This window comes from Kitasatospora sp. NPDC085879, assembly GCF_040686255.1.
Classification (GTDB): Bacteria; Actinomycetota; Actinomycetes; order Streptomycetales; family Streptomycetaceae; genus Kitasatospora.
In genome coordinates, this window is record NZ_JBFBJZ010000008.1 from 115,344 (window position 1) to 208,685 (window position 93,342).

Annotated in this window: 82 protein-coding genes and 1 pseudogene (1 of these 83 cut by a window edge); 40 read left to right on the plus strand and 43 right to left on the minus strand. The window is 74.1% G+C overall.

What is annotated here, in order from left to right; translation table 11 throughout:
- Positions 1-274: the 5' end (the start) of an amino acid permease gene (locus AB0P35_RS08920; protein ID WP_363508581.1), read on the minus strand. Its footprint begins 1,169 nt before the window's first position; the window shows 274 of its 1,443 coding nt (coding positions 1-274); the start codon lies at positions 272-274; its stop codon lies off the left edge, out of view.
- 338 nt (positions 275-612) lie between these two features.
- Between AB0P35_RS08920 and AB0P35_RS08925 the strand changes: the two genes are divergently transcribed.
- Positions 613-1,344, plus strand: coding sequence for an FCD domain-containing protein (locus AB0P35_RS08925; protein WP_257019387.1), 732 nt, complete (start codon positions 613-615; stop codon positions 1,342-1,344).
- A 12-nt stretch (positions 1,345-1,356) separates the two neighbouring features.
- Here the strand turns inward: AB0P35_RS08925 and AB0P35_RS08930 are convergent, their stop codons facing one another.
- From AB0P35_RS08930 to AB0P35_RS08950, 5 genes are all read right to left on the minus strand, one after another.
- On the minus strand, positions 1,357-2,517 hold the full coding sequence (locus tag AB0P35_RS08930) for an acyl-CoA dehydrogenase family protein (protein ID WP_363508584.1): 1,161 nt from the start codon (positions 2,515-2,517) through the stop codon (positions 1,357-1,359).
- Between the two features lie 8 nt (positions 2,518-2,525).
- The gene (locus AB0P35_RS08935; protein WP_363508367.1) at positions 2,526-3,719 is read right to left on the minus strand and encodes a CoA transferase; all 1,194 of its coding nucleotides are present in this window, start codon (positions 3,717-3,719) and stop codon (positions 2,526-2,528) included.
- 163 nt (positions 3,720-3,882) lie between these two features.
- Positions 3,883-4,389, minus strand: a complete 507-nt coding sequence (locus AB0P35_RS08940; protein ID WP_095876101.1) for a YbaK/EbsC family protein — start codon at positions 4,387-4,389, stop codon at positions 3,883-3,885.
- A gap of 79 nt (positions 4,390-4,468) precedes the next feature.
- Positions 4,469-4,957 carry a hypothetical protein gene (locus AB0P35_RS08945; protein WP_363508370.1) on the minus strand — a complete coding sequence of 163 codons (489 nt, stop codon included), beginning with the start codon at positions 4,955-4,957 and terminating at the stop codon, positions 4,469-4,471.
- 81 nt (positions 4,958-5,038) lie between these two features.
- Positions 5,039-6,361, minus strand: coding sequence for a DUF6777 domain-containing protein (locus tag AB0P35_RS08950; protein ID WP_363508373.1), 1,323 nt, complete (start codon positions 6,359-6,361; stop codon positions 5,039-5,041).
- A 163-nt stretch (positions 6,362-6,524) separates the two neighbouring features.
- Between AB0P35_RS08950 and AB0P35_RS08955 the strand changes: the two genes are divergently transcribed.
- Positions 6,525-7,832 (plus strand): streptophobe family protein, encoded by a 1,308-nt coding sequence (locus tag AB0P35_RS08955; RefSeq protein ID WP_363508376.1) that lies wholly within the window; start codon positions 6,525-6,527, stop codon positions 7,830-7,832.
- A 2-nt stretch (positions 7,833-7,834) separates the two neighbouring features.
- On the opposite strand, the gene AB0P35_RS08960 is transcribed toward AB0P35_RS08955, so the two are convergent.
- The 3 genes from AB0P35_RS08960 to AB0P35_RS08970 are packed head-to-tail and all read right to left on the minus strand — an operon-like array spanning position 7,835 to position 11,775.
- On the minus strand, positions 7,835-8,893 hold the full coding sequence (locus AB0P35_RS08960) for a protein kinase (RefSeq protein WP_363508379.1): 1,059 nt from the start codon (positions 8,891-8,893) through the stop codon (positions 7,835-7,837).
- Positions 8,890-9,420, minus strand: coding sequence for a hypothetical protein (locus AB0P35_RS08965; RefSeq protein ID WP_363508382.1), 531 nt, complete (start codon positions 9,418-9,420; stop codon positions 8,890-8,892). Before AB0P35_RS08965 ends, AB0P35_RS08960 begins: the two co-directional genes overlap by 4 nt.
- A gap of 6 nt (positions 9,421-9,426) precedes the next feature.
- On the minus strand, positions 9,427-11,775 hold the full coding sequence (locus tag AB0P35_RS08970; protein WP_363508385.1) for an FHA domain-containing protein: 2,349 nt from the start codon (positions 11,773-11,775) through the stop codon (positions 9,427-9,429).
- Between the two features lie 168 nt (positions 11,776-11,943).
- Between AB0P35_RS08970 and AB0P35_RS08975 the strand changes: the two genes are divergently transcribed.
- The 3 genes from AB0P35_RS08975 to dacB all read left to right on the plus strand — a co-directional run bounded on the left by AB0P35_RS08975 (position 11,944) and on the right by dacB (position 15,464).
- Positions 11,944-12,249 carry a hypothetical protein gene (locus AB0P35_RS08975; RefSeq protein WP_095876106.1) on the plus strand — a complete coding sequence of 102 codons (306 nt, stop codon included), beginning with the start codon at positions 11,944-11,946 and terminating at the stop codon, positions 12,247-12,249.
- Entirely contained in the window at positions 12,227-13,627 is a 1,401-nt protein-coding gene (locus tag AB0P35_RS08980) for a PQQ-binding-like beta-propeller repeat protein (protein WP_363508388.1), read from the plus strand. The genes AB0P35_RS08975 and AB0P35_RS08980 overlap by 23 nt, the downstream gene beginning before the upstream one ends.
- Positions 13,628-13,841: 214 nt before the next feature.
- Positions 13,842-15,464, plus strand: a complete 1,623-nt coding sequence (dacB, locus tag AB0P35_RS08985; RefSeq protein ID WP_363508391.1) for a D-alanyl-D-alanine carboxypeptidase/D-alanyl-D-alanine-endopeptidase — start codon at positions 13,842-13,844, stop codon at positions 15,462-15,464.
- A 73-nt stretch (positions 15,465-15,537) separates the two neighbouring features.
- Here the strand turns inward: dacB and AB0P35_RS08990 are convergent, their stop codons facing one another.
- From AB0P35_RS08990 to AB0P35_RS09015, 6 genes are all read right to left on the minus strand, one after another.
- Entirely contained in the window at positions 15,538-16,683 is a 1,146-nt protein-coding gene (locus tag AB0P35_RS08990) for a hypothetical protein (RefSeq protein WP_363508394.1), read from the minus strand.
- 130 nt (positions 16,684-16,813) lie between these two features.
- Positions 16,814-18,025, minus strand: coding sequence for a hypothetical protein (locus AB0P35_RS08995; RefSeq protein WP_363508397.1), 1,212 nt, complete (start codon positions 18,023-18,025; stop codon positions 16,814-16,816).
- Between the two features lie 10 nt (positions 18,026-18,035).
- Positions 18,036-19,739, minus strand: a complete 1,704-nt coding sequence (locus tag AB0P35_RS09000) for a serine/threonine-protein kinase (RefSeq protein ID WP_363508400.1) — start codon at positions 19,737-19,739, stop codon at positions 18,036-18,038.
- A 178-nt stretch (positions 19,740-19,917) separates the two neighbouring features.
- Positions 19,918-20,226, minus strand: a complete 309-nt coding sequence (locus tag AB0P35_RS09005; RefSeq protein ID WP_257019392.1) for a DUF1876 domain-containing protein — start codon at positions 20,224-20,226, stop codon at positions 19,918-19,920.
- Positions 20,223-20,393, minus strand: a complete 171-nt coding sequence (locus AB0P35_RS09010; protein ID WP_363508403.1) for a hypothetical protein — start codon at positions 20,391-20,393, stop codon at positions 20,223-20,225. Before AB0P35_RS09010 ends, AB0P35_RS09005 begins: the two co-directional genes overlap by 4 nt.
- Positions 20,394-20,594: 201 nt before the next feature.
- A complete protein-coding gene (locus tag AB0P35_RS09015; RefSeq protein ID WP_363508406.1) occupies positions 20,595-21,098 on the minus strand; it encodes an HD domain-containing protein in 504 nt (167 codons plus the stop codon).
- Between the two features lie 92 nt (positions 21,099-21,190).
- Between AB0P35_RS09015 and AB0P35_RS09020 the strand changes: the two genes are divergently transcribed.
- Positions 21,191-21,820 carry a uridine kinase gene (locus tag AB0P35_RS09020; RefSeq protein ID WP_095876112.1) on the plus strand — a complete coding sequence of 210 codons (630 nt, stop codon included), beginning with the start codon at positions 21,191-21,193 and terminating at the stop codon, positions 21,818-21,820.
- Positions 21,821-21,965: 145 nt separating this feature from the next.
- Here the strand turns inward: AB0P35_RS09020 and AB0P35_RS09025 are convergent, their stop codons facing one another.
- The gene (locus AB0P35_RS09025; protein WP_363508413.1) at positions 21,966-23,102 is read right to left on the minus strand and encodes a DUF6596 domain-containing protein; all 1,137 of its coding nucleotides are present in this window, start codon (positions 23,100-23,102) and stop codon (positions 21,966-21,968) included.
- Positions 23,103-23,109: 7 nt separating this feature from the next.
- A complete protein-coding gene (locus AB0P35_RS09030) occupies positions 23,110-23,517 on the minus strand; it encodes a YciI family protein (protein WP_363508416.1) in 408 nt (135 codons plus the stop codon).
- 173 nt (positions 23,518-23,690) lie between these two features.
- Between AB0P35_RS09030 and AB0P35_RS09035 the strand changes: the two genes are divergently transcribed.
- Entirely contained in the window at positions 23,691-24,716 is a 1,026-nt protein-coding gene (locus tag AB0P35_RS09035) for an RNA ligase family protein (protein WP_363508419.1), read from the plus strand.
- A gap of 27 nt (positions 24,717-24,743) precedes the next feature.
- Here AB0P35_RS09035 and AB0P35_RS09040 read toward each other — a convergent pair whose 3' ends face one another.
- Positions 24,744-25,532 (minus strand): DNA-formamidopyrimidine glycosylase family protein, encoded by a 789-nt coding sequence (locus AB0P35_RS09040; protein ID WP_363508422.1) that lies wholly within the window; start codon positions 25,530-25,532, stop codon positions 24,744-24,746.
- Between the two features lie 61 nt (positions 25,533-25,593).
- Between AB0P35_RS09040 and AB0P35_RS09045 the strand changes: the two genes are divergently transcribed.
- Both AB0P35_RS09045 and AB0P35_RS09050 read left to right on the plus strand, forming a co-directional pair.
- A complete protein-coding gene (locus AB0P35_RS09045) occupies positions 25,594-25,728 on the plus strand; it encodes a hypothetical protein (protein ID WP_363508425.1) in 135 nt (44 codons plus the stop codon).
- Between the two features lie 67 nt (positions 25,729-25,795).
- On the plus strand, positions 25,796-26,242 hold the full coding sequence (locus AB0P35_RS09050; protein WP_363508427.1) for a hypothetical protein: 447 nt from the start codon (positions 25,796-25,798) through the stop codon (positions 26,240-26,242).
- On the opposite strand, the gene AB0P35_RS09055 is transcribed toward AB0P35_RS09050, so the two are convergent.
- A complete protein-coding gene (locus AB0P35_RS09055) occupies positions 26,221-27,690 on the minus strand; it encodes a phosphatase PAP2 family protein (RefSeq protein ID WP_363508430.1) in 1,470 nt (489 codons plus the stop codon). The two genes, AB0P35_RS09050 and AB0P35_RS09055, sit on opposite strands and share 22 nt — an antisense overlap.
- Before the next feature lie 284 nt (positions 27,691-27,974).
- Here AB0P35_RS09055 and AB0P35_RS09060 point away from each other — a divergent pair, with 284 nt between their 5' ends.
- Positions 27,975-29,030 carry an NAD-dependent epimerase/dehydratase family protein gene (locus tag AB0P35_RS09060; protein ID WP_363508433.1) on the plus strand — a complete coding sequence of 352 codons (1,056 nt, stop codon included), beginning with the start codon at positions 27,975-27,977 and terminating at the stop codon, positions 29,028-29,030.
- A 114-nt stretch (positions 29,031-29,144) separates the two neighbouring features.
- Here AB0P35_RS09060 and AB0P35_RS09065 read toward each other — a convergent pair whose 3' ends face one another.
- The 3 genes from AB0P35_RS09065 to AB0P35_RS09075 all read right to left on the minus strand — a co-directional run bounded on the left by AB0P35_RS09065 (position 29,145) and on the right by AB0P35_RS09075 (position 32,788).
- Positions 29,145-30,266, minus strand: coding sequence for an epoxide hydrolase family protein (locus AB0P35_RS09065; RefSeq protein WP_363508436.1), 1,122 nt, complete (start codon positions 30,264-30,266; stop codon positions 29,145-29,147).
- A 626-nt stretch (positions 30,267-30,892) separates the two neighbouring features.
- Positions 30,893-32,053, minus strand: a complete 1,161-nt coding sequence (locus AB0P35_RS09070; protein WP_363508439.1) for a HAMP domain-containing sensor histidine kinase — start codon at positions 32,051-32,053, stop codon at positions 30,893-30,895.
- 6 nt (positions 32,054-32,059) lie between these two features.
- The gene (locus AB0P35_RS09075) at positions 32,060-32,788 is read right to left on the minus strand and encodes a response regulator transcription factor (protein ID WP_363508441.1); all 729 of its coding nucleotides are present in this window, start codon (positions 32,786-32,788) and stop codon (positions 32,060-32,062) included.
- Between the two features lie 255 nt (positions 32,789-33,043).
- Here AB0P35_RS09075 and AB0P35_RS09080 point away from each other — a divergent pair.
- The 3 genes and pseudogenes from AB0P35_RS09080 to AB0P35_RS09090 form a co-directional block, all read left to right on the plus strand.
- Positions 33,044-33,631 (plus strand): annotated as a pseudogene (locus AB0P35_RS09080) (glycosyltransferase family 2 protein); the annotation flags it as partial.
- A complete protein-coding gene (locus AB0P35_RS09085) occupies positions 33,605-34,342 on the plus strand; it encodes a DUF2064 domain-containing protein (RefSeq protein WP_363508587.1) in 738 nt (245 codons plus the stop codon). The pseudogene AB0P35_RS09080 and the gene AB0P35_RS09085, both read left to right, overlap by 27 nt.
- Positions 34,339-35,019, plus strand: coding sequence for a class I SAM-dependent methyltransferase (locus AB0P35_RS09090; protein ID WP_363508444.1), 681 nt, complete (start codon positions 34,339-34,341; stop codon positions 35,017-35,019). Before AB0P35_RS09085 ends, AB0P35_RS09090 begins: the two co-directional genes overlap by 4 nt.
- A 234-nt stretch (positions 35,020-35,253) precedes the next feature.
- Here the strand turns inward: AB0P35_RS09090 and AB0P35_RS09095 are convergent, their stop codons facing one another.
- Both AB0P35_RS09095 and AB0P35_RS09100 read right to left on the minus strand, forming a co-directional pair.
- Entirely contained in the window at positions 35,254-36,243 is a 990-nt protein-coding gene (locus tag AB0P35_RS09095; protein ID WP_363508447.1) for an ADP-ribosylglycohydrolase family protein, read from the minus strand.
- Complete coding sequence (locus AB0P35_RS09100) at positions 36,240-36,953, minus strand: SMI1/KNR4 family protein (RefSeq protein ID WP_363508450.1); 714 nt, start codon at positions 36,951-36,953, stop codon at positions 36,240-36,242. Before AB0P35_RS09100 ends, AB0P35_RS09095 begins: the two co-directional genes overlap by 4 nt.
- A gap of 282 nt (positions 36,954-37,235) precedes the next feature.
- On the opposite strand from AB0P35_RS09100, the gene AB0P35_RS09105 reads away from it, so the two are divergent.
- Positions 37,236-37,427: a hypothetical protein gene (locus AB0P35_RS09105; RefSeq protein ID WP_363508453.1), complete on the plus strand. Its 192-nt coding sequence runs from the start codon at positions 37,236-37,238 to the stop codon at positions 37,425-37,427.
- A 42-nt stretch (positions 37,428-37,469) separates the two neighbouring features.
- Here AB0P35_RS09105 and AB0P35_RS09110 read toward each other — a convergent pair whose 3' ends face one another.
- The 4 genes from AB0P35_RS09110 to ligD form a co-directional block, all read right to left on the minus strand.
- On the minus strand, positions 37,470-39,680 hold the full coding sequence (locus AB0P35_RS09110; protein WP_363508456.1) for an ABC transporter permease: 2,211 nt from the start codon (positions 39,678-39,680) through the stop codon (positions 37,470-37,472).
- Entirely contained in the window at positions 39,677-40,417 is a 741-nt protein-coding gene (locus AB0P35_RS09115; RefSeq protein WP_363508459.1) for an ABC transporter ATP-binding protein, read from the minus strand. The genes AB0P35_RS09110 and AB0P35_RS09115 overlap by 4 nt, the downstream gene beginning before the upstream one ends.
- A 62-nt stretch (positions 40,418-40,479) precedes the next feature.
- Positions 40,480-40,818: a hypothetical protein gene (locus AB0P35_RS09120; RefSeq protein ID WP_363508462.1), complete on the minus strand. Its 339-nt coding sequence runs from the start codon at positions 40,816-40,818 to the stop codon at positions 40,480-40,482.
- Between the two features lie 257 nt (positions 40,819-41,075).
- The gene (ligD, locus tag AB0P35_RS09125) at positions 41,076-41,972 is read right to left on the minus strand and encodes a non-homologous end-joining DNA ligase (protein WP_095876127.1); all 897 of its coding nucleotides are present in this window, start codon (positions 41,970-41,972) and stop codon (positions 41,076-41,078) included.
- A 32-nt stretch (positions 41,973-42,004) separates the two neighbouring features.
- Here ligD and AB0P35_RS09130 point away from each other — a divergent pair, with 32 nt between their 5' ends.
- Positions 42,005-43,018, plus strand: a complete 1,014-nt coding sequence (locus tag AB0P35_RS09130) for a Ku protein (protein WP_363508466.1) — start codon at positions 42,005-42,007, stop codon at positions 43,016-43,018.
- A 70-nt stretch (positions 43,019-43,088) separates the two neighbouring features.
- Here the strand turns inward: AB0P35_RS09130 and AB0P35_RS09135 are convergent, their stop codons facing one another.
- Positions 43,089-44,483, minus strand: coding sequence for a hypothetical protein (locus AB0P35_RS09135; RefSeq protein ID WP_363508469.1), 1,395 nt, complete (start codon positions 44,481-44,483; stop codon positions 43,089-43,091).
- 275 nt (positions 44,484-44,758) lie between these two features.
- On the opposite strand from AB0P35_RS09135, the gene AB0P35_RS09140 reads away from it, so the two are divergent.
- Positions 44,759-45,868 carry a molybdopterin-dependent oxidoreductase gene (locus tag AB0P35_RS09140; RefSeq protein WP_363508590.1) on the plus strand — a complete coding sequence of 370 codons (1,110 nt, stop codon included), beginning with the start codon at positions 44,759-44,761 and terminating at the stop codon, positions 45,866-45,868.
- A complete protein-coding gene (locus AB0P35_RS09145) occupies positions 45,868-46,272 on the plus strand; it encodes a hypothetical protein (RefSeq protein WP_363508472.1) in 405 nt (134 codons plus the stop codon). The genes AB0P35_RS09140 and AB0P35_RS09145 overlap by 1 nt, the downstream gene beginning before the upstream one ends.
- A 57-nt stretch (positions 46,273-46,329) precedes the next feature.
- On the opposite strand, the gene AB0P35_RS09150 is transcribed toward AB0P35_RS09145, so the two are convergent.
- A complete protein-coding gene (locus tag AB0P35_RS09150) occupies positions 46,330-47,202 on the minus strand; it encodes an S-methyl-5'-thioadenosine phosphorylase (RefSeq protein ID WP_363508475.1) in 873 nt (290 codons plus the stop codon).
- Positions 47,203-47,422: 220 nt separating this feature from the next.
- Here AB0P35_RS09150 and AB0P35_RS09155 point away from each other — a divergent pair, with 220 nt between their 5' ends.
- Together AB0P35_RS09155 and AB0P35_RS09160 are read left to right on the plus strand one after the other, a co-directional pair.
- Positions 47,423-48,157: an alpha/beta fold hydrolase gene (locus AB0P35_RS09155; protein ID WP_363508478.1), complete on the plus strand. Its 735-nt coding sequence runs from the start codon at positions 47,423-47,425 to the stop codon at positions 48,155-48,157.
- Positions 48,158-48,355: 198 nt separating this feature from the next.
- Entirely contained in the window at positions 48,356-50,146 is a 1,791-nt protein-coding gene (locus tag AB0P35_RS09160; RefSeq protein WP_363508481.1) for a hypothetical protein, read from the plus strand.
- Between the two features lie 19 nt (positions 50,147-50,165).
- Here AB0P35_RS09160 and AB0P35_RS09165 read toward each other — a convergent pair whose 3' ends face one another.
- Together AB0P35_RS09165 and AB0P35_RS09170 are read right to left on the minus strand one after the other, a co-directional pair.
- Positions 50,166-51,440 carry a sigma-70 family RNA polymerase sigma factor gene (locus tag AB0P35_RS09165; protein ID WP_363508484.1) on the minus strand — a complete coding sequence of 425 codons (1,275 nt, stop codon included), beginning with the start codon at positions 51,438-51,440 and terminating at the stop codon, positions 50,166-50,168.
- A gap of 12 nt (positions 51,441-51,452) precedes the next feature.
- A complete protein-coding gene (locus tag AB0P35_RS09170) occupies positions 51,453-51,803 on the minus strand; it encodes a YciI family protein (protein WP_095876133.1) in 351 nt (116 codons plus the stop codon).
- Between the two features lie 199 nt (positions 51,804-52,002).
- Here AB0P35_RS09170 and AB0P35_RS09175 point away from each other — a divergent pair, with 199 nt between their 5' ends.
- The 7 genes from AB0P35_RS09175 (at position 52,003) to AB0P35_RS09205 (ending at position 61,987) form a co-directional block, all read left to right on the plus strand.
- Positions 52,003-53,496 (plus strand): MFS transporter, encoded by a 1,494-nt coding sequence (locus AB0P35_RS09175; RefSeq protein WP_363508488.1) that lies wholly within the window; start codon positions 52,003-52,005, stop codon positions 53,494-53,496.
- Between the two features lie 574 nt (positions 53,497-54,070).
- Positions 54,071-55,333, plus strand: coding sequence for a phenylacetate--CoA ligase family protein (locus AB0P35_RS09180; RefSeq protein WP_363508491.1), 1,263 nt, complete (start codon positions 54,071-54,073; stop codon positions 55,331-55,333).
- Positions 55,330-56,595 carry an MFS transporter gene (locus AB0P35_RS09185; protein ID WP_363508494.1) on the plus strand — a complete coding sequence of 422 codons (1,266 nt, stop codon included), beginning with the start codon at positions 55,330-55,332 and terminating at the stop codon, positions 56,593-56,595. Before AB0P35_RS09180 ends, AB0P35_RS09185 begins: the two co-directional genes overlap by 4 nt.
- Positions 56,592-57,737, plus strand: a complete 1,146-nt coding sequence (locus tag AB0P35_RS09190) for a GNAT family N-acetyltransferase (protein WP_363508497.1) — start codon at positions 56,592-56,594, stop codon at positions 57,735-57,737. Before AB0P35_RS09185 ends, AB0P35_RS09190 begins: the two co-directional genes overlap by 4 nt.
- An 11-nt stretch (positions 57,738-57,748) precedes the next feature.
- On the plus strand, positions 57,749-58,915 hold the full coding sequence (locus tag AB0P35_RS09195; protein WP_363508593.1) for an acyl-protein synthase: 1,167 nt from the start codon (positions 57,749-57,751) through the stop codon (positions 58,913-58,915).
- Positions 58,912-61,458: an acyl-CoA reductase gene (locus tag AB0P35_RS09200; protein ID WP_363508500.1), complete on the plus strand. Its 2,547-nt coding sequence runs from the start codon at positions 58,912-58,914 to the stop codon at positions 61,456-61,458. Before AB0P35_RS09195 ends, AB0P35_RS09200 begins: the two co-directional genes overlap by 4 nt.
- Before the next feature lie 175 nt (positions 61,459-61,633).
- The gene (locus AB0P35_RS09205; RefSeq protein ID WP_363508503.1) at positions 61,634-61,987 is read left to right on the plus strand and encodes a hypothetical protein; all 354 of its coding nucleotides are present in this window, start codon (positions 61,634-61,636) and stop codon (positions 61,985-61,987) included.
- Positions 61,988-62,038: 51 nt separating this feature from the next.
- Here AB0P35_RS09205 and AB0P35_RS09210 read toward each other — a convergent pair whose 3' ends face one another.
- Positions 62,039-62,368, minus strand: coding sequence for a hypothetical protein (locus AB0P35_RS09210; protein WP_363508596.1), 330 nt, complete (start codon positions 62,366-62,368; stop codon positions 62,039-62,041).
- Between the two features lie 453 nt (positions 62,369-62,821).
- Here AB0P35_RS09210 and AB0P35_RS09215 point away from each other — a divergent pair, with 453 nt between their 5' ends.
- Together AB0P35_RS09215 and AB0P35_RS09220 are read left to right on the plus strand one after the other, a co-directional pair.
- A complete protein-coding gene (locus AB0P35_RS09215) occupies positions 62,822-63,292 on the plus strand; it encodes a hypothetical protein (protein WP_363508599.1) in 471 nt (156 codons plus the stop codon).
- A complete protein-coding gene (locus tag AB0P35_RS09220) occupies positions 63,276-64,187 on the plus strand; it encodes an NlpC/P60 family protein (protein WP_363508505.1) in 912 nt (303 codons plus the stop codon). Before AB0P35_RS09215 ends, AB0P35_RS09220 begins: the two co-directional genes overlap by 17 nt.
- A gap of 110 nt (positions 64,188-64,297) precedes the next feature.
- On the opposite strand, the gene AB0P35_RS09225 is transcribed toward AB0P35_RS09220, so the two are convergent.
- The 8 genes from AB0P35_RS09225 to AB0P35_RS09260 all read right to left on the minus strand — a co-directional run bounded on the left by AB0P35_RS09225 (position 64,298) and on the right by AB0P35_RS09260 (position 74,676).
- A complete protein-coding gene (locus tag AB0P35_RS09225) occupies positions 64,298-65,875 on the minus strand; it encodes a bifunctional 3-(3-hydroxy-phenyl)propionate/3-hydroxycinnamic acid hydroxylase (protein WP_363508508.1) in 1,578 nt (525 codons plus the stop codon).
- Positions 65,872-67,002, minus strand: a complete 1,131-nt coding sequence (locus tag AB0P35_RS09230) for a VOC family protein (protein WP_363508511.1) — start codon at positions 67,000-67,002, stop codon at positions 65,872-65,874. The genes AB0P35_RS09225 and AB0P35_RS09230 overlap by 4 nt, the downstream gene beginning before the upstream one ends.
- Positions 67,003-67,102: 100 nt before the next feature.
- Positions 67,103-68,869 carry an FAD-dependent monooxygenase gene (locus AB0P35_RS09235; protein WP_363508514.1) on the minus strand — a complete coding sequence of 589 codons (1,767 nt, stop codon included), beginning with the start codon at positions 68,867-68,869 and terminating at the stop codon, positions 67,103-67,105.
- Between the two features lie 21 nt (positions 68,870-68,890).
- On the minus strand, positions 68,891-69,820 hold the full coding sequence (locus tag AB0P35_RS09240) for an amidohydrolase family protein (RefSeq protein WP_363508517.1): 930 nt from the start codon (positions 69,818-69,820) through the stop codon (positions 68,891-68,893).
- 127 nt (positions 69,821-69,947) lie between these two features.
- The gene (locus tag AB0P35_RS09245; protein ID WP_363508520.1) at positions 69,948-71,849 is read right to left on the minus strand and encodes an acyl-CoA synthetase; all 1,902 of its coding nucleotides are present in this window, start codon (positions 71,847-71,849) and stop codon (positions 69,948-69,950) included.
- A gap of 45 nt (positions 71,850-71,894) precedes the next feature.
- Positions 71,895-72,845 carry a fumarylacetoacetate hydrolase family protein gene (locus AB0P35_RS09250; protein ID WP_363508523.1) on the minus strand — a complete coding sequence of 317 codons (951 nt, stop codon included), beginning with the start codon at positions 72,843-72,845 and terminating at the stop codon, positions 71,895-71,897.
- 422 nt (positions 72,846-73,267) lie between these two features.
- Positions 73,268-73,918 carry a TetR family transcriptional regulator gene (locus AB0P35_RS09255; protein WP_363508526.1) on the minus strand — a complete coding sequence of 217 codons (651 nt, stop codon included), beginning with the start codon at positions 73,916-73,918 and terminating at the stop codon, positions 73,268-73,270.
- A gap of 110 nt (positions 73,919-74,028) precedes the next feature.
- Positions 74,029-74,676, minus strand: coding sequence for a TetR/AcrR family transcriptional regulator (locus AB0P35_RS09260; RefSeq protein WP_363508529.1), 648 nt, complete (start codon positions 74,674-74,676; stop codon positions 74,029-74,031).
- Between the two features lie 139 nt (positions 74,677-74,815).
- Here AB0P35_RS09260 and AB0P35_RS09265 point away from each other — a divergent pair, with 139 nt between their 5' ends.
- The 6 genes from AB0P35_RS09265 (at position 74,816) to AB0P35_RS09290 (ending at position 84,974) form a co-directional block, all read left to right on the plus strand.
- A complete protein-coding gene (locus AB0P35_RS09265; protein ID WP_363508532.1) occupies positions 74,816-76,438 on the plus strand; it encodes an MFS transporter in 1,623 nt (540 codons plus the stop codon).
- 87 nt (positions 76,439-76,525) lie between these two features.
- The gene (locus AB0P35_RS09270; protein WP_363508535.1) at positions 76,526-78,922 is read left to right on the plus strand and encodes a hypothetical protein; all 2,397 of its coding nucleotides are present in this window, start codon (positions 76,526-76,528) and stop codon (positions 78,920-78,922) included.
- 3 nt (positions 78,923-78,925) lie between these two features.
- Positions 78,926-80,521, plus strand: a complete 1,596-nt coding sequence (locus AB0P35_RS09275; protein WP_363508538.1) for a hypothetical protein — start codon at positions 78,926-78,928, stop codon at positions 80,519-80,521.
- A 140-nt stretch (positions 80,522-80,661) separates the two neighbouring features.
- Positions 80,662-81,537 carry an HAD family hydrolase gene (locus AB0P35_RS09280; RefSeq protein WP_363508541.1) on the plus strand — a complete coding sequence of 292 codons (876 nt, stop codon included), beginning with the start codon at positions 80,662-80,664 and terminating at the stop codon, positions 81,535-81,537.
- Between the two features lie 284 nt (positions 81,538-81,821).
- Positions 81,822-82,196, plus strand: a complete 375-nt coding sequence (locus AB0P35_RS09285) for a hypothetical protein (RefSeq protein ID WP_363508544.1) — start codon at positions 81,822-81,824, stop codon at positions 82,194-82,196.
- Positions 82,197-82,475: 279 nt separating this feature from the next.
- Positions 82,476-84,974: a SpoIIE family protein phosphatase gene (locus tag AB0P35_RS09290; protein ID WP_363508547.1), complete on the plus strand. Its 2,499-nt coding sequence runs from the start codon at positions 82,476-82,478 to the stop codon at positions 84,972-84,974.
- Positions 84,975-85,008: 34 nt separating this feature from the next.
- Here AB0P35_RS09290 and AB0P35_RS09295 read toward each other — a convergent pair whose 3' ends face one another.
- Positions 85,009-85,629, minus strand: coding sequence for a TetR/AcrR family transcriptional regulator (locus AB0P35_RS09295; protein ID WP_257019400.1), 621 nt, complete (start codon positions 85,627-85,629; stop codon positions 85,009-85,011).
- A 280-nt stretch (positions 85,630-85,909) separates the two neighbouring features.
- On the opposite strand from AB0P35_RS09295, the gene AB0P35_RS09300 reads away from it, so the two are divergent.
- The 4 genes from AB0P35_RS09300 to AB0P35_RS09315 all read left to right on the plus strand — a co-directional run bounded on the left by AB0P35_RS09300 (position 85,910) and on the right by AB0P35_RS09315 (position 90,036).
- Positions 85,910-87,430 carry a long-chain fatty acid--CoA ligase gene (locus AB0P35_RS09300; protein WP_363508550.1) on the plus strand — a complete coding sequence of 507 codons (1,521 nt, stop codon included), beginning with the start codon at positions 85,910-85,912 and terminating at the stop codon, positions 87,428-87,430.
- A gap of 231 nt (positions 87,431-87,661) precedes the next feature.
- Entirely contained in the window at positions 87,662-88,879 is a 1,218-nt protein-coding gene (locus AB0P35_RS09305) for an acetyl-CoA C-acetyltransferase (RefSeq protein ID WP_363508553.1), read from the plus strand.
- Positions 88,876-89,538 carry an HAD family phosphatase gene (locus AB0P35_RS09310; protein WP_363508556.1) on the plus strand — a complete coding sequence of 221 codons (663 nt, stop codon included), beginning with the start codon at positions 88,876-88,878 and terminating at the stop codon, positions 89,536-89,538. Before AB0P35_RS09305 ends, AB0P35_RS09310 begins: the two co-directional genes overlap by 4 nt.
- Positions 89,539-89,583: 45 nt before the next feature.
- Positions 89,584-90,036, plus strand: coding sequence for a MaoC family dehydratase (locus AB0P35_RS09315; RefSeq protein WP_363508559.1), 453 nt, complete (start codon positions 89,584-89,586; stop codon positions 90,034-90,036).
- A 129-nt stretch (positions 90,037-90,165) separates the two neighbouring features.
- On the opposite strand, the gene AB0P35_RS09320 is transcribed toward AB0P35_RS09315, so the two are convergent.
- The gene (locus tag AB0P35_RS09320) at positions 90,166-91,155 is read right to left on the minus strand and encodes a phospholipase (protein WP_363508562.1); all 990 of its coding nucleotides are present in this window, start codon (positions 91,153-91,155) and stop codon (positions 90,166-90,168) included.
- Between the two features lie 165 nt (positions 91,156-91,320).
- Here AB0P35_RS09320 and AB0P35_RS09325 point away from each other — a divergent pair, with 165 nt between their 5' ends.
- The gene (locus AB0P35_RS09325) at positions 91,321-92,100 is read left to right on the plus strand and encodes a class I SAM-dependent methyltransferase (RefSeq protein WP_363508564.1); all 780 of its coding nucleotides are present in this window, start codon (positions 91,321-91,323) and stop codon (positions 92,098-92,100) included.
- 309 nt (positions 92,101-92,409) lie between these two features.
- Positions 92,410-93,342, plus strand: a 933-nt coding sequence (locus tag AB0P35_RS09330) for an IS110 family transposase (RefSeq protein WP_363508567.1), incomplete at its 3' end; no start/stop codon positions are given.

Consider the following 93,342-nt stretch of genomic DNA (forward strand, 5'->3'; position numbering starts at 1 on the left):
GGAAGTTGAACCAGCCGGTGAACCAGGACCAGGCGGCGCCGCGGCTGCGGGCGAGCTTGGCGGACCAGTAGTAGAGGCCGCCGGCGGTCGGGAAGCTGGAACAGATCTCGGCCATCGCGAGGCCCACGCAGAGGGTGAGCAGGCCGACCAGCGGCCAGCCCCAGATGATCATCGCGGGGCCGCCGGTGTTCATGCCCATCCCGTACAGGGTCAGGCAGCCGGAGAGGATCGAGACGATGGAGAAGGAGACGGCGAAGTTGGAGAAGCCGGACATCGAGCGGGTGAGCTCCTGGGCGTAGCCGAGCTCGTGCAGCCGCTGTTCGTCGGCGGAAACCGGTCCGGTCGGTGCCGGAAACACGGGTGCGGGAGTGTGGTGCGCTGCCTGGTCGGGTGTGGGGTCGGCGGACATGGGCACCCCTGGGGAGTGAGGCGGGCCTGGACACTGCGCGCAGCCACGGCGATGTGGGTGCGGCCTCCGAACACTCAATGGACCGGAACCAGACCATTGGGTTGGGCAGCATCGTTCACCCTGGGTCCGACCGGCGTCAAGAGGGGCGCGCTGTTCTGTCGCCCGCTCGCCTCCGGGCGGAGGGCCGTGGGTACGATGCCCGCGTGGACGAGGCAGGGATCGACTGGCAGGCGGGGGCGATCTTCCGGCCCGTCCGGACGGGCAACGCCTTCGAGGAGACCGTCGAGCGGCTGCTGCAGGCGATCAAGCTCGGCGTGTTCGGCCACGGCGACCGGCTGCCGGCCGAGCGCGACCTCGCCGTCCGGCTCGGCGTCGGCCGCGAGACGCTGCGCGAGGCGCTCCGCTCGCTGCAGCAGGCGGGCGCGGTGGAGTCCCGGCGCGGCCGCTACGGCGGCACCTTCGTCACGTACCGGATGCCGCCGCCGGACGTCGCCGACCTGCGGCGGGCCGCCAGCGACCTCGGCGAGGAGCTGGAGGACGCGCTGACCTACCGGCTCGTCCTGGAGGCCGGTGCCGCCGAGACCGCCGCCCGGCGCGACCTCACCGGGGAGCAGCGGGCCTATCTGCAACGGCGGCTGGCCGACCTGGAGGGGGCCCCTCCGGAGGAGTACCGGCGGCTCGACTCCCGCTTCCACCTGGCGATCGCCGAACTCACCGGCTCGCGCTCGCTCGCCACCGCGATCGCCGAGGCCCGGATGCGGCTGAACGACCTGCTGAACGCGATCCCGATGCTGGAGCGGAACATCGACCACGCCGCCCACCAGCACCGCGGCATGGTGGACGCGATCCTGACGGGCGACGCGGACGGCGCGCGGCGGGCGACCGAGGAGCACCTGGCCGCCACGGCCGCCCTGCTGCGCGCCTTCCTGGGCTGAACCCCGGCCGGGTCAGCGGTAGGCGGGGATGCCGGTGAGGGCCTGCCCGATGACCAGGGTGTGGATCTCGCTGGTGCCCTCGTAGGTGAGCACCGACTCCAGGTTGTTGGCGTGCCGCAGCGGCGAGTAGTCCAGCGAGATGCCGTTGGCGCCGAGCACGGTGCGGCACTCGCGGGCGATCGCCAGCGCCTCGCGGACGTTGTTGAGCTTGCCGACGCTGACCTGCTCGGGCCGGATCCGGCCCTGCTCCTTGAGCCGGCCGAGGTGGATCGCGAGCAGCGCGGCGTTGTTCAGCGAGACGGCCATGTCGGCGAACTTCTGCTGGGTGAGCTGGAAACCGCTGATCGGCCGGCCGAACTGGATCCGGTCGCCGCCGTACGCGAGCGCGGTCTGCAGGCAGTCGCGGCCGGCGCCGACCGCGCCGAACAGGATGCCGAACCGGGCCTCGTTGAGGCAGGCGAGCGGTGCGCCGAGGCCGCGGGCCTCCGGCAGCTGCGCGGAGGCGGGCAGCCGGACGTCGGCGAAGCTCAGCTCGGCGGTGGTGGAGGCGCGCAGCGAGAGCTTCTGCTTGATCTCCCGTGCCTCGAAGCCGGGGGTGCCGCGCGGGACGAGGAAGCCGCGGATGCCCTCCTCGGTGGCGGCCCAGACGGTGGCGATGTCGGCGATCGCGCCGTTGGTGATCCACATCTTGGCGCCGTTGAGGATCCAGTCGGCGCCGTCGCGGACGGCCCGGGTGCGCATGCCGGCCGGGTTGGAGCCGAAGTCGGGCTCGGTCAGGCCGAAGCAGCCGATCGCCTCGCCTGCCGCCATCCGCGGCAGCCACTCCTGCTTCTGCTCCTCGGAGCCGTACCGGTGGATGGAGTACATGGCCAGCGAGCCCTGTACGGAGACGAAGCTGCGGAAGCCGGAGTCGGCGGCCTCCAGCTCCAGGCAGGCGATGCCGTAGGCGACGGCGTCGGTGCCGGCGCAGCCGTAGCCCTCCAGGTGCATGCCGAGGACGCCGAGCTTGCCGAGCTCGGGGGCGATCTCCCGCGGGAAGTGGGCGTTCTCGAACCACTCGGGCAGGTTCGGGCGGACGTGGTCGGCGAGGAAGCGGGCCACGGTGGCCTGGATCTCCCGCTCCTCGTCGGTGAGCAGCGACGGGATGTCGAGCAGGTCCAGCGGGTCCTTCATCGGGCCGGTCACGGGAGGTCTCCGTTCGTGGGGTGGTGGGGTGCGTCGAGCCAGGCGAGGAGTTCGTCGGTGTGCTCGCCGAGCCGGGGCGGGGCGAGCCGGTAGGCGGGCGGGGTGCGGGAGAGGCCGATCGGGTTGGCGACCAGGCCCTGGTCGGTGCGGGGCGCGAGCCCGAGGCGTTCGGCGAGGCCGAAGGCGTCCGCGAGGTCGTTGACCGGCCCGCAGGGGACGCCGAGCGGGGTGAGGTGCTCGAACCATGCGGCCGCGGTGCGCATCCGCAGCCGCCGGCCGAGTTCCTCGGCGAGTTCGTCGACATGGGCGACCCGGTCGGCGTTGGTGGTGAAGCGCGGGTCGTCGGCGAGGTCGGGGGCGTCCAGGCCGCGGCAGAGCGCATCGAACTGGCGGTCGTTGCCGACGGCGATCACCAGCGGCCGGTCGGCGGCCCGGAACACCTCGTACGGGGCGATGGACGGGTGCCGGTCGCCGAGGATGCCGGGCACGGCGCCGGCCAGGGTGTAGCCGGCCGACTGGTTGACCAGGCTGGACAGCAGCGTGGAGAGCAGGTTGACCTCGACCAGCTGGCCGCGGCCGGTGGTGTCGCGCTCGCGCAGGGCGGCGAGGACGCCGACCGCGGCGTGCAGGCCGGTGAGGACGTCGACGAGCGCCACCCCGGCCTTGACCGGCCGGCCGGGGCCCGGCCCGGTGACGCTCATCAGGCCGCCGACCGCCTGGATCAGCAGGTCGTAGCCGGGCAGCGCGGCGCCCTCGCCGGTGCCGAAGCCGGTGATCGAGCAGTACACCGCGCGCGGGTTGACGGCGGCGACGTCCTCGTGGGCGAGCCCGTACTTGGCCATCGTGCCGGGCCGGAAGTTCTCGATGACGACGTCGGCCCGGCGGGCGAGTTCGAGGGCGCGGCGGCGGTCCGCCCCGGTGCGGAGGTCGAGGGTGAGCGAGCGCTTGTTGCGGTTGACCGAGAGGTAGTAGGTGGCCTGGCCGTCCGGCGCGTACGGCGGCCCCCAGGCCCGGGTGTCGTCGCCGCCGTCCGGGCGCTCGACCTTCACCACGTCCGCGCCGAGGTCCGCGAGGAGCATCGTGGCGTACGGCGCGGCGAGCACCCGGCCGAAGTCCGCGACCAGCACGCCGGCGAGCGGGCCGCGCGTAACCGCTGCCTCGGCGATCGATTCGGTCGGTTCCGTCCCCATCGACACCTCCTTCGTTCGGTGTGGCGCACATTCTGTGCATCCGAACCGCGGTTTGGCAGGCGACGAAATGGAGTGTCGCAAGGGGGAGGCGCTGGACGTTCCGTCCAGGTCCGCCCCGCGCAGCGGCCGGGTCCGGGAGGTTCTCGGTCGGTCTCGCCGCGGTTCAGGCGGGCGGTGCGGTGGACAGGTCCTCGACGACCTCGGCCCCCGGCAGGTGCGCCAGCAGTGCGCCCGGGGAGACCAGCAGCTTGCCGGCCCGGTCGCCGCCGCCCAGCACGATCTCACCGCGGCCGAGCACCGGCGCGTCGACGTACACCGGCATGCCGGGCGGCAGGGCCACCGGCGTCACCCCGCCCACCTGCATGCCGGTCAGCGCCACCGTCTCCTCGGCGCTCGCGAAGGAGACCCGCCGGACACCGAGCAGCCGCTTCACGGCCCGGTTGACGTCCAGCCGCCGGGTCGCCTGCACCAGGCAGGCCGCGTACCGGCGCGGCTCACTCTTTCCCACCACCAGGATGCAGTTGACCGAGTCCTCGAGCGTGTAGCCGTACCGCTCGCAGAACTGCGCGGTGTCGGCGAACTCCGGGTCGATCTCCAGCCACCCGTACGGAACTCCCCAGTCGTCCAGCGTGGCGCGGACGGAGTCGGCGGTGCTCTGCGTGCTCTCCATGTGGCCCGAAGCTACCAGCCGGTCGGCCCCGCCCGGCAGACCGGTCGCGACACGGCCGCCGCGCGGCGGGGCGTTCCGGTCAGTCGGCGGCGAACAGGCCGGCGGGGAGGCCGAGGGAGGTCAGGAAGGCCGACACGAGGTCCTCCGCGAACGGCTCGCTCTCCGCGGCGAGGAGCGCGGCCAGCGCCCCGCGGTCGGGGGCCAGTCCGAAGGCGGCGACCCAGTCCGCGGCGGACTCGGCGGTCTCGGTCGGATCGCCGAGCCAGTCCTGCGGGCAGTCGTGGTCGAGGGCCGTCTCCGGGGAGAGCACGCACGTCCAGGCCGGCCGGCCGCCGTCGAAGGCCTCCACCACGGCGAAGTCGCTGTCGAGGACGAAGGCGCTCAGCAGCGGCCCGGCCGTCTCCCGGGCGAGCGCGGACGTCGCCAGGTCGCCGCCCGCGGTCACCAGGAACTGCCAGCCCTCCACGGCGGCCGAGCGGTCGGGGCGGCCACCCGCGGCCCGTACGGCGGCCGTTCCGTCGAGCGGGGCGTCCAGGCGGGCGACGGTGAGGTTTCCGGTGAATCCCATACCGCGGACGCTACTGCCGGGCACCGACAGGATCGGTGCCCGGCAGACGCTGCGTCCGAGGACGGCGGCTGCGGCCGCGGCTCAGGACGGCGGCGAGGCCGGGGCGGAGGAGACCCCCGCCGCCGACTCGCTGGACGCTCCCGCGCCGCCGGCCGAGGACTGGCCGCCCCCGCTCTTCGGCGCCGAGCTGGGTGCCGAACTCGGTGCCGACGGCGAACCGGACTCCGAGCCGGACGGGCCGGAGCTCGGGGTGCCGGAGGACGGCGTGGAGGTCGACGGGGTGCCGCTCGACGGCGAACCGGAGGAGCCCGAGGTCGACGGCGAACCGGAGGACGAGCTCGGTGGCTGCGTCGGCACGTGCGTGCTGTCGCCCTGGCCCGTGCCGCCGGTCGGCCGGGCGAACGGCTTGCCGCTGGTGGTGTCCACCAGCACGACGGTCTGGATCGGCTGCGGCGCGGGCGTCACGATGACCACCTGCTGCCCGTTGAAGCCGGCCCACGGCTGCCCGTTGTACGAGGCGGGCGCACCCGGGTCGACCGGCGGTGTCAGCGGGTTGCCGCAGGCGCAGCGGACCCGCGGCACGCCGTGCGAGTCGATCAGCACGGCGGTACCCGTCTGCAGCACCGCCTGGTAGGCGGTGGCCTGGCCGTTGCTGAAGCCGTGGTTGGTGACCCGGGTGTCGACGCGCAGCACCACCGGGGTGAGCCCCTTCAGGTAGCCGTCGATCTCGTTGGGCTGGATGCCCTCGACCCCGGCCCAGGCCTTGGCCTTGTCGGGGTTGGCGGCGAGGAAGGCGCTGAGCTTCGGGACGTCGCAGCTGGAGACGTTCATGGTGCCGCCGTACAGGCCGGCGTCACCGCCGCTGCGGTTGCCCCCGCCGGGCGCCGCGGCGGTGGCGGTACCGGTGGTCGGGGCTGCGCTCTGGTCGGTGACCGAGCCGGTGAAGGGGTCCTGTCCGGCGGAGCCGGCCGGCTGCAGGGCGACCTGCTGCGCGGCCGCCGGTGTGCCGGAGCCGCCGCTCAGCACCAGGCCGAGGACGACGCCGAGCACCACGGCCGCGATGCCCGCGGGCAGCACCGTCCGGGGGTTGCGCCACCAGGGTGGCTTCCGGTGCCCGCCGCCCCCGGCCTTGCCTCCTCCACCGTCGCCCCCGCCGCCTCCCCCGGTGACCACCGTCCGCGGTCCGCTCGGCGGGCCGCCGGGTCCGCCGGGGTGGGCGCCCGGCCCGGAGGTGGGGCCGGAGGGTGGGCCGGCGGGGGTCAACGAGGTGTGTCCCGGTCCGGCGGGCCGGTTGCCGGAGGACGGCGGCTCGGAGGCCGGGCCGGAGAGCGGTCCGGAGGGCGGACCTGCCGGTCCCTCGGGCGGCTCGGCGGGCTGGTCGGGTGACGGTGGCAGCGGGCTCACGGGTGTTCCTCCCGTCCTGGGCACCCCCCGCAGGCCATTCTCCGCGCGCCTGCGCCGGCCCGCGCGACAGCTCGCGGTTCCCCGCCCGCGGACTCGCCCTTCCCCGCCCCCGGGCGGAGTCTGTAAGGAGACCCCACCGGAGCCGACCCGGCAGGAGCCGATTGTGCGGACGAGCAGCGGGCCCGGCGCCCGTACCAGCGGCGGGCCCGCGGCCCGCACCGGCGGCCCCGCGGGCGAACTGCGGCACTGGGGCGAGGCGCTGACCTCGGTCGTGGCGGCCGTCGTGGCGATGTTCGCGGTGGCCGCGGTCGGCCTGTACTTCGCCGGCGCGAACGAGCTGCCCTCCGGCGGCTACGGCTCGGTGGTCGCGGCGACGGTCCTGATGGCCTGCGGCGCCTCCGCACGGGTGGAGGGCGGGGCGGCCTTCGTGGCCGGCGCCAAGGGCGGGATCGAGGCGGTACCGCTGTCGGTCTCGCTGACCGGCGCCCTGCTGCTCGGCTGGCTGTTCCTGCGGCCGATGCGGCTGCACGCCACCGTCACCGGCCGGGAGCTGCTGGCCCGGGTCGGCCGGGTCGCCGTGCTGTGGGCGGCAGCGCTGCTGCTGGTGTCGATCCCGGCGGAGCAGAGCTTCGTGGTGTCGACCGGCGAGCCGCTGATCGACGAGCTGGGCGGGCTGATCGGGGCCTCCCCCACGGTGGGCTTCGCGGTGGACACCGGGCGGGCCGTCGGCTTCGGCCTGATCTGGCTCGCGGTGGTGCTGCTGCTCGCCCTGGCGGTCTCCCGGCGGACCCCGCTGCCGCTGCCGCTGCTGCGCTTCCACACCGCCGTCCGTCCGGCCGCGCACGCCGTGCTGACCCTGCTGCTGGTCTACGTCGCCCTGGCGCTGCCGGCCGGCCTGGTGGAGGCCGCCGTCGGCGGGCACGCCCGGCAGACCATGGCGGTGGTCTTCCTCGGCCTGCCGAACCTGGCCTGGCTGGCCCTGGGCATCGGCATGGGCGGCGCCTGGCACGGGCACGTCTCCGGCAGCCTCGGCCTGCCGATGCCGCAGCCGCTGGCCGGGGTACTGCGGGAGAACCAGAACGTCCGGCTGGACGCCGCCACCCTCGCCGACCAGGACTCCCGGGCCTGGCTGCTGGTCGCGCTCGCCGTGGTCGCGCTGCTGCTCACCGGCCTCGGAATGGCGATGCACGCCCCGCCGACGGTCAAGGCCCGGCAGCACGCGCTGCACCTGGCGGTGGCGCTGGGGGTGGCGATGCTGCTGATCGGCGTGCTCACCCGGATCTCCGCCGCCTACGGCCTGACCCTGCTCGGCTTCGGCGGCAGCGGCGCGGCAATCCTGGAGCCCGACCTGCTGGTGCTGGTGGCGGTCGGCGCCGTCTGGGGCGCGGTGGCCGGGCTGCTCGGCGGCTGGACGGCGGACCGGGTGCGCCGGGACACCGCTCCCCCGGAGCACCCGGACCGGCCCTCCTGACGTCAGTCGGTGCCGGTGCCGTAGACCGGCGCCGCCCACGACGGCGGCTCCAGAGGCTCCAGCGGTTTCAAAGGCTCCACAGGCGGGGCGACCGCGGACTCCGGCACCACCGCCGAATCTGGCAGCGCCTCGGACTCGGGCGCCGCCACGGACTCGGGGACCTGCGGGACGAGTTCGGTCGGCGTCGGCACCGGGATCGCCGCGACGTGCTCCACCCCGTGCAGCGCGCCGACGAAGGCCAGGCAGCTGTCGTACCGCTCGTCCGGGGTCTTGGCGAGCGCCCGGATCAGGATGTCGTCCAGGGCGGACGGCAGGTTGGGGCGCTGCTCGCTGAGGTGCGGCGGCGGGTCGTTGAGGTGGGCCCAGAGCATGGCGAGGTCGTCGTCGCGCTGGTAGGGCGAGGTGCCGGCGAGCATCTCGTAGACCACGCAGGCGAGGCTGTAGACGTCGCAGCGGCCGTCCACCGGCTTGCCGTTGATCTGCTCGGGGGCGACGTAGTCCAGGGTGCCGACGAACTGGCCGACGGTGGTGAGCCCGGAGAGCGAGAGGGACTTCTTGGTCAGCCCGAAGTCGGTGAGGTAGACGTGCTCGGGGTGCTCGGAGTCCGTGCCCTCGGCGACCAGGATGTTGCCGGGCTTGACGTCCCGGTGGACGAGGTCGTGGCTGTGCGCGGCGTCCAGCGCTGAGGCGACCTGGGTGGTGATCCGCACGGTCTGACGCAGCGAGAGCGGGCCCTCCCGGTCGAGCAGGGCGCGCAGGTCGCGGCCGCGGACGTACCGCATGGCGATGTAGAGCAGTCCGTCGGCCTCACCGGCCTCGTAGACCGGCACGATGTGCGGGTGGTCGATGGCCGCGGCGGCCTTGGACTCGCGGGCGAAGCGCTCCCGGAAGACGTCGTTGCGGGCGAGGTCCGGGGCGAGCAGCTTGACCGCGACGGTGCGGCCGAGCCGCAGGTCCTCGGCGCGGTAGACGACGGCCATGCCGCCGCGCCCGATCAGCGCCTCCAGCCGGTAGGCGGCGAGTTGGTGACCGGTGAGGTCGGCCGGTGCGGCGGTCGTCATCCGGTGTCACCCCGGCTGCCTGCCGCGGACCGCGGGGCGGCGGGCGGGTCGACGGTGGCGTAGGTCTGCAGCCGGGTGCCGTCGCTGTAGAACCAGCGGCCCTGGTCGAGGTCGAGCAGCCAGGCGGACGGGCCGTCGAGGACGGCGCCGACCCGCAGGTTGCGGGTGCGGTCGCGGAGGGTCTCCAGGTCGATCAGGCCGTCCGCGTACTCGCCGACCAGCCGGCGGTAGGTGGAGAGGGCCTGCTCCAGGGCGAGGAGCAGCGGCCGCGGGTCCTCCAGGGCGGTCAGCGGGTGGTCGGTGCCGGCCGGCGGGTGCGGCACGCTGACCAGCAGCCGGCCGTCGACCCAGGCCGACCAGCCGTTGGAGCAGACGATCCGCGCCCAGTTCCCGGTGCTGTCGGCGAGCCGGACGGGCAGCAGGGGGTCGAGCCGTACGGACGGCCGGGACGGGTCCGGGCTCGCCCAGGTCTGCAGCCCGTCGGCGGGCGCGACATGGGTGGGCTGGAACTCGGTCGGGGCGGTCACCAGCGGTCACCTCCGCATCACGGCGGGCTCGTGACGGCGCAGCAGGCGGGCGACCAGCAGGCCGAGGACGACGCTCAGTACCACCATCATGCCCATGTCGAGCAGCCAGATCGAGGCCTTGTGCTGGAAGAGCGGGTCGGAGGTCAGCGGCTTGGGCACGGTGGCGTGCAGGTCGATGGTGGCGGCCATGGCGGCGAAGGCCCAGCGGGACGGGACGAGCCAGGAGAGCTGGGCGAGCACGGGGGTGCTGTTGAGCTGGATCAGAGCGCCGCAGAAGACCACCTGGACGATGGCGACCAGCACCAGCAGCGGCATGGTCACCTCCTCCTTCTTCACCAGCGCGGAGATGAGCAGGCCGAGCATCATGGCGGTGAAGGCGAGCAGGGCGACGGCCAGGGTGATCTCCAGCAGCGGTGGCATGAGGACGCCGCTGCCGCCCTGGGGGCGTAGATCGACGCCGAGCAGCGCGACCATGGTGAGCACCACCGCCTGGATGACGGTGACCGTGCCCAGCACGATGATCTTGGAGCAGAGGTACGCCGATCTGGACAGGCCGACGGCGCGTTCTCGCTGGTAGATGACGCGTTCCTTGACGAGTTCGCGCACCGAGTTGGCGGCGCCGGTGAGCACCGCGCCGACGCAGAGGATCAGCAGGGCGTTGAAGATGCTGTCCTCGGCGAGTTTCTTGCCGGCCAGGGCCCGGGCCATCACGCCCATCACGAACGGCAGCGCGATCATGACCGCCAGGAAGGTGCGGTCGGCGGTGAGCGCGGTGGCGTAGCGGCGGACGAGGGTGGAGACCTGCTTGCGCCAGCGCTGCGGCCGTGGCGGCTTGGGGGCCGGGGTCTCGGCGGCCGGGGCGTGCGGCGCGGCCGGCCCGGGGTGGTCCATGGCGCCGGCGATGTACCGGCGGTACGAGGGCGAGGAGCGGTACTGGCCGGCCCAGTCGCGTTCGGTGTCGTTCTCGAAGGCGTCGAAGGCGTCCGGCCACTGCTCGAATCCGAAGAAGCCGAGGGTCTCGCCGGGCGGTCCGTAGAAGGCGATCCGGCCGCCGGGGGCGAGCAGCAGCAGCCGGTCGCAGAGTTCCAGGCTGAGAACGCTGTGGGTGACGACGATGACGGTGCGGCCGTCGTCGGCGAGGTTGCGCAGCATCTGCATGACCGAGCGGTCCATGCCGGGGTCGAGGCCGGAGGTCGGCTCGTCGAGGAAGAGCAGGGAGGGCTTGGTGAGCAGCTCCAAGGCGACACTGACCCGTTTGCGCTGGCCGCCGGAGAGGCTGGAGATCACCTGGTCGGCGCGCTTGTTCAGGCCGAGTTCGCCGATCACCTCCTCGACCCTGGCCTCGCGTTCGTCGGCGGCGGTGTCGTCGGGGAAGCGCAGCTCGGCCGCGTACTGCAGGGCGCGGCGCACCTGCAGCTGGGTGTGCAGGATGTCGTCCTGCGGGACGAGGCCGATCCGGCGGCGCAGCTCGGCGTAGTCGCGGTAGAGGTCGCGGCCGTCGTAGCGGACGGCGCCCTCGTCGGCGGGCCGCAGGCCGGTGAGCGCGTTGAGCAGGGTGGACTTGCCGGCGCCGCTGGGGCCGGCGACGGCGAGCAGGGTCTTCTGGCCGACCGGGAAGGTGACCGAGTCGAGCAGCCGGCGGCCGCCGGCCACGGTGACGGTGAGGCCGTCCACGTCGAGGTCGACGTCGCCGGTGTCGACGAACTGCTGGAGTTCGTCGCCGACCAGGCAGAACACCGAGTGGCCGATGCCGATGAGGTCGCCCTCGCCGACGACGGCGCCGAGCACGGGCTGTCCGTTGACGTAGGTGCCGTTGTGGCTGCCGACGTCGATGATCTCGAAGCGCCCGTCGGGCCGGGCGCGCAGCTCGGCGTGCCGGCGCGAGACCGACAGGTCGCCGACGACCAGGTCGTTCTCGAGGGCGCGGCCGATCCGGACGACCTTCGCCGGGAGCGGGCGGACGGTGGTCGGGGGCCGCAGGGAGCCGGTGATGGAGGTCAGCGCGGACGGCTGCCGGTCCGGTTCGGGGCGCACGGCCAGGGCGCGGAGGCTGCAGCGGGGGCCGTCGGCGGCGGCGCCGAAGCGCATCTCGCTGCCGGGTCCGACGTCGAGGTGCCGGATCCGGTGACCGTCGGTGAAGGTGCCGTTGGTGGAGCCGCTGTCGTCCAGCGCCCAGTGGTCGCCGTCGGCGTGCAGCACGGCGTGGTGCCAGGAGACCCGGGGGTCGTCCAGGAAGACCTCGCTCGTGGGGTCACGGCCGACGTGGTACGTGCGACTCGGGCTGATGACCTGCGAGTCGCCGTCGGTCTCGAGTACCAGCTGCGGCGCGGTGAGCGCGGCGGGTCGCTCTCCCATACCGCCGATGGTAGCCGCGCCCCGGACGGCACGCCCGCTTCCGGAGCCCGGCCCGACGGGCCCTCGACATGCCCACGGCAGGGTGATTCGGCCCGAATCAGGTGTGTCACCCGGTATGTCTTGGGGCATGACGTGTTCGTACTGTCGGCCGCACATCGGGGAGGCTCCGTGAACACCTGGGCGACCTGGACCACGCAGGGCATTCTCGCCGGCACCGGAGGGGTGCGGACGGTCGAGTTGGGCGTCATCAAGGGCGATCTGACGGTCCACACCACGTGGATCGACGGTGAGGCCCGGCTGACGGTGCAGTACAGCGGCGCGCTGGACTGGTTCACCGTGGAGGGCAGCCCGGTGCCCGCCGGGGACGAGGCGACAGCCCGCGAACTCCACCAGCGCATGGTGGAGGCGGTGAAGGCCGGCGGCGGCGCGACCGCCCCGACGAAGGCCGACGGTGGCGCGACCGCTCCGAGCTGACCGTCGGCGGACGCTGCCCGCGGTCGCCGCCGCCCTGGCCGCCCTGATGGCCGGCTGCACTCTGGGCGGCGGCGCGCCCTCCCCCACCGCGGCGCCGTCCACCGTGGTCGCCACCGCGGCCTCCCCGACCCCGCTGAAGGCCGGCGACTGGCCCGGCTACCACCGCGACGCGCTGCGCACCGGTACGGCACCGGACGCGGCCCCGGTCGGGCCGCTCGGCACGGCCTGGACGGCGAAGCTCGACGGCGCGGTGTACGGGCAGCCGCTGGTGGTCGGCGACAGGGTGCTCGCCGCGACCGAGAACAACACGGTGTACGGGCTGGACGCGGCGAGCGGCGCGGTGCTGTGGAGCCGTCACCTGGGCGCCCCGGCCCGGACGGCGGACTTGCCCTGCGGCAACATCGACCCGCTGGGGATCACCGGCACCCCGGTCTACGACCCGGCGACCGGGCGGGTGTTCGCGGTCGCCGAGCTGGCCGGCGGCCGACACGTGCTGGCCGGGCTGAACGCGGCGACCGGGGCGCTGGAGGTACAGCGCGCGGTCGAACCGCCGAAGGGCTACCGGCCCGCCCACCAGCAGCGCTCCGCGCTCGCGCTGTGGAACGGCCGGGTGGTGATCGCCTACGGCGGGCTCTTCGGCGACTGCGGCGACTATGTCGGCAGTGTGCTGTCGGTGGCGACCAGCGGCGCCGGGCCGGTGCTCTCCTACGCGGTGCCGACCGGCCGCGAGGGCGGGATCTGGGCGAGCGGCGGCCCGGTGGTGGACGGCGACCGGCTGCTGGTCGCCGTCGGCAACGGCGAGTCGACGGGCGGCTCGTACGACGGCTCGGACTCGGTGCTCGCGCTCTCTCCCGAGTTGCGGCGGGTGGACTGGTTCGCCCCGTCGAGCTGGGCGGACGACAACTCCCGGGACCTCGATCTCGGTTCGCTCTCGCCGGTGCGGGTGGGCGGCCACGTGCTCGCCGTCGGCAAGCGCGGCGAGGCGTACGTGCTGGACGCGCAGCGCCTCGGCGGCATCGGCGGGCAGGTCGCGCAGGCGACGGTCTGCCCGGCGTACGGCGGCGCCGCGGTGGACGGTTCGACGGTCTACGTGCCCTGCCTGCACGGCCTGGCCCGGCTGACGGTGGGCCAGGACGGCTCGGTGCACCAGGACTGGCAGGTGGAGCTGGGGCGCGGCGGCTCGCCGGTGGTCGGCGGCGGCGCGGTCTGGGTGGTGGACAACGAGCGCGGTGTGCTGCTCGCCCTCGACCCGGCGACCGGCCGGACGCTGCAGCAGGCGAAGACCGGCCCGGCCCCGCACTTCGCCTCCCCGGTGCTCGCCGGCGGGCGGGTCCTGGTCGGCACGATGAACGGGGTCACGGCCTTCTCGGTCGGCTGATTTCCGCCCCCCGGGCCGGCCGTGCGCCCCGGCGGAAAATTCTCCGCGCTTCCGTGATACCTATCGGTCCACCGGCGCGTCTATGAGTGCGAGGGCCGCCGACCGCCCCTGGCCAAGATCAACTGACGGCACGTCAGATGGTAATGTACAGGCCAAACGGGGGCGTGGGCGACAACACACACGCTCCCCGCCGGACCCGATTCCTGGAGCATCTGTGCCCGCACGCCTGTACCGCCGTGGCCTGCCGCTCGCGGCCGCGGCCCTCGCCGCCTCCCTGCTCGCCGGCTCGGCCCAGGCCGACAACCCCGCCCCGGCCGACGCGACCCTGACGGCCGACCTCGACGCCCTGCTGGCCGACGCCCGCCTCGCCAACGCGCAGGCCGGCGTCCAGGTCCTCGACGCGACGACCGGCCAGGTGCTGTACTCCCGTCAGCCCGGCGCGCTGCTCACCCCGGCGTCCACCATGAAGACCGTCACCTCCACCGCCGCCCTCGAACTGCTCGGCGCCGACCACCGGTTCACCACCGAGGTCCGCACCACCGGCACCACGTACGGCGGCAAGCTCGTCGGCGACCTGGTGCTGCGCGGCGGCGGCGACCCCAGCCTGCTCGTCCAGGACCTCGACGACCTGGCCGCCAAGGTCGCCGCGTCCGGCATCACCACCGTCACCGGCCGGGTGCTCGCCGACGGCAGCCGCTACGACTCCACCCCGCTCGGCCCGGGCTGGGCCTGGGACGACGAGCCGTACTCGTACAGCCCGCAGATCTCCGGCCTTACGGTCGCCAACGACCCCGAGTACCAGATGGACACCGTCCAGGTGACCGTCACCCCCGGTGCCGCCGGCGAGAAGGCCAAGGTCGCCCTGGTACCCGCCGAGGCGCCGATGAAGTTCACCGGCGGCATCACCACCGGCGCGGCCGGCAGCGGCGCCACCGCCGACGTCGAACGCCGCCGTGGCGCCAACGAGCTGCTGCTCTCCGGCAGCATCGCGGCCGGCGCCGCTCCGGCCACCTACTGGGTGACGGTCGAGGACCCGGCCACCTACGCCGCCAAGGTCTTCGCCGGCGCGCTCGCCCGGCACGGTGTGAAGGTGCAGCGCGGCGTGCAGACCGCGACCGGCTCCGAGACCTCGCAGCCGCTCGCCTCGCACGACTCCAAGACCCTCGCCGAGCTGGTCGTGCCGATGCTGAAGATCAGCAACAACGGCATAGCCGAGCACCTGACCAAGGAGATCGGCAAGGTCAAGGGCGGCAAGGGCGACTGGGCCACCGGCATCAACCAGGTCAAGGCCTTCCTCAAGGCCAACGGCCTGGAGACCCCGGCCGGCCGCCAGGTCGACGGCTCAGGCCTCTCCCGCTACGACCTGATCACCCCGGCCAAGATGGCCGGCCTGCTCAAGGTCGCCCAGGACAAGCCCTGGTTCAACGCCTGGTACAACGCCCTGCCGGTGGCCGGCAACCCCGACCGGATGGTCGGCGGCACCCTGGCCGCCCGCATGCGCGGCACCAAGGCCGAGAACAACGTGCACGCCAAGAGCGGCTCGATGAGCGGCGTCGACAACCTGATGGGCTACGCCACCGCGCCCGACGGCCACAAGCTGATCTTCTCGGTGATGGTCAGCAACTTCGCCGGCACCAGCCCCCGTCCGGTGATCGACGCCATCGCCGTCCGCCTCGCCTCCGGCCCCGCCGCCACCCCGAGCGCGCCGGCCGCCACGCCCGTCACCCCGAAGCTCAAGTCGCTGAACGCGCCCGCCCGCGGCGGCGACGAGGCCACCGGCAGCACCGCCGGCACCGGCACCCGCTGGGAGGACTGCGAGACCGTCGGCCGCTGCTGACACTCCCCGCTCCGGCACACCGCGGCCGGGCACCGTCGGGCGCATGCCCCGGCGGTGCCCGGCCGCGGTCGTGTCAGGCGGCGCCGCCGCGGCCGGGGTCGGGCTTCCCGGCCTGCGGCTTTCCGGACGGCTTCCCCGTGTGTGGCTTTCGGGTGGACGGCTTGCGGGCAGGCGGCTTTCCGGCAGTCGGCTCGGCGGCAGACGGCTTTCCGGCGGCGGTCGGGGGCTTGCGAAGGTCGGCCCGGCGGTCGGCGGTCCCGCGGAGGGTGCGGGGCGGCTTCACGAGCGGCAGGGTGCGGCCGCGGACCACCCGCCACACCCCCGTCGGACACGGGCCCGCGTAGCGGCGCAGGCGGTCCGGCTCCAGGGTGCGCAGCCGCAGGTCGAGGCAGCTGTCGTGGTCGGCCTCCGGGTTCCACGTCCGGGTGGGCAGCCGGATGTGGTCGCTGCGGCTGAGCCAGTCCTGGCTGGTGCTCTTCAGCACCTCAAGCCGGTCGTCCAGGACGCGCACCACCAGCACCGGCCGGTCCTTGGACTCGCCTGATTCGGCGAACGGCACGTCCGCCCACCACATCTCGCCGGGGACCGGCCGTCGCCCCGGTGGGTGGATGCCGCCGCCCGTCCACTCGACCGGGGGCAGGCCGGCCGCCAGCCGTACCCGGGGCAGCCGCCAGGCCGCGGCCGCCGTGGTCCCCAGGGCCACCACGACGGCCACCGCGGCGAGCACCGCGACCGTCGAACGCTCCGGCGACCGGGCCAGCCACACCGCGGACGCCACCAGGGCCGCACCGGCACCGACCACGGCGGGCACCGGGCCCCGGTTGAGCAGCCCCCAACCGAGGATGCAGAGCACCACGCCGAAGGTGGTCACCGCGCCCAGCCCGAGCAGGTGGTCGAAGTCAGGGCCGCCGCGGTGGTACGAGAGCAGTGCGGTGAGCACGGCCGCGGCGAACAGGGCGAGTGCCCGGACGGCGAGCCGGTGCCAGGGGAACCGGCGGCGGCGGTCCGGCCGGTAGCCCCAGGCCGTGGCCACCGCGGTCGCCACCGCCAGGGCCGCCAGGGCCGGCCACTGGTCGGGGCTCTGCGCGACCTCGCGCTCCACCTCCGGGTCCGTGTGGCGAAGGTGGACGACCAGCACGGCGCAGGCCACATAGGTCAGCGAGGTCAGCCAGAGCACCGGCAGCAGGAGCACGAACCGCTTCGCGGAGCGCAGGATCATGCACGCAGGGTAGGGCAGGCCGGGCGCGCCCGACAGGGCCGTCCCGGAACCTGGTTGACACCGTGTCAGTAACAGGCCGGCACCCGGCCCACGAGGACCGGGTGCCGGGTGCCGGACGGCGAGGTACGCGTCAGCGGCAGGTGTAGGGGAAGGTCACCGAGGAGGTGCCGCTGCCCGGGCCGACGATCTCCAGGGTGGCGGTCGCCTGCATGCTGCCGTGGCCCTGGAAGGTCCACCGCAGCACCACGTCGGTAGTGCGGCGGCCGTTGGAGACCGGCTGGGTGAGCACGCCCGAGTCCGTGCCGTCGCTGCGCTTCCAGCGGTACCGGACGTTGCCCGCGCCGCCCTGGGTGGCGATCGAGCCGGTGATGACGGCCGTACCGTCGCAGGACGGGCCCTGCGTGTTGTCGGTGCGGACGCTGACGCCCGTCACCGCGACGGGCCTGCCGTAGCGGTCCCAGGCCAGCCAGGCGAGCACGGCGAGCAGCAGGAGCAGCGGCAGCAGCAGCCAGCGGCGGCGTCGGCGCTTCGGCGGCTCCGGGGCCGGCGGCACCGCGGTCGCCCCGTGCCAGACCGCGGCGGCCTGCGGGGGCACGCCCGGGCCGAACCGCTGCAGCCCGTCCTGCGGGGCGGGCGCGGGCTGGGCCACGGGCACCGGGGTACCCATGGCGGGGGTGAGGGGCGTGCCCATGGCGGGGGTCAGCGGCGTGCCCATCGCCGGGGTGACGACGGGCGTGCCCATGGCCGGGGTCGGCGTGGGGACGGCGGTGCCGACCGGCGGGGTCGGCCAGACCTGCGGGTCGAGGAAGGTGGCGCTCTCGAAGCCCTCGGCCGGCGGCTGCTGCTGCGGGGGCGGCGGGACGTACGCCTGCGGCGCCGGCCGCCCCTTCGCGGTGTCCAGCCGGACGGTGGCCTCGGGGTTCGGCTGCGCCGGCCCGAGCCGGACGGTGCCCTCCGGGTCCGGCTTGGCGGTGTTCAGGCGCACGGTGCCGTCCAGGTCCGGCTGCTTCGCCGGGCCGAGCCGGACGGTGCCCTCCGGGTCGGCCGCGGGCACGGGGGCGGCGTTGAGCCGGACGGTGGCGTCCGGGTTCGGCCTCGGCGCGTTGAGGCGCACGGTGGCGTCCGGGTTCGCCGCGGGGGCGTTCAGCCGGACCGTGGCGTCCGGGTTGGTCGCGGGAGCGCTCAGGCGCACCGTGGCGTCGGGGCCGGGTGCGGAGCCGAGCCGGACGGTCGACTCCGGGTCGGGCGCGGGCGTGCCGAGACGTACGGTCTCGTCCGCCGTGGGCGGCTTGGCGCCGAAGCGGACGGTGGCGTCCTCGTCGGGCTGCTGCGGGGTGCTCATTTCTCGTTCCTCAGGTCAGGATGACGCAGTAGCTCGTGTTGACGGGACCGGACGTGCTGCCCTGACCCGATTCGGCCGCCGGGTTCGAGCTCACCCTCGCGCTCCAGGAGCCCGAGGTGCTCGGAGCCGACACGGTGGTGGTGAAGGGCGTCTTCGCCCCCTTCGGAATGGTGATGGGGACGGTGGAGGCCGGCAGGCGGCTTCCACTGGCGTACCAGGCGACGGTCACCGTGCCGCTCGCCGCACCGTTGTGCTCGACCGTGATCCTGGCGACCACCTCGTAGGACCGGCTGCCACACGTGGTGCTGACGCTCAGCCGGAGGACCCGCAGGGTCGGCGGCGGCGGGGCGCTGGTGGTGGGGGTGGTCGGCGGGGTGGTGGGCGGCGTCGTCATCGGCGGGGCGACGGTGGGCTTCTTGGTCGGGGTGGGGTTCGGCGAGGCGAACGGAGAGGTGGACGGCGAAGCGCTCGCCGAGGGGGAGGCGGACTCCGAGGGCGAGGCCGACGGGGAGGCGGAGGCCGAAGCGGAGGGCGAGGCGGACTCCGAGGGCGCCACGGGGCCGTCGGAACCGAAGGTCGTGGTGGCGCGCGGGGCGGCGACCTCGGTGGTCGTGGTGGAGTCGGAGGCGCCGGCGGCGGCGACCCCGGCGAGGGTGCCGCCGAGCAGGACGAGTCCGGCCGCGACGCTCAGCAGCTTGGCCCGCGGGCCGAACCGCCGCACCGCCGTGATCGGGTCCGGGGGCTCCGGCAGCGTGGTGGTGGCGACCGAGGTGTTGCCGACCGCGTGCCCGTGCGGGCTGGGCAGCAGCAGCGGCAGCAGGGCGACCAGGCCGGCCAGCTGGCGGCGGCCGCGCTCCTCCCACTCCGGCCCGTACGCGCCGGAGGCGACCGCGTCGAGCTCGGCGACCAGATCGGCCGCGCCGTCCGGCCGGTCCGTCGGGGTCTTGGCGAGGCCGGATCGGATCAGCGGCCGCAGCGCCTCGGGCGCCTGGTCGTCGGGGATGTCCGCCTCGGTGTGCTGGACGGCCAGTTCCATCAGCGTGGTGCCCGCGTACGGCTTGGCACCGGTGAGGCACTCGAAGAAGGTCGCGGTGGCGGCGTAGACGTCGCCCCGCGGGGAGGCGGGCTCGCCGGTCCACTGCTCGGGCGCCATGTAGGCGGGGGTGCCGGCGATGTCGCCCTTGGCGCCGGTGGGTACCGCGATGCCGAAGTCGACCAGCTTGGAGACGCCCTCGGTGGTGACGAGGACGTTGCCGGGCTTGTAGTCGCGGTGCACCACGCCGGCCCCGTGGGCGTCGGCGAGGCCCAGCAGCGAGCCCTTGAGCACGGCCAGCGCGGCCTCGGGGCCGGTGGCGCCCTCGGCCTGCAGCAGGTCGCGCAGGGAGACGCCGTCGACGAGCTCCATGACGATGGCGGCGCCGCGCGGGCCCTCCACGTACTCGTACAGGCGGGTGACGTGCGGGGAGTCGAGCCCGGCGAGCAGCTCGGCCTCGGTGCGGAAGTTCTCGTGGTCGGCGTGCTCGCCGTTGAGGTACTTGACCGCGACGGGCATGCCGGTCGCGTCGTGGCGGGCCAGCACGACGCGCCCGGCCGCTCCCGCGCCGAGTTCGCGCTCGTGGGTGTAGCCGGGCAGCTCCCAGCGTGCGTCCTGCGGTACCGCAGCGTCCTGGGGGGCCTGGCCCTCCGGGCCGCCCTTGCCTCTGTTCTCGTCCACCGTTCCTGCCACCATGCCGTCGATACCGTACCGGGTGTACGGGCACCGACAGTGACGCACCCGCGGCCCGGAGGGTTCCGGTCCACGGGTGCTGGAAGGTCACGATTCAGCCGTTTCGCACACTACTTGTCGCCTTCAGCTACTTCCTTGCGGCGGCGGGCGGGTCGGTCGTGCACGGTCACTCCGTGTCGCGGCGGCGGGCCGACTCGGCGGCCTCCGCGGCGACGGACCCGGCGTGCACGAGGCGGTGCCCGAGGTCGAGCAGGGCGCGGCCGACGGCGAGCTCGTCGCCGATCGCGGGCACGGCGGGGTCGTGGCTGCTGCGGCGGGCCTCGGCGTCGGCCTGCATCGCGCCGGCGCCCTCCAGGACGGTGCCGGCGGACTCGAGGACGGCGTGCGCCCGGGTGACGTCGCCGTCCTCGGTGACCATCAGCCGTACCTGCCACTCGCTGGTGTGCGGCCCCTCGGCCGCGAGCGAGCCGCTCACCGGTCGAGCCCCTCGGCGGGCTCGTCGAGGCGGTCGCCCTCGGCCGAGGACTCGTCCTGCGCGTGCGCGGTCTGGTACGAGGTGATGCCCTCCTCGGGGTCCCGCGAGCGCACGTCCTCCTCGTCCCGCTCCGCCTTGTCGTTCATCCGCTGCTGCATGTCGGACATGGCCGCTCCCTGTGCTCGGGCGGTCGGCGGGCCCGTGGCACCCGGCGGAGGCTGGCCGCCGCGGCGGGCGGGGCCGGCCGCGTTCCTGGTTCCAGCGTGCTCCTGCCCGGGCCCGCGGGCCACAGCGCGCCGTCCGCCGGGTGGTGCGGCCGTCCGGGTCGTCCGGGTCGTCCGGTCGTCCGGGTCAGCCGGTCGTCCGGGTCAGCCGAGTTCGTCCAGCAGGCCGGGGTTGACCAGGCCAACGACCGTGCAGACGTCCGCCGCGCCGACCGCCGGCCACAGCACCCGGCGGGCCGCCCGGTAACGCTCGGCGAGCCGGCGGCGGTCCGCCTCGTCCAGCCGGGCGGCCCGGTCGGGCAGCGAGTTGTGCGCGTTGTCGGAGATCTTCAGCAGGGTCGCCGAGTGGTCGGCGGTGATCTGCTCCAGCATCGCCGGGTAGGCGGTGCCCGGGACCTTGGTGACCCGCCGGACGGTCGCCACCACCGCGGACGGAACGCCCGCCCGCAGCAGGTCCTCCGCGGTCAGCGGGGTGTCCTCCAGGACGTCGTGCAGCAGCCCCGCCATCTGCAGGCCGGTGCCGAACGGCGCCAGGCCGGCGGCCACCGCCCTGACGTGCTCCACGTACGGCACGCCGATCTTGTCCGTCTGCCCGGCGTGCGCGTCGGCGGCCAGGGCGTCCACATCGGCAAGGCTCAGCTCGGACACGGCGGTCTCCCATCGGTGCGGGCGCCGGGCCCCGACGGCCCGTCAGCCGCGGCGAAATATAGTCGGCCGAGCCGACGGGAAGGAGCAGCAGGGTGCGGGTGACACCGATCTCCCCGGAACGGCTGACCGCGCTGGTCGCCGACCGGATCGAGGACGCCGCGCGGGACGCCCCGTGGGTGCGGGTCGCCGTGGACGGTGCTGCCGCCGCCCGGCCGGACGCCCTCGCCGACGCCCTGGTCGGGCCGCTGCGGCTGCGCGGCCGCCCGGTGCTGCGGGTGTCCGCCGCGGACTTCCTGCGGCCCGCCTCGATCCGCCTGGAGTACGGCCGGCACGACACCGACGCCTTCCACGACCTGTGGCTGGACGACGGCGCACTGCTGCGCGAGGTCCTCGCCCCGCTCGACCCGGGCGGCAGCGGGCGGGTGCTGCCCTCGCTCCGGGACGCGGCCGCCGACCGGGCCACCCGCGCCCCGTACACCGAACTGCCGCCCGGCGGGGTGCTGCTGCTCGCGGGCCCGCTGCTGCTCGGCCGCTGGCTGCCCTTCGAGCTGACCGTCCACCTCGCGATGGGCCCGGCCGCGCTCGCCCGGCACACCGCCGAGGACGAGCGGTGGACCCTGCCCGCCTTCGCCCGCTACGAGGAGGAGACCCGCCCCCGGGAGGCCGCCGATCTCGCCGTGAAGGTCGACGACCCCCGGCACCCGGCCCTCGTCGAACCGTGACCCGCCCGGATCGGCACCGGACCGGGCGGTGCGCGGCGTCAGGCGAGCATCTGCCCTGCCGTGTCACGGAGTTGGTCGTGCCGGTGGCGCAGCTGGACGGGCCCGTGCCGGTGGACCAGGCGGCGCCGACTCGTCGCGCTGCTCGTCACCGACTGTTGAGCCGGGCGGCCTGCCGTGTCAGGTGGTCGCGCTCGCCGAGATTGGGTGCTCGGTGGGCCGCCTCGGCGTACAGCCGTGCCGCCGTCGCGAGGTCGCCGTCGCGTTCGTGGAGGTGGGCCGCCACGGCGGTGTGGCGGGGCAGGGTGTCGTCCAGTTCCGCGAGCGCCGCCAGACCGGCGCGCGGTCCGTCGGCCTCGCCGACGGCGACGGCACGGTTGAGCCTGGCGATCGGGCTGTCGGTGAGGCGCACGAGTTCGTCGTACCACTCGACGATCTGCACCCAGTCGGTCTCGTCGGCGGCGGGCGCGTCGGCGTGCAGGGCCGCGATCGCGGCCTGGGCCTGGAACTCGCCCAGCCGGTCCCGGGCGAGGGCCGCCTGCAGGATCTCCACGCCCTCGGCGATGGTTGCGGTGTCCCACCGGCCCCGGTCCTGTTCGGCGAGCGGCACCAGGCTGCCGTCGGGCGCCGTGCGGGCCGCCCGCCGGGCGTGGTGGAGCAGCATGAGGGCGAGCAGCCCGGCCGCCTCGGGGTGGTCGATCGCCGCGGCGAGCTGCCGGGTGAGCCGGATCGCCTCGGCGGCGAGGTCGACGTCGCCGGAGTAGCCCTCGTTGAAGACCAGGTAGAGGACGCGCAGCACGGTGGCGACGTCGCCGGGCCGGTCGAGCCGCGCGCCGGCCACGGTGCGCTTGGCCCGGCTGATCCGCTGCGCCATGGTCGCCTCGGGCACCAGGTAGGCCTGGGCGATCTGGCGGGTGGTCAGTCCGCCGACGGCGCGCAGCGTGAGCGCGACCGCGGACGCCGCTGTGAGGGACGGGTGGGCGCACAGGAAGTACAGCCACAGCGTGTCGTCCGCCGCGGGCGCGGGCCCGGGCGGCGGTTCCTCCTCGGCGAGGTCCTCACGGCGCCGGCGGGCGGTGTCCGCCCGGGCCGTGTCGAGGAACTTGCGCCAGGCGACGGTGATCAGCCAGCCCTTCGCGTCCTGCGGCATGTCGGCGGGCCAGACGCGGACCGCCTCGACCAGCGCGTCCTGGACGGCGTCCTCGGCCGCCGCGAAGTCGGCTCCGCGGCGGACGAGGACGGCGAGCACGCTCGGGGTGAGGCTGCGGAGCAGTGCCTCGTCCATCAACGGCTCACTCCGTGACAGTGGGCGGCGCGGCCAGGAAGGGGCGCAGTTCGAGCCACTCGTGGATCGGCCGGCCGCCGGCCCCGGGGGCGGCGGACAGTTCCCCGGCGAGTTCGACGGCGCGCTCGTAGCTGTCGACGTCGATCACCATCCAGCCGGCGATCAGGTCCTTCGTCTCGGCGAACGGGCCGTCGGTGACCGGCGGCCGGCCCTCGCCGTCGTACCGGACGAAGGTCCCCTCGGGGGCGAGCGCCTGGCCGTCGACGAACTCGCCGGTCTTCTCCAGCCGGGCCGCGAAGTCGTGCATGTACTGCATGTGCGCCGAGATCTCCTGCGGCGTCCACCGGTCCATCGGCACGTCGTTGACGGCAGCCGGGGCGCCCCGGTAGTGCTTCAGCAGCAGGTACTTGGCCATGGTGTCTCTCCTCGGTCCTGGTGCGACCCATTCTGGTCGCGTTCACCCCTGGGACGGAGCCGACTCCGCGTTCTCGACATCGCCGCCGGAATTTCTTTCCGACCGGGACGCGGGTGCACCGGGAGTCGGTAATCCCGTTGCCGGCGGGTGGCGCGGGCCGGGATCCTCGGCGGATGTCCGAGAGCGCCTTCGTCCCGTATCCGAAGATCCCCGAGCGGGCGGCCCTCAGCCGGTCCGCCGTCCACCGCTGGGCCGCCACCGAGAAGGTGCACGGCGCCCATCTCGCGCTGGTCTGCGAGGACGGCGGCGGCGTGCGCGCGGCCAAGCGGCGCGGGCTGCTCGCGGGCGACGCCCTGGACGGCTTCTTCGGGCTCGCCCGGATCTGGCCCGCACTGGCGGTGTCCGCCCGCCGGGCCGCCGGGGCCCTGCGCGAGGAGTACCGCGCGCCGGGGCGGGTGGTGCTGTACGGCGAGCTGTTCGGCGGCCGGTACCCGCACCCGCGGGTCGCGCCGGCGGAGGGCGTCCCGGCCGTGCAGACCGGTGTCTGGTACGCGCCCGACCTGCACTGGTCGGCCTTCGACGCGGTGGTGGAGGCCGACGGCGGCCCGCGGTGGGTCGGCGACGCGGCGCTGCGGCGGGCCGCCGGCGCGGCCGGGCTGTGCTGCGCGCCGCTGCTGGCCGAAGGGCCCCTCGTCCGACTGCAGGAGCTCCCGGCGGTCTTCCCGAGCCGGGTCCCCGCCCTGTTCGGCCTGCCGCCGCTGGCGGGCAACCTCGCCGAGGGGTACGTGCTGAAGCCCGCCGGGGACGTGCCGGTGGCCGCCGGGCGGCCGGTGCTCAAGGTCAAGCAGGCCGGATTCGCCGAGGACGCCCGGTACGCCGGGGCGCGCCCGTACACCGTGCCGCCCGGCGGCGCGGCGGGCGTCCCCGGCTGGCTGGTCGAGCAGGCGGCGGCGCTGCTCACCCCCGCCCGGGCTGCCTCCGCGGTCTCCAAGCTGGGCCCTGCCGCCGCCCCTGCGGACCTCGCCGCCGAACTCGCACGGGACGCCGTCGAGGACCTCGCCGACCGGCTCGGCGGCCTCCCCGCCGCACAGGCCGCCCGCCTGGCCGGCTGCCTGCACGGCGCCGCCCAGGAGCTGGCCCGCCTGGACGCCTGCGACCGCACCGCATCTCCCCGCACCGCATCACCCCGGACCGCCTGACCGCCGGGCGCGGCCCCGGCGGGCGGCTCAGGTCGGGGTGGGGCCGTGCTGGCAGTGCGGGCACCAGTAGGCGGGCCGGTCCTGCGCGTACGAGGCCGTCCGCAGTGGGGTGCCGCAGCGGGCGCAGGGGCGGCGGGCCCGGCCGTAGACCCAGGTGCGGCGGTCCGGGTGCGGGTCGCGGGTGGTGATCCGCTCGGCCCGCAGTTTGTTGGCCTCCAGCAGCTGCTGCGCCTTGGCGAGCATCCGGTCGAGCACGGTGACCTCGCCGACCGGGGTCCACGGGGTGACGCCGGCCATGAAGCAGAGCTCGTTGGCGTACACGTTGCCGATGCCGGCCAGGTTCTGCTGGTCGAGCAGGGCCTCGCCGACCGGGCGCGCGGGGTCCGCGGTGAGGCGGCGCAGTGCCTCGGCGGCGTCCCAGTCCGGGCCGAGCAGGTCGGGGCCGAGGTGGCCGACGGCGCGGCCCTCGTCGGCGGTGCGGAGCAGTTCGACGACGGGCAGGCGGTAGCCGACGGCGGTGCGGTCGGCGGTGCCGAGCACGGCGCGGATCTGGTGCGCGGGGCCGCCGTGCCACGCCTCGCCGGCCCGGAAGACGGCCCAGCGGCCGTCCATCCGCAGGTGGGTGTGGAGGGTGAGGCCGCCGTCGAAGCGGGTGAGCAGGTGCTTGCCGCGCGGCACGACGTCCAGCACCAGGCGGTCCGTCAGGTCGGCGGTGGCGTGCGCGGGCACCCGCAGGTCCGCCGCGGTCAGCCGGTGGCCGGCCAGGGCCTCGCGGAGCTTCGCCGCGGTGCGGTACACGGTGTCGCCTTCGGGCACTCCCCCATCATGCCGCCCGGCGGTGGCACCCGGTGGCAGGATGCGTCCCGGGGAGGGGGATGTGCTGGACGGCCGGCTGGTGCGGGACGGCTCGGAGTGCGAGGCGCGCCGCGCGGTGGCCGTCCACGACATCGGCCGGTTCGTGCCGGGCGGGCGGCTGCGGTCGAGGCCGCTGCTGGAGCCCGCCGACGGCTGACCTCGCCCCCTCTCGTGCCCTCCGGATGCCCGCGGTGTCAGGATGCGTCCGGGACGAAGGGGGCACGGTGACCGGTCAGGCTGTGCGCAGGACGGCGGAGTGCGGGGCGTGCGGCGGTGTCGTCCTCCGGGAGATCGGCCAGGTCGTGCGGTCGGGGCGGCTCGGCTGGGGCGTCGACACGGACTGCGGCGGTTGCTCGGCCATCTCCTGCGACGACAGCTGGGGCCCGGCGCCCGACTCCGTCCGGCAGGCGCTGCTGGCCGAGTACGGCGCTGCCACCGTCCGCCCGGCGGCGCCCCCGGCGAGCCGGCTCGCCGTGCTCCGGGCCCTGCGCGAGGACGGCACGCGCTCCCTCGCCGAGGCGCGCCGACGCGCGGACGAACTGGTGGGGACCGGCCTCACCGGCACCCTGGTCGAGACGGAGTACCTGGCCGAGCGCCTCCGGCAGCACGGGGTGCCGGCCGTGGTCGAGCCGGCCGGCGCCGTGCCCGGTCAGGGACCGGCCGGGCGGTAGACGGTGAGGGCGGCGGGCGTCTTCGCGAGCAGCAGGCGGTCGGGGGCGTCGACGACCTCGCCGTCGACGGCGGCGTGGGCGACGGCGCGCAGGTCGGTCAGTTCGAGCGCCGGCAGGCGGGCCTCGCGGTAGACCGGGGAACGGCCGAGGGTGCCGAGCAGGAAGGCGGCGACCAGCCGGGTGCGGGCGAAGGGGTGGCTGCCGTCGACCGCGCGGACGTCGAGCAGGCCGTCGTCGAGCCGGGCGCGCCGGGTCGGGGCGAAGCCGGGCGGGTCGTACACGCCGTTGCCGGCGAAGAGCAGCCAGATGTTGCGGGGCACGCCGGCGACGGAGACCCGGACGGGTTCGGCGGCGGAGAGCACCTCGACGAGGGCGAGGGCCAGCGCGGGCCACTTGCCGATCCGCTTCTCGTGCTTCTCGCGGGTGCGGACGAGGTCGGGGTAGACGCCGATGCTGAAGGTGTTGAGGAAGGGCTGGTCGGTGCCGCCCGGGCCGCGGACCTGTCCGAGGTCGACGGCGACGGCGCTGCCGGACTCCACCGCGTCGGCGGTGTCGGCGAGTTCGGCGACGCCGAGGTCGAGGGCGAAGTGGTTGAGGGTGCCACCGGGGAAGACGGCGAGCGGCAGGGCGGTGCGGCCGGCCACGGTGGCGGCGAGGTTGACGGAGCCGTCGCCACCGCAGATGCCGAGCGCGCCGCCGGCGTCGGCGGCCCGGGCGGCGGCCCGCTCGACCAGGGCGGGCAGGTCGTCCTCGGGCCCGCGTTCGAGGATCTCCGCCTCGGGCAGCAGCCGGCGGAGTTCGGCGAGGGTGGTCTCGGGGCCGTCCGGCCCGGAGTCGGCGTTGACCACGACGACCAGGCCGGCGCCGCGCGGCAGGGCGGGGGCGGTGATCCGCGGCGGGGCCGCCCCGGCCGGCTCCTCCGCGGCGCGCGGCCACCACCGCGTGGTGAGCAGGGCGGCGCCGGCGCCGAGCGCGGCCCCGGCGAGCACGTCGCCCGGGTAGTGCACGCCGACGTACACCCGGGAGGCCATCACGCCGAGGGCGAGCGGTGCCGCGCAGACGGCGAGGGCGGGCGACTCCAGGACCAGGCCGACCGTGAACGCGGCGGCGGAGGCGGAGTGCCCGGAGGGGAAGGAGGTGGTCACCGGCTGCACGGAGAGGCGTCGGGCGAGCGGGACGTCGTCGAGCAGCGGGCGGGGCCGCCGGGTGGCGTACTTCGCCGGGACGTTCGCCAGCAGCGAGGCGAGCGCCAGCGATCCCGCACCGCGCAGCGCGGCCCGCCGGGCGGTGCGGTCGCCGGTGGCGGCGAGCGCGGCGGCGACGCCGAACCAGAGCACCCCGTGGTTGGCCGCGGCGCTCAGCCGGGGCAGCACGGGGTGGGCGCCGCGCAGCCGGCTGACGGCGACGCGGGCGAAGAGTCGGCGGTCGAGACTGCGCAGGGCCCTCATGGAGCCAGCGTAGGCCCTCTCTTCCGGATCTTGCCGGGCGCGCGACGCCGGACATCCCGCCTGGACGCACCGGCGAATCATCCAAGTACGGTCCAGTACAAGGACGATCCGCCGGCACGCCCAGCCGGGCGCCCAACGCCGCGCGCTGATCCGGCAAGATCCGAAAGAGAGGGCCTCGGCCGAGCCGCCCCGCAATGCCTTCGGTCGCGCGCGGGTCTTACGAGGTGCTGACGGTCCGCCACGGAACCCGGACCGGCGGCGGCCGCCGGGCTAGCGTCGGCCGTATGGAGATTCTGCTGACCGGCGGCGCCGGCTTCATCGGGTCGGCCGTGGCGCGTCGGCTGGCGGCGGCCGGCCACGGGGTGCGGGTGCTGGACGCGCTGCTGCCCGCGGTGCACCCGCACGGCCGGGCGCCGGAACTGCCCGAGGGCGTGCTGTTCGAACAGGCGGACGTACGGGACGCGGACGCGGTGGAGCGGGCGCTGCGCGGGGTGGACGCGGTCTGCCACCAGGCGGCGATGGTCGGGCTGGGGCTCGACCTGGACGACGCGCCCGCGTACGTGGCCTGCAACGACCTGGGGACGGCGGTGCTGCTCGCCGCGATGGCCAGGACGGGTGTGCGGGACCTGGTGCTGGCCGGCTCGATGGTGGTGTACGGGGAGGGCCGGTACACCTGCGACGAGCACGGCGCGGTGGCGCCGGGGCCGCGCCGACCGGCCGACCTGGACGCGGGCCGGTTCGAGCCGCCGTGCCCCCGCTGCGGGGCCCCGCTGACGGCGGGTCGGGTGGCGGAGGACGCCCGGCCGGACCCGCGCAACGTCTACGCGGCGAGCAAGCTCGCGCAGGAGCACCTGGCGTCCGCCTGGGCGCGGGCCTGCGGCGGCCGGGTGCTGACGCTGCGCTACCACAACGTGTACGGGCCGGGGATGCCGCGGGACACCCCGTACGCGGGGGTGGCCGCACTGTTCCGGTCGGCGCTGGCCCGCGGCGAGGCGCCGCGGGTGTTCGAGGACGGCGGCCAGCGACGCGACTTCGTGCACGTCGCGGACGTGGCGGAGGCCAACGCGGTGGCGCTCGGCGCGGTCGCCGGCCGGCCGGCCGGGACGGCGCGGGCGTACAACGTGGGCAGCGGGCAGGTGCGGACCGTCGGCGCGATGGCCCGGGCGCTGTCGGAGGCCTGCGGCGGACCCGAACCGGTGGTGACCGGCGAGTACCGGCTGGGCGACGTCCGGCACATCACGGCGGACTCGGGGCGGCTGCGCGAGGAACTCGGCTGGCAGGCGCGCACGGACTTCGCCGCCGGGATGCTCGAATTCGCGGCGGCGCCGCTGCGGGGCTGAGCAGCCGGGCTGCCCGGTCGGGCCGGGCGGTCGGTTCCGGCTCTGATCCGAGTCGGACCAGTCGATCATTGGCTGAACCACGCTTCCCCGCCGCGCTGCGAGGGCTGAGGATGCCTATCGTGGCGCGGTGAAGAAATCCGCGATGTCGCCGGCGAGCACGTCCGGCACTTCGGCCGCCGCGAAGTGGCCCCCGTGGGGGAAGACCGTCCAGCGCCGCACCTGGTAGAGCCGCTCGTACCAGGAACGCGGTGGCTCTCCTTCGGGCACGAGCTCGTTGGCGAACACCGCCATCGCGGTCGGTACCCGTACCAGGTCGTCGGGCCCGAGTGCCGTGCCGTGCCAGCGGTTGTCGTAGTAGTCGCGCATCGACGAGGTCATGGAGTTCGAAGCCCACCAGACGGTCAACATGGTGAGGAGCGCGTCACGCCCGAACGTGGCGTCGAGGTCGCCGCCGCTGTCCGACCACGAGCGCCACTTGTCCAGCACCCAGGCGGCGAGGCCTGCGGGAGAGTCGTTCAGCCCGTATCCCAGCGTTTGCGGTCGGGTGGACTGCACGGCGCTGTACCCGCGCTCGGTCTCGTCCCAGCGAGCAACGTGGTCGACGTACGCCAGCTCCTCCGGCGACAGCGGCGGCGCACCCGGTCCGGTGTACGGTGACATCTCTGCCGTACTCAAGTGGATGCCGATCATCCGCTCGGGCTGGGACAGCGCCATATGGGTGGCGATCCCGGCGCCGAAGTCGCCGCCGCAGGCGCCGTACCGCTCGTACCCGAGCCCTTGCATGAGCTGGTGCCACAGGCGGGCGACGGACTCCCGGTCGACGCCCACCCGGGGTGGGCGCTGCGAGAAGGCGTAGCCGGGCAGTGATGGCACCACCAGGTCGAACCGGTCGCCGAGGCGGTCGACCAGGCCGAGCAGTTCCACGAACGTGCTGGGCCAGCCGTGCGTCAGGACCAGCGGGATCCTGCCACCGGCCCCACGATGATGCACGAAGTGAATGCGGACGCCGTCGACCTCGGCCATCCGGTGCTCGTAGCGGTTGAGTGCGCGTTCTTGTGCCCGCCAGTCGAATCCGTCAGCCCAGTAGGCCAGCAGGTCATGCAGGTACTCCCGGTCGACGCCCTGGCTCCAAGGCTCCCCGGGCGCCCCATCCGGCCAACGCGTACGTAGGATCCGATCGCGCAGATCGTCCAGGACCGCATCGGGCACGACGATGGTGTATGGCTCAACGTGCATCCACCGATGATAGGAAGCCACGAACTGAACCGCCCTCGCGAATGTTCGCGTCCTGACCGACCGGGCCGCGATCGGCCCCGAGATCCCGAGGGGGTCCGGGCGGACGTCACCTACCTGTGCGACAGCCAGGACGGCGAAAGGTCGTTGAACGTCTCGGTCGAACAGGCGGACCCGGAGGACTCGGAGGCGATCTCCTTCGGCAGCCCCGGACGGCACCGGCCGCCATCCTCTGCGACGGGCTGCCGCACACCCGGACCGTCATCGTGCAGTCGAAGACCTACAACTGGCTGGCCGACGTCCCGGCGATCGCCACCACGACGCTGACCGACCCGGTTCGCTGCCCGACCCGGCCCACGCGGACGCGAAGAAGCTGGTGCTCACGCTCGGCGCCACCCCGCCGCCCACCACGACCGAGCCGCCCACCGGCGAGACCACACCCCCGCCGCCGGCCACCGACACCACACCTCCGCCGGCCGATCCGACGACGCCGCCCGGCGATCCCACGCCCCCGCCCACCGAGCCGAGTTCGGCGCCCGTGCGGTGAGGCCGCGCCGGCCCGGGACGCACCCTGCGCCCCGCGGCCGGCTCCGCCGCTCGGGCAGCGCACCGCTCGGGCAACGCACCGCTCAGGCCCGGGCGGCGGCCGCCGGCAGCGCGATCTCGAAGCAACAGCCCCCGGCGACATTGCGCACCGACGCCCGGCCCTCGTGCGCCTCCACGATGCCCCGGACGATCGCCAGGCCGAGGCCCGCCCCGGAGTCCCCCTGGTGCGGGCCGGCGCCGCCGCCGCTGCTCACCGCACGCGGGGTCCGCGCCGGGCCGCCGCGCCAGCCGGTCTCGAAGACCCGCGACAGGTCGGACTCGGGGATCCCGCCGCAGCCGTCCGTCACCGAGACCAGCACCTCGTCCTGCTCGCGCCGGGCCGCGACCGCCACCACCCCGTCCGCCGGAGTGCAGCGGATCGCGTTGACCAGCAGATTGCCGAGCACCCGGGTGATCTCGCGGCCGTCCACCTCGATCGGCTCGGCGGCGACCCGGCCGCCCTCCAGCCGCACACCGCGCTCGCGGGCCAGCGGCGAGGCGCCCGCGATCGCGTCGCCGACCAGGTCGTAGACCGACACCCGGGACGGCGAGAGCGACAGCGCCCCGGCCTGGATCCGGGACAGCTCGAACAGGTCGTCCACCATGCCGTTGAGCCGGTCCACCTCGGTGCGCATCCGGGTCAGGTAGCGGGCCGGCTCCTCGGCGACGCCGTCCTCCAGCGCCTCCGCCATCGCCCGCAGGCCCGCCAGCGGGGTGCGCAGGTCGTGCGAGATCCAGGCGATCAGCTCCCTACGGGAGTGCTCCAGCGCCTGCTCGCGCCGCCGGGACTCCGCCAGCCGGGCACTGGTCGCCTCCAACTCCGCGCTGAGCTCGGCGAGTTCGCTGCCGAGCGGCTGCGCGGGGGCAGCGAATCCGGTGTCGCTGCCGACCGTTCGGGCCGCCTCGGTCAACGCCCGGCTGCCGGCCACCACTTGGCGGCCCAGCAGGGCGGCCGTGACCAGCGAGACCACGGCCGCCATCAGCGTCACGGTGACCACCACGCCGAGGTCGTGCTCGGAGAGGAACATCGCCTGCGCCACCGAGACGGTGCCCGCGGTCATCGCCACCACCGTCACCACGGCCACGCACAGCAGCGAGAGCGCCACCGACCGGCGGCGCAGCAGCCGCACCACGGGCCAGCCGAGCAGGCCGGCCGCGCCGGCGCCCAGCGCGGCGAAGGCGGCGATCAGCAACAGGTCGCTCATGGCGATTCAGCTCCCCACCGGATCGAAGCGGTAGCCCACGCCCCAGACGGTGCTGATCAGGCGCGGCGCGGCCGGGTCGTCCTCGATCTTCTCGCGCAGGCGGCGGACGTGCACCGTCACCGTGGACAGGTCTCCGAACTCCCAGCCCCAGACCTGCTGCATCAGCTCCTCGCGCCCGAACGCCTGCCCCGGGTGCCGGAGGAAGAACGCCAGCAGGTCGAACTCGCGCAGGGTGAGCGCGAGTTCGGCGCCGCCGCGGCGGGCGCGGCGGGCCTGCGGGTCGAGTTCGAGGCCGCCGCTCACCAGCACCGCGGGCGCGGGCGCGGCAGGCGCCCCGGCGCGGCGCAGCACCGACTGCACGCGCAGCACCAGTTCGCGCGGGCTGAACGGCTTGGTCACGTAGTCGTCCGCGCCGAGTTCGAGGCCGAGGATGCGGTCCGACTCGTCGCCCTTCGCCGTGAGCATCACCACCGGAAGCCGGGCGCCCCGCTCGGTGGCGCGCAGCCGCCGGCACACCTCCAGGCCGTCGATCCCGGGCAGCATCAGGTCGAGCACCACCAGGTCGGGGCCGCTCGCCGCGGCGGCCAGCGCCTGGTGGCCGTCGGCGGCCCGGTCGACCGTGTAGCCGGCGCGCTGCAGGTAGCCGGTGACGACCTCGGCCACCGTCGGATCGTCGTCGACCACCAGGATGCGGCCGGAGGTCGGGGGGCGGCTCGCGCCGTCGGACAGGTTCACACCCCCGAGGATAGGCAGTCCGCAGGGCCCGGCGGGCCTCGCGCGCGGTCCGTACGACTTCCGTAAGAAGCCCCGGGAGACCCTGAGAAGCCCTGTGCGGGCCCTTGCTCCGTACGACTTCCGTAAGGCGCGGAAGCGGTCCGCGGGCCTCGGGGCACGGGTACGTTCACCGGCGTGACTCCTCCCTCCGCTGCTGTCGACGTGGTGCTGCCGTGCCTGGACGAGGCGGCCGCGCTGCCCTGGGTGCTGGGCCGGATGCCGGCCGGCTGGCGGGCCGTCGTGGTGGACAACGGCTCCACCGACGGCTCGGCCGAACTCGCCCGCGAACTCGGCGCCACCGTGGTGCACGAGCCGCGCCGCGGGTTCGGCGCCGCCTGCCACGCCGGGCTGCTCGCCGCCACCGCCGACACGGTCTGCTTCCTGGACTGCGACGCCTCACTGGACCCGCGCCAACTGCCGCGCGTGGTCGGCCCGGTGCTCGACGGCACCGCCGACCTGGTGCTCGGCCGACGCCGCCCGGTCGAGCGCGGCGCCTGGCCGCTGCACGCCCGGCTCGCCAACGCCGAACTGGCCCGCCGGCTGCGCGCCCGCACCGGCGCCGACCTGCACGACCTCGGCCCGATGCGGGCCGCCCGGCGCGAGCGGCTGCTCGCCCTCGGCCTCGGCGACCGGCGCTCCGGCTACCCGCTGGAGATGGTCCTCTCCGGGGCCGCGGCGGGCCTGCGGATCGCCGAGGTGCCGGTGGACTACCGGCCGCGGGCCGGGCGGTCCAAGGTCACCGGGACGGTCCGCGGGGTGCGGCAGGCCGTGCGGGACATGCGCGCCGTGCTGGCGGCACCGCCGCCGACCCTGCTGGTCGTCGCCAAGGAGCCGGTCCCCGGCCGGGTGAAGACCAGGCTGACCCCGCCGTACACACCGGAGCAGGCCGCCGCCCTCGCCGAGGCCGCGCTCGCCGACACACTGCGGACCCTGTCGGCCGTCCCGGCCGGGCGTCGGATCCTGGTGCTGGACGGCTCCCCCGGCCGGTGGCTGCCGCCCGGCTGGGAGGTGGTCCCGCAGCCGGCCGGCGGGCTGGACGTCCGGCTGGCGGCCGCCTTCGCCGGCGCCTCCGCCGGAGGAACTTCGGCGCCCGCGCTGCTGGTGGGCATGGACACCCCGCAGATCGCCGCCCGCACCCTGGCCGAACCGCTCTCCGCCGCCCGGCGGCAGGGCGTCGACGCCTGGTACGGGCCCGCCGCGGACGGCGGCTTCTGGGCCCTCGGCCTGGCCCGGCCCACCCCGGAGACCGCCGCGCGACTGCTGGTCGGCCTGCCGATGTCCACCCCGCACACCGGCGCCGCCCTCGAGGAACGGCTCGCCCGGGCCGGTCTGGTCGTCGGCCGGCTGCCGGTACTGCGGGACGTGGACACCGCCGAGGACGCCGCCCGGGTCGCCGCACTCGCCCCGGCGGGCCGGTTCGCCGCCCGCTGGCGGGAGCTCGGCGATGCGGGAGCCGCAGCGGCCGGTACCACGGCAGCGGCCGCCGGTACGCAGGCCGAGGCGGCCGGCCGATGACGGCTCCCGCCGCGGCACCTGCCGTCGCGGTGGCCCTGCCCTGGGTCGACGACCCCTTCGCCGAGGCGATCCGGGCCGAACGCGGACCGCTCTGGCTGCGCTGCGCGGACGGCCGCCGCATCGCGCTCGACGTGGAACGCTGGTGCGCGCCGGTCGCCGGTGCGGACCACGGGCTGCTCCGGCGCTGCGTCCGGGCCGGGCAGCCGGTGCTGGACATCGGCTGCGGGCCCGGCCGGCTCGTCACCGAACTGCTCGCCCAGGGGCTGCCCGCGCTCGGCGTGGACGTGACCCGGGCGGCGGTCGCCCGCACCGCCGGCCTCGGCGGCGCCGCGCTCTGCCGCTCCGTCTTCGACCGCCTGCCCGGCGAGGGCCGCTGGGGCACCGCCCTCCTCGCCGACGGCAACCTCGGCATCGGTGGCGACCCCGACGCACTGCTCCGACGCGCCGCCGAACTCCTCGCTCCGGCAGGCCTGCTGCTCGTCGAGGTGGAGCCGGAGGAGGTCGACGAACGCCTGCTCGTCCGCGTCGAAGGCCCGGACGGCCGCACCGGCCCTGAGTTCACCTGGGCCCGCCTGGGCGCCCGCGCCACCGCCGCACGCGCGGGCACCGCCGGCCTTCCCGAGGTCGAACGGTGGCACACCGACGGGCGGGCCTTCCTCGCACTGCGGAAGAGATGACGGCGCGTCGGATCTGCTGCGCAAGGCACCGCCGCAGCGGCCCTGGTGGCTCCGGGCTGCTTCCGCCGAAGCACGGACGTTCGGCCGATCCCCCTACACCGACGACCAGGGGGCCGACCGCAGGTCCGCGAGGGTGCGGCGGTCACGGCGGTCGGACGGGCCGCCGAGGGCCTTTCCGACAGGGGCCACCGTATTTCTCCGCGACCGCCGTCGGTCGCGGAGAAATACGGTGGATCAGTGCCAGGTGTCCAGGCGGTGGGCGAGGTCGAGCAGTTCGGGCAGGCGGAGGACGCGGCCGGCTGAGCCGGGGAGGGGGACGTGCAGGGGTTCCGTCCAGCGGTCGGGGACGGCCGCGAGGCCGTACACCGCTCCGGCGAGGGCGCCGGTGACGGCGGCCACCGTGTCGGTGTCGCCGCCGAGGTCCACGGCGGCGCGCAGGGCGGCCTCGAAGTCGGAGGTGGTGCGCAGTGCCCAGACGGCGGAGCCGAGGCAGGGCCAGACCGCGCCGTTGAACTCGGTGGCGAGGCTCGGGTGCCAGTCGGGGGCGAGGACGGTCGCGTAGCGTTCCCGGTGTTCGGGGTCGACGGCGGCAAGGGTGTCCGGGAGTGCGACGAGCGGGTCGTCGCCGTCCAGGGCGGTACGGACGAGATCGTGCAGGACGGCGGTGCCCTCCCAGGCGGCCCGGTCCCCGTGGGTGAGGGCGGCGATCCGGCGAGCGGCGTCCATGGTGGCCTGCCGGCCGGCCCGGGCGAAGCGGACGGCAGAGGTGGCGGCGCGCATCAGTGAACCGTTGCCCGCCGCACGGAGGTTGGTCTGGAAGTGGATGGCGGCCGCCAAGTCCCAGGGCAGGCCTCCGGTGAGGACGTCCTCGGTCTGGATGCCGATGTCCTTCGGTCCGGAGGCTGCCCAGTGCCGGAACCGGTCGAACATGTCGGGCAGGTCCAACGTGCCCTGTTCCACCAGGGATTCGGCGACGAGCACCGCCATCTGGGTGTCGTCGGTGGCCTCGCCCGGCTCCCAGCCACCCCCGCCGCACATCTCACCGCCGGCGCCGGGTGCCGGGAAGCGGGCGGAGAATGCCCCGGCGGGCCCGAACTCGAAGGGCGCGCCCAGGGCGTCGCCGACCGCCGAGCCGGCCACCGCTCCCGCGGCCCGGGCGGACCGGTCGGCCCGGGCGGTGCGGGCAGTGCGGTCGGCGCGGCCCGGGCGGTCGGCGTGGCTCATGCGCCGTCCGCGTTCAGCCAGTCACCGGGGAGGGTCTTGCGAAGCTCCGCCAGCGCCTCGGGCGTGCGGGCCCTGGCGTACAGCAGGCCGCCGCCGTCCGCGCGGAGCAGTACCTCGTCCCCGGCGAACCACCGGCTGCCGTCCGGTGCGGCGAACACCGGGTAGTCGGGGAAGGGCAGTTGGACGTACTGCTGCTCGACCGTGCGGAGCGTCTGGTCGAGCGGCTCGAGGAGGTCGCTGAAGTCCTCGGCGGTGTGCAGGGACTCGGAGAGGACGAGTTCGAGCAGGGCGACGGAGAGCCGGTCCAGCCAGGGCTGCCAGCCTTGGCCGCTGGTGTACAGCACGGCCGGGTCGGGCCGGTGCAGTTCGTCGAGCCCGAGGCCCCAGGAGGCGGCGCCCTGGTTCTCGTGGCGGAGGACCAGCACCCGCCCCTCTTCGTCGAGGTGGAGTTCGGCCGGGCCGAGCAGCACATCGTGCCGGGCGGTGAGGTCGGTGCGGCGGCCGAACAGCCCGTACGCCTCGCGCAGCGCCGCGGGCAGCCGGAGGCCGAGCCGCTCCTCGGCGGCGGCCAGGTCGGCCTCCGCCCAGCCGTCGCCGTCCCCGAGCGGAGCGGCCCAGTGCTCCGCGAAGTCCTGCACGAACCACCAGGCCGCAGCGCGGTCCTCAAGACCGGCCGCGACGCCTTCGACGAGATCGAACCCCTGTGTCATACCCCGGACCCTACCGGCCGGTTCCGACGGGCCGGCACGGACCGGGAAACCGGGGCGACAGCCCGTCAGCGTGCGTGGCAGTCTGGCCGGATGGACAACGAGGAGTGGGTGAGGATCTTCACCGTCGAGAACGCGAGCGGCCTGCCGCGTCCGGGGTTCGCCTTCGCCGTTTGACTGCGCGACCACGGCATCGACTGGTGGCCGGTCGACGAGCGGGACGTCCGCTGCGACCTGGCCTGCGGGCCCGACCGCGAACTGGGCCGCTGGCGCGGCTTCGTCACCGTGTCGGTCCGGGCCGGCGCCCTGCGCCCGCTGGGCCTGCACCCGGACCAGCCGACCGCCCGTGCCCACCCGCCGCTCGCTCCCGACTGGTGGGGTTCCTGGACGCGCAGCCGGAAGGCGAACGTCCGGCGCGAGGAGGTCGCCGAGGCCCGGCGCCTGTGGGCGGACACCGGGCCGGGTGCCGACGGCTGACACCCGGAGCCGGTGCCGTGACGCCCGAGGGCGGGCGCGGCCTCAGTCGCCCGTAGGACGCCACCGGTCGGCCTCGCGGGCGGCGACGGCGCCGCCCCAGGCGGCCAGGACCGCCGCCAGAACTGCCACGGCGGCGGCGCACAGCGGCAGGGCGCGGTCCAGGAGGGCGGACGCTCCGGCGGAGGTGGCCGGCAGTGCCATCCAGACGCCGGCCGCGCCGCCGACCGCCCCGGCGGTGGCGATCGGGAGGAAGACGCCGATCACCGCCGTCGCGAGGTGGATGCGGCGGCTGCCGGTCAGCACCCCGATCCGGCCCAACGCCCGCCCGTTGCGGACGAATTCGGCGAGGCCGCTGGTCCCGGCCGCGCCGGCGACGGCCAGCACACCGACGACGCCGAACAGCACGATCCACCGCCCCTGGTCGGCGTTGACGTGCGCCGCGGTGAGCCATTCGCCGCCGATCGCGTCCACGGCGCCGCCGCCGGGCAGGACGTGGAAGACCGCCTCCTTGAACGCGGGGACGGACAGGTCGCGCCCGTCCGTGGAGACGAGGACGAGCTGGGTGCTGCCGCCCGCGCCGGCCGCCGCGGCGGCGTCGCCGACCCGGACCGTCCGCCGGTCGGTGGCTTCGCCGTACCAGCCGACCAGTTCGGCCACCCGGGGGTCGGCGGGGCGCACGCCGAGCGGTGCGTCGCCGCCGGGCGGCGCACAGTCGAGCCGGAGGGTCCGCAGGGCCGCGCAGTCGCCCTCGATCCGGAACTCGTGGCGGTCGGGGCGGCCGACCAGGGCCACCGCCGCCGCCCGGGCACCGGAGCGGCGGACGATCTCCGCGAGTTGCCCCGGCGTGGGCGGGGGCGAGGCGTCGAGCACCAGCGCGCTGTCGCCGATCCTGTCCCGGGTGGCCTGGGCGGCACGCGCCGCGTCGCCGAACTGTCCGTACCAGACGATGACCTGGACCAGCAGGCAGACGGCGACCAGGACTCCGGACACCAGCCGTGCGGTGGCGGCGGGGGCGGCCGCGGCACGGCTGCCCGCCACGATCACCGCCGGCCGTCCGGTGCGCCGCCCCAGCCGGGCGGCCAGCCTGCCCCAGGCCGCCGCGCCGACCGCCACGGCGGCCGGCAGCGTGAGGACGGCGCCGGCCACCCCGCACCAGTTGACGAGGACGTACGGCGGTGTGCCGGGCCTGCACAGGTCCGGTCCGCGTACCGCCACCAGCAGCATCACGGGGCAGAGCACGGCCAGGCGCGCGGGGCTGCCCGGCAGGGCGACCGGACGGACCCGCCGGCCGCCGCCCCGTCCACCGGCGGCCCGCGCGAGGGCCGCCGTCAGTGCGCACGCCCCCAGGACGAGTGCCGGCCCGGCGGCGACGGCGGCCGCGAGCAGCGGCCACCAGGCGCGGAGGTCTCCCGCGGCGAGCCGGAAGCCGACGAACGGCACGGTCGTGTCGGCCGCGGCCGCCATGGTCACGGCGGCTGCCGCGAGCAGCCCGCCGGCCAGCACGGCCGGGGCGGCCTCGCCGAGCGCGACCAGCGCGCGGTCACGGCGGCCGCCGCCGAGGACCTCGATCAGTGCGATCCGGTCGTCGCGGGTCCGCGCGCCGATCCGGACGGCCAGCAGGACGAGGACGGCGGCGGGCAGGAGCAGCAGGCCGCCGATCATCACGGCGAACGTCCACTCCGGCCGCGCCCGCAGGCCGTCACCGGCCGCCGAGGCGTACGGGTCGCCGAATCCGGCTGCCGCAAGGGGGCGTTCGGCGGGGATCCGATCGTCCGCGGGCCGGATCCAGGCGAGCTTCTCGCCGGGACCGGCGAGGCCCGCGGGCGCGACGGTGCCGGCCGTCGTGCCGTACCGGGTGGTGATGCCCTCGGTGCGGCCGGCCTCCCGCAGCGCCGGGGAGAGGAAGGCCTCGCCCGGCCGGGGCCAGCGCGGCAGGCCGGGCGGCGGCGGGGCGTCGGGCCGCAGCGGGACGACCAGGAACAGCACGAACTGCCGTCCGGCGACGGAGTCCGAGTCGGCGCGCCAGAGGAAGGCGGCGGGTGCCCCGGCGGCGGCCGGCACCGGGGAGCGTGCCACCTCGCGCTCGCTGCGGCCCGCGTAGGTGGCGTGGGTGGCCGCCAGCGCGGCCAGCGCGAGCGCCAGCAGCAGTGTGGCGCAGCCGAGCGCGACGCCGCGGATCCGCCCGGCCTCGGCGAGGCGGCCTGCGCGGCGGCCGATGCGCAGGAGGTGTCGGCGGTGTCCCGTCCTCCTCATGCGGTGGTGCTCCCCGCGCTGCGGCCGGCCGCGCGGCCGTGGACCGGGTCCGGCCGGAGCAGGCCGTCCGCCAGCCGCAGCACCCGGTCGGTGCGCCCGGCGAGGGCGAGGTCGTGGGTGACGAGCAGCAGGCCGCAGCCGCGCCGGGCGGGGACGGCCAGCAGCCGGTCGGCGACCTGGGCGCCGGACTCCTCGTCGAGGGAGCCGGTGGGCTCGTCGGCGAGCAGCAGGGCCGGTGCGTTGACCAGGGCGCGGGCGACGGCGGTGCGTTGGCGTTCACCGCCGGAGAGCCGGGCGGTCGGGCCGTCGGTGGGGACGCCGAGGTCGCTCAGCAGGGCCTCGGCCGCGGTGTAGGCCGCGGTCCGGCCGGTGCCGGAGAGCAGAGCCGCCAGTGCGACGTTGTCGACCGGTGACAACTCGGGCAGCAGTTCGCCGAATTGGAAGACCATGCCGATGTGGCGGCTGCGGTGGCGGGCCAGCTGCCGCCGGCCGAGGGCACCGATCTCCGCGCCGGCGACGAGCACGGTGCCGGAGTCGGCGGGTGCCAGGCCGAGGATGCAGGCCAGCAGGGTGCTCTTGCCCGATCCGCTGGGGCCGACGACGGCCACCGACTCGCCGGGGCGCACCGCCAGGTCGATGCCGCGCAGGAGGCGGCGCTCCCCTGCCCGGTGGTGCAGTCCGCGGATGTCGAGGACGGGCGGGCGGGGTTCGGGGCGGTCGCCGGGTGCGGTGTCCATGGGTCCTTGTCGCGCGGAGGGGTGCCACCGGTGGCGGCCGGGGCGGGTGTCGCGGCGGCCGGCTAGCGGTAGGTCCAGCCGGTGCAGGAGTCGGGGAAGAAGTCGATGGCGACGCAGGCCTGGATCTTCGTCACGTAGTGCGCGGTGTCCGTCCCGCTGTAGACCGTGGTGCCGCTGCCTGAGCTGTTCCGCAGTTCGCCGGAACCCTGGCCGCTGCGGGCGTAGTTGGCGTACACCTCCTGGCTGTCCGCCTTGGTGTCGGAGACGGCGAGCTGGCCGTTGCTGCCGTGGCTCCAGGCGTGGACGCCGGCGTAGTAGGAGTCCATGTCGGTCGCGAACGCGGGGGCGGCGGCGGTCAGTGCGGCGCCGCTGACCAGCAGCGCGAGGATCCTGCGGTTCATCGTTGTCCTCTGTCTCGGCGGCGGCCGGGCGCGGATCCGCGCGCGGCCGTCCGGGGTTCGGCGCCGCGAGCGGGTGCGCCCGCGGGTTGCGCAGGACGGCGCGGCGCGACATCGGGGGGTCGCGTGGGGCAGGGGTGGCGGCTCACGGGCAGGATGGAGCGCGTACGAGCCACCGGGCCCCGAGGATCATTGAACAGATGTGACGGGAAGTCAACCCTGAGTGACGGTGGGCCGGATGGGCCAGATGGGGCGAACTGTCAGCTGCCGCCCGGCAGTTCTGCCGCCTCGTCGAGGAGGGGGGCCAGCAGGTCGCCGTGGTCGGCGATCCGGGCGAGGACGTCCTCGGGGGTGAAGGCGAGGTCGGCCGGGGAGGTGCAGGTTTCGACCTCGTCCCAGCCGATCGGGGTGGAGACGCCGGGGACGGCGGTGGCGCGCAGGGTGTAGGGGGCGGCGGTGGTCTTGGCGGTGGTGTTCTGGGACCAGTCGACGAAGACCTTGCCGCGGCGCAGTGCCTTGGCCATCTTGCTGACCACGTGGCCGGGGAGGTCGGCGGCGAGCCGTTCGGCGAGGGTGCGGGCGTAGCCGACGACGGCGGAGGCGTCGCTGGGCCGGAGTGCGGCGTACAGGTGGAGGCCCTTGCTGCCGGAGGTCTTGGCGTGGGCGGTGAGGCCGTCCTCGGCGAGGCGTTCGCGGACGAGTCGGGCGATCCGGCAGCAGTGGGTGATGTCGGCGCCGGGTCCGGGGTCGAGGTCGATGACCAGCCGGTCGTGGGCGGCCGGGCCGGTGTCGGCGCTCCACTGCGGGACGTGGAGTTCGAGGGCGTAGCCGTTGGCGAGGGCCATCAGGGTCGGGAGGTCGTCGACGGTGACGCGCTCCTTGGGTCCTTCGTGGCTGTCGACGACCATGGTGCGGACCCAGTCGGGCAGGCCGGGCGGCGGGTTCTTGGCGAAGAATCCCTCCTCGCCGACGCCCGAGGGGAAGCGGAGCAGGGTGGCCGGACGGCGCCGGATGTGCGGCAGCAGGTGCGGCGCGACCTGGGCGTAGTAGTAGAGGGCCTGGCCCTTCGTCCAGCCGGTGGCCGGCCAGAGCACCTTGTCGAGGTGGGAGAGGACCAGGCGGCGGCCTTCGACTTCCGTGACCTGTCGCTCCGGCATACCGTGGTAAATCCCCATGAAAGGGACAGGTCATGCCACAGGTCACCTGGAAAGGTGTCATCACGTTCGGGCTGGTCAGCGTGCCCGTTCAGCTGTACGCCGCGACCGAGGAGCACAGCGGCCCGGCCCTGCACCAGGTGCACGCGAAGGACGGCGCCCGGATCCGCCAGAAGCGGTTCTGCGAGGCGGAGGGCGTGGAGGTGCCGTACAGCGAGGTGGCCAAGGGGTACGAGAGCCCGGACGGCCGCCGGGTGGTGCTGGACGAGGGCGACCTGGCGGAGCTGCCGCTGCCGAGCAAGAAGGTCATCGACGTGCTGGCCTTCGTCCCGGCGGACGCGATCGACCCGCTGATGTACTCCAAGGCGTACTACGTGGCCACAGCCGACAAGGCGCCCGCCAAGCCGTACGTGCTGCTGCGCGACGCGCTGGTGGAGAGCGGGCAGATCGCCGTGACCAAGGTGGCCATGCGGACCCGGGAGTCGCTCGCCGTCCTGCGGGTGCACGGGAACGCGCTGGTGCTGCAGACCTGCCTGTGGCCGGACGAGGTGCGCTCCGCGGAGGGCGTCGCCCCCGACGAGACCGTCTCGGTTCGGCCGCAGGAGCTGAAGATGGCCCGGTCGCTGATGGACACCCTCTCCGAGGACTTCGACCTCTCCGCGCTGCACGACGAGTACCAGGCGGCGCTGGAGGACCTGATCGAGGCGAAGCTCGCCGGGGTGCCGGTGCCGCACGGTGAGGAGGAGCCGGCCGGCGTCGGCGGGGACAACGTGATCGACCTGATGTCGGTGCTGCGCAGCAGCGTCCAGGCGGCGAAGAGCGGGCACGCCAGGTCCGCGGCGGCCGGACCGGCAGAGGCGGCGGCGGAGACGGCCGGGACGGCGCACGCGGAAGGCGACGAGCCGGCGACCGAGGAGGCCGCCGCGAGGAAGGCGGCCGCCCGGAAGGCCCCGGCGAAGAAGAGTGCCGCACGGAAGGCTCCCGCCAAGAAGACCACCGCCGCCAAGAAGACCGCGGCGAAGAAGGCGGCCCCCCGCCGGGCGTCCTGAGCGCGGTCGTTCGCCGGGCGAACCCGGGGCCCGGTCGCGTCGGGCGGGCCGGACCCCCGGAACCGCCACCCTAGGGGGCGCCCCGGGCAGCGAAACGGTTCTCCCCGCGGGGCTCGCGCGGCGTGCCCGTGGAGCCCGGCCCCAGCAGCCGCCGGAACAGCGCGCCGGTCAGCACCACGGCCGCGGCCGCCGCGTAGCAGGCCTGCTGGGCACTGCCGCCGAGCAGGTAGAGCGCCTGCCCGGCGGCCGGGACGGCGAGCCACTCCCAGCGGCCGTCCAGGGCGACGAGGGCGACCACCAGCAGCGCGTACCAGGGGTAGCCGGGGGCGGCCAGCAGCAGGGCGGTACCGGTGACCAGCAGCGCCCCGGACCAAGGCCGGGCCGGGTCACCGCGCCGCAGTACCCACAGCACGACCGCGAGCAGCACCAGGGCCGCCGCGTACGGTGCGGCGCCGCCGGGCAGCAGCAGCCGGGGAAGCCCGAAGCGGCCGCCCGGGTCCCGGTATCCCTCCTCCCGCAGGTAGCCGGGCAGGTACCCGAGCACGGCGGTGCCGGAGGCGAGCAGGTGGGGCAGGTAGGCGAGGGCGAAGGCGGCCAGCGCCGCCGCGGGCAGCAGCAGGTCGCGGGGGCGGGGCCGGCGGGCCAGCAGGCCGGACATCGCCCCCGGCAGGGCGAGGCCGGGCAGCAGTTTGACCGCGGTCGCCGCGCCGAGCAGCGCCCCGCCGGCGGCCGTCCGGCGCCACCGCGCGTCGGGAGCGCGCGCACCGGAGGCGGTGAGCAGCAGGGCGGCGGTCAGCAGCAGGGCGCCGAGGGTGTCGATGTGGGCGTCGTTGACCGCCCAGACGGTGATGCCGGGGAACCAGCCCCACAGCGCCGCGTGCGCCGGACGCCGGCGGGTGAGCAGCAGGCCGGTGGTGCCGACGGCCAGCAGGGCGCCGCCGGCCTGGGCGGTACGGATGCCGCCGCCCGCCGCGGCGAGGCCGCGGAACCAGGCCTCGGCGACCGGCGGGTAGAGGGTGTGCACGGCGGGCCGGTTGAGCCGGCTGCACTGGCCCGCGGCGGTACGACGCTCGTCCCAGCCGGTGCACGGGCCGGCCGGCGGAAAGAGGTCGGGCGATGCGGAGCGCAGCCCGGCGAGCGCCGGGTCGTCCGGCGCGTAGCGGTAGGGGCTCGTCCCGGCCGCCTGCACCCGGCCGTCCCAGAGGTAGCGGTAGGCGTCGTCACTGGTGCGGGGCGGGGCGAGCAGGCCGACCGCGGCGACCGCGACCGAGCCGGCCAGCACCAGGGCGGCGCGCCCGCGGCGGGGCGCGTACCTCAGCAGGGCGACGGCGAGGGCGAACAGCGCCAGGTCGGCGGCGTACCAGCCGTACAGCGGACGGGGGTTGCCGAGGGTGCCGCCCGAGGTGACGGTCAGCGCGAGGGCTGCGACCAGGGCGAACAGAGCGGGGAGAACGGCGAGGCGCACACCACCACCGTGCCACCCCGCGGTGGCTCCGAAGCGCCGGGCGGGGCCGCCGTACGCGTTCCGTAAGCCTTCGGAGCAGTGCGCGGACCGCCCGGCAGGTCGCTGCGGCTCGGGGCCCGCGGCGGCTGCGCCGTTCGACTTCCGTAAGCACGTCATTGGGGTCGGCGGGGGCCTGCGGGCGGTGTCATGGAGCGGTGGACGACGACACTACCGATCCGGGCCCCGTTCCCCGCCGCAGGCGGCTCGACCTGCCGTTGCCGGCCCCGCCCGAGGCGCTGCGGCGCGGGCCGCTCCGCGAGGGCACCTTCCGCTCGCGGCTGCACGAGCCCAGGACGGCCGTGGTGCTGGGCCGGTGGCTCGGCGCCGCCGTGCTGCTCTGCTTCCTGACCGGGCTGCTCAGCCATGTGCTGCAGCAGCCGCCCGGGTGGGTGGCCGGTCTGCTGCCCAGCCGGCCGGTGAACGGCTACCGGGTCACCCAGGGGCTGCACGTGATCAGCGGCACCGCCGCGATCCCGCTGCTCGGTGCCAAGTTGTGGACGGTCTACCCCCGGCTGTTCGAGTGGCCGCCCGCCCGCAGCGTGGCGCACCTGCTGGAGCGGCTGGGCATCGCCGTGCTGGTGGCGGCGATGCTGCTGGAGCTGTTCACCGGGCTGCTCAACACCGTGCAGTGGTACCCGTGGCCGTTCCCGTTCCGGCAGACGCACTTCTGGCTGGGCTGGCTGGCGACCGGCGGGCTGCTGGTGCACGTGGGCGCCAAGGCCCCGCTGATCGCGGCGCACTGGCGGCGGGTGCGGCCCGAACTCGCGGGCCGGCGCGCCTTCCTGGGGGTGGTGGCGGCCTCGGTGGCCGCGGTCACCGTCACCACGGCCGGGCAGACGGTGCCGTGGCTGCGCGCCCTGGACCTGTTCGCGCCGCGCCGCCCGGACATCGGTCCGCAGGGGCTGCCGGTCAACCGCACCGCCGCGCAGGCCGGCACCACGACCGTCCCCGCGGACTGGCGGCTGCAGGTCGACGGGCCGCACCCCTACTCGCTGAGCCTCCATGAGCTGGCCGAACTCCCCCAGTACGAACACGACTTGCCAATCTCCTGCGTGGAGGGCTGGAGTGCGTCGGCGCGTTGGTCCGGGGTCCGCCTGCGCGATCTGCTGGACCGGGCCGGGGCACCTGCGGACGCCACCGTCCGGGTGACCTCGCTGGAGGCCGACGGACCGTACCGCGTCATGGATATGCCGGCCGGCTACGCCCGCGACCCGCTCACCCTGCTGGCCCTGCGCGTCAACGGCGAGGTGCTCGCCGCGGACCACGGGTTCCCGGCCCGGATCGTGGCGCCGAACCGGCCCGGTGTGCTGCAGACCAAGTGGGTCCAACGGATGGAGGTGCTGTGATGCGGCGGGTGCTGCGCACGGCGGCCGTGGCCGCCGGGGCCGCGATGATCGGCTACGGGGTGTACGGCCTGCTCGCCGACCCGTACATCGGCGATCCGCTCGGCGTGCTGCGCTGGGCGGTCGGCGGCCTGCTGCTGCACGACGGCCTGTGGCTGCCGCTGGTCTGCGCGGTGGGGGCGGTGGCGGCCCGTAGGACCGCCGTCCGGGCCGCGCTCGCGGTGGCCGCGGCGGTGACGGCGGTCGCCCTGCCGGTGGTGCTGCGGGCGAACGACGACCACGGCAACCCGTCCGTGCTGCCGCTGCCCTATCTGCGCAACTGGCTGCTGGCACTGGCCGTGATCGCCCTGGCCACCACGGCGGCGGCCCTGCTCCGGCGTCACCGGCGGCGGCGCGGCCCGCGCTGACATGCCGCGGCGCCGGTCCACCCGTGACGGGTGCGCCGGCGCCGCGGCCGTCCGGGTCTATTCGGGGACGCCGGCCAGGCCGGTCTCCAGGCCGTCGAGGGCGTGCGAGCAGACGCAGTCGCGCGCCGCCGGGAGGTCGGCGAGCGCCTTGAAGAGGACGGTGCGCAGCCGGTCGACGTTGCGGGCGAAGACCTCCAGCACCTCGGCGTGGGTGACGCCCTCGCCGGTCTCCACCCCGGCGTCCAGGTCGGTCACCAGCGCCAACGAGCTGTAGCAGACGCCGAGTTCGCGGGCGAGGACGGCCTCCGGGTGGCCGGTCATGCCGACCACGGACCAGCCGTTGGCGGTGAACCAGCGGGACTCGGCGCGGGTGGAGAACCGCGGGCCCTCGACGACGACCAGGGTGCCGCCGTCGACCGGCTCCCAGGCGTTGGCGCGGGCCGCGGCCAGTGCGGCCCGGCGGCCGTCGGGGCAGTACGGGTCGGCCATCGAGACGTGCACCACCTCGGGCACCGAGCCGTCGGGCAGCGGCAGGCCGTCGTAGAAGGTCTGCACCCGGCCGAGGGTGCGGTCGACGAACTGGTCCGGTACCAGCAGCGTGCCCGGCCCGTACTCGGTGCGCAGGCCGCCGACCGCACACGGGCCGAGCACCTGCCGCACGCCGAGGGAGTGCAGCGCCCACAGGTTGGCGCGGTAGTTGATCCGGTGCGGCGGCAGGGTGTGCCCGCGGCCGTGCCGCGGCAGGAAGGCGACGGTGCGGCCGGCGACCTCGCCGAGGAAGACCGAGTCGCTGGGCGCCCCGTACGGGGTCTGCACGGTGACCTCGGTGACGTCGTCGAGCAGGGCGTACAGGCCGGAGCCGCCGATCACGCCGATCTCGGCCCGGCCGGGGGTGCCCGCGGCGGGCGGGGTCGAGGGGGCGTCAGGCATGGCCTCTCCTTCGGTGGTGACGGTCACTCGTCGAACGGCTGCCGCCGGTGCCACGACCGGTCGGCGCCCCCAACCCTACGAGCCCGCGGGCCGTCGGACCGGAACGGCGGCCTTACGGTCCGCGGACGGCTCCCGGCGGGGCGACCTGGGCGCCCCGGCCCGTCCTTACCTCCGGCCCGGGGGCCGCGTACAGTGACAGCCCCGGCTGACAGGAGTGACGGTGAAGGACGGACAGGCGGTGCCGGCGGCACCCGGCCACCGGGCGCTGGTGTGGCGCGAGCGGCCCGAGGCGCCCGATGCCGCGGTGCTGGTGCTGCACGGCGGCCAGGAGGCGGGTCTGCACCGGCCGGGGCCGGTCAACCTGCCGGGCCTGCGGATGCGGCCGTTCGCCCGCGCCGTGGAGAAGGCGACCGCGGGCGCCGGGGTCGCCGTCGGCGTCGTCCGGTACCGCTGCCGCGGCTGGAACGGCGACCGGGCCGACGCCGCCCAGGACACCCTCGCCGCACTGCAGGACCTCGCCGAGGAGCTCGGCCCGGTGCCGACCGTGCTGATCGGCCACTCCATGGGCGGTCGGGCCGCCCTGCGAGCCGCCGGGCACCCCTGCGTGACGGGCGTCGTGGCGCTCGCCCCCTGGTGCCCGGAGGACGAGCCCTGCGGGCACCTGGCCGGCCGCCGCCTGCTGATGCTGCACGGCGACCTCGACCGGATCACCGCGCCGGACGCCACGCTGCGCTTCGCCGCCCGGGCCCGCGGCGCCGGCGCGCAGGCCGCCGGCTACCGGGTGGCCGGCAGCGGTCACACCCTGCTCCGCCGCGCCGGCGACTGGCACCGGGCGACCGCCGACCTCACCGCCGGCCTGCTGGGCCTGCGTGCCCTCCCCCCGGACGTCGCCGCCGCCCTCGACCACCCGGCCTCCGCCGAGGGCGGCCTGCAGCTGGCACTCGCCCACCGCTGACCGCCGACCTTCCGGAGCCGTGCGGGAAAGCGCTGTTCGGCCTCTGGGCGCGGCCGCCGAACGGCGCTACGGTGTCCCGGCCGCCCCGCCCGCGCACCCCTCGGCCGGACCGGCAGCGCACGGCACTCCTGATGGCGCGCAGGTCGCCCCGACCGGGGCGGAAGGGCGGCAGCGATGGGTTCCGCGGTCTGGGCGAAAGTGACCGGTGCACTGGGCGGCAAGGCCGCCGTCGCGGCGGTGACCGGTGCCCTGGTGGTCACCGGGGCGGTCGGTGCCGGTGTGTGGTGGGCGGCGGTGGAACCGCAGCTGCAGGTCGTGCAGCGCAACGCGCAGGTGGCACTGGCGGCGGGCGGGCAGCAGACCGCGGTGGCGGCCTGCGCCGCCAACGAGACGGCGCTGGGCGGCGGTTACGCGGTCGACGGCGCCGGGTACGCCACCACCAGCGAGTTCGTCGGCAGCAGCGCCTGGCTGGCGGCCGCGTACAACCCCGGCAGTGCGCCGGTGACCCTGACCGTGTACGCCCTGTGTGTGAATGCGCCGGTGGAGTTCGCCCCGCGCGGTGCCTACACGCGGCGGGCCCTCGCCTTCCGGGACCGCGTGGACAAGGTGACCGCCGGTCACGACGGCGGGATCCGCGACCTGACGACGGACGGCCCCTGGGCCGGGCTGGCGGCCACCGCGCTGGGCACGGACACCTGCATCCCCGGATTCACCATGACCGGCATGGAGTTCCGGGCCGGCAAGGCCGTCGCCGGGCGCGGCGCGGCCCCGCTCCCGCTGGACCGGCTCTCCCCGCTCGACGGCTCCGGCACCGCCCCGTTCGCCTGGGCGGCCTCGGTCAACCCCGGGACGGAGCTCGCCACCCACACCTATCCGTTGCAGAGCAGCGACCTCGCCGAACGCCGGACCCGGATCGAGGACCCGCAGCCGCCGCAGGCCAACTACGCGGTCGACGTACGGGCGATCTGCGCCAAGCTGAAGGACGTCTCCGTGGTGACCGCGCAGGCGGCCGTGGCGGCCGGCGGCGCGGCCGAACTCACCGTGCACTGCCCGAAGAAGACCTTTGCGGTGGGCGGCGGATACGGCTTCACCGTGGCAGCGGCCAACGGCGGCACCCGCCCCCAGCCGTACTTCGGCGACGGCCTGCTGTACGCCTCGGCGGACGGGCCGGCGCCGGGCGGCTCCGGGCACGTGGTCAGGGAGTGGCACCTCACCGGCCGCAACGAGCAGGCGGCCGGCACCGAGTTCCGCAACTCGGTGTGGATCGAGCACAGCAGCCGCGAGGAGCTCACCGGCAACGGCTACTTCGGCTCCCGGGCACGCGGTGCGGACGACCAGGAGCTCCGCGGCGCCACCGTGCCCGCGAGCCAGCAGATCACCGGCAGCGCGATCTGCGGCACGGTCGACGCCCGGCCCACCCGGCCGGGCCCGGCGGTGCCCGCGCCGACCCCGGCCGTGTCGCCGCCGGCCTGGGACCTGCCGTCCGTGCCGGGCCTGCCGGCCTCGCCGACGGCCGGGCCGCCCAGCCCGTCCGGGTCGTCCGCCTCCGCGTCCGCCGCCACGCCCTCGGCCGGGCGCTCGGCCACCGGCGGCGCCTCCCGCACCCCCGGCGCCACGCCGCGCCCGGGCAGCAGCAGCGTCACCGCGCCCGCGCCGGGCGGCAGCACCTCGGCGCAGCCGCAGCCGCCGGCGGTCTCCATCACCGAACCGCACCAGGGCGGGACACTCCGCCGCGGCTGCGAGGAGGCGTTCACCGGTACGGCCCGCACCCGGCCGGGCGACCGGCCGATCACCGATCCGCAGCACATGCTCTGGCAGATCACCGGCCCGAACGGTCCGGTGACCGTCGGTACCGGCAGCTCCGGGCGCTTCACCGTCCCCCTGCTCGCCGACGGTGACTACACCCTCGTCCTCACGGCCACCGACCCCGGCAGCGGCCTCGTCGGGTACGCCCGGACGGCTGTCCGGATCACCGGCTGCCTGCGCTGACACCCGAGGGCTCCTGCGCTCACGCCGGGCCCCGGGCGTCCAGCTCGCTCAACCGGTCGGCCAGGAAGTCGCGTTCGACGGTGTTCGCGGTGAGCATCAGCGCCTCCTGGTAGGCCAGCCGGGCCTCGGCCATGCGGTCCAGGCGCCGCAGGAAGTCGGCGCGGGCGGCGGCGAGATAGCCGTAGCCCGCCAGTTGCGGTTCGGCGGCCAGTGCGTCGAGTGCGGCGAGGCCGGCGGCCGGGCCGGCGGCGAAGCCCACGGCGACGGCCCGGTTGAGGGCCACCACCGGCGACGGCCAGATCTGGACCAGCAGGTCGTAGAGCGCGACCACCTCGCGCCAGTCGGTCTCCTGCCAGCTCGGCGCCTCCGCGTGGACGGCCGCGATGGCCGCCATCAGTGCGAAGCGCCCCGGCGGCCGCGGGCGCAGGGCCTCACGGACGAGGGCGAGGCCCTCCTCGATCTGCCCGTGGTCCCAGCGCCGCCGGTCCTGCTCGGCGAGCAGGAGCAGCCGTCCGTCCGCGGCCGACCGGGCCTCGCGTCGGGCGTCGGTCAGCAGGATCAGGGCGAGCAGTCCGGCGGTCCCGGCGTCCTGCGGCAGCAGGGTGCGCAGCATCCGGGCGAGGTCGACGGCGCGTTCCACCAGGTCGCGGCGGACGAGGTCGTCGCCGGCGGGGGCGGTGTGCCCGGTCGTGAAGACCAGGTGGACGACGGTGAGGACGGCGTCGATGCGTTCGGGCAGTTCGTCGGCGGGCGGCACCCGGTAGGGGATGCGCGCGGCGGCGATCTTCTTCTTCGCGCGGGTGATGCGGGCGGCCATGGCCGGCTCGCCGAGGAGGAAGGCCCGGGCCACCTCGGCGGTGGTCAGGCCGCAGAGCAGCCGCAGGGTGAGCGCGACCTTGGCCTCCTCGGCGAGTGCCGGGTGGCAGCAGGTGAAGATCAGCCGGAGCCGGTCGTCGGGAAAGTCCTCGCCCTCCCCGGCCGGCTCCGGGACGGGTTCGTCCGGCCCGGGGCCGGCGGAGCGGTCGAGCAGGAGCGGCAGCGCCCGGCGCAGGGTGGCGCGGCGGCGCAGCTCGTCCGTGGCCCGGTTGCGGGCGGTCGTGGTGAGCCAGGCGCCGGGGCGCCGCGGGATGCCGCGCTCGCCCCACACCGTCAGTGCCTTGGCGTAGGCGTCCTGCACGCACTCCTCGGCCAGGTCGAGGTCACGGGTGACGCGCGCCGTCGCGGCGAGCACGAAGGCCCACTCGTGCCGGTGCGCGTCCGCGACCGCGGCGGCGACCGCGGGGTCGGTGGCCATCGGCAGCCACCGTCAGTCGAACACCCGGACGGGCCGGACCTCGACGCCGCCGCCGAAGTGGACCGGGACCTGCTTGGCCAGGGCGATGGCCTCGTCCAGGTCCGCGGCCTCGACGAGGTAGTAGCCGCCGAGCGCCTCCTTGGTCTCGGCGAACGGCCCGTCCGTGACGGCCAGGCCGCCGGAGCCGTCGGGGCGGACGGAGGTGGCCGTCTCGGTGAAGTGCAGGGCGTTGGCCCCGAGGATGGCCTCCGCGTTGCGCTCCTGGAACGCGAGGTGGTCCTTGAGCGCCGCCTCCCACTCCTGCGCGGAGACGGCGGCCACCCGGGCTTCCTCCCGGTAGACCAGGATCAGGTACTGCGCCATGACGCGATCCCTTCTCGATCGGGCCCGCCGGCCGGGCCCTCCCGTCATGCCGACGGTCGGCGCCCGCCCGGATCGACACCTTTCCCGGGCAATTCTCCGTCCTGGGACGTTTTCCGGCGGTTCCTGTCGATCCGTGGCCCGGTCGTCCGTCGGTCCAGTGAGACCGATTCCGGCACCCGATCCGCAAGGAGCGCATCCCATGCCCCCCGCAGCCACCCCGCACGCCCCCGGGCCCCGTGCACCGGCCGCCGGTCGGCCGCACCAGACGTGGACCCTGGTCCTGGCGTCCCTCGGCCTGTTCATGGTCGCCCTCGACACCCTGGTCGTCACCACCGCACTGCCGGTGCTGCGGGTCGACCTGGGCGCGAAACTCACCGATCTGGAGTGGACGGTCAACGCCTACAACCTGTCCTTCGCCTGCCTGCTGCTGACCGGGGCGGCACTCGGCGACCGGTTCGGCCGGCGGCGGATGTTCGCCGTCGGACTCCTCGGCTTCTCCGCCGCCTCGGCCGCGGCCGCGCTCTCGACGTCCGTCGGCGCGCTGATCGCGGCCCGGGCGGTGCAGGGCGGCTTCGCGGCGATCGTGATGCCGCTGACCCTCACCCTGATCAGCCAGGCCTTCCCCGCCGAGAAGCGCGGGGCGGCGATCGGGCTCTGGGGCGGCATCGCGGGCCTTGCCGTCGCCGCCGGGCCGGTGGTCGGCGGCGCCATCACCGACGGCCTCGACTGGCAGTGGATCTTCTGGCTCAACGTTCCGATCGGGCTCGTGCTGGCCCCGCTCGCGCTGCGCCGGCTGACCGAGAGCTTCGGCCCGCGGCCCCGCCTCGACCTCCCCGGACTCGCCCTGGCCGGAGCCGGGTTCCTCGGCCTGACCTGGGGGCTCGTCCGGGCGAACACCGTCGGCTGGGGCAGCGCCGAGGTGGTGCTCTCCCTGCTGGCCGGAGCGGCGCTGGTGGCCTGCTTCCTCGCCTGGCAGCGGCGGACCCGCTACCCGATGCTTCCCCTCGGCCTCTTCCGTCTGCGGGGCTTCGCCACGGCGAACGGCGTCAGCTTCTTCATGTACGCCTCACTGTTCGGCGCGCTCTTCCTGATGTCGCAGTTCCTGCAGGTCGGGCTCGGCAACTCGCCGCTCGCCGCGGGCCTGTGGATCCTGCCGTGGACGGCGACGCCCATGGTGGTCGCCCCCATCGCGGGCGCCCTCTCGGAGCGGTGGGGCAACCGGCCGTTCATGGCCGCCGGCCTGACGCTGCAGGCCGCCGGGCTCGGCTGGGTCGCCGCGATCGCCGACCCCGGCATGGGCTACGCGCAGCTGAGCATCGCCCTCACGGTCGCCGGGGTCGGCACGTCGATGTGCTTCCCGACCGTGGCCAACGCGGTGATGGGCGCCGTCCCGCCGCAGGAGGCCGGGGTCGCCTCGGGGGCGAACAGCGCGATCCGTGAACTCGGCGGAGTCTTCGGCGTGGCCGTGCTCGCGGCCGTGTTCACCGGCCCCGGCGTCTACGGCACGCCCGACGCCTTCGTCGACGCCTTCCGGCCGGCCCTGTGGGTGGGCGCGGCACTCGCCGCCCTGGGCATCGTCTCGGCGCTGCTCGCACCTCGCCGGACGGCCCCGCCGACGGACGCGGGCCCGCAGGCCGCACCACGGCCGGTGCCGGCCGGACGGTCCGCGGTCGCAGCGCGGTCCGACGGGTGACCGGAGGACCGGTCCTGCCGGACGCGGCCCGGAGCACGGCTCCCGGGCCGCGTCCGGCCATCCCGCCGATCGGCGGAGGCCTCACCCGCCGAATGGCGGGTGGCAATTCCGGCATCCGCACCGCAATCCGGCGGACGCACCTGAAATGTTTCTCCTTCAACTGCAGAATGTGCGAGAAATCCGGCCGCCCACAGCGGAACCGCGTTGCACCTGAGACGTAACTCACCACCGCATTCCGGTCGGCCGGAAAACCGCTGATTGAGGCTCAGGCAGCGCTCTCACGGCACCCCCGGGGATCTCACATGATGGAATCCGAAGGCGCATGAAGGTGCTAGCCTCTGTTTCATCGAACGGGAGGCCCCGCACTCCTCACTTCGTGTCAACTGCCTGACGATCCGCGCGCATCCGGACCAGCGCGGCCCGACGATCGATCGTTTCCGATCCAGTGGCCGCCGCCGGGTACCGGTGAATTCCGAACTCCGCGGACTGTCGGCCCCCTTCGCGTCCGACCATTCGGGCGAGGTCGCCACGTCGCGATCTCGCTCCACCCTCGCATGCCTCAAAGCAGGAATCGATGCCCGTTCACCCACCAGCGGAACTCATCCGCTTCGTCCGCCGCAATTCACCCTTCTATGCCGAGCTGTACTCCGGCCTGCCCGACCGGACGGAACGGCTGACCGATCTACCGGTCGTTCCGCAGGCCGCGTTCTGGCAGGCGAACACGCCCCGCGGCAACCGGCTGCTGACCGGCCCGCTGGAGGAGGCCGTGGTCTTCAAGAGCGGCGGCACCACCGGCTCGCCGAAGTTCTCGTACTACAGCCGGGACGAGTGGCGGGAGTTCACCACCTCGTTCGGCGCCGGGCTGGTCGACGCCGGTCTGCGGCCGGGTCACCGGGTCGCCGATCTCTTCTACGCCGGTGACCTGTACGCCAGTCACACCTTCGTCCTCGACGCGCTGCACCGCTCGCCGGTCGCCAACGTCCGGCTCCCGATCGGCGGAGCGGCGCCGCTGGAGTCGACCGCGCGGACCCTGGAGCAGTTCGGCGCCGAGGTGGTGGCCGGCACCCCGACGACGCTGTGCGCGCTGGCCGACCACCTCCTCACCTCCGGCCTCGAACTCCCGCACGTGGAACTGCTGCTGTTCGGCGGCGAGGGCCTCTACCAGGACCAGCAGCCGCTGTTGGGCAAGGTGTTCCCCAACGCCCGGGTGTCGTCCATCGGTTACGCCGCCGTCGACGCCGGGCTGCTCGGCCGCCCGGTGCCGGGGGCGGACACCCGGGTGCACCGGGTGTTCGCACCGGAGACGGTGGTGGAGATCCTCGACGACCACACCGGTGAGCCGATCACCCGGGAGGGCGTGCCCGGCCGCGTCGTGGTGACCGACCTGCGGCGGCGGCTGATGCCCGTCCTGCGCTACCCCGTCGGCGACCGCGCGGAGTGGACCGACGCCGCCGCCGGGCGGTTCCGCATCCTCGGCCGGGCCGAGGAGGGCGTCCGGGTCGGCCCGGTCTCGCTCTACACCCAGGACGTCCTCGACCTCGTCCGGACCACCGACCCGGAAGGCCGCATCGCCGGCGTGCAGTTGGTGGTGCGCCGCTGGGACGGCCGGGACGGGCTGGTGCTGCGCCTCGCCTACGACGGCAACCCCGCCGGGCTCGCCGAGCTGTCCGCGTCCGTGGTGGCCGCGCTCCACGCGGCCCGTCCGCTGTACCCCGAGGCGGTCACCGCCGGCCACGTCCACCCGCTGTCGGTCGACTGGGTCCGCCACCACGAACTCGCCGTCAACACGCGGACCGGCAAGCTGGTCCGCGTCCTCGACGAACGGCCGCACTCGTGACGGCCACCGGGGCGGCCGCGCGCCGCCTGCCGCTCGTCCTGCGCAACCGTCGCTTCGGCGCCGTCTGGGCCGCGCAGGTGCTCACCCAGGCCGCCGGACGGATGTTCCAGGTCGGCGCGGTGTGGTGGCTGGTGGGCTACGCCGCCGGCGCGGACCGCGGGCTCGCCTCCGGCCTGCTGCTCGCCGTCGGCACGCTGCCCGCGGTGGCGCTGGCGCCACTGGTGTCGGCGCTCGTCGCCCGCTGCCCGCACCGGACGGTGCTCGGTGCCGCGGCCGCCGTCGCGGGCCTGGTCGCCCTCGGCACGGCCGGCTGGACGTACGCCGCGGCGCCGCCGATGGCGGCCGTGTACGGCACCGCCCTGCTGCTGGCGGGCTGCCAGGCGATCTTCGACCCCTGCCTGACCACCTCCGTCCCCGACCTCGTCGAGGACGCCGACATCGAGGCCGCGACCGGGTTCGAGCTCGCCACCCAGTCCCTGGCCGGGCTGGCCGGCGGGCTGCTCGGCCCCTTGGTGGTCGACGCGGCGGGCCTGGGCGGCATTGTCGCCGGATGCGCCGGCGCCTACCTGCTGGCGGCCGCGCTGATCGGCGCGACCCGGTTCCCCGCGACGGCCGCTGCCGAGGGCGGTGCGAGCGCCGAACGGCGGCCGCTGCGGCGCATCCTGGCCGGTCTGCCCTTCGTCCGGCGGGTGCTGCTCTGCTTCACCGCGGCGAACCTCTTCACCACCGCCGTGTTCGTGGTGATGCCGCTGTACACCCGGGCGGTGCTGCACGCCGACGGCTCGACCGTCGCCGCCCTGGAGGCGGCCCTCGGGCTCGGCACCCTGGCGGGCTCGGCCACCGGCGGCCGCCTCCCGGGCGCTCCGACCGCGGTCGGCGCCGGCTGCCTCGGCCTGATGGCCGCCGCACTCGGCCTGCCCGGCCTGGCCGCCGGCCGGATCGCGGCGCTCGCGTCCATGGCGGTGGCCGGCTGGTGCGTCGGCGTGATCGGCGTCCGCTTCGTGGCGCTGTTCCAGCGGACGGTGCCGGCCGAGGACCGGCCCGGCTTCTTCGCGGTGATGCAGGCGCTGCTCGGGGCGACCTTCCCGGTCTCCTCGCTGGTCTTCGGCCTGCTCGGCGACCATCTCTCGCCGCGCACGCTCTGCCTCGTCCAGGGGCTCGGCGTGCTGCCGGTCGCCGCCGCGCTGTGGTGGACGGGCCGACGCGAGCCGGCCCCGGCCCACGAGGTACCGGCCCCGCAGCCGGTCGGGGGCGCGCGATGACGGTGACGATCGCCCCCGCCGCCGCGCAGGACGTCGCGCAGCTGCGGCAGCTGTACTTCGACGTCTACGGCCACGGCTACCCGGTCGCCCTCGGCAGCGACCCCCGGGAGATGCGCCGCCTGATCGCCGACCCGCACACCCACTGGCTGACGGCCCGCCAGGAACGCACCGGTCAGCCGGTCGGATCCGTCGCGGTGCAGACCGACCCCGGCAGCCGGATCGGCAAGCTGGTCGGTCTGGCCGTCCACCCGGAGCAGCGGGGCGGCGGACTGGCCGGGCGGCTGACCGCCGCGGTGTGCCGGGACGCCTTCGCGACCGGCGCCCTGGACTCGGTGTACGCGACCGTCCGGGTGGTCACCCCGGGCCCGCAGCAGGTCTTCGCCCGCAACGGATTCCAGGCCCTCGGCCTGCTGCCGAACGCGGTCGAGGTGGCCGGGTGCGAGAGCCTCGCGCTGTTCGCCCGGCACGCCGACGGCGTACTGGCCCGGCGGGAGACCGTCGACGCCGTGCCGGGTGCCCTCGTCCCGCTGCTGGAGGCGGCCGGCCGCAGCACCGGCCTCGACCACGGCCGCCCGCTCGCCGTGGACGGCCCGTCCCGGCCTGCCGGGCCGGGAGCGCCGTCGACCGCGCCGATGGAGCTGGTCACCGCGCCCGGCTTCGTCCGCCGCCGCTTCCTGGAGCTGTTCCCCGACCCGGCGGAGCGGTTCTTCCCCCTGCACGTGCCGAACGCCGTCCTCACGCCGCCGGACGGCGCGTTCGAGGCGTACGCCGACCTGGACCCGGTCGCGGCGAGCTGCTCGCTGGTCGCCGTGCACCCGTCGCCGGCGGCTGTCGCGGGGGCGCTGGAGCCGCTGATGGCGGCCGTCACCCGCGCGGGCGCCGACTACGTCGAGACGCTGCTGCCGCTGGCCGACACCGCCGCGCTGCACGCCTTCCTCGCCGCCGGGTTCATCCCGAGCGCCGTCTACCCGGCGATGCGCCGGATCGGCGAGCGGTTCCACGACTACGTCGTGCTGTCCCGGACCAGCCGTCAGATCGACTTCCGGACCACGGCCGTCAGCGACCGGCTCCAGCCGTACCTGCTGGCCTACCTGACCGCCTGGACCTCGACCTACCTACCCCTTCCCGAGGTTGCCCCGTGACCGTCCATCCCGTGAACGCCCATCTCGCGCCGGTCGAGGTCCCCGACCCCGCCGCGCTCCCGCACCTGCAGCAGCTGTGCGACCTGGCCACCCCGTACGCCGCCGGTCCGGAGGCCGACGCGCTGTTCGCCGCCGCGATGGCCGAGACCAACGCCTGGCACGCGCAGCGCTCGCCGTTCCTCCGCTCGCTGCTGGACGGCCCGGCGGAGACCCCGGCGCCGACCGTCGGCGCGGGGATCCGCACACCGCTGGTGCACGCCAACTTCTTCAAGCGCCACGAGGTGCTGTCCATCCCGCGGGAGGAGGTGTTCCTCCACCTCACCTCCTCCGGCACCACCGGCCAGAAGTCGCAGATGTTCTTCGACACCTGGACGATCCGCTCCGCCCAGCGCATGGTCGCCCGGATCTTCGACCACTACGGCTGGATCACCCCCGACCGGCCCGTCAACTACCTGCTGTACAGCTACGAACCGGCCCCGCAGCTGAAGCTCGGCACCTCGTTCACCGACAACTACCTGTGCGACTTCGCCCCGGCGAACGACACCGCGCACGCACTGCGGCACACCGGCAGCGGCCACGAGTTCGACGTGCACGGCTGCATCGAGGCGCTGCGGCGGTACGCCGCCGACGGGCTGCCGGTGCGGATCCTCGGCTTCCCGGCCTTCCTGCACTTCACCCTGGAGCGGATGCGCGCCCTCGGCCTGCCGCCGCTCCGACTGCCCGCCGGCTCGCTGGTGCTGCTCGGCGGCGGCTGGAAGGGCCACACCGACCGGCAGATCGGCAAGGACGAGTTCTACGCCGAGGTCACCGAGCGGCTCGGTGTCCCCTCCGAGCGGATCCGCGACACCTTCGGCTCGGTCGAGCACTGCGTGCCGTACATCGAGTGCGGGCACCACCGGCTGCACGTCCCGGTCTGGTCGAGGGCGGCCGTGCGCGACACCCGCACCCTGGAGCCGCTGCCGTACGGCGAACGCGGCTTCCTCCACCTGGTCTCCCCGTACATCACCTCGGTGCCGGCGCAGAGCGTCGTGATGGGCGACCTGGCCTCGCTACACCCCGCGCAGGAGTGCCCCTGCCCGCTGCCGACGCCGTGGTTCACCGTCCACGGCCGCGCCGGGGTCAGCCGCAACCGGACCTGCGCGGCGGCCGCCGCCGAACTCATGAAGGGAATGTCGTGACCACCCGACCGCACCTCTGGCAGGGCTCGTTCGTCGACGACGAGGAGGCCGCCCGGCGGCTCGCCGACCTGCCCGCACTCGCCGCGCAGGCCCTCGCCGAACCGCTGCCCACCGAGCTGGTGCTGGCCGCCTGCGAACGCCTCGCCGACGCCCTCGGCACCCCGGGCGACCCCGCCCACACCCGTCTGCTCGCCGAACTCGCCTCCGGCAACGGCGACCTGGACGAGGCCGCGGCGACCCTCGCCGAGATCGCCGGTGCCATCGCCCGCCCCGCCCTGGAACGCAAGCTCCGCCGCGAACTCGGCGGGCTGCGCCCCGAGCGGTTCACCCGGCCCGACGCTCGCGACACGGTCTTCGAGGCCTGGGCGCCGGTCGGCCTGCTGGTCCACATCGCCCCCGGCAACGCCGCCGCCGTCGCCCCGCTGAGCGTCGTCGAGGGCCTGCTCACCGGCAACCTCAACGTGCTCAAGACCAGCAGCGGCGACACCCTGCTCGCCCAGCACCTGCTCGCCGAACTGGCCGCCGCCGACCCCACCGGCGCACTCGCCCGACGGATCGTCGTGCTGCGCTTCCCCTCCGCCCGCACCGACTGGCTGCGGCTGCTCTGCGAACCCGCCGACGCGGTGGCGGTCTGGGGCGGCGAGGAGGCCGTCCGATCGGTCGCCGAACTCGTCCCGCCCGGCTGCCGCCTCGTCGAGTGGGGGCACCGGATCTCGCTCGCCTACCTGACCCGTGACACCTGGTCGGACCCGGCGGTGCTGGACGCGCTCGCCGCCGACGTCTGCCGCTTCGAGCAACAGGCCTGTTCCAGCCCGCAGGTGGTCTACCTCGACACCGAGGACGAGGACGAGGTCTTCGCCTTCGCCGAGCGCTTCGCCGTCCATCTCGCCGACGCGTCGGCCGCCTCGTCCCGGCCCGAACCCGACCCGGCCGAGCACGCCGAGATCACCACCACCGAACTCGTCGCCCGGCTGGAGGAGCACCTGGGCCTCACCCGGGTGATCGCCGCCGAGGACGGCTCCTGGCGCGTCCTCGCCGACACCCGGCCCGCGCTCGCCGCCTCGCCGCTCCACCGCAGCATCTGGGTCAAGCCACTCCCCCGCGCCTCCGTCATGACCGTCCTTCGACCGATGCGGCGCTACCTGCAGACCGCCGCGATCGGCGGCAGCCGCGCCGACGTCGCCCGGCTCTCGCAGGCGGTCGTCGCCGCCGGCGTCCTGCGGGTCACCCCGGTCGGCGGGATGCTCGACAGCTACCACGGCGAACCCCACGACGGCGTGTACGCCCTGCAGCGGTACAGCCGCCGGGTCGCCGTCCGCGCGGACGACACCTTCGCCACCACCGCCTGCCTGGACGACCTGGCCGGCCCCGAGCCCGTCCCCGCCGCGCCCGGCGGCCCGCTGCTCGACAAGGCCGGGGTGCAGGAGCAACTGCGCACCCTCGCACCGGACCACGCCCAGCTGTACTTCCGCAGCGGCGGCAGCACCGGGGCCCCGGCCCTGTCCGTGTTCACCAACGCCGACTACGACACCCAGATGCGGGCCTCCGCGCACGGCCTCCTCGCCGCGGGATTCAACCCGGCCCGGGACCGCGCCGCCAACCTCTTCTACTGCGGCGGCATGTACGGCAGTTTCATCAGCTTCTTCTCGATCCTGGAGCGGCTCAACGCCACCCAGCTCCCGATCGCCGCCGGCCCCGACCACGCCGCCACCGCCGAGGCCCTGGTGACGTACCGGGCGGACACCGTGTTCGGCATGCCCTCCTACCTGTGGCAGCTGTTCCACGCCCAGCGCGACGCGCTGCGCGCGTACGGTGGGATCCGCAAGGTGTTCTACGGTGGCGAGCACTTCACCGCCGAGCAACGCCGGGTGCTCACCGAGGAGTTCGGCGTCGAGGTGATCCGTTCGGCCGCCTACGGCAGCACCGACCTGGGGCCGCTCGGCTACCAGTGCACCCATGCCGAGGGGTCGGTCCACCACGTCCTGACCGAGCTGCACACCCTGGAGATCCTGGACCCGGAGGCCGACCGCCCGGTGGCCGCCGGACAGCCCGGCCGACTCGTCTTCACCACCCGTACCCGGGCCGGCCAGCGCCTGGAGCGCTACCAGATCGGCGACCTCGGCCGCACGGTGGACGGCCCCTGCCCCTGCGGCAGCCACGCCCCCCGGATCGAACTCCTCGGCCGCCACGGCGACGTCGTCCGCGTCGGCACCTACTTCCTCAACGTCCGACGCCTCGGCCAGGTCGCGGAGGAGCACCTCGGCTACCGCGGCGAACTCCAGCTCCTCCTGGACACCGACGTCGACCGCGAACGGGTCACCGTCCGCCTCGACGAGCGCTACGCCCCCGACCCCGGGACCGCCCGCGCCGCCTTCCTCACCGCCGTCCCCGAACTGGGCTCCGCCGTCGCCGAGGGACTGCTCACCTGCACCGTCGAAAGGGCCCCCACCACCGCCTTCGAACGGACCCCCACCAGCGGCAAACTCCGCACGGTGATCGACCGGAGGCCGAACGGCCTGACGTCCGGTCCGGCCACGGCCTGACCTCCCGAGCTCGGCGGGGCCCGGCCCCGCCGAGCTCCCCCCGTCCCGCGGCGCCGGGCGGGACCGCGTCGGCCGAACGTGCGGCGGTGGGCGTGCGGGCCGGCGCCGGCGGTTCTCCGACGGACAGCAGCCCGCGTGGGAGACGCAGCCCGTACGCTGCCGGGAGCCGGAGCGGGTGATCGTCACCCGGGCGGCCGGACACACCACCGAGGAGACAACTGTGCAGTTCCGCGTCGCCGACCTCACCCTCCACTGGACCGGCACCGACGACACCACCCCGCCCGGCCACGTCATCGCCGCCGGCCACGATCCGTTCGGCGATCTGCGCATCTTCCTCTGGATCGGCAGTACACCCGATGACGACGCCTATCGCGGGTCGCTGCTGATCAAGTACCACCAGGCCGTCGCCGCCTACGGCCCCGGCGGAAGCTACGTCTCCGGCCTCGGCGACCAGACCACGCTCCTCGCCCGGCTCGCCGACAACGGCGGGAGGGAGGCGAATCCCTCGCCGGCTCGTCCCGGCGGGTGAGTCTCGCCGCGCCGAGTCGGACGGCCCGGGGCAGGTCGGGCGCCGTTCGCCTCAGAGATCGCAGCCGGTGGCGGTGGCGGCCGTGCCGGTGGGCAGCGGCACGGTGTGGCCGGGCGGCGGGGTGAAGCCCTTCCGGGTCCACTCCACCAGGTCGTCGAAGGCTGCCGTGAAGCAGGCCTGCATCGGCCGGACGACCTTCGGTGCGACGGCGTAGAAGCCGTCGGTGTGGGTGCCGTTCTCGATCCGGTAGTACCTGTGCAGGTCTCCGCGGCCGGAGTCGGTGACCATCCTGTCGTACACGTCCCCGGTCCGGTTGATCGGCAACAGGACGTCGTAGGTGCCCTGAAGGGTGATCAGGGGCCGGGAGACCCGGCCGGTCAGGGAGACCCGCCCGACCGCGTCGTGGACGGCCGCGGGCCGGGAGGCGCAGTCGTGGTCGGTGTCGCAGCCGGCGCCCGTCCCTTCGGCGCAGAACGGGTACCGCCCTGGGTGGCGCCGTCGTAGTCGGGGTCGAGCTCTTCACGGATGGTGCGCTGCAGGGAGTTCCACAGCGTCTTGTAGTGGGCCTTCCACAGGTCCTCGGAGCCCTTCGGGTAGCCCTGGCGTACATGGCCTCCGCCGCGCCGGGCTCCCGCGTATCGTTCCCGGTGAACAGGCGGATGCCGCCGTACGATCAGGGCGGCCCTTCGGCGCCCGGGATCGGGATCGCCTCCCTGCTGGGCATCCAGCCGGGGTCACCGTCGTGGGGACCGCGTCCGACGGGCGCCGGGCGGTCGAGGCCGCCGTCACCGCCCGCCGGGGCCGGCCGGCACCCTGACCGGACGCGAGGTGGACGTGCTGCGCCTGATCGCGGGCGGCTCGACGAACCGGGAGATCGCCGCCCGGCTCTACCTCGGCGAGGGCACCGTCAAGAACCCACATCTCCCGCATCCTCGGCTGCCTCGGCCTGCGCGACCGTACACAGGCCGCCCTGTACGCGCGCGACCACGGCCTGATCTGATCCGGGCGGACACCCCGCCCGCACCGCACTGTGGCGGTCACAACCATGGACACCAACGTCCTTATGGTGCAGGGCTGTTGGTCGACCACTGCCGCGCCCCGTGCGGCCGGTTGCACCCGTGTTGTGCCTGTCCCGTGGGGGAGCAATGGAGCTTCGAGGCGCGGGTGGTGCTTGCGGAAATTGTTTTCACCCGGGCCTGTCGGAGTCGGACGGTGCGGTGCTTGAATGTCCGCCACCAACCCCCCTTCCATTGCTGCCACTTGTGGCACACAGCATTGAGGATGCCCTGTGACTACGCGCGTTGACCTGTTACCACGGCGGGCCCTTCCCGTTCTCCGCCTCGCTGCGCTCCTGGCCGTACTGGCCTCCCTCGCCGTCTTCTTCGCCGGCGCGCAGCCGGCCCATGCGGCGCCCGCCTGCGGAGTCCTCTCCTCGGGTGCCGCGCCGCAGGCCAACTCGGCGGTGAACGCGGCCTGCAGCCTGATCGGCACGCCGTACTCGTGGGGCGGCGGCCACGGCGGACAGCCGGGCCCGTCGTACGGGATCTGCGACGCGTCCAACGGCGCCCCCGACGACTGCCACGTGAAGGGCCTGGACTGCTCCGGCATGGTCCGCTACGCCTACTACCTGGCCGTGGGCACGGACGTCATCAACGGTGTCACCACCACGCAGTGGACCTCCTCGCGTGCGGTGGCCAGATTCTACCGGGGCGACGGGACGGGCCCGTTGCTCCCGGGCGACCTGGTGTTCTACGGGAACACGCCGTCCACCATCCATCATGTGGCGATCTACCTGGGCCAGGGTTACATCGCCGAGGCACCGTACTCCGGCGGCCACGTGCAGGTGGCCGCACTGTCCTCGCACGGCGACTACTACGGCACCATCCGCCTCTACGGCCCCGGCGGCTCGACCCCTCCCCCCGGCGGCGGCCGGTACTGGGTGGACACCTTCGCGAACGCGTCGGTGTACGGCTCCCCGACCAGTACGACGAGCACCGGCACGCTCTACCAGGGCACCAACTACGTGTTCTGCAAGGCGTGGGGACGCGAGATCCGCAACGGCAGCAGCTTCAACCACTGGTGGCTGAAGACCGACCCGGACGTCGGCCCGGCCGGCCAATGGGTCTCGGCGTACTACCTCTCCAAGTGGGGCAACGACGAAGCCAAGGACAACAACGGCACCGTCATCCGGGACTGCTGACCCGGCCGGTCGAATCCCTCCACTGCGGCCCGCTGCACCGAACGAAGGTCCGGCCCGGTGGACGACCGTCCGCCGGGCCGGACCTTGTCCCCACGTCGCGGAGACCTGGATCAGCCCGCCGTCCGGGCCTCCAGCAGCGGCGCCCACACGTCGGCGCCGGCCGCCAGATCCGCACCGCCGGGCCTGCGGCCGGTGGCCAGCACCACGCGGTCGGGCCGCAGCAGTACGGCCGCGGCACCGCCCATCCAGCGGGCGATGGTGCCGTCGTCGCCGAGGTCGGCCGGGGTGGTGATCCGGGCATCCAGGGCCTGGGCCAGCCGGGTGAGGGCGGGCCCGGGCGGACCGGTGGTGATCAGGGCGAAGGAGGTGCCCAGGCGGTCGTCCAGGAGGATGCCGTCCCCCTCGGCACGGGGCTGGGGGCAGAGAGTCCCGATGCGGGGGTGGCCCGGGCGTCGGCGGCGGTGGACCAGCGGCCCCGGCCGCAGCGCCGGGGAGAGGCCGGACAGGGCGAGGGTGGAGACACCGGGAAGGCGGGATGCGGCCGGCAGGACGGCCCCGCGGGCGATCGCGAAGCGGGGACCGCCGCCGGTCATCAGGGTGCCGATGACGACGGCTGTGCGGATCAACTGCTGGGCATGGGGCCTTCGTTCGGCCTGATAGCTGTCGAGGAGCCGGTCCGGGGCGCGGCCACCGAGGACACGGGCGAGCTTCCAGGCGAGGTTGTGTGCGTCGCGCAGGCCGGCGCCCATGCCCTGGCCGATGAACGGCGGGGTGAGGTGGGCGGCGTCGCCGAGCAGGAAGGTGCGACCGCGGCTCCAGTGATCGGCGATCTGCGCCCGGAAGGTGTAGGCGGCGGTCCGCAGGACGCGCAACTCGTCCTCGGGGATGCCGGTGGTCCACGGGGCGACGAGGCGGAGCAGGCGGGCCCGGTCGGTCAGGGTGTCGGGGTTCTCCCCCGGGCTCAGGCGGAACTCCCAGCGGTAGCGGTCCTCGCCGATCCGCATGTAGGTGGCGGCACGCCCGGGGTCGCAGACCTGGTGGACGCCCTCCCAGGCGGGCAGTGGCGGTCGGCAGCTGATGTCGACGACCAACCACTGCTGGGGGGCGGCCAGTTCCCGCATGCGGGAGCCGATCGCGGCGCGGGTGGGGCTGTTGGCGCCGTCGCAGCCGAGCAGGGCGTCGGCCAGCAGGGTGCGGACCGCGCCCGTGTCCTCGTCGCGGACGGTCAGCCGGACCGGGCCGGTGACGTCGTGCGGTGGCGTGACGATGGCGGTCACCTCGGTGGCGCCCCGCAGGGTCACCAACGGGTGGTGCCTGAGATTGTCCCGGAGCAGCTGTTCCAGCTCGGGCTGGTCGAACATGTTGGCCTGCGGGAAGCCGTGCTCGCCGCAGCTGCCGTCGCGCCGGAACTCGGCCAGTACCCGGTGGCTGCCGTCGAGCAGGCGCATACCGCGGGCTGGGCGGCTTATCGCGCTGAACTCCCGGTGGATTCCGACGGCTTGGAGGATGCGGTGGACCTCGTCGTCGAGGTGGACGGCGCGCGGCAGCGGATAGGGGGCGCGATGACGCTCCAGGACGAGGACGGGTACGCCCTGACGGGCGAGCAGGGTGGCGGCGGTCAGGCCGGTGGGCCCGGCGCCGATGACCACGACGGGCACGTGCTCGGGTGCGGCGACGGGGGTGTTCACGAGGAGAGTGCCTTCATCAGGCCGAGCAGGCGGCGGCGGTCGATCTCGTTGTCCTCGCGGAGGGCGGTGATCGCCTCGCGGAGCAGACGCGGGGAGGGGGTGCTGCCGAGGAAGTCGCGGGTGGCGGGCGGCCCCCATTGGGAGAGGCCGGAGGTGCACATGGTGGCCCAGCCCGGTTCGAGGGTGGAGTCGAAGAGGTCGCCGTCGGTGAAGTGTTCGAGCATGAGGTGGTCCGGGTCGCGCCAGTAGTCGAAGATCTGGCTGCCCTGGATGTGGCGGCCGATGCCCCAGGAGCGGCGGTAGCCGCGTTCACCGAGGTACCGGCCGCCGGCGGCCAGTGCGTCGAGGTCGGCGACCTGGTAGGCGGAGTGCACGTACCCGGTCTCGGGGCCGAGGTGCATGGCGAGGGTGTGGTGGTCGGCGGGGCGGCTGCCGAGGTCGCAGCGGATGAAGGCCATGGTGGGGCCGCGGTCTCGCTGGCCGTCGAGGTAGAGGAAGTCGCTGACGATCAGGCCGAGGTGCGTGAGGTACCAGTCGAGGGCGCGGCGGAAGACCCGTGTGGACAGGACGAGATGACCCAGCCGCTCGATCCGGGCGGGGGCGTGCTCGGGGCGCTGGGTGGCGTTGAACCTGGCGACGGCGGTGCCGGTGTTGACGACCAGGGGCTGCTGGACGGGCAGGGCGGGCAGCTCCTGGACGCCGTGCACCACGCGGACCGGCAGGCCGGAGGGGTCGAGGAGGTCGACGCACCGGCCGCCGCCGTGGTCGGCGATCGGGCGGACGCTGCGACCGGTGGCCCTGGCGAGGCGGTTCAGGTCGTCCGCGTCGGCGGCCTTGAAGGCGGGCCCGATGAACCGGGAGCCGGGCCCCTTGCGGATCACCAGGCAGTGCGTACCGGCCAGGGCGCCGCGCAGGTACAGGGCGTCATCGCTGCGGGCGTCGACGGTGAATCCGAAGTCGCGGGCGAAGGTCTCGGCGCGGCCGAGATCCGGTTTGGTGAACTCCAGCCAGGCGATGTCGGTGACCTTGATGACGGGCTGGGGTGCGCGGCCGGGGTGTTCGCCGCGCAGCGCGCCCTGCTCGCTGTGCAGGCCCTGGTGGGCGTCCGCGGGGGTGGTGTCGTTCATGGTCGGGTTCCGTTCACCGGGGGCGGGTGGTGGCTTCGGGGTGCCCCGCCGGCCGTGGCAGCGGCCGGCGGGGCGCGCACGGTGGGGCGGCGGTGGCGGTCTACCGTGCGAGCAGGGTGTCGAGCGCGGCGGCGAGGTCGGCGGCGAGGTCGCCGTCGGTGTTCGCGGCACGCCAGCCGATGAAGCGGTCCGGGCGGACGAGGACGGCCCCGTCGGTCGCGTGGCCGCGGTCGCGGGTCCAGGTGGAGCGCAGGTCGCGGTGGTCACCCTCGACGTGGCCGATGCGGACGGCGTCGAGCGGGAGGCCCGTGCGGGCGGCGATCTTTTCTGCGGCGTCGCACCAGGCCTGGCCGTCCTCACCGGCGATCAGGAGGAAACGGCCGGGCCGCACCAGCCGGGCCAGCGCGAGTTCGGCGCCGTCCTCGTCGTGCAGGAGGGCGTGTGGCAGCGGGTGGCCGGGGCGGGCGGCGGGCCGGTAGAGGCGGACGGGGTCGGGGTTGTGCGGCGCCTCGGTGCCGTCGGGGACGACGGCGGCGGAGTCGTAGGTGTAGCCGAACTCGACGCCGAGTTCGTTGAACTCCATCGACTGGGCGGCGACGGTGCGCAGGAAGGTGCGGCGGAACGCGGTGTCGTCCGCCTCCCGGCTCCACAGCCGCCGGGCCTGTGCCCAGTTCTCCTCCTCGTCGGCCTGCGGACCGCCGCCGAACAGGGAGTTGATGTGGAGCTGGTTGAGCGCGTTCTCCAGGGCGCGCTGGACGTTGCGGGCGTCAACGGGGCGGCGCTCGGCCTCGTAGGTGTCGAGCAGCTCCTCACCGGCGTGGCCCTTCAGGACGGCGGCGAGCTTCCAGGTGAGGTTCTGCACGTCGTGCATGGCGGAGGTGAGGCCGAGGCCGCCGGTGGGCGGGTGGCGGTGCGCGGCGTCGCCGGCCAGGAAGACCCGGCCGTCGCGGAAGCGGTCCGCGGTCACGCCTTCGACGGACCATCTGGAGATCATGTGGACCGTGACCGCGTCGGCCGGGATGCCGAGGCCGGCGTACATGTCGGCGAGCACGGCCTCGTCGTCCAGGGCACGGCTGTCGTCCGGACCGTAGTGCAGGTGGAAGACCCACTCCTCGGAGTCCGGGCCCCAGTGGTCGGGACCCATCGGGACGAGCACGCCTCCGGCGCCGATGCCGGGCAGCCACATCCAGCGGATCAGCACCTCCGGGTCGCGGGCCCACCGGGAGAGGTCGGCGGTGATGTGGAAGGAGACCATGCGGGCGACGTCGCGCAGGCCCTCCTGCCGGATGCCGAGCGCCGGGCCGACGGTGCGGCCGCCGTCGGCGCCGATCACGTACCGGGCGCGGACCCGGTAACTCTCGCCGGTGCCCCGGTCGGTGACGATGGCGGTGACGCCGTCACCGTCCTGCTCGAATGCGGTGAGCTCCTGGTTGAAGCGCACTCCGTCGGGGGCGAGTTGCTCGGCGCGGGCCCGCAGGTGCGGCTCCAGGCGGATCTGCGGGAGGTTGGCCTGTCGTTCGGGGCTGGCGGCGAGCCAGTCCGGGGAGCTGCCGCCGCCGCCCCAGGCCTCCATCCGGACCAGCCGGCGGCCGTGGTCCTCGCTGTCGCCGTTCAGGCCGACGTACCAGCCGGAGTGGGACATGTTGGCGGCGGGGGCGGAGGCGGCGTAGATCGCCTCGGCGGTGCCCACGTCGCGCATGATCTCCATCGCGCGCTGGTTGAGCACGTGGGCCTTGGGGAGGATCGAGGTGCCGGGCCAGGCGTTGACCAGCAGGGACTCGATGCCCATGGTGCTGAGCAGCATGGACGCGGTGAGGCCGGCTCCGCCGCCGCCGACGATCAGGACGGGTACTTCGAGGTCGTTCATGGGGTGCTCCGAGGGTGGGGGTCAGGCCAGGCGGGGGAAGAGGGCAAGGGCGTTGCCGGCGTTGACGGCGGCCAGGCTCTCCCGGTCGAGGCCGTCGTACCGGTCGAGTTCGCCGCTGAAGTGGGCGACGGCGATTTCGGGGGCGAACGGCCAGTCACTGCCGAACAGCACGTGTCCCGGGCGGGCGAACGCGAGCAGGCTGGGCAGCGCGGCGGGGCTGGAGGACAGCGCGGTGTCGAAGTAGAAGCCCGCGAGGTCCTCGAAGATCTGGTCCAGGCCGCGGCCGGTCTCGGCGAAGAGCGCGGCGGCGATCCGGTGCGAGGCGTACGGGAGGAAGCCGCCGCCGTGCGAGAGGACGATCTTCAGGTCGGGGTAGCGGCGCGGGACGTCGTGCAGGACGAGGTTGGCGGCCGCACGGGTGGTGTCCAGCAGGAAGTCCGCGGCGAACGGCGGGATGCCCGGCACCGGCGGAGCGGGCAGGTCGGAGGGGTGGACGTGGACCACCGCGCCGCGCCGGTCGAGTTCGGCGAGCAGGTCGTCGTGCGCGGGATCGCCGAGGTACACACCGCCGTTGTTGGCCAGCAGGGACACCCCGTCGGCGGCGAGGTCGTCCAGCGCGTGGGTGGCGGCGTCCAGCGCGGCGTCGAGGTCGGGCAGCGGCACGGTGGCGAGGAAGCCGAAGCGGTCCGGGCGGTCCTTGACCAGTTCGGCGCTGTACTCGTTGACGACCCGGGCCATCCGGGCGGCTTCGAGGCCTTCGCCGAGCCAGGTGCCGGGGGTGGACAGCGAGAGGACGGCCGTGCGGACGCGGTAGCCGTCCATCAGCGCGAGGGCGCTGTTCGGACTCCAGTCGGGCAGTTCGCGTCCGCCGGAGGCGTCGATGCCCTTGGCGCGCAGCCAGGCGGTGTACTGCGGTGGGAGAACGTGATGGTGGACGTCGACGCGGCTCATGGCGTTCCTCGGCGAGTGGGGGCTTGAGGGGTGGGTGGGGTCGTCGGCCGCGGGTCAGCCGACGGCCGGCAGGACGAGGTCGGTCGGGCCCGCCGGCGCGGGCGGGCGGATGTCGAGCGGTCGGAGGTCAGGTCGCGTACTGCCAGTCGAGGGCGTACCGGTCCAGGGCGGCGGCGACCTCGCGCTGCCGGGTCTCGTCGCCGGGGCGGGGCACCAGGACGCGGATGCCGCCGTCCAGCGGCGTGCACGTGATGTCGTCGAGCGTGATGTCCGGTGCCAGCGCGGCGAGTTCGGCGTGGACGACGCGGCGGGCGGCGTCCATGCGCAGGCCGAGCTTGTACGGCTTGCCGACGTCGGTCAGCGGCAGCGCCCCGAGGACGACCACCTCCTTGGGCACCGCGGCGCGCTCGGGTACCCGGTCGGCGGCCCAGGCGAGCAGGTCGGCGGGCCGGGCCGGGGATGCGGCGACGAGGGTGACGTAGACGACCGGTACCTCCCCGGCGTGGATGTCGGGCCTTCCGACGGCTCCGGCGCCGGTGACGTCCGGGTGGGCCAGCAGGGCGTCCTCGATCGCGGCGGGGTCGATGTTGTGCCCGCCCCGGATGATCAGGTCCTTGGCGCGGCCGACGAGGTACACGAAGCCGTCCTCGTCGACGCGCGCGAGGTCGCCGGTCTCCAGCCAGCCGTCGACGACCTTGCCGGCGTGCTCCAGCCGCGGCCCGTCGGCCGTGCTCCCGGCGACGTATCCGGCGAACACGGTGGGGCCGCCGATCGCCAGCGTGCCGACCTGACCGACCGGCAGGTCCTGCCACCGGCCGGTGTCCGGGTCGATCCGCACCGTCTTGACCCGCTGGTACGGCAGGCGCTGGCCGACCGATCCGGGGCGGTGGTGGGCGGGGAAGCTGCGGGCGGAGGCGCAGGTGGCCTCGGTCAGGCCGTAGCCCTCGCAGAGCGGGACCCCGGTGTGGTGTTCGAACGCCGCGCGGACGGCGGCAGGCAGCGGGGACGCGCCTACGGCGGCGAACCGCAGGGTGGAGAGATCCGCGTCGACCGGGATCTGCGCGAGAACGGCGTAGACGGTCGGGACGGCGGACATCGCAGCGATCCGGTAGTGCTCGACCAGCTTCCAGAACACGCCGTACAGGGCGGGCTCCCGGTACCCCAGCGGCCCCGCCCACACCACCTGCTGGCCGCGCAGCAACGGCGCCAGCAGCGTGACGACCAGGGCGTTGACGTGGAAGAGCGGGAGCGCGGCGAGCATCACCGAGTCGGCGTCCGGCATGGTGGTCGCCGCGATCATCCACGCGTCGGTGACCTCGTTGCGGTGCGTGTGGGCGGCGAGCTTGGGGGTGCCGGTGGTGCCGCCGGTGTGGAAGTACGCGGCCAGGTCGTCGGCGCTCGGCGGCTCGATGCCGTCCAGCCGGTCGTCGGGGTGACCGTCGGCCAGCTCGCGGAGGTAGCCGACCTCGGTGCCCGCCAGCGGTTCCAGATCCGGCGCGGGCCCTTCGGCGCGGGTCGGCGCGAGGGCCAGCAGGGCGTCCAGCCCGAGCGAGGTGGCGACCTGACGGGCCGTGCGCCACACCTCGGCGTCCAGCTGCGGGCCGGCGGCGACGAGGACGCGGACACCGCTGCGCCGCAGCAGCTGCTCGACGTGTTCGGCGGCCAGGCCCGGGTTGACGGGTGCGGCGATACCAGCGGTCTGCGCGCCGAGCAGGGCGGCGGGCAGCTCGGCGGTGTTGGGCGAGAGCAGGCCGACCGCCGAGCGGCGGGTGACGCCGAGCGCGCGGAACAGGTTGGCGTTGCTCCGCACCCGGCCCAGTAGGTGGGCGAAGGTCACGGTGAGCGGATCCAGGTACCGCTCGGCGTCGGGCAGGGTGTGGAGTGCGGGCCGGTCGGGCCACCGGTCGGCGGCGCGCAGCAGGGTCTCGTAGGTGGTTCCGGGCAGGCCGCGCTCGCTCAGCGGTACGGCTTCGACGGCGGTCAGGTCCGCGGGTGTCTCGTAGGCGGGCCAGAGCAGCGGGGTGGTCATGATCGGCACCGTGCGCCTTCGCGGGGTCGGAGGTGGGGAGGGTGGTCAGTGGGCGCGCACGACCGTGCGCTGTTCGCCGAGGTCGATCGCGCGGTCGGCGGTGGCGATGCGGGCGGTGACGACGTCGCCGGGCTGCAGGTAGTCGGGGTTCTTCGCCTGGCGGCCGAAGAAGACCTGCCAGCGCTTGTGCGGCGGCAGCAGGGCGCCGAGGGTGGCGGCGAGCCTGCCGGGGGACTTGAGCGCGGTGCCGCCGGGGGTGCCGGTGAGCAGCACGTCTCCGGGCTGCAGGGTCTGGAACCGGGCGAGCAGGCTCAGCGCCCGGGCGGGGCGCACGATCATGTCGGTGGTGCCGTGGTCCTGCCGGGTGACACCGTTGACCTGGAGCGTCAGCCGTAGTTCGGCGAAGCGGGCGAGGTCGGCGGCGTCGGTGAGGACCAGTCGGGGGCCGAGCGGGGTGAAGGTCGGGTAGGACTTGCTCTCGTAGAACTGGGTCTTGGGCAGCTGGAGGTCGCGGGCGCTGATGTCGTTGGCGACGACCAGGCCGTGTACGTAGTCGGCGAGGTTCGCCTCGGTGACCTCGGTGCCGATCGGCAGGTGGGCGCCGATCACCAGGCCGAGCTCGACCTCGTAGTCGAGGAAGCGGACACCGGCCGGGCGGATGACGTCGTCGAACGGGCCGCTGACGGAGCCCGAGGCCTTGCGGAAGAACGCGGGCGGGACGGTGTCCGGGTCGAAGCCCGAATCCACGGCATGTGAACGGTAGTTGACCATCTGCGCGACGACCCGGCAGGGCGTGGTGACCGGGGACGACAACTCGCCGCCCGCCGGCTCCTCGCCCGCGAGGCCGGCCGCGGCCTGCCGGGCGGCCGCGTCGACTGCGGTGCGGTCGGCCAGCAGTTCGGCGGTGGTCGCGGCCCGGGTGGCGATCGCGTGCCACCTGCCGGCCGCGTCCTCCACCCACCATCCGGTGCTGGTCCGTACGACGGCGATGCTCATTGGCTCTCCTGCGTCCGTGCGCTCGGTGCGGATGCGCGGCCGGGCTGCTGCGATCGGATAACTGATACAACCATCAGCCTTGATGCTGCCATTCGTCAAGAGCCGTCAACACTGATGAAACAATCAGATTGCTGGGCATGCGAAGCCGAGGTCGTTTCTGCCACATGCACATATCCGTCCGAACGCGATGAAAGGAGCCCTCTCCCCCGCGCCGATGTCACGTCCCACACGCGCCTGGCCCCGGCGGCGGGCCGTGGAGGCCGGGGTGCGGAGGCCGGGGCGTGGAGGCCGGGGTGCGGACGCCGGGGTGCGGACGCCGGTCCGTCGCAATGCCGGGTCGTGATGCCGTCCATCAGCCGGACCGCACGGTCACCCCGGTCGTCCGCGGGTGACCCGGCCCCGCCCGGCCGGGACCCTCCGCGCTACGCGGGGGTGGCCGGCAGCGGCCGCCGGGCGATCTCGCGCGCGTCCTCGACTGCCATGCCCAGCATCCGCAGGACCAGCTCCGCCATCTGCTCACCGGCGTCGGAGGCGGTGCGCTCCGGGTGGCGCAGCCGGAGATCGATCAGGCCGAGCAGCGCCCCGCCCACCGCGGCCAGGGCGACCTGCGGGTCCGCGACGGAGAAGCGGCCGGACGCCGCCGCCTTCTCGATGTCCCGCAGCGCCCGCGGGGCGAGCCCGCTGTCGGAGTGGATGTGGCCGAGTCCGCTCCGCCGAAGGATCCGCATGATCTCCGGGTGGGACTCCACCATGGCAATGGTCAGGCGGACGCTGGCGGCGAAGGTCTCGGCCGGGTCCTCGATGCCGCCGGCGACGGTGTCCAGCGCCGTCCCGTACTCCTCCAAGGCCTGGCCGACGGCCGCGTCGAAGAGCTCGCCCTTGGAGGAGAAGTGGTTGTAGAACGAGCCGAAGCCGACGTCGGCCCGCTCGGCGATCTCCTGGATGCTGACCTCCCCGTCGCCGTCCGCGCGCTCGGCGAGGATCTGCCGCGCGGCCGCGATCAGCGCCTGGCGGGTCGCCGCTCGGCGGCGCTCGAACCGGTTCGGGGAGGAGGTGCTGGGCTGCTCGGGCATGAGCACATCGTAAACCGGTTCGTACAGATGTGATGGGTTCATCACATCTGCTGCCGATTCAGGCCGGGTGGCCTCGGGCCGGGCGGGGCCCGGGGTGGGGCCGACCGGGGTCAGCGGGCCGGACCGTCCACCGTCGACACGTCTCGCGCCACATCCGCAGCCGTCTCCGTCGGCACCCCCAGGGCGATCAGGGTCTCGGTGGCGGTGGCCGTTCCGGCGGGATCCTCCCAGGCTCCGGCGTTGACGGCCTCCAGCAGGGCCAGGGTCAGCGCCTCCAGCGCCGATCCCAGGACGGCGGCCGGCAGGTGACGGTGGAACACCCCCGCATCCTGACCGCGCTCCACGGCCGCGACGACCGCGTGCCGCGCCGGCCTCAGCAACTCCTCGACCCGTTCGACCCCCAGGTCCTGGAGGGCCAGCGACAGCAGCACCCGGTAGCGGTCCCCGACCTGCCAGATTCCGACGACGAGCCGGGCCAGCGAGCGCTCGGGCCCCTCGACGGGGCGGGTCGGCGCGGTTGCGACGGCCAGCGCGTCCCGCAGGGCCTGCGAGGCCTCGTCGGCGAGCGCCTCCAGCAGCGCCGCACGTCCGTTGAAGTGCCCGTAGAGCGTGCGCCGCACCACGCCGGCGGCACGCGCGATCTCGTCGAGGGTCACCTCCGGGTTCGCGCCGAACTCCTGGCGGGCGACGGCAAGGATGCGGGCCCGGTTGGACCGGGCGTGACTGCGCCGGACCACGGACTCGGCGGACTCCCCCATGACGTGCCCTTCCTCTCCATGGCGACTCCTTCGCGCGAGCCGACCTCACGCCAATACTTGCACACGGGCGAGCAAGGAAACTAACCTGCACACGAGTGAGCAAGTACGGGATCCACCCCCGCTCCGCAAAGGACCTGCCATGCCCCTGATCGCCTCCACACCCGTGGCCCGGATGTCCCGCCCGTACCCCCGACGCAGGTGGGCACTACTGGTGCTCTGCCTGAGCCTGCTGATCGTGGTGATGGCCAACACCTCGCTCATCGTCGCCGCCCCCGACATGACCCGTGACCTGGGCCTGGACAGCAGCCAACTGCAGTGGGTCATCGACGCCTACACCGTCCCCTACGCCGCGCTGATGCTCGTCCTGGGCGCCGTCGGCGACAAGTACAGCCGACGCGGGGCCCTGATCACCGGCCTGGCGGTCTTCGGCGCCGGCTCGGTGATGGGCAGTCTGGTGCACGATGCGAACGCCGTGATCGCCGCCCGCGCCGCGATGGGCACCGGCGCCGCCGTGATCATGCCGGCCACCCTGTCGCTGCTCGTCGCAACCTTCCCCCGCCACGAACGCGCCAGGGCGATCACCGCCTGGACCGCCACCTCCGGCCTGGCCATCGCGCTCGGCCCGCTGCTGGCCGGCTGGCTGCTGGAGAAGCACGCCTGGGGCTCGACGTTCCTGATCAACGTCCCGATCGCCGCAGTCGCGATCGCCGCGGCACTGGTCCTGGTGCCACCGTCGAGGGCGACGGACATGGGCCGGCTCGACCTCGTCGGCGGGCTGCTGTCCATCGTGTCGGTCGGGTCCCTCGTGTACGCCATCATCGAAGGCCCGCACTTCGGCTGGGGCGTCGGGCCGGTCTCCGCCGCCGTCATATCCGGCGCCGGACTGCTTGCCTTCGTCGGCTGGGAACTGCACCATCCGCACCCGATCCTCGACGTCCGCACGTTCCGCTCCCGCGCCTTCACCGGCGCCATGATCGCCGTCCTGATGTTCTTCTTCGGGACGTTCGGCGCCATCTACTACGCCACCCAGCACCTGCAGTTCGTCCTCGGCTACGGCCCGCTCGCCACCGGTGTCCGCCTGCTCCCGCTGGCCGGCGCGGTCTTCGTCGGCGCCGCACTGACCGGCGTCCTGACCCCGCGGCTCGGCATGAAGTCGATGGTCGTGGCCGGCATGGCCATCGGCACCGCCAGCGTCCTGCTGCTGACCCGCATCGACACCGGCTCCACCTACACCGACTTCCTCGCACCGCTCGCCATGCTCGGCTTCGCCATCGGCCTCAGCGTCTCCCCCTGCACGGACACCATCATGGAGGCGTTCCCTGAGAGCCGGCTCGGCGTCGGCGGTGGCGCCAACGACACCGCGCTGGAGCTCGGCGGCGCCCTCGGCATCGCCGTCCTCGGCTCCGTGCTCAGCACCGGCTTCCGCGCCAACCTCACCGACACGGTGGGCGACCGGCTGCCCGCAGCCGCACTGGAGACGGCCACGGACTCCATCGGCGGCGCCCTCGCGGTCGCCCGGAGCATGGCCCGGGACCCGCAGGTCGGGCCCGAGCAGGCCCGGGCCCTGGTGTCCGCCGCGAACCACGCCTTCGCCGACGCCGTCGCGCACACCAGCCTGGTCGGCGGGATCATCATGGCCGCCGCCACCGTCCTCGTGCTCGCCGTCCTGCCGAACCGGACGCCCGAGCACAACGGCATCAAGGCCGACGCCGGAGCCGACGCCGAAACCGTCCCGATCGACGCCCGGCCCGGCCGTGGGTGACCGACCCGGGTGAGCCGGCCCGGCGGCCGAAGTAGCCGCCGCGAAGGCGCACTTGACCATCATTGATCGTGACCGGACAATCGCCGGGTGGTGATGCCTCTCGCGCTCCTCCGGATCCGCATGCTCGCCGTCGGAGCCGCCCTGGGCCTGGTCGTCCTGATCGGCTCGGCCGGCCTGCCTGCGCTGGCGGCGTCGGCCTTCCCACTCCCGGGCACCGAGCGGGACGGGCCCACGTACCCCACGAGTGTGTACCGGTACGACAGCGCCGACGCACTGAACACCGTTCCCGAGCCCAAGGCGGCGGACCTGCTCCCGATCGGGCCCAAGGAACTCTACGCACACGGCACACGGGAGCACATGCTCGCCCGTTGGAAGGCGTACGACAAGAAGGGCCTGGCCTGGGAGAAGTTCCGGACCGTGTTCGCGACGAAGGTCTTCCGCGAGCCCGACGTGCTCGACGACGTCCCCATGCCCTCGGACCAGGTGCTGCAAGGCATCGGCATCCCCAAGCAGTACACCTGGGGCTCCCTGGACTTCATGTACGCGCACTGGAAGATCCAGAAGGAGGGCAGCGGGGTCGCGGACTGGACGGTGTGGCGCGCGGGGTACGTGAACGCGGCCGACAGCAGGCGCAAGGGCGAGGCGTTCGAACAGCTGGTCCGTCAGGAGTACATCGAGAAGGAGAAGCTTCTCAAGGCAGGCGAGTGGCAGTTCAACAAGAGGGTGCCCAGGGACAAACTGCCGCTCCTCTCGGGTCTGGGCCTCAACAAGGCGGACCGCCCGCTCGACGCCGCGGACTTCGACAGACTCAAGGTCATCCTGGAGATGAAGTCCGGCAAGAACGTCAACACCAAGGAGGGCAGGAAGCAGTTCGAGGACCTGATGAAAATCGCCAAGGCGACCGGCTGCCGGCTGATCGTCGTGTTCGGCGAGGAACCCACCGAGAAATCGGACACCATGATCCGCGGTCTGGCGGCACAGTTCGGTGTCCAGACCGACGTCCGGTACTTTCCGGCGATCGGACAGAAGGTGACACCGAAGTCCGGGGGCGGCACGCCACCACCGACCCAGGACACGGGCGGTGCCCCGGTCACCCCGGTCACCCCCGGGCCCTCCGGCGGGCCGGCCGGCGACGCGGCCACACCGCAGGTGCTGGCCGCGCCCGGCCAGATGCCGGCCGACAGCCCGATGGACGAGGCAGTGGAGGCCTCGGCCGACTCACTGCAGGACGCGATCCAGGCAGGGTTGATCCAGGACTGGCAGGACGAGGAGCTCGCCGCCGAGGGCGGTGACACCTCGTCGACCACCCAACCCGACCTCGGCGGCGTCGACTTCTCCACGCTCCAGCTGCGCTACGTCTCCGACACCTACCACAACGGGTCCGGCGTGCAGTACGCCTTCAAGGCCGACAAGCCGACCACCGACGAGCAGTCCTTCGGTGGACGACGCGCGGCCCGGCTCGCCTCGGACTCGTTCTTCGTCTGGCTGGAGCTGCCGCCGTCCGCCTTCACCGTCAACCTCAATCCGGACGAGCCCGACCGGATCATCGACGCACGGTTCGGCAGGACCGACGCCGGACGGGTGCTGCTGGAGGCCGACCTGGCGATGAAGAAGCTGGTCGCGACGTTCATCCACCCGGACACCCCGGGCGGCCGGACGTACTGGGGCTCCCTGCAGGGCGACACCAAGTGTCTGTCCATGCGGCAGTGGATCGTGCCCGACACGGCCACCGTCCGCGACAACGGTGCCGAGCTCTACATCCTGGACGCGCCGCTGCTGGTGAAGATGGAGACGGACGTCATCAAGACCCAGGGCGTCGGGGGCGCCGCCGGATGCACCCAGCAGGACAAGGCCACCACTCGGTACAACGAGACCGTGTACCGCACGACGATCCTGCCGCAGGTCCAGGACGCGGTGAACCACGCGCCCGAGTTCGCCGACCTGCGCCGGGTCTACGCCAGCCGGGTCGCCGCCGAGTGGTTCCGCCAGCGCAGTGCCACCAAGCACACCGCGTACTCCGACCTCATCGGCAAGGGCGACATCGGCCGCTGGACCTCCCGGCAGCCCTGGACACCCCGTGAGGTCTTCGACCGGTACGTCCAGTCCTACAAGAACGGCGAGTTCAACGTCACGCACACCACCGCGCAGGGCGACACCGTCCGCACCCACACCTACGTCTACGGCGGGGTGGACTTCAGCCGGATCTACCAGAACCGGCTGAGCGCCGACGCGTTCGCCAAGGATCACCCGGCGGCGGCGGCCTCGGCACACGACGCGCTCTACGGCCCGAGCGGGGTGGGGAACGAGGTGTGGCTCGGCGGCCTGACCAGCTCCAAGCCGCTGCCCGAGGCCTACGCCAGGCCGGCGCCGGCGACCTCGAACCCGCTGTTCTACGCGCTCGTGCCCCTGCCACTGATCGCCTGGCTCGTGGGGGGTGGAGCACTGCTGCGCCGCCGCCGGGCGCTCGCACCGACGGAGGTCTGACCGATGACCACGAGGACGATGAGACCGTCGCCACCGCGTCCGGCCACCGAGGTCGCCGGGAGCTTCCTGTTCGCCGGGGTGGCGGCGCTGGCCCTGGTCGCCGCGGTCGGTGCGTTCTTCGCCGTTCCCGAGTTGAGTGACTATCAGAGCCAACGGGCGGCCGACGGCGCGGCGGGCGACCGCGCCACGTTCGGGCAGGTCGCGTTCGGGCTGGCCGCGATCGTGTTCGGTGCCGTCTGCCTGCTGCCGGCCTACCTCGACGGGCGGGGAATTCACCGGGGCCGGGTACTGACCTGGGTCACCGGAGGGCTGTCCGTCTGCTTCGGCGTCGTCCTGCTCGCCGTCGGCACCAATGACGCCGTGCCCTGGTACGGCGGCATGACCAGGATCGTGGCCATCGGGATGCTGCTGCTGACGATCGCCGCTCTCACTCTGTCGGCGCGCAAGTCCGCGCCGATACCGCCTCCGCCCGGCCTTCCCGCAGCGATACCGCCCGCACCTCTGCCGAGCCCTCCTGCGGCTCCGCCCGGCTACCTGCCCGCACCGCCGCCGCTCCGGCAGGCACGCCGGCCGGTCGCCGTCACGGCAGCCGTGGCCGTCCTCCTTTGCATGGCGCTGCTCGCGATCGCGGGTACCGTCGTCGAGATCCTGACGTACCGGGCCATGGTGCATTGGCTCGACACGTACGAGGCCCGCTTGCAGCAGCAGGTCGCCCAGTACGGAGTCACCGTGGCCTTCCCCCGTCTTCCGGACACCGCCGTGGCGCCGACCGTCATCGTGGTCGGACTTCTGGTGGCCGTCGCCGCGGCGCTGGTCGGTCTGGCGCTCGCCATCCGGTTGCCCAGGCCACGGGCCCGCGTCACGGCACTCGTCGTCGTCGGGTTGCTCGCGCTGCTGGCCACGGCCCGGGGCATTCTGACCATGACGTCCCAGGCCACTCTGCACCAGATCGAAGCAGAGTCTCGGCAGCTCAGGGAGAGTATGGGTCAGGGTCAGGGGCAGTACCGGGACATGTTCCCCGGCATCACCGAGATCTACCCGCCGTGGTCGTACGACTCCGTCTATCTGAGCTCGGCCCTCGCCGTCGTGGGGTGCACCGCGGTCTTCGTCCTGCTGACCCTGCGGCGCTCGGCTGCATGGTTCGCCACGGCAGGAAGCGGTGCACGGTGGTACGCCGCGCCACCGCCACCCACACCTCGGCCCGCCGCGGCGTACCCCCGGCAGCCCGCACTCGCGCCGCCGGCGCCGGGCACCGACCAGCCCGGCGCCGACATGGCGGTGCACCGTGCGCTGGCGGTCATCTCCCACCCCTGGGCGCTCCCGATCATCCGTGCGCTGGTCCTGGGCCCCAGGCTCCTGACCGACCTCGCGCCGGGGCCCCTCGGAGAGGACCTGGACGCCGTCCAGGGACAGCTACGGGAACTGTGTGCCGCCGGCGTCGTCCTCGAGTCCGCACTGCAGGGTGCCGCCTCGCCCGGCTATGAACTGACCGAACTGGGCGAAGGCCTCCCGTCGATGCTCCGCGAACTCAACCGGCGGGGCATGCGGCTCCCGGACCCCCCGGCCGACGGCGGCGGCACGCCGACCGCCCCGCTCTGAGGGCCTCCGCGCCGACGGGACAGGCCCGTCCGGACGGCACCCGCTGCCGTCCGGAGCGACGATGGCCTCACGAACGCCATCGAGTCGCCGTCCGAGGACGACGCGACCGCCGAGCCGAGGAGTGGCCCGAGACCGAGCAGGTGCTGGCGAGCTGGAACGAGGGCCCGGCCAGGCAGGCGGTCCTGGACTACGTGCACAAGGCGACGACACCGGGGGCGGCGTTCGTCGAGCCGGCCGACCGGGTCGCCACGTTCGACAACGACGGCACGCTCTGGGTCGAGCAGCCGCTGCCGCCGCAGTTCGACTTCGTGTTCCGCACCTGGGAGGAGGAGGTGAAGGCCGACCCTTCGCTCGCCGCGCGGCAGCCGTACAAAGCGCTCGTGCAGCGGGACCAGGGGTTCTTCGAGGGCCTGGCGACGCAGGAACCCGAGGCGGTGTCGACCCTGTTGGAGGCGTTCGCCCGGTCGTGGGCGGGCACGACGCCCGAGGAGTTCGACGCCCGGGTGCGGGAGTGGACCAGGACGGTGCGGGACCCGCGGTTCGGCGTCCCGTACGTGGAGCTGGTCTACCGGCCGATGCTGGAACTGTTCGACCTCCTGCGGGCGAACGAGTTCCGGGTGTTCGTGTGCTCGGGCGGCGGCCGCGACTTCATGCGCGTGTTCGCCGAGGACACCTGGGGGATCCCGAAGGAGAACGTCATCGGCTCGGCGGCCGCCTACACCTACACCGACGGCAGGATCGTCCGTTCCCGCGAGTTCCTTGGCAGCCTGGATCTGGGGCCGGGCAAGCCGGAGCACATCTTCGCCCACACCGGCCGGCTGCCCGCCTTCGCGGGCGGCAACGCCGACGTCGACATCGAGATGCTCAAGAGCGCCGCGTTCGCCCTGCTCGTCCGCCACGACGACGACCAGCGCGAGTACGCCTACACCAAGGGCGCCGAGGCCTCGCTCGCCACGGCCGAACAGCTCGGCTGGGCCGTGGTGAGCATGAAAAGCGACTGGACGACCCTGTTCTGACGAGGAGATTTCGCGTTGAACGACCTGACCGCCGTCGACGTGCTCGTCAACCCGGACGAGACGACCCTGCGGCACGCCCACGCCTGGAACGACCGGATGCGCGAGAGCGTCCCGGACGGCTTCGCCCTGGACGCCTCCACCAGCCGCACATCACCACCCTCCAGCGCTACGTCCGGACAGCAGACCTGGACGACGCGTACGACGCCGTCCACCGGACCCTGGCCGCGACCGACACCACAGCCCTCTCCTACCGGGCCGTCGCCATCGGACACGCCGACTGGGGCGTGCCCGGCCAGGGCCTCCCGGTCATCCTCCTGCGCCCCGGCCCGCAGGTCCTCGACTTCCAGGCCGCGCTGCTGGCTGCGATCTCCCCGTTCACCGAGTCCGGCGGCACGGCCGCCGCCTTCATCACCGACCCCGGCGAGGGCATCAGCCAGAGCACCCTCGACTGGGTCGACGGTTACGTCCCCGCCCAGATCGGGCCCGACCGGTACACCGCCCACATCACCGTCGGCTTCGCCACCCTCGACGACCTCAGGACCATCGAGGCCGAGCCGTTCGACGCCTTCACCGTCCGCCCGGCCGCCGTCGCCGTCTACCAGCTCGGAAACAGCGGAGCCGCCCGCAGGCTCCTCCGGACCTGGCCCACCCCGAACTGACAGGGTCGCTGAAGGTCAGCGGGCGGTTCCGGTCCACCGGTCCGCGCAGGACACCGGCACCGTGGGCGCTCCCGGGCTGGCAGTCCTTCCCCGGTCACCACCGCGTCCGCCTTGACAACACGGTCAGCCGGACGTAGATCGGGAGGCATGGATCGGCACGGCCCGGTGGAGCGAGCGAGGCCACGCGTCGGGAGCGACACGGCCACCTCCCCGGGCGCGGGCGCCACGACGGGTGCCGGCCGTCCCGTCCGGGCAGCCGAGGCCGGGGAGGCCGACGGTGTGAGAGCGGAGCACGAGGACGCCCTGGTGGCGGCCGTGGTCAAGGCCGTCAGGGAGACCGGCGGCCATGTCGGGAGCGTCTTTCTCCGGTCCCGGGACAACCGTTCGATCGTGCTGGCCGCGACCTGCGGCGCCTCGCCGGCCCTGCTCGGTGGCTGGCGGCTCGTCCCGGTCAACAGCCCCATTCCGGTGGCGGCGGCCTACCGGTCGGGGCGGACGGTCCATCTGGCCGACGCCGACGAGACGATGCGACGCTATCCCCAGCTCGCGATGGCCCTGCCGTACGCGTTCGGCTCGGCGTCGGTGCCGGTCAGGGCCGGGCGGGAGAGCCTGGGCGCCATGGCCGTGGTGTGGTCGGCGCCACCCGGGCACTCGGGGCTGTCCAGGGTCCAGCTCCGCCATCTGCGGGCCATCGCCAACCGGCTCGGCGCCGCCCTCGCCGACCTCCGGGCCCGCGGGGGTGCCTTCGACTACGACGCCGCGACGGTGCCCATCGAGGTCCCGGCTCCCACCGCGCCGGCCGTACGGGTCGGCCTGTTCGACTGGCGGCTGGACACCGGGGTCGTGGTCGCCGACGACGAGCTGTGCGCGATCTTCGGTCTGGCGCCCGGCGCGTTCGACGGGCGGGCCGACACGCTGGCCTCCCGGCTCCACCCGGGCGACCGGGTCTCGCTCCGGGCCACGGCCCGCGCGGCCGTCGCGGACGGCAGGGTGCTCGCCCGCCGACTGCGCATCCGCGCCGCCGACGGGTACCGCACCGTCGAACTGTGGGGCCGCGTACCGGAGGCAACCGGGGAGGAGCTGCGGAATCACCTGGTCGGTTGTGTGCTCGACGCCGCGGCCGGCGCAGCAGCCGTCACCGCGGTGGAGCGGCTCCGGGACGGACTCTTCTCCCTCGCCCCGGACGGGCGGGTCACCTACGCCAATCGCAGCCTGGAGCGGCTGCTCGGGGCGGGCGTCCGGGAGCTGCTCGGCCGCCGCCTGTGGGAGGTCCTGCCGTGGCTGTCCGATCCCGCCTACGAGGACCGGCACCGAGCCGCGCTGTTCTCGCAGCAGCCCACCACCTTTCTGGTCTGCCGCCCGCCGGACCAGTGGCTCGCCTTCTCCCTCCACCCGGACGCGAACGGGGTGACCGGCAGGGTGGCGCCTTCCGGGCCGCCGCACCCGCCGTCGGAGGTCTCCGGGCCGACGGTGGAGTCCGGGGAATCGTCCACCGCGTCGTCCGGTTCCGGGCCCGGGCATCCCACGCCCGGCCCGCCGACGGCCCGGGCGGCGCCCGCGCGCCTGGGCGCCATCTACCGCGTGCTGCAGCTGGGCAGCGCACTGACCGAGGCGGTCACCACGGAGGAGGTGTGCAACGTCGTCGGCGACCAGCTCCTGCCGGCCTTCGGCGGGCAGCACCTGGCCATCTACGTGATCGACGAACGCCGTCTGCACCTGCTCTTCCACACCGGCCACCACGACCGTTTCCTGCACTGGCTGGAGGGCAAACCGCTCGACACCCCGCTGCCCGGAACGGAGGCACTGACCTCCGGCGTGCCCCTGTTCATCGAGTCCCGGCAGGATCTCGCCGACGCCCGTCCGGCCCTCTCCACGGAAGGCGTCGGAGCCTGGGCCTACCTGCCGCTGATCGCCTCCAACCGTCCCGTCGGCACCTGCATCCTCGGCTTCGACGAGATCCACCACTTCACCACCAAGGACCGCGGCATCCTGACCGCGCTCAGCGGTCTGATCGCGCAGGCCCTCGAACGCGCCCGTCTCTACGACGCGAAGTCCGCCCTCGCCCACGGCCTGCAGAACGCGCTGCTGCCCCACCGCCTGCCCGTCCTGCCGGGCATCCGCACCACCGGCCGGTACCTGCCCGGCACCAGCGGAATGGACATCGGCGGCGACTGGTACGACGTGATCCCCACGGAGGACGGCGTGGCCCTGGTCGTCGGGGACGTCGAGGGCCACAGCGTGGCCGCAGCCGGCACCATGGGCCAACTGCGCAGCGCCGTCCGGGCCTTCGCCACGGCCGGCCATCGACCCAGTGCCGTCCTGGCCGGAACCAACCGGCTACTGGTCGACCTCGGTCCCGGGCTGCTCGCCAGTTGCTGCTACATCCGCATCGAGCCGGGCAGCGACCACGCCTACGCCGTCCGCGCCGGGCACTGCCCACCGCTGCTGCGCCGTCCCGACGGCAGCACCGACGTGCTGGAGCTGGCGGGCGGACCGCTCCTCGGCGTCGACCGCACCAGCACCTATCCGGAGACCCGGCTGGACCTTCCCCGCGGGTCGGTCCTCGCCCTCTACACCGACGGCCTCGTCGAGGAACGCGGCAGCGACATCGATCTGGGCATCGACGACCTGCGGGCGTCGCTGGCGCACGCCCGTGCCGGGAGCCTCGACGAACTCGCCGATCAACTCCTGCGGAAGGCCCGGCGCTCGCCGCACCGTTCGGACGACATCGCCCTGCTGCTCACCGGCTACCACCCGGAGCAGATCCGGCCCCGGTGAGGCGGTGCACGCCGCTGGAGGCGGGAAACCGGCCCTACGCCGGGTCGGCGCCGAGCATACGGAGGACGAGGTCGGCGTACTGCTCTCCGAGGGCCTTGGGCGAGGTGCGCATGCGGTCCTCGTACCAGCGCGCGACGTCGATGCCGAGCGAGAGCACGGCGCGGCTGGCGGCCCGCACGTCCCGGACCTCGAACACGCCGGCCGCGACCCCCTCGCGGACGAGGTCCTGTGCACGTTGCTCGATCCTGCGCCGCAGGTCCACCACGACCCGGTAGTCGTCCTCGGGCAGGGACTGCAGCTCGTACGCCACGACGCGCGCCACGGCGTGGCGGTGGGCGTGCCATTCGGTGAACTCCTCCGCCAGGCGGCGCATTCTCGCCGCCGGGTCACCGTCCCCGGTGACGGCCCGGTCGACCACGGCGAGGATCTGCTCGTGCCCGCTCCGTACGATCTCGAAGAGCAGGGCCGCCTTGGACGGGAAGTGGACGTAGAGCGCCGCCGAGCTCATTCCCGCGGCTGCGGAGATGTCCCGCGTGGTGGTGGCGTGGTAGCCCTGCCGGGCGAAGCACTCCAGACCGGCCGCCATCAGGCGGCGGGCGGTCGCCGGTTGGACGTCCGGCCACAGGTCGTCCGCGAGCGTGGTGGTGGCGGGCACTGATCTTCCCTCGCTCCGACGCATGGGCCGACCCTATCAACCGCTCGGTTGTGGGCCTTTCCCGTTCATAAATTACCGCTTAGTAACACTGACTGAGCGCTTGCTTAGCGCGTGGGAGGGTCGTAGCCTCCGTCACACGCCGGTCGGCCGAGGCGGCCCCTCGTCCGACCCGGCCACCACCCTCCCTCCGCGTCCACCCGCGCACCGGGGAAGGGGTCACGCACGAGTACGAGCCGACTCTCGCCGCAGACGCTGCGCCCATCCGATCGGGAGTGCCCTCATGAGCTTCAACCTCGCGACCATGCTGCGGGAGTCACGCCATGCCCATCCGGACAAGCCGCTGTGCCACTTCGCCGGCACCTCCTTCAGCTACGCGCAGGTCGACACGGTCTCCGGCCGCGTCGCGAACAGCCTCCGCGCCCTCGGGCTGCAGCGCGGCGACAAGGTCGCCGTCCAGCTGCCCAACGTGCCGCAGTTCCTGTTCACCTACTTCGGGATCCTCAAGGCCGGGCTGACGATGGTCCCGCTCAACCCGCTGCTCCGCGCCCCGGAGATCGCCTATCACCTCGAGGACTCCGACGCGAAGCTGCTCGTGACGTTCGAGTCCTTCGCCGACGAGGCGCTCAAGGGCGCACAGCAGGTGGACGGCGTGACGACGTACGTCGTCACCGCACCGGGCGGCGGCCGGCCGCCGGAGGGCGCGGCCCACTACGACGAGCTCTACTCCGCGGAGGACACCGGCGACATCGAGCCGACCGATGCGGACGACACCGCTGCGCTGCTCTACACCTCGGGCACGACCGGTCAGCCGAAGGGTGCCGAACTCACCCACTTCCAGCTGTACATGAACTGCACCGTCGCGGGAGAACTGTTCGGCTTCCGCGAGGACGACATCGCCGTGGCGGTACTGCCGCTGTTCCACGTCTTCGGGCTGTCGAGCGTCCTCAACACCTGCGTGCGCTACGGCGGCACGATGGCCCTCGTGCCCCGCTTCGACCAGGAGTCGGTACTCGACGTCATCGAGCGCCACCGCTGCACGCTGTTCTCCGGCGTTCCCACCATGTACGTCGCGCTGCTGTCGGCCGACACCGCCGGCCGCGACCTCGGCTCGCTGCGGGTCGGCGTCTCCGGCGGAGCCGCGATCCCCGGCGAGGTGATCCGCGCCTTCGAGGAGAAGTTCCCGGGAGTCGTGATCCTGGAGGGCTACGGGCTGTCGGAGACCGCGAGCACCACGACCTTCAACATCAGCGCCGAGGCCCGGAAGGTGCTCTCGATCGGCAAGCCCGTCTGGGGCGTCCAGGTACGCGTGGTCGACGAGAGCGACGAGCCCCTGCCACCGGGGCCCGACCACATCGGCGAGATCGTCATTCGCGGCCACAACGTCATGAAGGGCTACTACAAGCGACCCGAAGCCACCGCCGAGGCGTTCAGGAACGGGTGGTTCCACACCGGCGATCTCGGCTACGCCGACGACGACGGCTACCTGTTCATCGTCGACCGCAAGAAGGACCTCATCATCCGCGGCGGCTACAACGTGTACCCGCGCGAGATCGAGGAGGTCCTCTTCACGCATCCGGCCGTGGCCGAGGCGGCCGTCGTCGGCAAGCCCGACGGACGGCTCGGTGAGGAGGTCCTGGCCTACATCGCGCTGAAGCCGGGCGCGTCCGCCACGCCGGAGGAGATCACGGTCTACTGCAAGGACAGGGTCGCCGCGTACAAGTACCCGCGCGAGGTGCGCCTCCTCGACGCGCTACCCAAGGGGCCGACCGGGAAGATCCTCAAGAAGGCACTCCGCGTCTGACGTCAACTGCACAGTGCTCCGCCGTAGTTGAACCATGCTGCGGCGGAGCTGACGCATGCCCGCGCGCGGCGGAAGGACCCCTCCGGCGAACCCCCGGCACTGCCGCGTCGAGCGGCCTGGCATGTGACGTGGTCCACACCGGCCTGCCGAGTCGGACCGGTTGACGCCGGTGTCGTCCTGCTGCAGCCTGAGGAGCTAAGCAAGCGCTTAGTAAGTGCCGAAGGGAACGTCATGCCCGAAGCCGTCATCGTTGCCACCGCCCGCTCGCCGATCGGCCGGGCCTTCAAGGGCTCACTGAAAGACCTGCGCCCCGACGAGCTCACCGTCCGGATGGTCCAGGCCGCCCTCGCCAAGGTGCCCCAGCTCGACCCGAGGACGATCGACGACCTGGTGCTCGGCTGCGGACAGCCGGCCGGGGAGTCCGGGTTCAACATGGCTCGGATCGTCGCCGTCCTCGCGGGGCTGGACGAGGTGCCCGGCACCACGGTGAACCGCTACTGCTCGTCCAGCCTGCAGAGCACCCGGATGGCACTGCACGCGATCAGGGCGGGCGAGGGCGACGTGTTCATCTCCGCCGGCGTGGAGACCGTGAGCCGCTACACCCAGGGCAACGCGGACGGTCTGCCCGACACCAAGAACCCGGTGTTCGCCGAAGCGGAGGCCCGCACCGAGCAGTTCGCCGCCGGCGGCCGGACGTGGGCCGACCCGCGCACTCAGGGATGGCTGCCGGACGCGTACATCACGATGGGCCAGACGGCGGAGAACGTCGCCCAGCTCAAGGGCGTCAGCCGCGCCGACCAGGACGCCTTCGGCGTCCGCAGCCAGAACCTCGCCGAGAAGGCGATCGCCAACGGGTTCTGGGAGCGCGACATCACCCCGGTGACCCTGCCCGACGGCAGCCTGGTGACCAAGGACGACGGCCCGCGCGCCGGGGTGACGCTTGAAGCGGTCTCCGGGCTGAAGCCGGTGTTCCGGCCCGACGGCACCGTCACCGCCGGCAACTGCTGCCCGCTGAACGACGGCGCCGCCGCGCTCGTCGTCATGTCGGACACGAAGGCGGCGGAACTCGGCATCACCCCGCTGGCCCGGATCGTCAGCACCGGCGTCTCGGGACTGTCCCCGGAGATCATGGGCCTGGGACCGGTCGAGGCCTCGAAGCAGGCGCTGGCCCGTGCCGGCCTGACCATCGCCGACATCGACCTGGTCGAGATCAACGAGGCGTTCGCCGCCCAGGTCATCCCGTCCGCGCGCGACCTCGGCGTGCCGGAGGAGAAGCTCAACGTCAACGGTGGCGCGATCGCCATCGGCCACCCGTTCGGCATGACCGGTGCCCGGATCACCAGCACCCTCATCAACTCGCTGCAGTGGCACGACAAGCAGTTCGGCCTGGAGACCATGTGCGTCGGGGGCGGCCAGGGCATGGCGATGGTGCTGGAGCGGCTCTCGTGACCACAGTGGATGCCGTGGTCTTCGACTACGGCGGCGTCCTCACCGGCAAGGTCCGGCACTCGATCGCGGCCTGGCTCGAGGCCGACGGCATCGAGCCGGAGTCGTTCTCCCGAACCCTCAGGGCCTGGCTGTCCCGCGACGCCGAGGACGGCACTCCGATCCACCGGCTGGAGACCGGCGAGCTGACGATCGAGGAGTTCGACGCACTGCTCGCCGCCGAACTGGTCACGGTCGACGGCACGGCGGTCGACCCTGTCGGTGTCCTCGCCCGCCTGTTCGCCGGGATGCGGCCCGACCAGGCGATGTTCGAGTTGGCCGGCGAGCTGCGTGATCTCGGGATCCGGGTGGCCCTGCTGTCCAACAGCTGGGGCAACACCTACCCGCGCGAGCGGATCGACCCGCTCTTCGATCCCGTCGTGATCTCCGGCGAGGTCGGCCTGCGCAAGCCGCTGGCCCCGATCTACCGGTACACCTCGGACCTGCTCGGCGTGCCCTCCGACCGGGTGCTGTTCATCGACGACGCCGAGCCGAACGTGCTCGGAGCCCGGGCCGTCGGCATGCAGGCTCTGCTGCACACCGACGCCGACACCACCCGGGCCGCACTCGCCGACCTGGTCCCCGGGCTGTCCCGGCCGCTCACGGCCGCACCCCGGACCTGATCACCAACACCCGGCCTTCCGCCGAGAAGACGAAGGAGAGAGCACATGAGGATCTTCCAGGGCATCGAGGAGCTGGCGCAGGCCGCCGGCACCCACCTCGGGTACTCCGACTGGCACACCGTGACCCAGCAGCAGATCGACACCTTCGCCGAGGCGACCGGTGACCACCAGTGGATCCACGTCGACCCCGCGAAGGCGGCGCAGGGCCCGTTCGGCTCCACGATCGCGCACGGCTACCTGACACTGTCACTGGTGCCGATGCTGATCTGGCAGGTGTACCGGGTCAAGGGGCTGACCATGGGCGTCAACTACGGTGCCAACAAGCTCCGTTTCCCCTCACCCGTCCCGGTGGACTCCAAGGTGCGCGCCGGGGTGGAGCTGCTGTCGGTCGTGCCGGGTGGCGGTGGCTACCAGGCGACGGTGAAGGTGACCGTCGAACGGGAGGGCGCCGACAAGCCGGCCTGCGTCGTCGAGACCGTCAGCATCCTGGTGCCCTGACAGGGGCGGCCCCTGCCGTGGGCCCGCCATGGGTCTGCCATGGGCCCGCCGTGGGTCTGCCCGACCACCGCCCGCGCCTGTCCTGGCCTGCCGGGCGCAGGGCGGTGCGGGCCGGCCCGAGACCGTCCACTACCTGAACAGGCTGTCTCCACTGGTGGCCATGCGGTGGGTGGCGCTGTGGCGGTTCACCCAGTCACGGACGAGGTTGACGGCGTTGGCACACTGCCAGCTGCCGTCGTACTCACGCACTCCCGTGAAGGCTCCGTAGCCCGCGATGATGCCGTCCACATGCGCATCGCCCAGCAGTTTGTCGACGTACCACGGGTCGTTGTAGGTGGTCGTCCAGGACAGCGTGGCCGCGAGCTGTCCCGCGGCGCGGTCTCCGGCGCCCTTCTTCAGCTCCGCACACGTGTTGTAGCCGGCTTCCGTGCAGTTGCCGAAGCCCTTGGTGATGTCGCTGTCGTCGTAGTCCATCACCCGGCGACCGGCCGGGAATCCGGCGCCCGACCGGCTGAAGGCGTTCCGGACCTGATCGCGGGTCCCGGTCGTCGTGATGCCCTCCAGGCGGCCGAGCCTGCCTTCCAGGCTCTTCCAGCCCCTGCCCCCGACGTCCGGGGTGCTCCCGCCGTGGTACTCGTAGAAGCCGTAGAGCACCTGGATCCCGGCAGCCGTCAGCCTCTGTGCCTTGTCGCGCAGTCCCGCGACGCTGCACCCGCGGTTCTGCTGTTCTCCGCAGTAGTTGGGGTCCTTGATGTCCAGCCAGACCAGCGCCAGCCGGCGACCCGTGTTGGCATTGGAGACGATGCGGTCGATCATGCTGTCGAAGCTGGGGCCCAGCCGGTTGTCGCCGGCCGAGGAACAGTCGTGGTAGGCGCGCCATTCGTTGGGGTTCCACCAGGCACACACGTCGATCTCGATGCCGTTGCCACCGTGGTCGAGCGCGGCGTTCACGCCGTCCAGGGTGTCGACCCGGTGCGCGATGGCGTAGATCGGGTGATGCTGATCGGCTGCCACCGCCGGAGTCGTCCCGAGCGCAGTGGCACCGACGATGCCGCACAGCACCGCCGTCATCGCCGTCGCCCTTCGCGCGCCGGCACCGTGCCTGAGGTGAGTGGTCAAGAGAAGCACTCCTTTCCATAGACTTCTGACGTGTACGCATCACCGGCCGGCCAGCCGGTGTTGGCGGTCTGCCATCGCGCCACGGCGTCTACCAGGAAACAGAACTGACCGATCGTCACGAGTGGAACGATGGCCGATTGGCAGCAGCACCGCTAGCGTGACCGTGTGGATCAGGACGAACGAATGCTGCACGCCTCGTCGTTCGGCGCAGCCGCGGTCGCCTACGCCGAGCACCGTCCGGACTACGCGCAGGCCGCGGTGCGCTGGGCGCTCGAATCCGCGCCCGGTCCGCGCGTACTCGACCTCGGCGCGGGAACGGGAAAGCTGACCGCCACGCTGGTCGCGCTGGGAGCGGAGGTCATTGCGGTCGAGCCCGACCCCGCAATGCTGACCGAGCTGCGCCGCTCGCTGCCGGCTGTCCGTTCCCTGCCGGGGAGTGCCGAGGCGATACCGCTGCCGGCCGCCTCCGTCGATGCCGTCCTGGCCGGCAACGCCATGCACTGGTTCGACATGGCCATCGCGGGACCTGAGATCGCCAGGGTCCTCGCACCCGACGGCATCCTGGCCGGCCTGTGGAACGTCATGGACGACCGGGTCGAGTGGGTGGCCGAGCTGGCGCGGGTCGGCGGGAGCGCTGCCGTCGGCCCGCGCGACACGCCCGCCACCTGGCGCGCCGAGACGGCAGGCATGCACCTTCCGAAGACCGGCGAGACCGCCCGGTTCGGCTCGCCGGAGCAGGCCGAATTCCCGCACGGGCAGCGCCGAACCGCCGACTCCCTCGTCGCGACCCTCGCGACGCGTGCGGGGGTGCTGGTGATGCCGGAAGAGGAACAGGACGCCACGCTGGGCCGTATCCGCGCATTCCTCGCGAGCCGACCGGAGACCGCCCGCGGCGAGTTCACCCTCCCCATGCTGACCGGCGTGCTGCGCGTCCGGCGACTGTGAGGCAGTGCCTCCGTCGGCCGTGAAAAAGCGCGAGGTCAGCCTTGCCGGATGGAGAGCACGCTGCATCGCTGAAAAGGCTCCCTACCTTCTTGGTGGGTTCGTTCCGGTCATTCGTACGATCGGGAGGCCCAGGGGCTCCGGGTGTGGCTCAAAAGGCTCATGTCGATGGTGTGGCTTTCACTGATTGGCTGCCCGGTGCCCCGCGACGACACGGCCACTCATTGGGATGCGCGAACTCGATCGCTTCGTAGGGACACGTCGGCGTGGTCGTCTGCAGGGACCAGGACACGGATCGACGAGGAGGCGCGGATGCCTGAGCTGTGGGTGGGGACGGATGCGGGCAAGGCCGAGCACCACTGCACGGTGATCGATGCCAACGGCAGGCGGAGGCTGTCACGGCGGGTGGCCAACGACGAAGGACCCTTGCTCGAACTGATCGGCGAGGTCATGGAGTTGAGTGAGGGCGAGCCGGTGACCTGGGCCATCGACCTGAACGCTGGCGGTGCCGCCCTGCTGATCGCCCTGCTTGCCGGCCACGGGCAGAAGCTGCTCTACATTCCCGGTCGCACCGTCCACCACGCCTCCGGCAGCTACCGCGGCGACGGCAAGACGGACGCCAAGGACGCCTTCGTCATCGCCGACCAGGCCCGCATGCGCCGCGACCTGCAGCCCCTGCAGACACCGGACGAGATCGCCGTCGACCTGCGGATCCTCACCGCCCGGCGCTACGACCTCGCCGCCGACCGCACCCGGGCGATCAACCGTCTGCGCGCCCAGATCCTGGAGTACTTCCCGGCCCTCGAGCGCGCCTTCGACTACAGCACCTCCAAGGCCGCCCTTGTCTTGCTGACTGGCTACCAGACACCCGCCGGCCTCCGCAGAATCGGCGAGGCCCGCCTCGCCCCCTGGCTGGCAAACCGAAAGGTCCGAAACGCCAAAGCGGTGGCTGCCGCCGCGCTTGAGGCGGCACATGCCCAGCACACGGTCATCCCAGGAGAGAAGACCGCCGCGGCCATGGTGCACACCTTGGCCGGGGCCCTGATGGCCCTGGACCAGGAGATCGCTGCCATTGACACGGCGATCGAGGCCCGGTTCCGCGAGCACGAGCACGCCGAGGCGATCACCAGCATGCCCGGCATCGGCACCCTGCTCGGCGCCGAGTTCATCGCCTGCACCGGCGGCAACCTGGACGCCATCGGCACATCCGGCCGCCTGGCCGGCATCGCCGGCCTGGCACCCGTT

Coding starts and splice junctions, on each gene's coding strand:
- AB0P35_RS08930 (WP_363508584.1), bottom strand. CDS start 2,517: ATGAAGGACCCGCTGGACCTGCTCGACATCCCGTCGCTGCTCACCGAC.
- AB0P35_RS08935 (WP_363508367.1), bottom strand. CDS start 3,719: ATGGGGACGGAACCGACCGAATCGATCGCCGAGGCAGCGGTTACGCGC.
- AB0P35_RS08940 (WP_095876101.1), bottom strand. CDS start 4,389: ATGGAGAGCACGCAGAGCACCGCCGACTCCGTCCGCGCCACGCTGGAC.
- AB0P35_RS08945 (WP_363508370.1), bottom strand. CDS start 4,957: ATGGGATTCACCGGAAACCTCACCGTCGCCCGCCTGGACGCCCCGCTC.
- AB0P35_RS08960 (WP_363508379.1), bottom strand. CDS start 8,893: ATGACGACCGCCGCACCGGCCGACCTCACCGGTCACCAACTCGCCGCC.
- AB0P35_RS08970 (WP_363508385.1), bottom strand. CDS start 11,775: ATGGGAGAGCGACCCGCCGCGCTCACCGCGCCGCAGCTGGTACTCGAG.
- AB0P35_RS08990 (WP_363508394.1), bottom strand. CDS start 16,683: ATGATCCTGCGCTCCGCGAAGCGGTTCGTGCTCCTGCTGCCGGTGCTC.
- AB0P35_RS08995 (WP_363508397.1), bottom strand. CDS start 18,025: ATGAGCACCCCGCAGCAGCCCGACGAGGACGCCACCGTCCGCTTCGGC.
- AB0P35_RS09010 (WP_363508403.1), bottom strand. CDS start 20,393: ATGTCCGACATGCAGCAGCGGATGAACGACAAGGCGGAGCGGGACGAG.
- AB0P35_RS09025 (WP_363508413.1), bottom strand. CDS start 23,102: ATGGACGAGGCACTGCTCCGCAGCCTCACCCCGAGCGTGCTCGCCGTC.
- AB0P35_RS09030 (WP_363508416.1), bottom strand. CDS start 23,517: ATGGCCAAGTACCTGCTGCTGAAGCACTACCGGGGCGCCCCGGCTGCC.
- AB0P35_RS09035 (WP_363508419.1), top strand. CDS start 23,691: ATGTCCGAGAGCGCCTTCGTCCCGTATCCGAAGATCCCCGAGCGGGCG.
- AB0P35_RS09055 (WP_363508430.1), bottom strand. CDS start 27,690: ATGAGGGCCCTGCGCAGTCTCGACCGCCGACTCTTCGCCCGCGTCGCC.
- AB0P35_RS09060 (WP_363508433.1), top strand. CDS start 27,975: ATGGAGATTCTGCTGACCGGCGGCGCCGGCTTCATCGGGTCGGCCGTG.
- AB0P35_RS09065 (WP_363508436.1), bottom strand. CDS start 30,266: ATGCACGTTGAGCCATACACCATCGTCGTGCCCGATGCGGTCCTGGAC.
- AB0P35_RS09070 (WP_363508439.1), bottom strand. CDS start 32,053: ATGAGCGACCTGTTGCTGATCGCCGCCTTCGCCGCGCTGGGCGCCGGC.
- AB0P35_RS09085 (WP_363508587.1), top strand. CDS start 33,605: ATGCGCGCCGTGCTGGCGGCACCGCCGCCGACCCTGCTGGTCGTCGCC.
- AB0P35_RS09090 (WP_363508444.1), top strand. CDS start 34,339: ATGACGGCTCCCGCCGCGGCACCTGCCGTCGCGGTGGCCCTGCCCTGG.
- AB0P35_RS09095 (WP_363508447.1), bottom strand. CDS start 36,243: ATGAGCCACGCCGACCGCCCGGGCCGCGCCGACCGCACTGCCCGCACC.
- AB0P35_RS09100 (WP_363508450.1), bottom strand. CDS start 36,953: ATGACACAGGGGTTCGATCTCGTCGAAGGCGTCGCGGCCGGTCTTGAG.
- AB0P35_RS09110 (WP_363508456.1), bottom strand. CDS start 39,680: ATGAGGAGGACGGGACACCGCCGACACCTCCTGCGCATCGGCCGCCGC.
- AB0P35_RS09115 (WP_363508459.1), bottom strand. CDS start 40,417: ATGGACACCGCACCCGGCGACCGCCCCGAACCCCGCCCGCCCGTCCTC.
- AB0P35_RS09120 (WP_363508462.1), bottom strand. CDS start 40,818: ATGAACCGCAGGATCCTCGCGCTGCTGGTCAGCGGCGCCGCACTGACC.
- ligD (WP_095876127.1), bottom strand. CDS start 41,972: ATGCCGGAGCGACAGGTCACGGAAGTCGAAGGCCGCCGCCTGGTCCTC.
- AB0P35_RS09130 (WP_363508466.1), top strand. CDS start 42,005: ATGCCACAGGTCACCTGGAAAGGTGTCATCACGTTCGGGCTGGTCAGC.
- AB0P35_RS09145 (WP_363508472.1), top strand. CDS start 45,868: ATGCGGCGGGTGCTGCGCACGGCGGCCGTGGCCGCCGGGGCCGCGATG.
- AB0P35_RS09150 (WP_363508475.1), bottom strand. CDS start 47,202: ATGCCTGACGCCCCCTCGACCCCGCCCGCCGCGGGCACCCCCGGCCGG.
- AB0P35_RS09165 (WP_363508484.1), bottom strand. CDS start 51,440: ATGGCCACCGACCCCGCGGTCGCCGCCGCGGTCGCGGACGCGCACCGG.
- AB0P35_RS09170 (WP_095876133.1), bottom strand. CDS start 51,803: ATGGCGCAGTACCTGATCCTGGTCTACCGGGAGGAAGCCCGGGTGGCC.
- AB0P35_RS09175 (WP_363508488.1), top strand. CDS start 52,003: ATGCCCCCCGCAGCCACCCCGCACGCCCCCGGGCCCCGTGCACCGGCC.
- AB0P35_RS09180 (WP_363508491.1), top strand. CDS start 54,071: ATGCCCGTTCACCCACCAGCGGAACTCATCCGCTTCGTCCGCCGCAAT.
- AB0P35_RS09190 (WP_363508497.1), top strand. CDS start 56,592: ATGACGGTGACGATCGCCCCCGCCGCCGCGCAGGACGTCGCGCAGCTG.
- AB0P35_RS09230 (WP_363508511.1), bottom strand. CDS start 67,002: ATGAACGACACCACCCCCGCGGACGCCCACCAGGGCCTGCACAGCGAG.
- AB0P35_RS09235 (WP_363508514.1), bottom strand. CDS start 68,869: ATGAACGACCTCGAAGTACCCGTCCTGATCGTCGGCGGCGGCGGAGCC.
- AB0P35_RS09240 (WP_363508517.1), bottom strand. CDS start 69,820: ATGAGCCGCGTCGACGTCCACCATCACGTTCTCCCACCGCAGTACACC.
- AB0P35_RS09245 (WP_363508520.1), bottom strand. CDS start 71,849: ATGACCACCCCGCTGCTCTGGCCCGCCTACGAGACACCCGCGGACCTG.
- AB0P35_RS09250 (WP_363508523.1), bottom strand. CDS start 72,845: ATGAGCATCGCCGTCGTACGGACCAGCACCGGATGGTGGGTGGAGGAC.
- AB0P35_RS09255 (WP_363508526.1), bottom strand. CDS start 73,918: ATGCCCGAGCAGCCCAGCACCTCCTCCCCGAACCGGTTCGAGCGCCGC.
- AB0P35_RS09260 (WP_363508529.1), bottom strand. CDS start 74,676: ATGGGGGAGTCCGCCGAGTCCGTGGTCCGGCGCAGTCACGCCCGGTCC.
- AB0P35_RS09265 (WP_363508532.1), top strand. CDS start 74,816: ATGCCCCTGATCGCCTCCACACCCGTGGCCCGGATGTCCCGCCCGTAC.
- AB0P35_RS09275 (WP_363508538.1), top strand. CDS start 78,926: ATGACCACGAGGACGATGAGACCGTCGCCACCGCGTCCGGCCACCGAG.
- AB0P35_RS09300 (WP_363508550.1), top strand. CDS start 85,910: ATGAGCTTCAACCTCGCGACCATGCTGCGGGAGTCACGCCATGCCCAT.
- AB0P35_RS09305 (WP_363508553.1), top strand. CDS start 87,662: ATGCCCGAAGCCGTCATCGTTGCCACCGCCCGCTCGCCGATCGGCCGG.
- AB0P35_RS09315 (WP_363508559.1), top strand. CDS start 89,584: ATGAGGATCTTCCAGGGCATCGAGGAGCTGGCGCAGGCCGCCGGCACC.